Below are 112,411 nucleotides of genomic sequence, written 5' to 3'. Positions count from 1 at the left end.
ACGCCCCGCCAGCCGCACCCCCGCCGCCTCCGCCCCCGGCGCCGCCGGCCGCGGAGGACGCCGAGGAGGAGGGCGGCGTCGCCCGGATCACGCTCCGCATCCCGGAGTCGGTCAAGGCCAAGGCGGAGGAGCTCTCGGCCCGTTCGGGCCACTCCCTCAACACCTGGCTGGTCAATGTCGTCCGGGCCGCCACCCGCAGCGAGGGGGCGATCAACGTCGACATCGACCTCTCGAGCATCCCCTTCGTCAGCGGAAACGACCCGTTCGGCGGCGGCAAGCGCCCCGGCAAGCGCATGTCCGGCTGGGTCTAGCGAGCCACCCCACCCCACCATCCACCCCATCCCGGGACCGGCACGGCCGGCCCCGCGGACGAACACACCCTCGCGCAGGAGACCACGATGACCGAGCACCACTTCGACACACCACACCCCGTCGAGCTGTTCGCCGAGATCGGCAAGGGCCGCGTCGACGTCACCGCGACCGAGACCGAGCAGACGCACGTCGAGATCGCCGGCCGGGACGCCGACCAGGTCGACGTACGCCAGGACGGCCGCCGGATCAGCGTCGTCGCGCCCCGGCAGCGCGGCGGGCTGTTCGGCAGCGACTCCCGGCTCGACGTACGCATCACCGTCCCGACCGGCAGCGACGCGGTCGTCCGCACCGGCAGTGCCGACATCGGCGTCCGCGGCACGATCGACACCGGACAGGTCAAGAGCGGCTCCGGCGACATGCAGGTCGAGGCCGCGACCGGCCCCCTGCTCGCCGAGACCGGCTCCGGCGACATCCGCATCGACACGGCCGGCGACGCGCTGAAGGTCAAGAGCGGCTCCGGCGACGTCGTGATCGGCGCCACCGCCGGGGTCACGTCGATCTCGACCGGGTCCGGCGACGTCCGCGTGGGCGGCGCGCACGGCCAGACGGTCGTCAAGACCGGGTCCGGCGACCTCGAGGTCGTCGAGTCGAGCCACGACGTGTCGCTCACCACCGGCTCCGGCGACCTGGTCGTCTCCCGGGCCCAGCGCGGCCGGGTCAGCGTCAAGGGCGCCTCCGGCGACGTCCGTGTCGGCGTCCCCTCCGGCGTCCCGGTGTGGACCGACATCTCGACGGTCACCGGCGACATCCGCTCGAACCTGACCGGCGCCGGCAAGCCCGAGCAGGGTGCCGACCACGTCGAGGTCCGGGCCCGCACCGTCAGCGGCGACATCGTCCTCGCCGAGGTCTGAGCGCCTCGGCCGCACCCCACCAGCAGCCAGATCAGCAGAGGAGCACCGTCATGGAGTACAGCACCGGCACGCTCGACGCCGAGATCAACCGCCAGCAGCTCGCGGAGCGCATCGCCCGCGCGAGCACCCCCAAGATCCCCGCCACCGCACACCGGCACCTGCTCGCCCAGCGGCTGCGCCGCCTCGCCGACCGGGTCGACAACTGAGGATGGTCCGCGGCGGAGATGGTCCGCGGCGGAGATGGTCCGCGGCGGAGATGGTCGGCGGCGGGGATAGTCCGTCACGTTCTGGTTGTCGATCCCGATCGTCGGCAACCAGAACGTGACGGACTATCCCGGTCCCACAACCGCCGGCCCGCAGCTACGACCGCATCGCGACACCGCGGCGCCAGTAGCCCATGAAGGCCACCTGGCGGCGGTCGACCCCGAGGTCCTTGACCAGCACCCGCCGCAGCGCGGTGACCACGCCGGACTCGCCGGCGATCCAGGCGTAGAGGTCGTCGAGGTCGTGGCCGACCACGGTCGCGGCGGAGTCGACGTCCTCCCCGGAGGAGGAGTACGTCGGGGTCTCCCACAGGTCGGGATCGACCTCGTCGGCCTCCGCGCCCGCCACCGCCGCGGCGCCCACACCGAGGTGGTCCAGCACCGCCGGGTGCAGCAACTCGCCGTGGGCCGCGCCCGCCCGGGGCAGCCAGACCACCCGGACACCCTCCGGGTGCTGCACGGTCTGGGCGTCGGCGGCGGTCGGGATCTCCAGGAACGCCGCACCCACCGCGTCCCACGGCAGCTGGCCGAGGATCGCACACACGGCCGGCACGGCGGTCTCGTCGCCGACGAGCAGCAGGCGGCCCGCCGTACCGGGCTCGAACTCGATGCCGCCGTAGAACTGGCCACGTCGCGGCCCGAGCACCACGACCCGGTCCCCCACCGCGGCGCGCGCGGCCCAGTCGCAGCCCGGGCCGGGGTCGCCATGGTCGTCGGAGTGGACCACGATGTCGACAACCAGTCGGGTGTCGGGGCCGCTGCCCACGAGGTCGCGGACGGTGTAGGTACGCATGTGGCCGCGCTCCGCCTCCGGCCGAGCCAGCCAGGTCTCCCACCAGGAGTCGTCGACGCCCTCGAACGACGGCACCGGGCCGCCCGGGACACCTGGGAAGACCAGCTTGATCCGCTGGTCGTAGAGCGGCTGCCCCTCGACCCCGAAGTGCTCGAGGCAGGGTCCGCCGAACTCCACGCGGACGAACGACGGGGAGAGCCGTTCCACCCGCACCACCTCGACCTCGTCGAGGATCATCGACAGCTGCGGTTGCTCCGTGCCGGACGCCGAGGTCATGGTCATGAAGTTAGGTTAGCCTAACTTCACTTGATGGCTAGATCGGCGTCCGATGGAAGTTCTGGAACGACCGCGACGGCGTCGGGCCGCGCTGGCCCTGGTAGCGCGAGCCGTACTTCTCCGAGCCGTACGGGTGCGCCGAGGGCGAGGAGAGCCGGAAGAAGCAGAACTGGCCGATCTTCATGCCCGGGTAGAGCTTGATCGGGAGGGTCGCGACGTTCGCGAGCTCCAGCGTCACGTGCCCGGAGAAGCCGGGGTCGACGAACCCGGCGGTCGCGTGCGTCAGCAGGCCCAGGCGGCCGAGGGAGGACTTGCCCTCCACCCGCGCCGCGATGTCGTCGGGCAGCGACACCACCTCGTACGTCGAGCCGAGCACGAACTCCCCGGGGTGCAGGATGAACGGCTCGTCGCCCTCCGGCTCCACCATCCGGGTCAGGTCGGACTGATCGGCGGCGGGGTCGATGTGCGGGTACTTGTGGTTCTCGAACACCCGGAAGAACCGGTCCAGCCGGACGTCGATCGACGACGGCTGCAGCATCGCCGGATCGTAGGGATCGAGGGCGATCCGCCCCGCGTCGATCTCGGCGGTGATGTCGCGATCTGACAGCAGCACGCTGGCACCCTACCGGTGGCCGCCCGCGGGCCACCCCGGACAATGAGACGGTGAGCTTCCAGCGGTACGTCGCGATCGGCGACTCCTTCACCGAGGGCGTCGGCGACCCCGACCCCGCGCGTCCCAACGGCGTGCGCGGCTGGGCGGACCGGGTCGCGGAGGTGCTCGGCCACGAGGCCGCGTCGACCGGGCGGTCGTTCGGCTACGCCAACCTGGCGATCCGTGGTCGGAAGCTCCCCGCGATCCTCGACGAGCAGCTCGACCCCGCCGTCGCGCTCGAGCCCGACCTGGTGACGATCTACGCGGGCGCCAACGACATCCTGCGGCCACGCGTCGACCTCGACGGGATCGTCGAGCGGTACGACGCGGCGCTCGGCCGGCTCGCGGCGACCGGTGCCCGGCTGGTCGTGTTCACGGCGTTCGACCCCGGCGGGTCGGCGATCTACCGGCCACTGCGGGGCCGGTTCGCGCTCTACAACGAACTGGTGCGCACCGCCGCCCGCACCCACGGCGCCACCGTCGTCGACTTCTGGACGATGCGGGAGTACCGCGACTGGCGCTACTGGGACCCCGACCGGATGCACCTCGGCCCGGCCGGCCACCAGCGGATGGCGATCGAGGTGCTCGACACCCTCGGCGTACCCCACGAGCTCGAGCCGCTGCCGCTGCCCGACCGCCCGCCGCCGACGAGGGCCGAGCAGCGCCGCGAGAACCTCACCTGGGTGCGCGGGATGGCCATCCCGTGGGTGCACCGCCGCCTCACCGGACGCTCCTCGGGCGACGGGCTGGACCCGAAGCGCGCCACGCTCACGCCGATCGACTAGTATCTCCGCGACCCGGCAGACCCGCGGGTCATGCGGATGTAGCTCAGTTGGTAGAGCGCGACCTTCCCAAGGTCGATGTCGCGAGTTCGAGCCTCGTCATCCGCTCCACATCCCGACGAAGGTCGCGCCCACGAGCCCGACACTCTGCTCAACGTCGATGTCGCGAGTTCGAGCCTCGTCATCCGCTCCACATCCCGACGAACGTCGCGCCCACGAGCGCGACACTCTGCTCAACGTCGATGTCACGAGTTCGACAAAGGTCGATGTCGCGAGTTCGAGCCTCGTCGAGCCTGGCCCTCCGCTCGATGCCTCCCGGGCGCATCCGTTCAATTGCTGGGGCCGTGCACCCCGACCCCATCACTACTCGCCGGCAATCCCAGCGATCGAACGGATAGGGCGCGACCGCCACTCCGCCGCCGCTGTGACCCATGGGGAACTTGACTAGACCAGTGACGCACGGTGACAGTGGGACGGACCGCTTCCCCGTCCGGTCTCGAGGTTCTCGATGTCTCGCCCCCGCTCGGTCGCCGTCGGCATCGGCGCACTGGCCCTGCTGCTCGCCCTCGCCCCGTTCGTGCCCCGCGGCGATGACGGCCCCGGATCGCTGCGGCCGTCCACCGACACCGGGCGTACGCCGGGCGGCTCGCTGCGCACCGCGAACGCCGCCGGCCCTTCCCGGGTCACCGCCGCGATGCGGGCCGAGATCGACCGGGTGGTCGCGGCCGGGCGCACGATCGGCCGGCCCGGCAGCAAGGCCGGCGTCGCCGCGACCGCCGACGCCGTGCGCTGCGCCGACCTCGACGGCCAGCGGTACTGCCTGGGCGTCGGCTGGACCAGCGACACCGAGGCCGACGTACGCGACCGGGTCGCCGCCGCGGCTCGACGGTCGGGCCGCGCCCCGGCGACGACCACCACCGGCGACCTCGACGCGGCCGCCACCCTCGACCGGATGGTCCGGATGAGCCCGGCCGAGCGGGCCGCCGCCGAGCGCGCCGAGCTGACCGCGGCGGCGCGGTCGGTGGCCAAGGTCTGGCTGCTGCGACACGAGATCCAGGGCACGCCGCTCCCGCGCGGCTTCCTGGCCGATCACCCGGAGGCCCGCGCCGCCCGCGACACCACCCGGCTCGCCGCGCAGCGCAAGACCACGGCCGATTACCCCCGCCGGTCCACCGTCATCAAGCCCGGCCGCGCCCGGGAGCAGAACCGCACCTACTGGTGCGGACCCGCCACGATGCAGGCGATCGCATGGGGCTGGGACGGCGAGGTCCGCACCCAGCGCCACTGGGCCCGCCGGCTCGGCACCACCCGCGACGGCACCTCGATCTCCGACATCGTGCGCGTCGTCAACCGCGCCACGGGATACGACCGGCCGGGACGCGCCGGGCCCTACATCACCCTCGATGTCGGCGACTGGTCCTTCAAGCAGTGGAAACTGCTGATGATGCGCCACATCCACGACTACCGGGCGCCCGTCGTGCTGCACCCCGTGCTGCGCCGGGCCTACTACCCCTACCTCGACGACGACGCGTCCGGCCACTTCCAGGTCGGGCGCGGCTACGACAAGTCCGGCAAGCGCCCGCTGCGGCTCGGCTACTTCGAGCCCTGGAACCAGCAGCGCTTCGACCCCTCGGAGCCCTTCATCGCCCGGGTCCAGTGGCGGCAGGCCTACAAGAGCTACCGCGCCAACCAGACCCACCCGATGCACAACGTGGGGGTCTGATGCGACCCCGGCTGCTGGCGTGCGCCGCGATCGTGGCGCTGGCCGCGTCGGCCTGCGGATCGGACGACGAGAGGCCGGAGCCGCCGACCACCGGCAGCACCCCCAGCGAGAGCCCCGGCTCGATCGAGCCGCTGGACTGGCGCCCCGTCGACGGCCCGGTCGACGACCCCGTGACCCGCAACGGCGAGTGGACCCTCACCGTGACCGGCGACGGGTCGAGCTGGGAGCTGACCGGCCCGACCACCGGCAGCGGCGGGGGTACGGCGGGGTGGCGGGTCAGCGACGCCCTGCTCGACGACGACTGGGCGGTCGTGGTGCTCCAGGACCGGGCCGAGCGGCGGGCCGGCCGCGCCACGGTCGTCGACCTCGAGAGCGGCCGGACGTTCTCGGTCGACGGCGACACCGACGTACCCACCACCAGCGGCGGCACCTGGGCCCTCGGCGACGACCGGCTCCTGCACGCGACCGTCGACGACGGGGCCTACTGCCTGGCCGAGGTCGACCTCGAGAGCCGGCGCTCGACGGTGGCGTGGTGCGCACCGGAGCGGCACGGCTTCAGCACCGCCCACGTGTCGGAGGACGGCGACTCCATGATGACCTTCGACGACTCCCGGCCGTCGTGCCGCACGGTCGTCACCGTCGCCGGCGGCACCGCCACCCCCTTCCCCGGCGTCACCGCGTGCAAGGGCTGGGAGGGCGTGCTCACCGACGGCGGCGCCGTCTGGTCGGAGATCCCGCGCGAGCGGCGCATCGAGGAGGCCCACTTCCAGGCGAGCATCGGCGACGAGTACGCCGACCTCGGCCCCGGCCTGGCCGGCAGCCTGGTCGAGTGCCACGGCGCGGCGTACTTCGTGCGCGACCCACAGCGGCAGGGCGAGCCCGCCGCGTTGCTGCGATGGACGCCCGACGACGGCGCGGTCGTGGTCTACGAGTCGCCGAAGGGTCAGGCGTTCCTCGAGCCGCCACGCTGTGGCGGCGACGCGATCACCGTCACCGCCCGCTCCTCCTCCGGCGACGAGCAGGTCACCGCCGACCTCGACTGACCCGCGCTCGCCCCGGCTGTCTACGCTGGCAGGCGTGAGTGACGGCTTCACCGGATTCCCCGTCGCGGGGCTCGACTTCTACGACGACCTCGAGGTCGACAACACCAAGTCGTTCTGGGAGAAGCACAAGGCGGTCTACACCGAGTCCGTCCGCCGGCCGATGGAGGCGCTGTGCGCCGAGCTCACCGGCGAGTTCGCCCCCGACGGGCAGAGCGCGAAGGTGTTCCGGCCCTACCGCGACGTCCGGTTCGCGAAGGACAAGACGCCGTACAAGACCCATCAGGGCGCGTTCGTGCGGGTCGGCGAGGCGACGGGCTGGTACGTCGAACTCTCGCCGCGCGGCGTCCGCACCGGCGGCGGGTTCTACGAGGCGAGCGGCCCCCGGCTGGCGGCGTTCCGTGAGGCCGTGGCGCACGACCGCTTCGGCCCCGAGCTCGAGAAGATCGTCCGCTCGCTGGAGAGGAAGGGCTTCGAGATCGGCGGCGACCGGCTCAAGACCAGCCCCCGCGGGTACGACGCCGAGCACCCGCGCATCGAGCTGCTCCGGCACCGCTCCTTGACCGCGGGCCACTCCCTCGGCTTCGAGCCGGTGATCCACACCCCCGAGGTGCTCGACATCGTCCGCGATGACTGGCGGACGCTGCGCCCGCTCGTCGAGTGGTGCGCCCGGCACGCCTCGGCCTGAGCGCCACCCGGGCGATACCCAGTGACGTTCTGGTTGTTCCGGTCGCCCGGGAACGACCACACCGTCACTGGGTATCGGGCCGGGCGACCCACCAGACGCCGTCGAGCGCGAGCGTGCGCAGCAGCCTCCGGCCTACGGACGCCGCGCCGTCGTCGTATGCGTCGACGACGAAGCCGCCGGGCACGTAGGCACGGACGTGGTCCTGCAGCGGCTGCTCCTCGCCGGTGCGCGCGTCGAACTCCATCCGTCCGTGCTCGAAGAGCCAGACGCCCCCGGGCATCGCCGCGCAGGGCGGGCCACCCGCGAACGCCAGGCACCGCTCCCGGGCGGGCGTCGACACCCCGGCGCTGCGGGTGTCGATCGCCACGGTGACCGTGCCGCCGCGCCAGCGCACCACACCCCGCTGGACCTGGAACTGGTACGGCTGGTCGTCCGCGACGACGCGCGAACCCGGCAGCAGCGTCGCCAGCGCCGCGCTCATGTCACCGGCGGCGACCGCGAGCTCCCGCGGCGACTCGCCCGGCGCCGTGGCGACACCCGCCCCCGTGCCGCCGCCCACGACCAGAAGCGGCGCGGCCGTGGCGGTCGCGACGACGGCGACAGCCGCTCCGGCCGCCCCCGCCAGCCGCCGCCGGCCGCGTCGTACCCGCCCCCGCGCCGCGGCCCCCGCCACCAGCCGTCCCACGTCGGGCTCGAGGGTCTCGCCGACCCGCTCGACCAGGGCCACCATCTGCTGCTCGTTCATCGCGACGCCCTCTCCCGGGCGCGCTCGAGCGCCCGCATGCTCCGGTTCTTGACCGCGCCCGGGCTGAGTCCGAGCAGGTCGGCGACCTCGGCGACGGCGAGGTCCTCGCTGTAGCGGAGCACCAGGACGGCACGGTCCAGCGGCACCAGCCCGTCGAGGACGTCCTGCAGACCCATCCGCAGGTCCGCGGCCTCCGCGGGGTCGACGGTCGCCGACTCCGGCAGGTCGTCGTACGGCACCTCCTGGCTGCTACGCCGCCGCTGCTGGCTGATGTAGGTGCGCACGAGCGTGGTCTGCGCGTACGCCGCCGGGTTGTCGATCCGGCGGCCCCACTTCACGTAGACCTTGGCCAGGGTCTCCTGGACGAGATCCTCGGCGCGGTGCCGGTCGCCGCAGAGCAGGTACGCCGAGCGGTAGAGCTGCGGCGTCCTCGCCACGGCGAACTGCTCGAACTCCCGATCCTTCGACATCCCGCCCTCGCTGCGTGTCCGGTGAATGGTGCTCCATCCACTACGACGCGACCGGGCGGCGCGCGGTCACACCGGATCAGGCGGTCATGAAGCTCGCCATCGTGCGGTCGGGCTCCCAGTAGGCCTTCATCGACGCGACCCGGCCGTCGTCGTGCACGACGTACACCATGATCAGGTCGGTCGTCGTGTGGCTGCCGTCGGGGAAGGACGTCTTGATCCGCCCGATGTTCGCGCAGGTGTTGCCGCCCGGGTTGGCGAAGGAGTCGTTGATCTCGAACTCGAACGTCGCGATCGGCGCGATCGCCTTCTCCCAGAACGCCGAGATGCCCTCGTGGCCACGGTGTCCGGCGCCCTCCGGGTCGAACATCGACGGGCCGACCGGGTCCTCGATCACGGCGTCCTCGGCGTACACCGTGAGCCACTCGGCAAGATCGCCCTTGGCGACGGCCGAGTAGGAGCGCTGGGAGGCCGCGCGCGCCGGGTGGTCGTCGTTCGGCGCGTTCCAGGTGATGGCGTCGGAGGTGATCATGGCGGCATCCTAGGCGCGAACTGGAACATGTTCTAGATATCCGGCCCGGTGCGGTCGGGAGACCTTCACACCCCGTTCACCGGGAGGTTCACCGCCGGGCCGCCTGCGACTGGGACCGTGACGCCATGGCGCGACGTACGGCGTACCTGCACATCGGGCTCCCCGGCAGCGGCGGTGGCTTCGTCGAGACCGCTCTCGTCGAGCACTCCGAGTCGCTCACCGAGATGGGCGTCCAACACCCGACCATCACGGACGACGAGATGTTCCGGGCCGCGGTCGAGATCCGCCGCGACCACCGGGCGTGGGGCTACCGGCGCCGCGAGGTCGAGGGCACCTGGGCCGAGATCTGCCGGCGCACCCGCCGGGGAAGCGGCCCGATCCTGCTCAGCCAGGAGCTGCTCGCCGCCTGCACCGACGACCAGGCCGCACTCCTGCTCGACACCCTCGACGGACACGAGGTGCACGTCGTCGTCACCGCCCGCCGGGCCGACGCCGAGCGGCACGAGCTCGCCGACCTCGCCCGGCGCTGGGCGCGGGCGGTCGGCGGCGCCGAACGGGTGCACGTGCTGGTCGCGCCGACGTACGTCGAGCCTCGGGCCTGGATCTGGTCGGCGCTCGGGGAGCTCGTCGGCTTCGACGCCGCGCGGCTGCCGTTGCCGGCCCCCGGCCTGCCACCCCACCTGATGCGGTCGCTGGCCCAGGCGACCGGCCGCGACCTCGACGGCGACACCCCGACCGAGGGCGAGGACCAGCTGTGGTGGGCCTCGGCGCTGCTCTCGGCGACGCTCGTCGAGGTGGCCCGGCTGCGCGAGCAGGAGCGGGCGCTCGCGGAGCGCAACGCCAAGCTGGAGAGGAAGCGCCGCAGGCCGAGGCGCCGGCTGTCCGACGCCTGACGGAGCGAGGCGGCCGTCAGTGCGGCTGCCAGGCCTCCTCGTGCGCGGTGCGCGCGGTGACCGCGTCGGGCAGCTGCCGGTCGGCGAGCTGCTGGATCGAGACCTGCTCGAAGACGTCGCGCAGGGAGTCACGGGCCGCGATCCAGACGTGCTGGAGCACGTCGGCGGTCTCGTTGTAGGTGACCGCCTCCGGCCGCAGTCCATAGACGGAGACCAGCGGTCCGTCGACCGCCCGGATGACGTCGGCGACGGACACGTCCGCGGCCGGGCGCCCCATCCGCCAGCCACCGGACTGGCCGCGCTGCGACATCACGACGCCGGCGCGACGCAGGTCCGCGAGGATCGCCTGGAGGAAGCCGTGCGGAATCTCCTGGAGCCGCCCGAGCTCCTCAGCGCTCACCGCCCGGCCGTCCACCCGCGACGCCATCTCGATCAGCGCGCGGAGGGCGTAGTCGGACTTGGCGGAAACTCGCATGGGTCAAGTGTGTCAGATGTGTCGACTGGTTCACTCGACCTTGGGGTGCTTCGGCGCCCCGCCGCGACGGGGCCTGTGACGGGAGCCTCAGGCGGCGACCAGCTCGGGCTCGTCGGCGCCGGCTCGGGCCAGGCGCTCCTGCCGCACCGCCCAGACGATCCCGGTCACCCACAGCACGCCGACGACCGCGGTCAGCAGCGCGACCAGGGCACCGGACGCACCCAGCGCCTCGGCGATCGTCTTGCTGTTGGTCAGCACGATCAGGCCTCCCGCGGCGACGCCCAGCACCCGCGCGGCGAGCTTGCGGACCAGCCAGGCGGCGATCGGCGCGGCGACGACACCACCCGCGAGCAGCGCCGCGGCGTACGACCACTCGATGCCCTGCGAGCCGAGCGCGATGATGAAGCCGAGCGAGCCGCCGACAGCGACCACGAACTCCGAGGTGTCGATCGACCCGATCACCTTCCGCGGCTCGAGCCGACCCGACGACAGCAGCGTGGTGGTCCCGACCGGACCCCAGCCACCGCCGCCGATCGCATCGAGGGCGCCGCCGACCACGCCCATCGGAGCGAGGAAGCCGGCCGAGGGCCGGGACTTGAACGTCGGGCGCCGACCGCCCAGGACGAGGAAGCGCCAGATCACATAGCCGCCGAGGCCGAGGAGGATGGCCGCCACCCATGGCTTCGCGACGTCGCCGTCGAGGCTGGCCAGGAAGGTCGCGCCGGCGAAGGCGCCGACGAAGCCGGGGACGGCGAGGATCGAGACGGTCCGCCAGTCGACGTTGCCGAGCTTGTGGTGGGAGAACCCCGAGACCAGCGAGGTGCCGATCTCGGAGAAGTGGACGGCGGCCGACGCCGCGGCCGGCGCGACGCCGGCGGCGAGCAGCAGGGTGGACGACGTGACGCCGTACGCCATGCCGAGCGAGCCGTCGATGAGCTGCGCCAGCAGCCCGACGACCGCCAGGACGATGAGCTTGCGCATGTTCGGTCCGCACCCCTGAATCGGCTTTATTTACTGACTCGATCAACTTTGCCAGATCAATCGTGCTTCATGCCAATCCGCCGCGCCCGGGCGAACCCGCCTTGCGGGGTTACTGACGGGTACGTACCATGGAAGTTACCGACGAGTAGACTCCGGATCTCCCGGACATCCAGGTGAAGGTGGGGGCAGTGAGCCACTACAAGAGCAACATCCGCGACATCGAGTTCAACCTCTTCGAGGTGTTCGGCCGCGACCAGGTGCTGGGCACCGGTCCGTTCGCCGAGGTCGACACGGAGACCGCCCGCGAGATCCTCGCCGAGGTGGACCGGCTGGCCCGCGAGGACCTCGCCGCGTCGTTCGTCGACGCCGACCGCAACCCGCCGGTGTTCGACCCGAAGACCAACACCGCGCCGCTGCCGGAGTCGTTCAAGAAGAGCTACCAGGCGTGGATGGACGCGGAGTACTGGCGGCTCACGACGTTCGCCGAGCTCGGCGGCACCCCCGCGCCGTCCAGCATCTGCTGGGCGATGGGCGAGCTGGTGCTCGGCGCCAACCCCGCCGTCTGGATGTACGGCGCCGGCCCGATGTTCGCGGGCGTCCTGTGGCGCAACGGCAACGAGCGCGACCGCCGGATCGCCCAGCTGGTCGTCGACAAGGGCTGGAACACCACGATGGTGCTGACCGAGCCCGACGCGGGCTCCGACGTCGGCGCCGGCCGCGCCAAGGCCACCCCGAACGACGACGGCACCTGGAACATCGAGGGCGTCAAGCGCTTCATCACCTCCGCCGAGGGCGACCTCAGCGACCAGATCATCCACATGGTGCTGGCCCGGCCGGTCGGCGTCGAGGGCGCGGGCGGCCCGGGCACCAAGGGCCTGAGCCTCTTCATCGTGCCGAAGTACCACTTCGACCTCGAGACCGGCGAGCTCGGCGAGCGCAACGGCGCCTACGTCACCAACGTCGAGCACAAGATGGGCATCAAGGTGTCCAACACCTGCGAGCTCACCTTCGGCGACCCCGGTGTCGGCGGCGGCGAGCCGGCCGTCGGCTACCTGCTCGGCGAGGTCCACAACGGCATCGCGCAGATGTTCCAGGTCATCGAGAACGCCCGGATGATGGTCGGCACCAAGGCCATCGCCACGCTGTCGACCGGCTACCTCAACGCGCTCGAGTTCGCCAAGGAGCGCGTCCAGGGTGCCGACCTCACCCAGTCGGCCGACAAGACCGCGCCGCGCGTGACGATCACGCACCACCCCGACGTGCGCCGCTCGCTGATGACGCAGAAGTCGTACGCCGAGGCGATGCGCGCGCTGGTGCTCTACACCGCCACGTGGCAGGACCAGGTGATGGTCGCCGAGCACGCCGGGGAGCGGGACGAGCTGGCCGAGAAGGTCAACGACCTGCTGCTCCCGATCGTCAAGGGCTACGGCTCGGAGCGCTCGTGGGTACTGCTGGGCACCGAGTCGCTGCAGACCCTCGGCGGCTCCGGCTTCCTGCAGGAGTACCCGATCGAGCAGTACGTCCGCGACGCGAAGATCGACACGCTCTACGAGGGCACGACCGCGATCCAGGGCCAGGACCTCTTCTTCCGCAAGATCGTCAAGGACCAGGGCGCCGCGCTCGGCCACCTCGCCGGCCAGATCAAGCAGTTCATCGACCGCGAGGCCGGCAACGGCCGGCTCAAGAACGAGCGCGCGCTGCTCGCCACGGCCCTCGACGACGCCCAGGCGATCGTCGGCCACCTGATCAACGACCTGATGTCCGCCCAGGACGACGTCCGCAACATCTACAAGGTCGGCCTCAACACCAGCCGCCTGCTGATGGTGCTGGGCGACGTGGTCTGCTCGTGGCTGCTGCTGCGCCAGGCCGAGGTCGCGCTGGAGAAGCTGGGCGGCGACCCGGGTCGCGACCAGGCGTTCTACGAGGGCAAGGTCGCGGCCGCGCAGTTCTTCGCACAGAACGTGCTGCCGAAGATCTCCGCCGAGCGGGTCCTCGCCGAGTCGACCGACCTGTCCCTGATGGACCTCGACGAGTCCGCCTTCTGAGCCGAGCCGGCGCCAGATTTCACCCGAGCCGGCGCCAGATTTCAGCCTGGACTGAAATCTGGCGCCGGGTCGGCGTTCAGGGCGCGGCCGATCACCTGAGTGCCGCGCTCGAAGGAGCCCGGGTCGGGGCCGGAGAAGTTGAGGCGCACGTAGGCGCCGGCGGGCTCGGCGGGGAACCACTCGTCACCGGGCGCGATGGCGACACCCGCGGCCGCGCAGTCGCGCGCGAGGCGGCGTACGTCGGTGCCGTCGGGCAGCCGGAGCCAGAGGTTCAGTCCACCGGCGGGCAGCTCGAAGGTCGCCTGCGGCACGTGCTCGCGCACGGCGGCAGCGAGCAGGTCGCGGCGGGCGGCCAGCTGCTGGCGGAGCCCGCGGACGTGGGTGCGCCACGCGGGCTGGGTGACGACATCGAAGGCGACGGCCTGGAGCAGGCCGCTCACGTACATCGACTCGGCCTGCGCCGCCGCGAGCAGCCGCTCCCGGACCGGGCCGCGGGCCACGACACCGGCGACCCGCACCGCCGGCGAGACGCTCTTCGTCAGCGAGCGCAGGTAGACCACGTGGCCGCTGTCGTCGCGGGCCGCGAGCGGTGCCGGGCCGGCGGTGATGCCGAAGTCGTGGGCCCAGTCGTCCTCGACGAGGAAGGCACCGTGCGCGCGGACCACGTCGAGCACCGCGCCGGCCAGGTCCGGCGACCACAGCGCGCCCGTCGGGTTGGCGAAGCTCGGCTGGGCGTAGAACGCCCGGGCGCCGGTCGTCGCGAACGCCCGGTCGAGCTCGGCAGGGTCGGGGCCGTGGGGACCGCTCGGCACCGGCACCAGCTGCACCCGCGCCTGGGCGGCCGCGCCCATCACGCCCCAGTACGTCGGGGACTCGACCAGCAGCGGCCGACCCGCACCGACCAGCGCGCGGCACGCGATGCTCAGGCCGCTCTGGCTGCCCGGCGTGACGATGACGTCGGACGCGGCCGGCGCCGTCAGGTCGGCCGGTGTGACGGCGCCCAGCTCGGAGGCGAACCAGGCCTGGAGATCGGGCAGGCCCGCGGCCTGCGGGCGGTCCACGACCGCATCGCCCCGCGCCGCCCGCGTGGTGGCGGCCCGGACCAGCCGCTCGGGCAGCAGTGCCCGGTCCGGGTAACCGGAGTGCAGGGCGACCACGTCGTTCGGCATCGTGCGGAGCGCGGTCGAGAGCCGCGGGTCGCGCTCGGGCGATGACCCCAGCGCCGCGGTCTGCCACCCGTGGTCGTGCGCCCGGACCGCACGCACCTGCCGCACGAACGTGCCCACCCCGGGCCGGCTCTCCACGACACCCTGCGTGGCGAGGGTGCGCAGGGCCTTCTGCACGGTGACGGGACTGACGCCGTGCTCGGCGACCAGCGCGCGGGTCGACGGGAGCCGTGCGCCGGGCGGGGCGTCGGCGATCCACGAGCGCAGGGTGGCGACGATCCGCGAACTGCTATCGTCGGTCATGAGTCACCACGATAGCGCTACTCTCCCTCGAGCCGCTGCGCTACATCCGCCCCGGACCGGCGTCCGATGGGGCCTCCTCGGCATCCTGGCGTTCTCGTTCACGGTGCCGTTCACCCGTGTCGCCGTCGACGGCGGGCTGCCCCCGGTCTTCGTCGGGTGCGGCCGGGCCGTGGTCGCCGCGGCGCTCGCCGGAGTCGCGCTCGCGATGACCCGACAACGCCTCCCGCGCGGCCGGCAGTGGACGCGACTGGCGGTGGTCGCCGGCGGCGTGGTGGTCGGCTTCCCGGTGCTGACCTCCTTCGCGCTGACGACGGCCTCCGCGAGCCACGGCGCCGTCGTCATCGCGCTGCTGCCCGCCGCCACCGCCGTGCTGGCGGTGCTGCGCGGACACGAGCGCCCGCCGGCGACGTTCTGGGTGCTGGCCGCCTGCGGCGCCGTCGCCGCCGTCGGGTTCGCGGCGCTGCAGGGCGGTGGCCTCGGCGGCCTGGGCTGGCCGGACCTGCTGCTCTTCGGCGCCGTGCTCGCCGCCGCGATCGGGTACGCCGAGGGCGGGCTGCTCTCCCGCGAACTGGGGGCGTGGCAGACGGTGTCGTGGGCGCTCGTGCTGGCGGCGCCGGTCATGGTGGTCGCGGCGACGGCGGCCGCGGTCCACCAGCCGCCGGACGCCGGCGCGCGGGAGTGGGCGGCGTTCGCCTACCTGGCGGTCGTGAGCATGTACCTCGGGTTCTTCGCCTGGTACCACGGGCTCGCCATCGGCCCGATGACCCGGGTGAGCCAGGTGCAGCTCGTCCAGCCGGTGCTGACGATCGCGTGGGCCGCGCTGCTGCTCGGCGAGCAGCTCACCTGGTCGGTCGTGGCGGGCGGCGCAGCCGTCATCGCAGGTGCCGGCGCGGCGGTGCGGGTTCGCTGGCGGGCGGCCGACCTCTAGCGTCGACCCATGAGCGACGACGCCCCGGCGGACGACCGGCCGTGGAAGAGGCCCGGGGCCGCGGCGTACCGGAAGGCGCGACTGCGCGGCATCCGCAGGCCGCCCGTCACGGTGACCGAGGTGCCGGACGGACTGCTGGTCGTGGACCACGACGTGCCGGTCACCACGCGGGACGGGACGGTGCTCCGGGTCAACGTCCACCGGCCCCCGGACGGCGAGCCGCGGGCGGTGGTGCTCTGCGCCCATCCCTACGGCAAGGACAACCTGCCGACCCGAGGCAGGCGGGGCTGGACGATCCCGCGCCCCTACCGGATGCTGCGCCAGCCGGCGCCGGTCTCGTTCTCGCGCCTGACCGGCTGGGAGGCGCCGGACCCGGTCTGGTGCGTCGAGAACGGCTGGGTCGCCGCCAACGCGGACCTGCGCGGCGCCGGGACCTCGGACGGCACCGGCAGGCTGCTGTCCGACCAGGAGGGCGAGGACGTCGCGGACCTCGTCGAGTGGGCCGCCACCCAGCCGTGGTGCAACGGCCGCGTGGCGACGATGGGCGTCTCCTACCTGGCGATCTCCCAGTGGAAGGCCGCCGCGCTGCGGCCGCGCGGCCTGCGCGCGATCGTGGTGTGGGAGGGCTTCACCGACGCCTACCGCGACCTGCTGCGGCCGGGCGGCGTGCGGGAAAACGGCTTCCTCAAGATCTGGTCCGCGGGCCTGCGGCGCACCCGCCTGGCCTACGACCTCGCGCGCGAGAGCCGGAGCCGCCCCGAGTACGACGAGTTCTGGGCCTCGCTCGTGCCGGCGGTCGAGCGGATCGAGGTCCCCGCGCTGGTCTGCGGCAGCTTCTCCGACAACAACCTGCACTCGCGCGGGTCGATCCGCGGGTTCGAGCGACTGGGCTCCGCGGAGCGCCACCTGTGGACCCATCGAGGCGGGAAGTGGGCGACGTTCTACGGCCAGGAGGCCCGGCGCGACCAGCGCGCCTTCCTGCGGCGCCATCTCGACGACGGCAACGACCCGCCGCTCCCGCGGGTGCGGCTCGAGGTCCACGAGAGCAGGGACGTCAGCAGCGTCCGGGCGGAGACCGCGTGGCCGCCGCCGGACGCCGTACCGACGCGACTGCACCTGACCACGACCGGCCTGTCGCCCGCGCCGGCGACCGCGCCCGGCTCGCACCGGTTCGACACCCGCCGGGGCGGGTTCCGGATCGGCTGGACGGCGCCGGAGGACGTCGAGATCGTCGGCCCGATGCGGCTGCGGCTGCCGGTCGAGGCGAGCACGGAGCTCACTCTCGTCACGGGAGTGGAGCTGTGGCGGGACGGCCGCTACGTGCCGTTCGAGGGCTCCTACGGGTTCGGGCGCGACCGCGTCACGACCGGCTGGCTCCGGGTGCCGCGTCGGGAGGGCGTCCACGAGGTCGACGTCGAGCTCGGGCCGTCGGCGACCCGGCTCCGCGCCGGCGACCAGCTGCGGCTCGTCGTCGCCGGGCGCTGGCTGTGGCCGCGCAACCCGCTGACCGGGCAGTTCCCCGCGTGGTATCCGCCCGGCCCGCGCGGCACCGCGACGCTGCACTGGGGGCCGGGCCGGGAGGCCTACCTCCAGGTGCCGCTCATCCGCGCCTGAGCGTCCGGCCGGCGGCTCGGCGTACGGCCTCGGTGAGGCGGTCGAGCACCGGCGAGTCGAGGCGCCAGCGCTGCCAGTGCAGGGGCACGTCGACGTGCAGGCGGCTGCCCAGCGGGACGAGGCGATCGTCGAGCTGGGGCGCGGGGATCATGCCCCAGCCGAGCCCGAGCCGGACCGCCTCGAGGAAGTCCGCCGAGGTCGGCACCCGATGCACCACCGGCGGCACGCCCGCGCCCCGGGCCGCGAGCAGATCGTGCTGCAGGGTGTCCTTCTCGTTGAAGACGACCATCGGCATCGCCGCCCAGTCCGGGCCGCGGCCACGGCGGAACCGTGCGGCGAGCTCCGGGGTCGCGGCCGGCACGTAGCGCAGGTGGCCCAGGCGCTCGACCGAGCAGCCCTGGACGGCCACGGGCTCGGAGGTGACCGCGGCCAGCACGCCGCCGCTGCGCAGCAGGTCGGCGGAGAACGCCTGGTCCTCCACGTGCAGCCGCAGGCGTACGTCGGACCAGCCCGCCAGCTCGCCCAGGACACCGCGGAACCACGTCGCCAGCGAGTCGGCGTTGACCGCGACCGGCAGGTCCACGATGCCGACGTGGCCGTGCGCGAGGGCATCGCGCACCTCGTCGTGCAGCAGCCGGGTCTGCCGGGCCAGGCGCACGAGCGCCTCGCCCGCAGGCGTCGGCAGGCAGGGCGTGGCGCGCTGCACGACGACCTGGCCGACCTCCGACTCGAGCGCGCGGATCCGCTGGCTCACCGCCGACGCGGTCACGTGCAGGTGGCGCGCGGCCGACTCGAACGTGCCGTGGTCGGCGATCGCCACCAGGGCATCGAGCTGGGCGGGCGCGAGATCCATGAAGCGATGCTAATGGTCTTGTAGAAACATTCGCTGGTCTACATCGCGCGCCAGCCCTAGCGTTGCGGGGTGCTCGACTCGTCGCTGGCCGGTCTACTCACCGGCCTCTCCCTCATCGTGGCCATCGGCGCCCAGAACGCCTACGTGCTGCGACAGGGTCTCGCGCGCGAGCACGTCGGCCTCGTCGTCGCGATCTGCGCGCTCTCCGACGTCGTGCTGATCACCGCGGGCGTCGCCGGCATCGGGCGGATCGTCGAGGGTGCGCCGTGGGTGTTGGAGGTGGTGCGCTGGCTCGGCGTCTCGTTCCTCACCTGGTACGGCGTGGCGTCGCTGCTGCGCGCCCGCCGGGCCGAGACCCTGCACGCCGCCGACCGGGTGACGGTGAGCCGCCGCGGGGTCGCCGTACGCGCCGCCGCGTTGACCTGGCTCAACCCGCACGTCTATCTCGACACCGTGCTGCTGCTCGGCACGATCGCCAACCACGAGGGGCCGACGGGACGCTGGTGGTTCGCGGCCGGGGCCTGCGTGGGGAGCGTGCTGTGGTTCTCGGGGCTCGGGTTCGGCGCCCGCTACGCGAGCCGCTGGCTGGCCCGGCCCCGGGCCTGGCAGGTCCTCGACGTGCTCATCGGCGTGACGATGCTCGCGATCGCGCTCTCCCTCGCCCGAGGGTGAGCGGGCGTCGTACCCGGTCGTTAGGGTGCTAGGCATGGGTGACCGCGAGCTGCTGGCCGGCTACGTCGACGTGTGGTGGCAGGCGATCAACGACTTCACCGACCTGCTCGAGGAGCTCACGGACGAGGACTGGTCGGCGCCGACCGACCTGCCGGGCTGGGACGTCCGGGCCGTCGCGTCGCACGTCGCTCACCTGGAGGGGGTCCTCGCCGGACAGCCCGAGGAGACCGCGGACGTCGGGGAGCCGCCGCACGTGAAGGGCCTGCTGGGCCTCTACACCGAGGTGGGCGTGGTCAACCGCCGCGATGCGAGCCCCGACGCGATCATCAACGAGATCCGGGCGGCGGCGACGGCCCGGCACACCACGCTGCTCGCGGACCCGCCGACCGACGCCGCCGGCAAGCCCGAGCCGATCTTCGGCGGCGTGCCGTGGGACTGGCGCACGCTGCTGCGCAACCGCCCGCTGGACGTCTGGATGCACGAGCAGGACATCCGCCGCGCGGTCGACCGCCCCGGCGGGATGGACTCCCCCGCCGCGCGGCACACCGCGGAGTACCTCGCCGAGAGCCTCGGGTACGTCGTGGCCAAGCGCGTCGGCGCCCCGGCCGGCACCACGGTGGTGCTCGAGCTCGACGGCAGCTCGCCGTTCGCGTTCGGGGTGACCGACGCGGGGCGCGGCGAGCGGCTGCCCGACGCGCTGGCGCAGCCCACGGTGCTGCTGCGGATGGAGCGCGAGGCGCTGATCCGACTCGCCGGTGGCCGCTGCCGGCCCGAGTCCGGCACGGTGGAGGTCGAGGGCGACCAGGAGCTGGGCCGACGCATCCTCGATGCGATGGCGACCACGCCGTGACCCGGGCCGACCGCTGGACGCTGGCCGACCTGCCCGACCAGGGCGGCCGCACGATCATGGTCACCGGCACCACGGTCGGCGGCCTGGGCCACGTCACGGCGCTCGAGCTGGCCCGTCGCGGCGCGCGGGTCGTGCTCACCGGCCGCAACCCCGACAAGCTCGTCGAGGCCCGGCGGGCGATCCTCGAGGAGGTGCCCGGCGCCGAGCTGGAGTCGGTGGAGCTCGACCTCGCCGACCTGTCGTCGGTACGCCGCGCCGCCGCGGCCGTCGCGGGCCTCGGGGCGATCGACGTGCTGGTCAACAACGCGGGCGTGATGGGCACGCCCCACCACCGCACCGCCGACGGCCTCGAGCTGCAGCTGGCGACCAACCACTTCGGGCCGTTCCTGCTCACCGGACTGCTGCTGCCGCAGCTGGTCGCCTCGGAGGGCGGCCGGGTCGTGACGGTCTCCTCGCAGATGCACCGGGTCGCCCGGTCCGCGCCGCTCGACGATCCCCGGGCGCCACGGGGCCGGTACCGGCGCTGGCCGGCCTACGGGCAGACGAAGCTGGCCAACCTGCTGTTCACCTACGAGCTCGACCGCCGGCTGCGCCGCGCCGAGCTGCCGGTCAAGGCGCTCGCCGCGCACCCCGGCTTCGCGTCGACCCACCTGGCCGCCAACGGGCAGTACGGCCGCTCCTCCGGCGGCATCGCCACGATCCTCGACGGCGCGATCAGGCTGGTCTCGCCCAACACCCCCGCCGAGGGCGCGTGGCCGACGCTGATGGCCGCGACGGCCGACCTCCCGGGAGCGACGTACGTCGGGCCCGACGGGCTCCTGGAGTGGGGCGGCCACCCCCGGGTGACGAGGAGCAACCGGCTCTCCTACGACGAGACCGCCCAGCGGCGGCTCTGGCAGCTCAGCGAGCAGACGGTCGGCATCACCTACCCCTGAGCGACCCCGGCCCCGACCAAAGTCGGGGCGCCGTCGACCCGCGGCCGATGTGCCGCCGCGGCGTACCGGCGAGGCTGACGGGGTGGCAACGCAGATCTGGACGTCGACCGTCGACGGCCGCGCCCATCGCGTGGAGGCCGACGACGGCTTCACCCGGCGGGTGCGGTGGTACGTCGACGACGCGCTGGCCGCCGAGAAGAGGTCGATGGACGAGAAGATCCGTCTGGAGGCGCCCGTGGGCCGGCTGACCGTCCGCTTCACCGCGCTCGGCGCTCCGCGACGGGCGACCCTGGTCACCGAGGACGGACTCCTCGAGGACGGCGTCGACCTGGTGCCGGAGCCGGACTCGAAGGCGGCCCGGCACGAGGAGGCGGTGCGCGCCCACCCGGAGCGGTACGCGCTGATCCAGGCGACCGGAGGGGTCGCCAAGGTCGTGGTGCCGATCGTGGTGGCGGCGCTGCTGGCGCGCTTCGCGTTCTCCCTGCCGCTGCCGTCGATCCCGCTCCCGGACCTGCCCTCCCTCCCGATCCCCGACCTGCCCTCGCTGCCGCTGCCGGACCTGCCCGACCTCCCGGACTGGTCGATGCCGGGCTGGGTCGAGCGCGTCCTCGACGTCGCGCGCTACGTCTGGCCGGTGCTGCTGGCCTACCTGCTCGCCCGGGCGGAGATCAAGCGCCGCCGCCGCCAGGACCGGCAGCGCGAGGACGGCGACGGCGGCGGGTCGCGCTGAGCCGTCCCGTGGTGGTCGCCGGCGGCGCCGCTCAGTGCGCGACGACCATCGGCGAACCGGCGACCGGATCCGGCACCACCTCGCAGGCCAGCCCGAAGACCTGCTCGACGAGGTCGGCCGTCACGACCTCGGCGGGGGCTCCCGCCGCCACCACGCGGCCGGCCTGCATCGCCACCAGGTGGTCGGCGAACCGGGCCGCCTGGTTGACGTCGTGCAGCACCACCACGACCGTGCGGCCGGCGTCACGCAGCCTGGCGAGGAGCCGGAGCAGGTCGTACTGGTGGGCGAGGTCGAGGAAGGTCGTGGGTTCGTCGAGGAGCAGCAGCTCGGTCTCCTGGGCGAGCACCATCGCCAACCAGACCCGCTGCGCCTGACCGCCGGAGAGCTCCTCGATCCGCCGCGATGCCAGGTCCTCCACTCCCGTGTCGAGCAGCGCGCGGGTCACCGCTGCCTCGTCGACGTCGGTCCAGGTCAAGCGCCAGTCGCGGTGCGGGTACCGGCCACGGCGGACGAGGTGGGTGACCGAGATGCCCTCCGGTGCGACCATGCGCTGCGGCAGGAAGCCGATGCGCCTGGCGACCTCCCGCGGCCGGAGCCGGCGCAGGTCGACGCCGTCGAGCTCGACCCGCCCGGCCCGCGGCTCCTGGAGGCGGACCAGTGCGCGCAGCAGCGTCGACTTGCCGCAGGCGTTCGGGCCGATGACGGCCGTGAGCCGGCCGGGCGGTACGGCCAGGCTCAGTCCGGTCGAGACCACCCGCTCGCCATAGCCGAGCGTGAGGTCGTGCGCCACCAGGCCGGTCATCGCTTCCTCACTTCCATCACCAGGAGCCAGATCAGGTAGGCGCCACCGACCGCGGTGGTGATCATGCCCACCGGCAGCGGCACTGGACGGGTCAGCGTCTGCGCCAGCAGGTCGGAGGCGGCCAGCAGCAGCGCACCGGTCAGCGCCGCGGGCAGCAGGGGCACCCCCGCGCTGCCGGTGATCCGGCGTCCGATCTGGGGCGCGGCCAGCGCCACGAACGAGATCGGCCCGGCCACCGCGGTGACGGTCGCGGTGCAGCCCACCCCCAGGACGACCAGCGCCAAGCGATGGGGGCCGAGCCGGACGCCGGACGTGGTGGCCAGGTCGTCACCGAGGGCCGCCTGGTGCATGGTGCGCGCGGACAGGGCCAGGCCCACGGCCAACGCAGCGATGAGCGCGAACGGCAGCCGCACGTCGTGCCAGTCGGTGCCGTTCAACGAGCCCGCGCTCCACGCGGTCGTCGCCATCGCCACCTCCAGGTCCGCACGGATCACCAGCCACTGGTTGGTCGCGGTCACCATCGCGTTGACCGCGATGCCGATGACCACCAGCCGCATCCCGCTGAACCCGCCCTTCCGGGCGAGCGCATAGACGACGACGGCAGCGGCCAGGCCGGCAACGACCGACCCGGTCGCCACCTGGGCCGCCGTCCCGCTCAGGCACGCCGTCACCACGAGCGCCCCGGTGAACGCGCTGGCCTCGAGCCCGATGATGTCGGGACTGCCGAGAGGGTTGCGGGTGAGGTTCTGGAACACCGCCCCCGACAGTCCCAGCGCAGCCCCGAAGACGAGGGCTGCCGACACCTGCGGAGCGCGCCACCGGGTGATGACGAACGTCTGCTCGCCATGGCCGAGGAGGCCGGCCAGCGTCTCCCCCGGGGTGCTCCAGGTCGCCCCGTGCATCAGGGTGACGAACGCGACCAGCAGGCCGGTGACGACGATGCCGACGCACCCGACGACCAGCCGGGGGCCGCCGGGTTGGCCCAGGACCGACCTCACGGGTCCACCGCCCCGTAGCGACGGACCACCCAGATCAGCACCGGGCCGCCGACGAAGGCGGTGACCACGGCCACCGGGACCTCTCCCGTCGGCAGCAGCAGCCGAGCCACCACGTCGGAGACCAGGATCAGCACCGGCCCGAGTACGACGCAGTAGGCGAGCAGCCAGCCGACCGAGCCGGCGGTCAGGCGACGGACCAGGTGCGGCACGATCAGGCCGACGAAGAGGATCGGGCCGGCGATGGCGGTCGCCGCCGCCGCCAGCACCGTGAGGACCACCAGCGTGATGGTCCGGGTGCGGGCAACCCGGGTGCCCTGGGTGTGGGCGACCTCGTCGCCGAGCAGCATCGCGTCGAGCGGCGGCACGAGGAGGAGGGCCGCGGCCAGGCCGACCGCGATCACGAGCAGTGGTAGCTCCAGCGGCACCTGGTCGCGGCCGGCCAGCGATCCGACCGACCAGAATCGGTAGTCGTCGAACACGTCGGGCAGCGCCAGCCGGATGCCGAGTCCCAGGCCACCCAGCACCGCGCTGAGGGCGACCCCGGCCAGCACCAGGCGCAGGGGCGAGCTGCCGCCCACGGCGTACACGACCGCCGTCGCGGCCAGGGCGCCGACCGCGGCGGCGACGAGCTGCGCCGCCTGGGCGTCGGCCTGCCACAGCGCGGTGGCCAGCAGGATCGCGAAGGACGCACCCGCGGTGACCCCCAGGATGCCCGGCTCGGCGAGGGGGTTGCGGGTCAGCGTCTGCACCAGGGCGCCCGACACCGCGAGCGCGGCGCCGACCGCGATGCCCAACCACATGCGCGGCAGCCGGAGGTCGCGGACGACGATGTGGTCGTCGGTGGCGGCGTAGTCGGTGAACGCCCGGACCACCTCGTCGAGCGGCACGGTGCGGGTGCCGACGGCGAGGCTGGCGGCGGCCGCGACGAGCGCCGCCGCCAGCGCGAGCAGGAGCCCGGAGAACCTCCGGCCGGGGTCGCTCATTCCTGCAGATCGGCGACGCCGCGCTTCCAGTACCCGGTCACCAGTGAGTCCAGGCCCTGCTCCCGCGCCCACCGGCGCAACGGCTTGATGTCGCCCGCCTCCCCGGCCGCGAAGACGAAGGTGCGCCCGTCGGCCCGGGCCAGCGCCTGCACGTGCTCGGCCAGCCGCGACCCGCCGCTGCGGTCGAGCCAGGTGATCGACACCCCGTCCCGCGACGCCAGCGGGTAGTCCCGCTCGTGGTCGTGATCGTGGTCGATGACGACATCGGCGCTCACGTCGGCCGGCGACTCCGCCAACCAGCGCGCGAGCGCCGGGAGACCCGTGGGGTCCACGGCCAGCACGTAGTGGTCGTAGTTGTGGGCGAACGCCTTGGCTCCCGGCGGGCCGGCGACCACCACCGGATCTCCGACCGCCGCCGTGCGCGCCCACTCCGAGGCGACGCCGCCGGAGTGGACGACCACGTCGAGGTCGACCTCGCAGGCGTCGGGGTCGTAGCGCCGCACGGTGTACTTGCGCGCCGGCGGGTAGGGCCGCGGCCAGTCCAGCTCTGAGCGGTCGTTGACCACCGGGTCGTTGCGGCTGCCGTCGGGGAACGGGAAGACGATCTTGACGTGGTCGTCGGCCTGGTGGCTGTGGAAGCCGGCGAACTCCGGGCCACCGACGGTCAAGCGCAGCATGGAGGGGTTGAGCTCGGTTCGACGTACGACGGTGCCGCGCGTGACCAGGATCGGGTAGCCGATCCGCTTCACCCCGTGTCCGTCGGCGTGGAACGCCGCGACCCGCGGGCCGGGATCGGCCCTGGTGAAGTCGTCCTCGTGCTCATGGTCGTGCTCATGGTCGGCGTCGGTCACTTCAGCTTCTCCAGCTGCGCGTCCAGGGAGTCGAGCGTCATCAGCGCGGAGGTGTAGGTGGCGGCCTCGGTGTACCGGATCGGGAAGACGTTGCCGGCCCTGACCGCGGGCAGGTTCTTCCAGAGCTTGGAGTCCAGGACGTACTGGACGGCCTCGGACACCTCGCCCGAGATGTCGAGGCTGTAGGTGATCGCGTCGGCGTCACCCAGGCTCTCGGGCAGCTCCTCGATCGCGGGGTACTCCGACACGTCCTCCGAGCCACCCCCCTTCTTCGCCACCTCGCCGTAGTAGGTGACCCCGATGTCGGTGGCGACGTTCGTGCCCCACGAGCCGGCGAACTCGCGGTGGAACTGCCCGGCCGCGACGTCGCCGTACGCCCCGACGTGCCCGAACTCGACGCCGGCGAGCGCGTCGGCGTACTTCTCCTCGAGCTCCTGCGCCCTGGCCAGGTAGGCCGCCCGCGCCTGCTCGAAGCCGTCGGTGGCGCCGGCGGCATCGGCCTGCTTCTCGCTGATCGTCTTCCACGAGTCGGGCATGCTCGGGCCGATCACGACGACGGGCGCGATCGACTCCAGCTTCTCCATGTCCAGGTCGACCAGGGCGGGCTGGGGGACGCCGATCACGATCAGGTCCGGGTCGGCCTGGGCCACCGCCTCGTAGTTGGTCTCCGCGGCGACCTCTCCGGCCACCTTCGGCAGCTCCTCGTACGTCGCGCGATCCGCCTCGGTCATCATCGCGACGCCACGCGACCACTCCGAGATGCCGACCAGGTCCGCGTCCGCCTCGATGAGCACCGGTACGGCGTACCCGGTGGCCACGATGCGGTCGGGGTCGGCCGGGATGGTGATGTCGCCGTTGTCGGCGGTGAAGACCCGGGTCGAGGCATCTGACTTCTCGGCGGACTCCGCGTCGGAGCACCCGGCGAGCGAGAGTCCGAAGGCGATGGCGACGAGGGTGGGGATGGCGCGGCGCAGGCCACGGGTGGGAGGACGCATGGACATATAAGTAAGGCTAGGCTTACCTCAATCAGGTGGTGTCGCCGAGAGGACAACCGATGTCGCTCACAGGACAGCTCGGGTCACACGACTCGGACGTGCGGGAGTACGGCTACGCCCTCGGGCCGCCCACCGGCATCCTGGTGCTGCACCACCGGACGGCGGCGCGGATCCACTTCGCCGAGGAGCGTGACGACTACCGCCACCGCCTCTTCTGGTCCGCCGACGGGGTGCTGGCAGCCCGGCGCGGCAGCGGCACCACCCATCTCGGGCCGCACGACGCGTTCTGGGTCCGCCGCGGCACCGCTGTCGAGGTGACGACCTGCGGCAGGCAGTCCGTGCACCTGGTCTGCCTGCGCCAGGCGCCGCCCCTGCTGGCCGAGGTGCCCGCCGCGGCGGTCCCGATCAACCGCGAGCTCGCCGACACGGTCCGCGGCCTGTGCCGCAGCGGCGTCAGCGACGACGACGCGATGGCCGCCAAGGAACGACTGCTCGCCGGTCTTGGCCGAGCGGTCCCGCTCCTGCCCGGCGGCGGCGGTCGCGGGCTCGCCCGTCAGGTCGCCGCCGGCCTGCTGGCCGACCCGGGCGCGCCCTCCGATCTCGTGGGGTGGGCGCGCCGACTCCACACCACCACCAAGACCCTGCAGCGCGACTTCCTGCGCGAGTACGGCGTTCCGTGGTCGGTGTGGCGCACCCGGACCCGGCTCCAGGCCTCGACGGCGCTGCTCGGACGAGCCTCGGTCACCCAGGTCGCGCACCGCGTCGGCTACGCGAGCGCGTCCGCGTACGTCGACGCGTTCCGCCGGGAGTACGGCATCACCCCGGGGCAGTGGGCGCGCGGCCAGACCGTGAGCCTGGAGTCATCGGGCTGACTTCGGCCACCATGGGGCCATGGCCCACCCCCGCGCCGGCACGCCCGCGCTCCCCGAGGACCTCGTCGACGTCGCACACCTGGTCACGGCGTACTACACCGGCGTCCCCGACCCCGACGACCCCGAGCAGCAGGTCGCGTTCGGCACGAGCGGACACCGGGGCTCCTCGCTGCGCACGGCGTTCAACGAGACGCACATCCTCGCGACGACCCAGGCGATCGTCGACTACCGGCGGTCACAGGGGTACGACGGGCCGCTGTTCCTCGGCCGCGACACCCACGGGCTCTCGGAGCCGGCGTGGGCCTCGGCGCTGGAGGTGCTGGCCGGCAACGACGTGACGGTGCTGGTCGACGACCGCGACGGCTACACGCCGACGCCGGCGGTGTCGCACGCGATCCTCCGAGCGAACCGGGGCGGCGGGACCGCCGACGGCATCGTCGTCACCCCGTCGCACAACCCGCCGAGCGACGGCGGCTTCAAGTACAACCCGCCGCACGGCGGGCCGGCCGACTCCGACGCGACGTCGGCGATCGCCGAGCGCGCCAACGAGCTGATCCGCGGTGGCCTGGCCGAGGTGCGACGGGTGCCGTTCGCGCGCGCCCGGGCCGCCGCCTCGGCGTACGACTTCCTGGGCACCTACGTCGACGACCTGCCCCACGTCGTCGACCTCGACGCGATCCGGGCGGCCGGGGTGCGGATCGGCGCCGATCCGCTGGGCGGCGCGTCGGTCGCGTACTGGGGCGAGATCGCCGACCGGCACGGGCTCGACCTGACCGTGGTGAACCCGCTGGTCGACGCGACCTGGCGGTTCATGACCCTCGACTGGGACGGCCGGATCCGGATGGACTGCTCGTCGCCGTCGGCGATGGCCTCGCTGATCGCCCAGCGCGACAGGTACGACGTCGCGACCGGCAACGACGCCGACTCCGACCGGCACGGCATCGTCACGCCGGACGCCGGGCTGATGAACCCCAACCACTTCCTGGCCGTCGCGATCGGCCACCTCTTCGGCGGCGCCCGACCGGGCTGGCCTGCGTCTGCTCGGGTCGGGAAGACGCTGGTCTCCTCGTCGATGATCGACCGGGTCGCGGCCTCGCTGGGTCGCGAGCTGGTGGAGGTGCCGGTCGGCTTCAAGTGGTTCGTGCCGGGACTGATCGAGGGGTCGTTCGGCTTCGGCGGCGAGGAGTCCGCGGGCGCGTCGTTCCTGCGCCGGGACGGCTCGGTCTGGACCACCGACAAGGACGGCATCATCCTCGCGCTGCTCGCCTCGGAGATCCTGGCCACCACCGGCCGGTCGCCCTCGGCCCACTACGCCGACCTGGTCGAGCGGCACGGCGAGCCGGCGTACGCCCGCATCGACGCACCCGCCACCCGCGAACAGAAGGCGGCGCTCGCCGCACTGTCGCCCGACGACGTCACCGCGACGACGCTGGCCGGGGAGGAGATCACCGCGAAGCTCACCGAGGCGCCCGGCAACGGCGCGAAGCTCGGCGGCCTGAAGGTGACCACCGGGTCGGCGTGGTTCGCCGCCCGCCCGTCCGGCACCGAGGACGTCTACAAGATCTACGCCGAGTCCTTCCGCGGCCCCGAGCACCTCGCCGCGGTGCAGGAGGAGGCCAGGTCTGTGGTGAGCACGGCGCTGGGGTAAGTCGTTGGCACTCGCGCTCACGGGGCGTCCCACCGCCGAAAGTAGCAACGCTCCCGGCCGGCGCCAGGCTTCGTCGTACCTGACCTGAGTGTCGCGGAGCCGCCGGATGGGGAGCAGCCTTGTCGGGTGCGTGAGTCGCCTTCCGTCAGGAGACGACGGCATGTCAGGCAGGGTCGTGTGTCTGACGACGGCCCATGGCATGGTCCGAGGCAGACGACTCGAACGCTTTCCCCGACGCGCTCATCTGCCGCACTCGAAGTGGCCCGTGCGTCTATCCGCCGCCTGCCGGGCGCACCCATCAGCCGATGAGCGTGCCCTCGATCGGGCCGAAGCCGGCGAGCCCGATCTACGAGGCGTGACGCCGACTGCCATCAGGGGGTCTCTGTCCACGAATCGCCACTGTCGAGAAGCGGTCAGGATTCGAGAAGTCTCCGCTGACGAGACGGTTCTACAGTCGGGCCATGGCTACCAAGAGCACGAGCAACACATCCGATTCCGGCTTCTCCGCGGACGAGATGGCCGCCATGAAGCAGCGCGCCGCCGAGCTGCGCGCAGAGAAGAAGCGCGGCGCGAAGAAGGCCGATGAGGCCGAGGCCTGCGTCGAGGCGATCATGGCGCTGCCACAGCCCGACCGCGGTCTCGCCGAGGCGATCCACCGGATCGTGCTCGACGTCGCGCCAGAGCTGGACCCGAAGACGTGGTACGGCTTCCCGTCCTACGCCCGCAACGGCAAGGTGGTCGTCTTCTTCAAGCCTGCGTCGAAGTTCAAGTCCCGCTACGCCACCCTCGGGTTCGAAGAGGCTGCCCAGCTCGACGACGGCGCGATGTGGGTGACGTCATTCGCGGTGCTCGAGGTCGGCCCAGCCGAGGAGAAGGTGATCCGCACGCTCGTCAAGAAGGCACGGGGCTAGGACGCAGCGCCGCCCGCGCTCCTGGCCTCCATGCGCGCGGATCTGCCGCGGTCAGCGCGGCCGAGGGGTGCGTCGTACCGCCGAGACGGTGATCTCAGGTGCGTCTATGGAACTGGACCTTCCCGGTCGGTAGGTAGGTCGTCTGGTAGGTGGGGTCGTGGATGAGCGTGTGGTGCCAGGCGCACAGGGGGACGCCATCGTGGAGGTTGGTGTGGCCTCCATCGACCCAGTGCTGTTGGTGGTGGGCGTGGAGTCCGGTGGTGCGGTCGCAGCCTTCGGCGCGGCAGCCTCGGTCGCGCAGGAACATGGCGATCCGCTGATGCTCGGTGTGGTAGCGGCTTCGCCGGCCGAGGTCCAGGGGAACGCTGTTGCTGCCGAGGACGGCGGGGATGATCCCCGCCTCGCACGCCAACCGCCGCGCCATCGCGGGGCTGATCTGGTCGCCGGTGTCCAGGACGCCGGCCTTCTCCAGCCGCCCGGTGAGGGTGTCTTCGTCGATGACCACCAGCAGCGTGGCGTTGACCCCGCCGGCCTGGGGCAGTCGGTCGGTGGGGTAGCGCTCGATCAGCTCGCACAGCGCCCGGCCGAGTGCCTCCGGGCCGGGCCTGCGCTCGACGCCGGGGCCTTGGGTGGCGGCCACGTGCTTGGGTGCGGCGAGCGCCATGAGCATCTTCTTGAGGGCGGCGGCGTGGTAGGTCGGCAGCGTGAACCGGCCGCAGGTCTTCCCGTCCCCGTCGTCGACCATCGTCAGCGAACACGCCCGCAGCGCGGCCGCCTCCTGGCGTTGCAGGATCTCGGCTTCGTGGGCGTCGGCCTCCTCAGGCGCGATGACCTCCCACAGCCGACGCCCCAGCCGGCCCAGTGCCTTCGCGTCGTGGTGACGCGCCTCCTCGAGCAGGTGCGCTTCCGCCTTGGCGAGGGTCGCGGGGCCGAGGTCGGTGGGGAGTCGGTCGACCCACCGGACCACGACCCGCGCCCGCTCGACGTCGATCTCCCCGGCCGCCAGCGCATCCCGCGTCGACGCGTGGGCCTCGAGGTCGTGGCCGAGCCGCACCGCGCCGTACGCCGCCGCCCGGGTGGTCTTCGTCTGGTGGGCCAGCCAGTTCGCCGACGACGACGCACCCACGTCCTGACCCACATGAATCGTGTCGGCGTGCGCGGCGACCCGGGCCTGCAGCTCGCTGACCTGCGCGGCCAGCCGGGTCAGCTCGACCAGCGTCGCGCCGGCCTCGGTGGGGTCCATGGACCACACCGACGCATCGGCCACGGCGTCGGCGAGGTCGCGCATCCGCGCGGTCGTCGTCGACACCCGGTGTCGCGGCGTGGCCTGTGCTGTCATGCCCACTACTCAAGCACCCGCCACCGACACTCGAAGGCCCTGAATCCCCTTATTTCACAGGTTTCTGGGTCACGAACAGGTCACGATCCGGGGCACTTTTCCACACCCGGATCGGATGTCTGTGGAGGGGTGGTTTCGAGACAGGCGCTAGCGCGCCTTCCTCAACCACCGTGACCCCCGACGACGGTGGTTGAGGTGCGACGAGCGCCAGCGAGGAGCCTCGAAACCACCACCACGACCCGAGCTAGCTCCGACCACAGGTCGGCGTCCCCCCGATAGGCGCCCAGATCGTCCGGAGACAGTGGGGTCAAGGGCGGCGAAGCCGCCGAAGGGAACCCTTGACCCCACTGGCGGAGGACGAATACTGGCGCCGCCGGGAGGACGCCGACAGTCACGTGCCACGCGCGGGGCAGGTGGTTTCGAGACAGGCGCTAGCGCGCCTTCCTCAACCACCGCGACCCCGACGAGGACGGTGGTTGAGGAGGTTGCGCCAGCAACCGTCTCGAAACCCACCCAGCCAACGCGCGTCCCACCGCAGGTCGGCGTCCTCCCGATAGGCGCCAACGGGGTGCGCGGGAGGAGCCGTCAAGGACGGCGAAGCCGCCGCAGGGAATCCTTGACGGCGGAGGACGCGCGCCCATACTGGCGCCGCCGGGAGGACGACGACACTCCCCGACGCGGGACAGGTGGTTTCGAGACAGGCGCTAGCGCGCCTTCCTCAACCACCGTGGGCGCGCCTTCCTCAACCACCGTGGGCGCGCCTTCCTCAACCACCGTGAGCGCACGTTCACACCTCAACCACCGGGGCCGGGCTAGGTTGGGGCGTGTGGGCGTGATCGAGACCGCGGGTCTGACCAAGGAGTACCCGGGGGTCACCGCGCTCGACCGTCTCGACGTCACCGTCGGCGAGGGCGTCACCGGACTGGTGGGCGCGAACGGCGCGGGCAAGTCGACGCTGATCAAGATCCTGCTCGGGCTGGTGCCGGCGACCGGCGGGACGGCACGGGTGCTGGGCCACGACGTCGCCACCGACGGCGGCCGGATCCGGAGCCTGGTCGGCTACATGCCCGAGCACGACTGCCTGCCGGCCGACGTGTCCGCGAGCGACCTGGTCGTGCACCTGGGCCAGATGTCCGGCCTGCCGTACGCCGCGGCGCGGGAGCGCGCCTCCGACGTGCTGCGCCACGTCGGGCTCGCGGAGGAGCGCTACCGGCCGATCGGCGGCTACTCGACCGGCATGAAGCAGCGCGCAAAGCTCGCCCAGGCGCTCGTGCACGACCCACGGCTGGTGCTGCTCGACGAGCCGACCAACGGTCTTGACCCGTCCTCGCGCGACGACATGCTCTCGCTGGTGCGCCGGATCGGGACCGAGTTCGGGATCGCCGTGCTGGTCACCTCCCACCTGCTCGGTGAACTGGAGCGGATCAGCGACCACGTCGTCGTCCTCGACGGGGGCCGCCTGCTCCAGTCGTCGGCGACCACCGACTTCCTGCACGCCACCGGGAGCCTGCTCGTGGAGGTGCAGGGGCGCCACGACGCCGACCAGGTGCTGGGCCAGGCACTCGTCGACGCCGGCCTGGCCGCGCGACCCGCGGGCGACGCGCTGATCGAGGTCGACATCCGCGACGAGCGGACGGCCGACGTCGTCCGTGACCTGGCCGTCGACCTCGGCCTGGGGCTGGTGCGCCTGCAGGAGCGCCACCACCGGATCGAGGACGTCTTCCGCGAGGGAGGTGCCGGCAGTGTCCAGCCCACCTGAACCGCAGGCCGCGCCCACCGGGGTCATCCACGACCTCGGCTACCGGCCGTACGCCGGCCCGCGCCTCGGCGAGCGCAAGGTCGCCGAGGCGTTCTTCCTGACCGGGCTGCGCAACACCTACGGACTCGGCCGGTCGGCACGCTCGAAGGTGCTGCCGATGGGCCTGCTCGGCCTGATGCTGCTGCCCGCGCTGATCCTCGTCGGCGTGCTGGTGCAGGCCCGGAACCTCCTCGGGCTGGACGAGCAGATCGTCGCGTACTCGACGTACCCGCTCACCACCCAGGTGCTGATCTCGGTCTTCGTGGCCGCCCAGGCGCCGGCGCTGATCTCGCGGGACCTGCGGTTCAGCACGATCACGCTCTACCTCGCCCGGCCGATGCGGCGGTCGGTCTACGTGCTGGTCCGGGTCGCGTCGCTGACCGTCGCGACGTTCGTGCTGATCGCCGCTCCGCTGCTGCTGATGTACGTCGGCGGGCTGCTCGCCGACCTGCCGTTCGGCCGCGAGACCGGGCGCTTCCTCGCGGCCATCGTGGGCGCCGTGCTGCTGTCGGCCTGCCTCGCCGGGCCGGCGGCCGTGGTCGCGGCGCTGACGATTCGGCGCGGGCTGGCGGTGGCCGCGGTGATCGTCGTGCTGGTCGTCAGCTACACGGTCGTCGCGACGATCCAGGGCATCTCCTACGACTCCGGCCACGAGTCCGTCGGCGAGGTCGCCGGGCTGTTCTCGCCGTACACCCTCGTCAACGGCGTGCAGGTCTTCCTCTTCGACTCCCCCGCGGCAACCAGGACGCCACCGGACGGCACCGCGATGGGCGTCCTGTACTGCGTCGCGACCGTGCTCCTCGTCGCGGGATCGATCGGCATCCTGATGCTCCGCTACCGGAGGATCAGGACATGACGGAGATCCGTATCGACCACGTCTCCCGCTGGTTCCGCAACGTCGTCGCCGTCAACGACGTCACGATGACGATCGGCCCCGGCGTCACCGGCCTGCTCGGCCCCAACGGCGCCGGCAAGTCCACACTGATCGCGCTGATGTCGGGCTTCCTCGCGCCGTCCGCAGGCAGCGTCACACTCGACGACGAGCCGCTGTGGCGCAACGAGCGCGTCTACCGCCGGATCGGCCTGGTACCCGAGCGCGAGGCGCTCTTCGACTACCTGACCGGGCGGCAGTTCGTGGTCGCGAACGCCGAGCTGCACGGCCTCGCCGACGCCGGCGCCGCCGCCCAGCGGGCGATCGCCCTGATCGAGATGACCGACGCACAGGACCGCCGGATCTCCACCTACTCCAAGGGGATGCGGCAGCGGATCAAGATGGCCTCCGCGCTCGTGCACGACCCCGCCGTGCTGCTGCTCGACGAGCCGTTCAACGGGATGGACCCGCGGCAGCGGATCCACCTGATGGAACTGCTGCGCACCATGGGCGCCGAGGGCCGCACCGTGCTCTTCAGCTCGCACATCCTCGAGGAGGTCGAGCAGGTGGCCCGCCAGATCGAGGTCGTCGTCGCGGGGCGGCACGCCGCGTCCGGGGACTTCGGGGCGATCCGGCGGCTGATGACCGATCGGCCCAACCGGTTCGTGCTCCGCACCGGCGACGACCGGCTGCTGGCCTCGGTACTGCTGGCCGACCCGTCGGTCCGTGGCGCGCGGCTGCGCTCCGAGGGCGGGATCGAGCTCGAGGCGTCCGACTTCGGTCGGTTCAGCGAGGTGCTGCCACGGCTCGCCCGCGAGCACGGCGTACGCCTGCACGAGGTGACCCCGACCGACGAGTCGCTCGAGAGCGTCTTCTCCTACCTGGTGGCCCCGTGACGTCCCGGGTGATCTCGCGAACGATCGTCCGGCTGGGCGTGCGCAGCATCTTCGGTCAGTGGCGGGGCGTGCTGCTGTTCGTGCTGCCGCTGGTGCTGATCGCCCTGGCCGTCCTGGTGCGCGCGCTCGTCGGCCAGGACGAGACGGCCAGCGAGCACACCCTCGACCGGCTCGGGCTGGCCGTGATCGTGCCGCTGGTCGCACTGCTGGCCACCTCCGGCCTGCTCGCCCCCGAGATCGACGACGGGTCGATCTCCTACCTGCTGGCCAAGCCCATCTCGCGCTACACGATCATCGGCAGCAAGCTCGTCGTGGCGATCGGATGCAGCCTGGCCTTCGGCGCCGTGCCGATGCTCGTCGCCGGCCTGGTCGTGCGGACGGGCGATCCGTCGCTGGCCCTCGGATTCGCCGTCGGGGCGGCGGTGGGCGGCGCGGCGTACTGCGCGCTCTTCGCGCTGCTCTCGGTGCTCACCCGGCATGCCGTCGTGATCGGCCTGGTCTACCTGCTGATCTGGGAGGGGCTGCTGGGTGGGCTGCTCGACGGGGTGCGCTGGCTGAGCATCACCCGCTGGTCCGGCGAGATCGTCGACGAGCTGGCCGGGCTGTCCCTGGTGGGGGGCCTCTCGGTCGTGTACGCCGTGGTCGCGGCGGTCGTGGTCGTGGTCGGCGGCACCTGGCTGAGCGGGCGGCGGCTCCGGGCCTTCAACCTCACCGGCGACGAGTAGACCGCCGCCCACGCGCAGACGACCAGCGCCGCCACGACGTACGCGTTGCCGACGACGTGCTCGATCGGGCTCCACGCGTACTCACGACCGTCGCCCCACGGCGGCCACAGCATCGGCCGCGCCACGAACACGGCGACCCAGGCCGCGGCCGCCCAGCGGCTGCGCTCCCAGAGCGCCAGCGCGACCGGCACCGCCCACACCCAGTGGTGCGACCACGACATCGGCGAGGCCAGGAGCATGGCGAGGGCCGCCAGGCCGGTGCCGAGCACGCGGTCGCGGCGCCACCACCGCGCGGCCGTCCAGAGCACGCCGAGGGCGAGCGGGCCGGCGACCGCCAGCCACACAGCGGTCGGCGGCGGGCCGCCCAGGAGGCGGGTGAGCGCCCCGTCGATCGACTGGTTGTGGGCCAGGGCCGGCGGGCCGATCCGCGTCGGGTCGAGCAGGCCGTGCGTCCAGTACGACGCCGCCGGGCCGGGCATCGCCGCGAACCCGACCGCGACGGTGGCGGCGAACGCCAGCGCCGCCCGCGCCGCCGACGCCCGGCGCCCGATCAGCACCAGCAGGACGACGAAGACCAGGGGCGTCAGCTTCACCCCCGCGGCGATGCCGACCAGCACGCCGGAGAGCCGGCGCTCGGGACGCAGCACGTCCACGAGCACCGCCAGCATCAGCAGCAGGTTGAGCTGCCCGAAGACGACGTTCTGCCAGACCGGCTCCAGCGCCAGTGCGGCGGCGCACAGCGCAACGACGAGCCACCCGTCGGTCGGCCGACCCTGCGCGCGGCGTACGACGTGCACGGCGGCCGCGAGCGCGGCGGCCGACGCGCCCGTCAGGAGCGCGGCCGCCGCCCACGTCGGCAGCACGGCCAGCGGCACCATCAGCACCGCCGCGAACGGCGGATAGGTGAACGGCAGCCCCATCACCGGGTCGCGGGAGCCGTAGACCGAGAGCCCGTCGAGCACGTGCTGGCCGGCGTACCGGTAGACGAACAGGTCGGTGAACCCGCCCCGGCTCGCGCCCCAGACCGCCGCCACCCCGACCAGGACCGCCATCGCGGCCGGAGCGGACCGCGCCAGAGCGAGCAGGCGTCCCACCTCTCGCAGGCTAGGCGGCTGCCGGGTCCGGATCGAGGGGTGCGAGATGAGAATCCGTCGTACCGCAGATCGGGGACCCGCCCACCGCTCGCGGCCGGACCCACTCCCGCGTCGACCATGCTCGACGGGCGCGGAGGGAGGATGCCGTGGCACGACTGCTGCGCCGGCTCGGCCACTTCTGCGCGCGACACGGGCTGGTGGTCATCGCGGTCTGGGTGCTGATCGTGCTCGGCGTGGGCGGGGTCGTCGCGGGCATCGGGGCGCAGACCAACAACGACCTGTCGCTCCCGGGCACCGACAGCCAGGCGGCGAAGGACCTGCTCCAGGATCGCTTCCCGCCGCAGCAGAACGGCGTCAACCCGATCGTCTTCGACGTCTCGAAGGGCAAGCTGACCGACGACGCCTACAAGCAGGCCGTCAACGAGTCGGTGCAGGCGATCCGCCAGGAGCCGCACGTCTACAGCGCGACCAGCCCGCTCAGCAGCGCCGGCCACAACGCCGGACTGGTCGCGAAGGACGGGCAGACGGCGTTCGCGCCGGTGCTGCTCGACATCGGCTCGGGCGACCTGACGCCGGAGATCGCCCAGGGCATCGTGGACGCCACGAAGCCCGCGCAGGACGCCGGGGTGACGATCGCGGCCGCCGGGTCGATCGGCTCGACGCTCTCGACCGACGACTCCGAGACCAGCGAGATCGTCGGCATCGTCGCGGCGATGATCATCCTGAGCTTCGTGCTCGGCAGCCTGGTCGCGATGGGACTGCCGATCATCACCGCCGTGGTCGGCCTGGTCGTGGCGCTGTCGGTGGTCGGGCTGCTCGGCCACGTCTTCGCGATCCCGTCGAGCGGGCCGACGCTCGCCACCATGATCGGCCTCGGCGTCGGCATCGACTACGCGCTCTTCCTGATCACCCGACACCAGGACCACCTGCGGGACGGCCGGTCGGTCGTCGACTCGGTGGCCGAGTCGGTGGCGACCTCCGGCAGCGCGATCGTCTTCGCCGGATGCACGGTGGTGATCGCGCTCCTGGCGCTCGGCGTCGCCGGCATCCCGCTGGTGAGCACGCTCGGCCTGGCGTCCGCGATCGCGGTGGTCGCCGCGGTGCTGGTCGCGATCACCCTGCTCCCGGCGTTCCTCGGCCTGCTCGGGCACCGGATCAGGTGGCTGTCGCTGCCGGCCTTCCTGCGCCCGAAGCGCAAGCACGGCACCGGCCTGTGGGCACGCTGGGCCGGCGTCGTACGCCGCCACCCGGTCATCGTGACGGTGGTGTCGCTGGCGGCGCTGGTGCCGCTGATCATTCCGGTGTTCTCGCTCGAGCTCGGCCAGGAGGACGTCGGCGCGACCTCGCCCGACACGACCGAGCGGCAGGCCTACGACCTGATCACCGACGGGTTCGGCGTCGGCTACAACGGCCCGCTCCAGGTCGCCTCGGCGTTCGATCCCGTGGCGGCGCCGAGCGAGGAGTACACGAAGAAGTACGACGAGGCGCAGTCGCTCCAGCAGGACCTGGAGAAGAAGCAGAAGCAGCTCCCGAAGCAGCAGCAACAGCTCGAGGCCCAGCAGCGACAGCTCGAGCAGCAGCAGGCGAGCCTGCAGGACCAGCAGGCGGCGCTGGAGCGACAGGCCGGTCAGCTCCAGCGCGAACAGGCCGACCTCGAGAGCCAGGCGACCGCGCTCCAGGCGCAGCAGCAGCGACTCGAGACGCAGCAGGCGCGGCTGCAGGCGCAGCGCTCGGCCCTGGAGCGACAGGCCCGCGAGCTGGCCGACCGGATCCGGCCGCTCGCGCGCGAGCTGGTGCGGCTCGGGGCGCGCGAGCGCCTGCTCGAGCGGCGGATCGACCGTGCCCAGGGCCATCCGGCCCGGGTCGACCGGTTGCGCGAGCGTCTCGCTGACGTACGCAAGCGCCAGACCGTGGTCCACGACCGGCTGGCTCCGCTGACGGCACGGGCCCGGGTGCTCGGCGAGCGTGCTCGGCGCCTGGCCGGTCAGGCCGCCGCGCTGACCCGGCAGGCCGACCAGCTGCGGCAGCAGGCCGACGCGCTCCAGCGCCAGAAGGCGTCGCTGGAGCAGCAGGCCGCCGCACTCCAGCGTCAGGGCGACCGGCTGCAGCAGCAGGGGGCCGCGCTCCAGCGCCAGGGCGACGAGCTGCAGCAGCAGGCGAACGAGCTCAAGGCCGAGCAACAGCAGGCCGAGCAGGAGCAGCAGCAGGCCGAGCAGCTCAAGAAGGAGCTGACCGACATGATAACGCAGGCCGGGGGCGACGACCGCGGCACGGACCCCCGCGTCGTTGCGCTGCAGAAGAGCCTGACCGCCACCTCGGGTGTGGTCGCACTGACGCCTCCGCAGATCAACAAGAAGGGCGACGTGGTGCTGCTCTCGGCCGTGCCGTCGACCTCACCCGCCTCCGACGACACCGCGGACCTGGTCGGCGCGGTCCGCGACAGCGTGCTGCCCGAGACCAACAAGGGGGCGGGTGTCATCTCCCACGTGGGCGGCTACACGGCGTCGTACGTCGACCTCGCGTCGCTGATCTCGGCCCGGCTGCTGCTCGTGATCGGGACGGTCATCCTGCTCGGCTTCCTGCTGCTGATGGTCGCCTTCCGGTCGCTGCTGATCCCGCTCCAGGCGGCGGTCACCAACCTGCTCTCGGCGGCGGCCGCGTTCGGGGTGCTGACCGCGGCGTTCCAGTGGGGCTGGGGGATCTCGCTGCTCGGCATCGACACGGCGGACAGCAGCGTGCCGATCGCCAGCTACGTCCCGCTGATGATGTTCGCCGGCCTCTTCGGGCTGTCGATGGACTACGAGGTCTTCCTGGTCAGCCACGTCCAGCAGCACCACCACGCCGGGGAGGAGGCCCGTGCCGCCGTACGGTCGGCGCTCGCGTCGAGCGCGCGCATCACGACGGCCGCGGCGCTGATCATGGCGTCGGTGTTCGCCAGCTTCATCCTCAACGACGACCCGACGATCAAGCAGTTCGGCGTGGGGCTGTCGGTGGCCGTGCTGCTCGCCGGGATCCTCGTGGTCACCCTGGCGCCCGCCGCGCTGGTGCTCTTCGGCCGCGCCGCGTGGTGGCTGCCACGCTGGCTCGACCGGCTGCTGCCGCACGTCTCGATCGAGGGCGAGTCCGCGGCCGAGCCGGAGCCCGGCCCCGCCGCACCGCCCGCTCAGTCCGGGAGCGGCACCCGCAGGAAGGTCGGCCGATAGAGCGTCGGGTCCGCGCGGATCTTGTCGAAGTCGGTGTTGTTGCGGCTGTACGACGCCACCATGGTGCCCCGCTCCGGAAGGATCCGCGGGTGGGCCAGCGGCATGTAGGTCACGGCGCCCGCGGCCGAGTCGGAGGCGATCGTCGCGACCGGGTCGGTCGGCGCGAACGGCCCGGTCGGCGCCGGCGCGGTCCAGAACACGAGCTGGTCGCCGAGGTCGCCGTCCCGCTTGCTCAGGGCGTACCACCGGCCACCCTGGTGGAAGACGCTCAGGGTCTGCGAGACGCCGCCCTCGGCGGGCACGAGCGCGGCCGCCCGGTCGGGACTGCGCTGCCAGCCGGACCCGTCCCAGAACCGCCACTTCGCCGCGTCGAGCACGTCGTCGGGGCGCACGCGGGCGACGTGGAGGGAGAAGCCGAAGACGCCGTCCTGCCCGGGACGCGCGGTGCCGTAGGCGTAGACCCAGCCGTCGTCGACGGCGAGCGCCGCGCCCCACGCCGGCCGCGCCGGGTCGGCGTCGTCGGCGCCGAGATCCTTCGTCGCGATCAGCTGGGGCGCGCCGCCCGCCCGCACGACGAAGACCGCGAGCGCGGGCCCCAGGTTGGCGAAGTCGAAGGAGCCCCCACCGGTGGATCGCACCCGCTGGGTCGAGACGAGGACGAGGTCGTACCCCGGTCGATGAGCCACCGCGCTCGACATCGGCCAGTACCCGACGCCGTCCAGCCGGTCGGGGATCAGCGCGCCCTTCGACGGCGGCAGCACCACCGACACGCAGTCGGTGTCCCACAGCAGCATCGAGTTGCGGGCCAGCGAGGGGCCGTCGAACGACGGGCCGCGCAGTGTGTCGCCGAAGACGAGCAGGAAGCGGCCGTCCTGGAGCCGGACGTCAGCCCCGACGTCGGCGCCCTGGAAGGCCGGCGAGCCCTGGAGCGTCGAGATCTGGTGGTTGAGGTCGCGGACGCTGCGCGGCCGGCCGGCCCGGTCGACGCACGTCGTCTCCGAGGCGACGCTCGGCAGCCGCTTCGCGGTCGTGACGTCGGCCGGCAGGGAGGCGACCGCGACCGCCATCAACACGGCGAGCGGCAGCACCGAGCCGATCACCCAGAGCCGCCAGTGCCGGGTCGGCATCGACGTGGCCGACGTGGCCCGGGGCGGCTTCCGGAACTGCGCGCTGAACACCAGCACCAGCACGGCGACGACGCCGGCGGCACCCACCACCAGGGCCGGCTGGGTCGCGTGGCCCGGGTCGAGGTACGCGACCGTGGCGAGCGCCCGCTGGGCGGACCCGGTCGGCGTCCAGGGAGACACCTCGGGCCACGGCGCCGGGAGCAGGTAGTGGCTGGTCCCGGCGAGCAGCGGGGTCGCCAGCACGAAGTAGAGGGCCGCCACGGCGGCGATGCCGACGAGGTCCGCCAGCGCCTCGACGGCCAGGGTGACGGCACCGGTCATGAACACGTACGCCGCGCCGATGCCCACGATCCGGAGGTCGTCCCCGGGTAGGCGGGTCGCGGGCAGCAGCTGGAGCAGCCCGGCCCCGGCGAGGGACACCGCCGCGAGCCCCAGCAGCCGGAGCACCCCACGGCCGGCCGTCGCGGCGACCGGTCCGCGCACCAGCGACACGACCACGGCGTACCCGAACCCGAGCAGCCCGCACAGCACGACGTACCGCCGGATGCGCTCGGCGGCGTCCGCGCCCGACGTCACGACGGGTCGCACCTCGAGCGTCCGGCCGCGGGCCTTCTCGACCGCGACCAGGCGGTCGGTGACCGCGTCGGTCAGGTCGGGATCGTGGCGCGGGTTGACCAGCAGCACGTCGCGGGTCTCGCGCAGGTCGACGAGGACGGCTGCCACGGAGGTGCCGTGGCGGACCGCCGCCCGGGCCTCGTCGGGGTCGTCGGTCCAGTCCGCCGCGAACGGCGCGCCGGGCAGCGCATCGGCCTCGACCGCGAGCTCGTGCGCCACGACGGCCGGTGCGGTGACCAGCACCGGGACCCGGTGCGGCTCGCGGGCGCCCTGCAGCAGCGTGGCGAGGAGGACCGCCTGGACGCCGATGACGACCAGGCACGCGACCAGGGTCCACCGGCGGGCGCGAAGGTGCCCGGCCACGTCACCTCCCTGCTCGTCCGACGCCCGTCATTGTGGCGTGGCGGAGTGGGGCGGTGAATCACCGAATCGGCTGTAACGCCGGGTTACCCGCTCTTCCCACCATGCTGCAACACCGTGGGAGCAGCGGACGACCCGGCGTCACAAGCGAGGTCGCTCACAGGTGGTCGGGCACGATCAGCGCGTCCGGGTCCTGCCGCGGCGGCACGTGGGCCAGCGCCACCTGCACGAGCGCGACCCGGGCCTTGAGCAGCACCGCCCGGCGGATCTTGCCGCCCTCCTCGCCGAGCCGCTCCTCCACCGCCGCGGTGATCTGGGCGTCGGTGAACGCCGGGCGAGTGCCGGGCTCGACGTCGACGTCCGGGAGTGCGACCAGCACCGGCAGCAGCTGGTCGCCGAGCCCGTCGAGGATCTGGAACCGCTGGAACCTCCCGAGCGCCTCCCAGGCCTCGTCGGCGGTGCGGCGTCCCTTGCGGACGTCCTTGTCCTGGGCGGCCAGCACGCTCTTGGCCGCTCCCGTGAGCGCCGCGGTCAGCTCGTGCTCGGTGAATCGCATGGGGCCATGATCCAGTACGGACTCGCAGCGTCGGGATAGTCCGTCACGTTCTGGTTGCCGTCACCGGCTGTCGACGACCAGAACGTGACGGACTATCCCGAACAGTGCGGCGTCAGGCCGCCGCGGCGGCCGCCTGGCGACGGGCCTGCTGCTCCAGCCGGGCCTGGGCGGCGCGGCGCACCTTGGGGCCCTTGGTCGACATCGCCCACAGCAGCTTCGCCTGCTCGGGCAGGTTCTTGACGGTGGTCGTCGCGAGCCAGCCGTTGGGCAGCGACAGTCGGACCACCCGGTGCCAGGCCGAGTAGACCTGCTGCGGCAGCGGCGCGGTGTGGTAGTTGAGGTCGTACTTCTCGAAGAGCGCCTGCACCCGGGGGGCGATCTCGGCGTACCGGTTGCTCGGCAGGTCGGGGAAGAGGTGGTGCTCGATCTGGTGCGAGAGGTTGCCGGTCATGATGTGCATGGCTTTGGAGCCGGAGATGTTGGCCGAGCCGAGCATCTGGCGCAGGTACCACTCGCCGCGGGTCTCGTTGGCCGGGATCGCCTTCTTCTCGAAGGTCTCGACGCCCTCGGGGAAGTGGCCGCACATGATCACCGAGTGCGACCAGATGTTGCGCACCAGGTTGGCGGTGAAGTTCGCCGCGAGCGTCGGCAGGAACGACCCGGTCGGGATCGACAGCGCCGGGTGCACGACGTAGTCCTTGGTGGCCTGCTTGCGGATCTTCTTCAGCGTGTTCTTGAGGTTGCGCTTGAACTCGTCGCTGCGCCTCTCCTTCGGCAGCCGCAGGTTGCGGCCCAGCTCGAGGTCGTACGCCGCGATGCCGTACTCGAAGAAGCACGCGTTGATGAAGTTCCACAGCGGCTGGGCGAGGTACGCCGGGTGCCAGCGCTGGTCCTCGTCGACGCGCATGATGCCGTAGCCGAGGTCGTTGTCCTTGCCGACGATGTTGGTGAAGTTGTGGTGGATCTCGTTGTGCGAGTGCTTCCAGCCGTCCGCGGTCGAGGCGTTGTCCCACTCCCACGTCGTCGAGTGGATCTTCGGGTCACGCATCCAGTCCCACTGACCGTGCATGACGTTGTGGCCGATCTCCATGTTCTCGAGGATCTTGGCGACCGACAGGCCGATCGTGCCGACGATCCAGGCCGGCGGCAGCGACGAGAACAGCAGCACCGCGCGACTCGCCAGCTCGAGCCGGCGCTGCACGTCGACGACCCGGTGGATGTACGCCGCGTCGCTCGCACCGCGTTCGTCGAGGATGTCCTGACGGATCGCGTCGAGCTCGATGCCGATCTGCTCGATGTCCTCGGGGGTGAGGTGGGCCGTCGGGTTCACGGGCTTCTTCGTGATGGCGGTCATGCGACTCCTCGAATCGGGCCGGGGTCAGTGGTCGATCACACACGGCCCGGCGGCCGCGCTGATGCAGGTCTGGATCGGTACGCCGCCGGGCCCGGTCTCGCCGGGTACGGCGGTGGTGAGCGCGCCGTTGCGCAGGTCGCGGACGGCGCCCTCCTTCAGCGGCAGGACGCAGCCCATGCAGATGCCCATCCGGCAGCCGCTGGGCATCAGTACGCCGGCGTTCTCCGCGACGTCGAGGATCGGGGTGGCGCCGTCGGCCTCCAGCGGGGTGCCGCCGGCGAAGGTGACGGTGCCGCCGTCGCCTGCCTCGACCAGCTGCGCGCGGAAGCGCTCGGTGGCAAGGGTCAGCCCGCGCGCGTCGAAGTGCTCCTGGAGCGCGTCGAGCAGGCCGGCCGGACCGCAGGCGTACGCCGTGCGCTCGGCCAGGTCGGGCACCAGCCGGTCGAGGTCGGCCACGTCGAGCAGCCCGTGGGTGTCGGTGTGCAGCTCGACGAGGCGCAGCCACCCGGCCGCGTCGTACTGCCGCAGCTCGCTGCCGAAGATCACCTCGGCCCGCGAGAGCGCGGAGTGCAGCAGCACGATGTCGGTCTGGGGCCGCTCGGCGCGCGAGAAGAGGTTGCGGAGCATGCCGATCACCGGCGTGATGCCCGAGCCGCCGGTGACGAGCAGCAGCTTGGCGGGGATCGGCTGCGGCAGCACGAACTCGCCCTCGGACTGGTGCAGCTGGATCATCTGGCCGGGCCGGGCGCGGCGGACCAGGTAGTTGGAGACCACGCCGCCGGGGATCGCCTTGACGGTGATGCTGATCCGGCGGTCGGCGCGCGGGCCGTGGGTGAGCGAGTAGGTGCGCCACAGGCGGACGCCGTCGACGTCGACGCCCACGCGGACGTACTGTCCCGGCACGTGGCCGGCCCAGTCCCGCCCCGGCTGGAGCAGCACGGTCGCGGACTGGTGGGTCTCGGGGCGGACCTCGACGATGCGGGCCCGCAGGTCGGCGCCGCGGCGCAGCGGGTGGAAGACGTCGAGCACGTCGCCCAGCTCGAGCGGCGTGACCGCGGCCTCGGCGACCCGGCGCAGCCCCTCGCGCAGGGATCGACCACGACGGGACCGGGTCGTTCCGGACGGGAGGGCGATGCTCATGACCACAGTCTGCTGCGCGCGACGCGCAAGATCATGACCGTAGGACGTGAAGATCGGGGTCGGCATTGTTCGCTGGTGATAAAACTGGACCATGGCCACTCCCCGGCGCACGGCCGATCACGGGCTCCGGCTCCCACCCCGGGCCGTCGAGCGGATGCGCGCCGAGCTGGCCGACGTCGCCGAGCACGTCGTCGCCGCGATCATCGACGAGGTGCCCAGCTACACCGACGCGTTCAGCGGGCCGATGGGCGAGACGATCCGCAACGCGGTGCAGCTCGCGCTGGGCGGGTTCCTCTCCCTCGCCAGCGGCCGGCGCGGTGCCGACCTGACCACACCCACCGCGCCCGCGGTCGACGGCGCCTACCAGCTCGGCCGCGGCGAGGCCCGCAGCGGCCGCTCGACCGAGGCGATCCTCGCGGCGTACCGGATCGGCGCCCGCGTCTCCTGGCGCGAGATGTCGACGACCGCGGTGCGCAACGGCCTCGACGGCGAGACGCTGGTCGCCTTCGCGGAGCTGGTCTTCGCCTACATCGACGAGCTCTCCGCCGCGAGCGTCGCCGGCCACAACGACGAGCTCGCCACCACCGGCCGGGTCCGGCAGCGCCGCCTGGAGCGGATCGCCCACCACCTGCTCACCGGCTCCCCGGCCGACACCGTGCTCGCGACGGCCGAGCGCGCGGGTTGGGAGCCGCCGAAGACGCTGACCGCGGTGATCGTGCCCGAGGCCCAGGTGCGCCCGGTGCTCGCCGCCGTCTCCCCGGGCACGATCGCGGCCACCGAGCCGCCCGAGCTCGACGAGGCGGTGCTGCTGCTGGTGCCCGACGCGCACGGGCACCGGCGTGCGGCGCTGCTGCGGACGCTCGGCACCCGCGGCTGCACGGCGGGGCCGCCGAGACCGTGGCTCGAGGTGCGCGCGTCGTACGACCGGGCCCTGCGTGCCCGGGCGGCCGGGCTCGAGCTCGACACCGAGGCACACCTGGTGCCCCTGGTGCTCGACGCCGACCCCTCCGCTCGGGCGGACCTGCGCGCCCAGGTGCTCGCCCCGCTCGCCGCCCTGCGGCCCGGCACGGCCGAGAAGCTCGCCGACACGCTGCGCTCGTGGCTGCTCCACCACGGCCGCCGCGACGAGGTCGCGGCCGACCTGTTCGTGCACCCGCAGACCGTGCGCTACCGGATGGGCCAGCTGCGCGAGCTGTACGGCGACCGGCTCGACGACCCCGCGACCGTCCTGGCGCTCACCGTCGCGCTCGCGTGAGAGCGCAACCCTGACCCGAGGGCGTCGCTAGGCCGACCACTCCGGCCCGGGGTCCTCGCCCACGAGGCCGTCGACGGACTCGCGGATCAGATCGGCGTGGCCGACGTGCCGGCCGTACTCCTCGATCATGTCGTAGACGAGCCGGCGCACGTTGGCGTGCCGGCCCTCGTCGTCCGCGATGTCGGCGTCCCCGCCGAGCCCGACCGCCGCGATCGCCTCGTCGACGAGCGCCTGCCCCTTCGCGACCGACGCGCGGTAGAGCGCCTCGAGCGAGGCGGGGGTGTCGTCGTCCTCGACGCGGAAGTGCCAGTCGGGGTCGTCCCAGTCGGCGTCCTCGAACGGTGCGAACGGGCGCCGGCCGTGCAGCTTCCAGGAGAACGTGATGGCCTCGACGACCGACAGGTGCTTGAGCAGGCCGCCCAGCGTCAGGGTCGAAGTGCCGAGCGTGGCGCGAATGCCGGCGTCGTCGACGCCGCCGCACTTCCACAGCAGGTAGGTGCGCATCCGGTTGAGCGACCCGACGAGGGCCTCGATCTCGGTGCCGGCCAGCGGGGTCTCGGTCCGGAAGACGTTCGGGGAGGTCGTCATGTCCGGCACACTAGGGGCATTCCCGGACGATCTACTTCCCCGACTGCCCGCGCGCTGCGCACGCTCGAGCTGATCCAGGCGCGCCCGGGCATCACGGCCGACCAGCTCGGCGCCGGGCTCGGCGTCACCGGCCGGGCGGCCCGGCGCTACGTCGCGATCCTGCGCGAGGCCGACCTCCCGATCGAGTCGGCGAGCGGGCCGTACGGCGGCTACCGGGTCGGCCGCGGCCTGCGGCTGCCGCCGCTGATGTTCACCGCGGCGGAGGCGACGGGTCTCGTGATGGCCACGCTGGAGGGCCACCCCCGCGCGGCCGACCCGGCCGACGTCGTCGGCGGCGCGCTCGCCAAGATCCTGCGCGTGCTGCCGGAGCGGCCCGCCGTACCGCACCCGCAGTCGGCCGGCGACATCGCACCCCACGAGCACCTCGAGCGCCTGGTCGCGGCGTGCGCGGCGTCGCGCACGCTGATGCTCGACTACCGGATCGGCGAGCGGATCTCGGAGATGGTGGTCGAGCCGTGGGCGGTCGTGCTGCGGCACAGCCACTGGTACCTGCTCTGCTGGTCGCGCAGCCGCGACGCCCAGCGGGTGCTGCGCGTCGACCGGGTCGCCGACGTGTCGGCGCTGCCCGAGACCTTCACTCCTCCCGCGGGCATCGACGCGCTGCGGGTCGTCGAGGAGCACTTCTCGCAGGGCTGGCGGTACGCCGCGGAGGTGCTGGTCGACGCGCCGGTCGAGCAGGTCCGGCGCTGGGTGCCGCGCAGCTTCGCGCTGCTGTCGGCCGAGGGCGACCGCACCCGGATGGTCGCCACCACCGACGACCCGGACTGGTACGCCGCTCGCCTCGCGATGCTCCCGGTGCCGTTCGAGGTGGTGGGCTCGCCGGAGCTGCGCTCGGCGTTGCGGTCGCTCGCCGCCCGGCTGGCGTCAGCCGCCTCGGACTAGTGGTCGTCGCTGGAAGTTCCTCGGGGGTGGCCCGTGCTCGGGGTGCGTGCATCGCAAGGCGCCGGAGCGCGGCTCTACTTGCTCGTCCAGCAAGCGACGGCAACGCCGCGAGGTGCGTGCCCGGGGTGCGGGCCACCCGAAGAACTTCCGGTGACGGCCACTAGGAGCTCGGCGACCAGCTCCGCGCGCAGCTCGTCGTGCTGCGGGCCGACCGCGTGCTCGGGTCCGACCCGCTCCGTCCAGTGGTGCAGCGCGGCCGGCCAGCCGACGATGTCGTCCGGCTCCCAGTGGTAGCGCGGCGTGACGTGGGCGTGCAGGAACGCGTCGGTGTTGCCCTGGATCTCGAGGTTGATCCGCTTGAACTGCGGGTCGCGCCGCGCGCACACCGCCGCCACCGCGCGGCCCAGCACGGCCATGTCGTCGAGGAAGACCAGCTGCCGCTCGGGCGTCAGGTCGGTGAGCTGGTCGACGCCCGGGGTGTCGGTGATCAGCACGCAGTAGCCCGGCAGGTGCTGCACGTCCCCGATCACGGCGAACCCGGCCCGCATCCGTCGGAGCACCATCGGGTTCGTGCCGGCCAGCGCCGTACCCACGCGGTCGCGGCGGAAGTCGTCAGGCACGCCGTCACCCTAGCTTCGCTAGGCCGCGGGGAGCCTCTCGGGCAGAACCGGCACTTCTCGGGTGTTGCATCGGCCGAGAAGTGCCGGGATACCCGGTGCACCGGGTATCCCGACGCCGCCTCAGAGCCCCTGCCAGGCCGGCTTGCCGGCGTACACCTCGCGGTAGTAGTCGAGCCGGGTCAGGCGGGCTGCGGCGGCGGGGTCGAGCAGCACGGTGGCGTGCGGGTGCAGCTGGAGAACCGAGGCGGGGCAGGAGGCGGAGACCGGGCCCTCGACGGCGGCGGCGACCGCGTCGGCCTTGGCCGCGCCGGTGGCGACGAAGAGCAGGTGCCGGGCGCGCAGGATGGTGCCGAGGCCCTGGGTGAGCACGTGCTGGGGGACCTGGTCGACCGACCCGAAGAAGCGGGCGTTGTCCTGCCGGGTCCGCGCGGTGAGGGTCTTCAGGCGGGTGGCGGAGGCGAGGGAGGAGCCGGGCTCGTTGAAGGCGAGGTGACCGTCGCCGCCGATGCCGAGCACCTGCAGGTCGACCCCGCCCGCGGCCTCGATCGCGGCCTCGTAGCGAGGGCCGGCGTCGGAGAGACCGTCGGGCGACGGGTCCGGGCTGCGCACCCGGTCGCGGGCGATGCCGAGGCCGTCGGTGCACTCGCGGAAGATCGTCTCCCGGTAGGTCTCCGGGTGGCCGGCGGGGAGCCCGACGTACTCGTCGAGGGTGAAGCAGCGCACCGCGTCGTACGCCGGGCCGGCGCCGGTCCGGTGGCGGCGGATCAGCTCCTGGTATGTCGGGAGCGGGCTCGACCCGGTCGCCAGGCCGAGCACGGCGTCGGGCCGGCGGCGCACCAGCGCCTCGATCGCGTCGGCGGCGACCGCACCGGCCTCGGCGGCGGAGGAGAGCGGCACGACCTCCATCAGTCGACCTCCAGGCGCAGATCGTCGGTGAGCCGGATCCGCTCCTCGCGCGGCGGCAGCCCGAGCAGGGTGAGCGGGGTCGTGGTGGCGGTGGCGACCGCCTCGTCGAGGGTGCAGCCGGTCTGGGCGACCAGCAGGCGCAGGCAGTCGAGCAGCGACGCGGCGGAGCCGGCGAGCGTGCCGTCGGCGAGCCGTACCGTGCCGCCGGAGACGATCACGTCCTGGTCGCCGAGGCGGGCCGGGCCGTCGGGCAGTCCGAGGGCGGCGGTGGTGTCGGAGACCGACACGAAACGCTCGGAGCCGAGGGCACGCCAGGCGGCGCGCACGAAGTGCGGGTCGAGGTGGTGACCATCGACGATCACCCCGGCGACCAGTCCGTCAGCCCCCAGCGCGACGCCGACCGGGCCGGGCTCGCGGGCCAGCAGCGGTGCCATCGCGTTGCCGAGGTGGGTCACGCACCGGGCGCCGGCCTCCACCGCGGCGACCACGTCGGCGGTCGCGGCCGCGGTGTGGCCGACCGACACGACGACGCCGCGGGCCACCAGCCGCTCGACGACGTCGATCGCCCCCGGCAGCTCGGGGGCGATGGTGACCATCACGACGCCGGCCTCGCGCGACCAGCCGTCGACCAACTCGAGCGAGGGCGCCCGCAGCCAGTGCTCGGGGTGCGCGCCCTTGCGGGCGGGCGCGATCATCGGGCCCTCGAAGTGCAGTCCGAGCGGCTCCGCACCGACCCAGCCCGCGGGCGGCCCGGCGGCGTACGTCGCGAGGGCCTGCTCACGGGCCGCCGGGTCGCTGGTGATGACGGTCGGCACGAACGCGACGACGCCGTACGCCGGCAGCGCCGCCGCCACCTCCCAGAGCCGGTGCGGCTCGGCGGTGAGGTCGATACCGGCGGCGCCGTTGACCTGGATGTCGACGAGACCGGAGACGGTGTTCATCGGCCCTCCTCGTTCCGGGCGGCGGTGAGCAGGCAACCGATCGGACGGCGGAATCGGTTGCTCACGCACCGCTGGCCCGGGCGGCGGCCGGGCGGCGGTGAGCAGGCAACCGATCGGACGGCGGAATCGGTTGCTGACGCACCCCTGCCCAGGGCCGGCCAGCCCGTGACTGAGCTCATCGGCCCTCCTCGTGCCGGGCGGCGGTGAGCAGGCAACCGATCGGACGGCGGAATCGGTTGCTGACGCACCGCTGGCCCGGGCGGCGGCCGGGCGGCGGTGAGCAGGCAACCGATCGGACGGCGGAATCGGTTGCTGACGCACCGCTGCCCGGGGCCGGCCAGCCCGTGACGGAGCTCATCGGCCCAGCAGCGCGGCGCCGACGGCGGCCACGGGATAGTCGGCGGGCACCACCCGGATCCGGCCCGCGAGGTCGAGCGAGGCGAGGAACGGCGAGCTGGCCGCCTGGTCGAGCAGCGCCTGCGCGACCGCCACGCGCAGCGGGTCGCCGAGCTGGGCGACCCCGCCGCCGAGGACGATCGTGGCCGGGTCGACGGCCAGGCTCAGGACCCGCACCGCGCTGGCGACCCCGGCGGCGAACTCGTCGCGCACCTGGATCGCCTTCTCCTCACCGGCCTGCGCGGCCGCGAACAGCGCCTGGGCGGGCGGTACGTCGCCGGAGGGCCAGGCCGCGGCCAGGGCCGATCCGGAGGCGATCGTCTCGAGGCAGCCGCGCTGACCGCAGGAGCACAGCGCGCCGTGCGGATCGACCGGGACGTGCCCGATCTCGCCGGCGGCGCCGTGCACGCCACGGCGGAGCCGGCCGTCGAGGACCAGGCCCGCCGCGAGACCGGTGCCGATGCTCAGGTAGATCAGGTCCTGGTCGCCGCTGAGCGCGGTGGCGCCGAGGCTGGCGGCGTTCACGTCGTTCTCGATCACGGCACGGACGCCGAGGCGCTCGCCGAGCAGGTCGCCGAGCGGCACGAAGTCGCCGTCGAGGCCGAGGTTGACCGCGTGCTTGACCGCACCGTGCTCGACGTCGACGAGGCCGGGGACGCCCACCCCCACCGGCCCGGTGAGCGGGTCGCCGGTGGCCGCCCGCAGCGCGTCGACGACGCGACCGGCCGACTCGACGACGCCGCCCGCGCCGCGCTCGGTGCGCTCACGGACCTCGGCCCGGATCTTCCCGTCGTCGTCGAGCACCACACCGAGGGTCTTGGTCGCCCCGATGTCCAGACCGAGCTTCACCGGTCCCACCCTGCCTCTCGCAACAGCTCGGTCACCGCGGCGGCTCCCGGTCGGGAGTAGCCGCGGGTCAGGATCCTGGGCACCGGGCCGTCGTACGGACCCGGCCACCCCCACTCGATGATGGTCGCAGCGCCCTCGGTCACGATCTCCGGCCGGCGGTGCGCGTCGCGCACCTGGAGGATCACCGGCCGGTCGGTGTCCAGCCGCTCACCCGGCGCGACGGTGGCGTCGGGCGCCAGGCCCCACGGCACCTCGCCGACGGCGATGTTGGCCGGCGTCGCGACGCTGACCACGACCGCGCCGCGCAGGTCGGGCAGCTCGCCCTCGACGGTCAGCGAGCGGCGGGCACCGGCCAGCTGGCGGTCGCCGCAACTGCGCAACTGCGCGGAAACGGCGAGCGCGGGCACGCCAGGCGTGCCATAGCCCCGCAACTGCGCCACCCTGGCGGCCGCGGACCGCAGCCGCTGCTCCGACAGCCGCCCGTCGCGCACGGCCGCCACGATGGCCGCCTGCGTCGCGCGCACCAGGGACGCCGGCTTCTCGGGGCCGATGCAGAGCAGGTCGGCCCCGGCGGCCAGCGACAGCACGGCCGCCTCCGGGATGCCGCGGCCGGCCGACGCGCCGGCCATGTCGAGGGCGTCGCTGACGATGACGCCGTCGTACCCGAGCTCGTCGCGCAGCAGGCCGAGCACCGGGGCGCTGAGGGTGCCGGGCAGGTCCGGGTCGAGGGCGGGGACCACGATGTGGGAGGTCATCACCGACGCGATGCCGGCTTCGATCGAGGCCGCGAACGGCACCAGCTCGCGGGTGCGGAGGGTGTCGAGGCCGACCTCGATGGTGGGCAGCTCGAGGTGGCTGTCCTGGGCGGTGTCTCCGTGGCCCGGGAAGTGCTTGGCGCACGCCGCGACCCCGGCCTCCTGCAGGCCGGCCACCCAGGCCGCGACGTGGGCCGCGACGGCCCGCGGGTCGGTGCCGAAGCTGCGGGTGCCGATCACCGGGTTGTCCGGGTCGGTGTTGACGTCGGCGACCGGACCGAGGTCGAGGTTGATCCCGACCGCGGTCAGCGACGCACCGACCGCGCGGCCGGTGTCGCGGGTCAGGTCGAGGTCGTCGACCGCCCCGAGCGCGGCGGCACCGAGCACCGGGCTGCCGACGAGGGCGTGCAGGCGGGTCACGTCGCCGCCCTCCTCGTCGACGGCGATCACCGCGTGCGGGTTGGCCGCCCGGATCGCGGCACTCAGCGCCGCGACGGCGTCCGGGCCGTCGGCGGTGTTGCTGCCGAAGTAGCAGATCCCACCCAGGCCGGCGGCCAGCAGGTCGGCGTACTCCCCCGGCAGCGTGGTGCCGGCGAAGGCCGGCAGCTGCACGGCCAGCGCCTGGGTCTCGAGCGAGGAGCTCATCCCTTGACCGCGCCGGAGGTGAGGCCGGCGACCATCCGGCCCTGGACGACGAGGAAGAACACGATCACGGGCACCGCGATCAGCGTGGAGCCGGCCATGATGCCGCCCCAGTCGGTGCCGCGATTGACGTCGGTGAACGTCGAGAGCCACAGCGGCAGCGTGCGCTGGTCCTCGCGGGTCATCACCACGAGGGCGAGGGTGAACTCGTTCCAGGCCTGGATGAAGCCGAAGACGCCGGTCGCCACCAGGCCGGGCGCGAGCAGCGGGAAGGTGATCCGGAAGAACGCCTGGGTGCGGGAGCAGCCGTCCATCATCGCGGCCTCCTCCAGCTCGTACGGCACGCCGGTCACGAAGCCGCGCAGGGTCCAGATGGTGAAGGGCAGCACCAGCGACACATAGACCAGCGACAGGCCGATGACCGTGTTGAGCAGGTCCATGGCCTCCAGCATCTTGTACTGGGAGATGAACAGGCCCTCGACCGGGATCATCTGGATCACCAGCAGGGTGACGATGAACGACATCCGGCCCCGGAACCGGAACCGGGAGACCGCCACGGCCGCGACGAACGCGAACGCGAGCGCCACCACGATCGTCAGCACCGTCACCATCAGGCTGATCTTCAGCGCGTTGAGGAACTGGTCGGTCTCGAAGACCGTGCGGTAGTTGTCGAGGTTGCCGCCGAAGGGCACCCAGGTCGGGACCGGGTTGCGGATCTCGTTGCGGTTCAGGAAGGAGCTGTTCACCATCCAGTAGACCGGGAAGATCGCGACCAGGAAGGCGACGACGCCGACGACGTTGGCGCCGATCCGCAGCGAACGGCGAGGGGTGCGCGACATCAGTCTTCACTCTCCTGCTTGAGCATGGCGCGGACGTACGGCGCGGTCAGGATCACGGTGAGCAGCAGCATGAAGATGGCGACCGCCGCCGCCATGCCGAACTTCCCGCCGCCGATCCCGAGCCGGTAGATGTAGGTGCCCAGCAGGTTGGTGTCGCGGGTCGAGCCGCCGGCCTGCTGGAGGATGAAGATCTGGGTGAAGACGCGCAGGTCCCAGATGACCTGGAGCAGCCCGACGACCAGCAGCACCGGGCGGATCGCGGGGAGTACGACGTGCCGCAGCCGCTGCAGCGGGCTGGCGCCGTCGATCTCCGCGGCCTCGACCAGGTCCTCCGAGACCTGGGTCAGCGCGGCGTACACGGTGAAGGCGACGAACGGCACGCTCATCCACACCACGATCACGGTGGCGACGAAGAAGAAGGAGAGCGGCTCGAGCAGCCACGGGTGGCCCTGGAAGTCGAGGCCGAGCTTGGTGAGCAGGTAGTTGACGATGCCGTACTGGGTGTCGAAGAGCCACTGCCAGACGGTCAGGGAGGCCACGACCGGCATCGCCCACGCGAGCAGCAGCCCGGTCTGCAGCAGCACCCGCACCCACGAGGTCATGTGCCGCATCAGCAGGGCGAGGCCGACGCCGATCGCCATGGTGACCGCCGCGTTGACGAGGCAGAAGACCAGCGAGCGCAGGGTGACCCGCCACAGGTAGGGGTCGGTGACCAGCTCGCGGTAGTTCCCGAGCCCGACCCACTCGGGCGGCCGGCCGAACTGCTGGGCCAGGCCGAAGTCCTGGAACGACAGCACCACCTGGCGCACCAGCGGGTAGCCGAGCGCCACGGCGAGCGCCACCGTCGCCGGGATCAGCAGCGCGTACGGCAACGGCGTACGACGTGCGCGCGGTGCGCTCCCGTTCATCCGGCCTCCTCCTCTCATCATCGCGGGCCCGACGGGTCGGGTCCGGGCATGGCGCGGCCGGGGCGGCGGATCCACCGCCCCGGCCGTCCGTTGGGTCTGGCTCGCTGCCGGCCCGGTCCGCCGGACCGGCAGCGGTGCGTCAGCCGTTGATCTGCGAGTTCATCTGCTCGTCGGCCTTCTGGGCCAGCTCGGTCACGTCGCCGCCCTGGGCGATCGCGCTGAACAGGTCCTCCAGGACCCGCGAGCCCTCGACGTTCGCCCAGCCGGGGGCGGCCGGGGTCAGCTTGGCGTTGGACGCCGCGGCGATGGTGGCCTGCGCGAACTCGTCGTCACCGAGCAGCGGCGCCAGCGAGGTCTTGGCCGGCGTCAGCCCGGCCTTGGCCATGATCGTCTGGTAGTCGTCGCTGAGCATCAGCGCGACGGCCTTCTGGGCCAGCTCCTGGTTGGCCGACTTGGCCGAGATCGCGATGTCGGACCCGCCGAGCAGCACCGGAGCGGGCTCGCCGTCGCTGCCGGGCATGGCGAAGACGCCGATCTGCTTGCCGAGGGTGTCGGGGCAGCCGGACTTCGGGTCGTTGATCAGGCCGGTCACCCAGCCCGGGGTCGACATCATGCCGACCTCACCGGCGCACCACGGCGTCCACGGGTCGGCCTCGTTGCCGTCCTTGGGGGCGCCGGACGCCTCGGTGAAGAGCTTCTGGGCGGTCTCGAGACCGGCGATCGACTCGGGGGACTCCAGGGAGCCGCTCCACTCGCCGCCGTCGTCGGTGGCCAGGTCACCGCCGGCGTCCCAGATGAACGTCGCGCCGTTGCGCCAGTCCTGGCCGGGGAACCAGAAGCCGGAGAAGTTGGCCGGCTTGGGGTTCGCCTTCTTCAGGGCGATCGCCGCGTCGACGAACTCGTCCATGGTGGTCGGCACGTCGATGCCGGCCTTCTGGAGGAGGTCCTTGCGGTAGAAGATGTACTTCGAGCCGGCGTAGTACGGCACGGCGTACGTCTTGCCGTCGACCGTGGCGCCGTCGACGAAGCCCTGGAGCAGGTCGTCGCCGCCGAGGTCGTCGAGCTGGTCGGTGAGGTCGGAGAACGCACCGGCGGAGGTGAACGTCGGGGCCTGGGTGTTGCCGATCTCGACGACGTCCGGGGTCTCCGAGGCGCTGGAGAGCGAGGTCGTGAGCTTCTCGACGAGGCCGTCCCACTCCTGCTGCTCGATGGTCAGCGTGGAGCCGGGGTTCTGGTTCTCGAAGGTCTTCTTCAGCCAGTCGCGCGCGTCCTGCGGCGTGTCGGTGCCGTTGAGCCAGACGCGGATGTCCGCCGTCGTGGGCCCACCGTCGCTGGACGAGCCGCCGTCCGAGTCGTCGCTGCCACAGGCAGCCAGGGTCGCCGTGGCCAGCGTGGCCATCGCTGCGACCGCGAGGGTCTTCTTGATCCGCACCGCAGTGTTCCTCTCTTGCGTTACCCGAAGTGATGAATCAGTGGTGATCCAGTGGTGGGTGATCCAGTGGTGGTGGTCCAGGGACGGCGCCGAGCCGGGTCCTGGGGTGCCGGTCCGCCGGGATGACGGCCGTGTCTGTGGGGGCGCTCATGAGACGCCCAGCTGTCCGGCGAGCACGAGGACGGCGGCGCCCACGAGCACCACGTCCTCGCCCAGCTCGGAGGTGCGCACGACGAGGCCCGCGGAGCTGACCGGCATGGTCCGCTCGCGGATGCTGCGGTCGGCGGCCTCGCGCAGCGGCCCGTCGAGGAGCTCCTGCGGGCCGCTCAGCACGAGCTCGTGGAGGTTGAGGGTGCCGACCACCGGCGCGAGGGCCGCGCCGAGCTGCTCGCCCACCCGGGTCAGCACCTCGACGGGGTCGTGACCGGCGAGGCGCCTGCGCAGGTGGGGCACGGCGAGGATGGTCTCCAGGCAGCCGCTGCGGCCGCAGGCGCAGCGATCGCCGGAGGGGTCGACGACGACGTGCCCGATCTCGCCCGCGGCGCCGAGGTGGCCGTGGAGCAGGGAGCCCTCGAGGATCAGCCCGGCACCCACACCGGTGCCGACCCGGAGCACCATCAGCCCGCCGTCGCCCGAGGCGCCGAAGGTGTGCTCGCCGAGCACGGCGGTGTTGGCGTCGTTCGCGACGAAGACCGGCAGGCCGAGGGCATCGGCGAGGCTGGCCGCGAGCGGGGTGTCGGTCCAGGCCAGGTTGGGCGCGTCGATCACGGTGCCGGCGGCGTCGACGACGCCGGGGCTGCCGACGCCGACGCCGAGCACAGGCCGGTCGGTCATCGCGATCAGCTCGGTGGCGAGGCGGTGCACCAGCGCCACGGCGGCAGCGCCCACGGCGCCGTCGAGCGGAAGCTCGTGGCGGGCCCGGACCGTGCCCGCGAGGTTGACGACCGCGCCCGTCATCCGGTCGGTGGCCGAGAGGTCGATGCCGACGACGTGGGTGGAGTCGGCGTTCAGCCCGACCAGCGTCGGCGGCTTGCCGACCCGGCTCTGGGCCGGCGCCCCGAGCTCCTCGACCAGCCCGCCGGAGACCAGCTCGCCGACCAGGTCGGAGACCGTGACCCGGGTCAGCCCGGTGGTCCGGGCCAGGTCGGCGCGGCTCGCCGGCCCCTCGCGGAACAGCTGCTGGAGCAGCAGCGAGCGGTGGTGCCGGCGAGTGTCCTCCTGGAGGAGCTTGCCGCGGGGCCGGAGGGGTCGGCCGACCGGTGAGGTCTGGGTCACGTTTGTTAGTTCAGCGCACTTACATATTCGTCGTCAAGGGTTTGCCCCGAATTTCGTCGGCGGCCTTGGTGCAGGGATACCCGGTCCACCGGGTATCCCTGCACTTCTGGGGCGTTGCAGCGGCCGAGACCCGCAGGGATGCCCCGAACCGTCAGGCCGAGGCCCGGACGGCGGCCCGGGCTCCGGCCAGGGCGGCGACCACCGCGAGCCCCAGGCAGGTGGCGACGATCGCGACGAGGGGCAGCCACGGCACGGTCATCGGCACGTCCGGTACGTCGCGGGTCGTCGCGTAGCGGATCAGCCAGGCCACGAAGCCGGTCACCAATGCCCCGAGCAGCAGGGCGGCCGCGCCGACGAGCCCGGCCTCCCAGATCACCATCCGGCGCAGCTGGTCGCCGGTCGCGCCGAGCAGGCCGACCGTGCGCAGCTGGCGGCGGCGCTGGGAGACGCCCACCAGCACGGCGTTGACGATCGCGATGGCGGCGTAGAGGCCGGCCGGCCCGAGCAGCACCCACAGCCCGACCTGGTTGCCGGCCCGGGTCTGCGCGTCGACCTGGTCGATCCACGCGTCGGCGCCGAGCACGATCGCGCCGGTGCCGGCGAGCACGGCGTCGAGGTCGGCGCTACCGGGGTCGACGAAGACCACGTCGGGCACCACCCGGCCGGCCTTCGCGCCACCGAGCGCGGGCGGCACGAGCACCTCGGCGTACAGGTCCGGGGCGTCCCCGACCACGGCGGCCACCCGCGGCCGGACCGGCTCGCCGTCGACCCGGATCCGGATCGGGTCGCCGATGCCGACGCCGGCGTCCATCGCGTAGGTCTCGGTCACCGCGACCCGGTCGTCGCCGAGGTCGTCGAGGCTGCCGCGGACGGCGGCGAGGCCGCGCGACCTCTCGGCGAGGCGGACGTCGATCACCTCGTGCTCGCCCACCACGATCCGCGGGTCGGCCAGCACCACGTCGGGATCGGCCACCAGCCGACTCACGACCGCGCGGTCGCCGCCGGTCTCGACCACGACCGGCACGTGCAGCTGGACACGGTCCAGCGCGGTGGTCCAGTCGGCGGTGAAGCTCAGCGTCACGATCATCGAGCCCGCGATCGCCGAGATCGCCAGGATCGGCGCGGCCAGCGCCGCCGGCGTCCGGGCACCGGTGCGGACGTGGTCGCCCGCCAGCCGCGCGGCGATGTCGCGGCGTGCGAACGGCCGGGCCAGCAGCCCGGACAGCCAGGGGAACAGCAGCCGGCCGAAGCAGACCAGGCCGATCACCACCACCTCGGGCAGCAGGATCCCGGTGACCAGGGCGAAGAGCGGGCTGATCTCGTCGGCCACGAAGAAGACCGCGACCGGTCCGACCAGGCAGACCGTGCCGACGACGATCTGCACCACGCTGGGCCGACGACGCTCGAGCCCCGCCTCGCGGAACGCCGCCACGGGCGCGACCCGCGCGGCCCGCTTCGAGGCCCGCCACGAGCCGAGCAGCGCGACGCCCGCACCGCAGCCGGCCGCCACCGACCAGGCGATCCACGGCGCCGGCATGGTCAGGTCGACCGCGAGCAGCCCCTGCGCCTCGAGCAGGGCGACGAACACCGGCGTCACGACGGTCGCCAGCAGCGACCCGGCGACGGTGGCCAGCACGGCGACCACCGCCGACTCCCCCAGCACCATCGTGCGGACCTGGCGCGGCGTCGCGCCGACCAGCCGGAGCAGGCCGAGCTCGCGCTGGCGCGCGGCGACCACGAACCCGAAGGTGCTCGCGACGACGAACATCGCCATGAAGAGCGCGACCCCCGACATCACCCCGATCATCGACGCGAGGTCGTCGAGCTGGGCGCGCTCCGCCGCGGTCACGCCGGGCCGGCGCGAGCTGACGTCGACGGCGCCGGCGAGGCTCACGGCCATCGCGATCAGCACGACACCGCAGGTCAGGGCGACGAACGCGCCGACGTACGGCGGCCACGACTGCCGGACCGTCTGCCGGCTCAGCCCGAGCATCACGGGCCGGGCGGTCATCGCTCGAGCTCGCTCATCGCGGCGGCGATCTGGTTGGCGTCGGCCCGGTCCAGGCGGCCGACGACCTGCCCGTCGGCGAGGAACAGCGTGCCGTGCGCGTACGACGCGGCCAGCGGGTCGTGGGTCACCATCACCACGGTCTGGCCCTGCTCGTCGGAGAGCGAGCGCAGCAGCTGGAGCACCTGGCGGCCGGAGGCGCGGTCCAGCGCACCGGTCGGCTCGTCGGCGAAGAGCACCTCGGGCTGCAGGTGCAGCGCCCGCGCGATCGCGACGCGCTGCTGCTGTCCCCCGGACAGCTCCGCGGGCCGCCGGCGCGCCTGCTCGGCGAGCCCGACCTGGCCGAGCGCGTGGCGCACCGCGTCGCGGTCGACCCGGCGCCCGGCGAGCCGGGCGGGGAGGGCGACGTTGTCGGCGGCGCTGAGCGCGTCGAGCAGGTTGTAGGACTGGAAGACGAACGCCATCGACGTACGTCGCATCCGGGTCAGCGCGGTCTGGCTCATCGGGCCGAGCGGCTTGCCGCCGATGCGGACGTCGCCGCGGGTGGGCCGGTCCAGCCCGGCCGCCACCTGCAGCAGCGTCGACTTGCCGGAGCCCGACGGCCCCATCACCGCGGTGAACGTGCCGCGCTCGAAGGCGTGGGTGACCCCACGGAGCGCGTGCACCTCCCCCGCTCGCGATCGGTAGGTGCGGGTGACGCCGTCGAGCAGGACGGCCGGGAACGTGGTCATGGCCCCATCCCAGCCGCGTTCGCCGTCCGGATCCCTGGCCTGCGCGCGACACCCGGGGTAGCGCGTGCGCTACCCCCACGCGAGGCGTCGAGCCCTAGGGTCGGGGCATGACCCGGACGCCGGACGCGTGGACCGCCCTGCGCGCGGATCCGTGGCGCTACCTGGGATCACGCTGGCCGTGGGGTGCGCTGGCGTACGTCGTCAGCACGATCCCGATCGGCATCGCGGTGCTCGTCGTCCTGGCGACCACCCTGGTCGTCGGTGCGGTCACGGCCGTCCTGGTCGTCGGACTGGTCGTGCTGGCCGGAATCCCCGTGCTGGCGGGGCTCCTGGGCGTCGTCGAGCGTGCCCGGCTGCGGCTCGTGCAGGCCGCGCCGCCGTCCGGCATGTCGTGGAGCGAGCGGCTCCGGGCCGGTCGCGGGCTCGCGGTGTCGTGGCCCGAGGTGGGCTACGCGTTCCTGGTCTCGGTCGTGCTCTGGCCGATCGACTTCGTGGTGGCGCTGGTCGCGATCACGGTCCCGGTCGTGCTGCTGCTGGCGCCGTGGCTCTCGCGCGTCGACCGGATGGAGGTGCTCGGCTGGTCGGTCGACAGCACCGCCGAGTCGTGGCTCGCGGTCGCCGTCGGGCTCGTGGCGCTCGCGGTCTCGGCGTACGTCGTGGGCCTGCTCGCGGTCGCCCAGGCCGCCCTGGCCCGGCTGCTGCTCGAGCCGCGGGACGCCGAGCTGGTCCGCGCGGTGGCCGAGCTGCGCCGGTCGCGGGTCGACCTGGTCGACGCGTTCGAGACCGAGCGGCGGCGCATCGAGCGCGACCTGCACGACGGCGTGCAGCAGCGGCTCGTGGCGCTGACGATGACGCTGGGCAGCGCTGAGCTCGACGTGCCCGACGGTCCCGGACTCACGCTGGTCCGGCAGGCGCACCGGCAGGCCGAGGAGGCGCTCGAGGAGCTGCGGGCGACGGTGCGCGGCATCCACCCGCGGGTGCTCGCCGACCACGGGCTCGCCGCCGCCGTGCACGAGATCGCCGACCGATCGCCGGTGCCGGTGTCGGTCGAGATCCGGCTCGACGAGCGACTGCCCGAGCCGGTCGAGACCGCGGCGTACTTCGTCGTCAGCGAGGCCCTCACCAACGTGGTCCGCCACTCCGGCGCGCGGCGCGCGCAGGTGCACGGCTGGCGCCAGGCCGAGACGTTCGTGCTGACGGTGGTCGACGACGGACGCGGTGGCGCGGTCCTCGACCGCGGCACCGGGAGCGGGCTGGCCGGGCTCGCCGTGCGCCTCGACGCGCTCGGCGGCGAGCTGCGCGTGACCAGCCCGGCCGGTGGCCCGACCGAGGTGCGGATGGCGGCACCGTGCGCCGCCTGAGGATCGTGCTCGCCGAGGACTCGGCGCTGCTGCGCGAGGGCCTGGTCGGGATCCTCGAGCGCGCCGGGCACGAGGTGGTCGCGGCGGTGGCGGACGCCGACGCCCTGCTGGTGTACGTCGCGCGGGAGCTGCCCGACGTCGTCGTCACCGACATCCGGATGCCGCCCACCCACACCGACGAGGGCCTGCGCGCGGCCGCGCGGATCCGTGCGGAGCACCCCGAGATCGCGGTCATGGTGCTCTCGGCGTACGTCGCGGAGGCCTACGTGCCCGAGCTCCTCGAGGCCGCGCCCGACACGGCCACCAGCGGTGTCGGCTACCTGCTCAAGGACCGGGTCGGCCACGTCCGGGAGTTCCTGGACAGCCTCGACCGGGTCGCCGGCGGCGAGACCGTCGTCGACCCGCAGGTGGTGCGCCAGCTGCTCGGCCGGCGCCGCGACGACGGGCCGCTGGCCACCCTGACGGCGCGCGAGCGCGAGGTGCTGGCGCTGATGGCCGAGGGCCGCACCAACGGCTCGATCGCCGAGGAGCTGGTTGTCAGCGAGGCCGCGGTGCGCAAGCACGTGGGCGGCATCTTCGCCAAACTGCGCCTCGACCCGGCCTCCGACCGCCGGGTCTCGGCGGTGCTGGCCTACCTGCGCGGCGCCTGAAGGCGCCTGACGGCGCTCAGGGTGCCAGCGACGCCTCGTCGGGCGGGGCGACCGTGAGCACCGCGTCCTCGATGAGCGGGTTGCGCTCGATGTCGGCCTCCACCGCGCGCAGCCGGATCGCGAGGTGGTCCTCGGTGTCGTCGCCGACCAGGTCGACCGCGGCGACCACGAAGAGCCGCTGCGGTCCGACGTACTCCAGGTGCAGGTAGGTGAGGCGTTCGATCTGGGGATGCTCCAGCAGCCGGGCGATCACGCGCGACCGGGTGTCAGCGGTCGGAGCCTCGCCGAGCAGGTAGTCCATGTTGCGCCGGATCAGGAAGACCGCGACGAAGCCGAGCAGCACGCCGATCGCGATCGACCCGAGCGCGTCGTACGCCGGGTTGCCGGTCACCTGGTGCAGGCCGATGCCGACCGCGGCCACGAGGATGCCGATCAGCGCGGAGAAGTCCTCGAAGAAGACCGCGCGCAGCGTCGGGTTCGACGTGCGCGCGACGTACCGGAGCGGGTGGGTGCCGAAGCGCCGGGACGCCCCGTGCACCTGGCGGCTGGCCTGGACGAACGACGTGCCCTCGAGCAGGAACGCAATGCCGATCACCACGTAGTTGACCGTGAAGCTCGCCTCGCCGTCGGACCCGGACCGCAGGGCGGTGAGGCCGTGCCAGACCGACACCACCGCCCCGGCGGTGAAGAGACCGAAGGCCGCGATCATCGACCAGGCGTACGTCGCGCGGCCGTACCCGCGCGGATGCTCCTCGTCGCGGGGCCGGCTGCCGCTGCGCTCGGCGATCAGCAGGAAGATCTCGTTGCCGGTGTCGGCCCACGAGTGCGCGGCCTCCGCGACCATCGCCGCCGACCCCGTGAGCGCGGCCGCGGCCGACTTGGCCACCGCGAGCAGCCCGTTGGCGGCCAGCGCCACCAGCACGGTGAGGAGGGACTCGCTGCCGGTCGGCTCCTCGGGTACGTCGGTGGCCGCCATGCTCCCTTCGTACCCGACCTCGTGCCCGTCGACCAGTGGCTCGCACCCGCCCGGCTACGGTCGAAGCCATGCGTTCCCCCGCCGCCGCGCTGCTGCTCGCGCTGGCGGTGCTCGCGGGCTGCAGCAACGCCGGGGACGGCCCGGCGCCGCTCCCGGCCCGGGCCACCGGCGACCCGACGGCCTCGCCGGCGAGGTACGACCGGTACGTCGCGCTCGGCGACTCCTACACGGCGGCGCCGCTCGTGGCGCCGACCGACACCGGCACGATCTGCCTGCGCTCGGGAGTCAACTACCCGGCGCTGGTCGCCGAGGCGCTGCCGGGCACGGCGCTGACCGATGTCAGCTGCAGCGGCGCGTCGACCGCGAACGTCCGGGCCGCCCAGCGCGGCATGACCGGGTCGGTGCCGCCGCAGCTGGACGCGGTGCGGCCGCGCACGGACCTGGTCACGATCGGCCTCGGCGGCAACGACGGGAGCCTCTTCGCCACCCTGTTGGGCGGCTGCACCCGGCTCGCGGCCGACGACCCGGCCGGCGGACCGTGCGCCGCTCGCTTCGCCGGCGAGCTCGAGCCGACGCTGACCACGATCCGCGACCGCCTGGTCGGGGTCGTCGACGACGTCCGGGAGCGCGCCCCCGAGGCCCGGGTGCTCCTGGTCGGCTACCCGCAGATCGTGCCGGCCTCCGGCACCTGTCCCGACCTGCCGCTGGCCGCGGGCGACTACGCGTTCGCCCGCGACGTCAACCATCGACTGACCGAGGCGGTCCGCGCCGCCGCCGAGACGGCCGACGCGGAGTACGTCGACGTCTGGGCGGCCACCGAGGGCCATGACATCTGCGCCGCCGAACCGTGGATCAACGGGCGGGTCACCTCAGCCGACCGGGCCCTCGCCTACCACCCGCTCGCGGCCGAGCAGCTGGCCGTTGCCGACCTGGTGCTGGAGGCGATCCGCTAGCGGTCGTCGTGGACGACGTGCCCGGCGACGACCGTGGTCGCGACCGGCATCGCCCGCAGCGCCGCCCCGAGCTCGGCGGTGTCGGCGGGGTCGAGGTCGCGCAGGAGGGGGTCGCGGTCGAGCAGCACCAGGTCGCCCCGCGACCCGACGCCGACGGTCGGCCGGCCGTCGACCGACGCGGCGAGCGCCTCGCGCACGGTCAGCGCCTGCTCGCCGTGCCACGGCCCGCGCTCGTCGGCGCTGCGGTGTACCGCGGACGCCATCGCGAGCCACGGATCCAGCGGCGAGACCGGCGCGTCCGAGCCGAGCGCGAGCTCCACGCCGTCGTCGACCATCCACCGGAACGCGAAGCAGCGCTCCGACCGCGCGCCCCAGATCCGGTCGGTCACGTCGCGGTCGTCGAGGAGGTGGGCCGGCTGCACGCTGGCCCGGACGCCGAGCTCGGCCATCCGGCGTACGTCGTCGCGTCGGCACAGCTGCGCGTGCTCGATCGCGCCACGGGCACCGGTCTCGGCGTACGCCGCCAGCGCCTCGCGAACCGCCGCGTCGCCGATCGCGTGGGTGGCGATCTCGAGGCCGCCGGCGTGCGCGCGGGCCAGCTGCTCGCGGAGCTCGGCGCCCGAGAGGTTGGGCTGGCCGGAGGGGTACTCGAGCCGGTGCGCGTCGCCGTACGGCTCGCAGCACCACGCGGTGCGGGTGTTGAGCGAGCCGTCGCTGATGATCTTGAGCGGGCCCATCGTCAGGCGCGGGTCGGCGGAGAGCGGGTCGCCGGTGCGCAGGCCGGCGGCGATCACGTCGTCGAGGGTGTCGGCGTACGTCGCCCAGCGGATCCGCAGCCGGTCGCAGCCCTGTCCCCAGCGCTCGGCCCACTCCTCGCGGCTCGCCCCGAACTCGAAGTCGACCAGGCCCGCGACGCCCCGCGCCGCCGCGGCGTCGAGCGTGCGTCGGTAGGCCTCGGGCGAGGTGCCGTCGCTGCCGACGAGCGTGGCGAGGCGGGGGTAGACCGCGAACCACTCGGTCTCGCGCACCACCGAGTCGCGCACCGGCATCGCGAGGTGCATCAGCGCCGTGGTGTTCAGCCACGCGTGGTGGCCGTCGCCGCTGATCAGCACGACCGGCGTGTCGCCGGACACCGCGTCGAGCTCGGAGACCGTGACCTCACGGTCCCAGCCGGCGGAGCGGTGGCCCCAGCCGACGACGGGCAGGCCGGGGTGCTGGGCGATCCAGTCCGCGACCGCGAGGGTGGCGTCCTCCGGCGAGCGCGCCCCGGCGAGGTCGAGCCGCTGCGACGCGAGCGTCCACTGCGCGAGGTGGGTGTGCTGGTCCCACAGGCCCGGGATGATCCACCGCCCCGCGGCGTCGATCTCGTCGACGTCCCGCGGACGATCCAGGTCCGGGCCGACCCCGGCCACGGTGCCGCGCTCGATCAGGACGTCGACGGGCGCATCGGCGGCGTGCTCCCCGGATCCGATCGGGACCAGGCGGGCGTTGCGGATGAGGATGCTCGACACGGTCCGACGCTAACGGGCCCGGGCCAGTCGCCGACGGGCGAGGTTCTCGTGGGCCATCCGGCGAAGCGAGATGAGGATCGGCTCGTTGACCAGGGTGCCGATCACGGCGTACGTCGTGGCGTCCTCGGCGTCGCGGCGGGGGGTGGTCGCCAGGTCGCGGCGCGCGACGTCGGCGGCCGCCGCGGCGTAGACGTCGAGCGTCTCGTCGGACATCGGCTGACCGGCCGCGGCCGCGGTGTCGAGGGCCGCGGCCAGGGCCGTCGCGTGGCTGGCACCCGGGTCCGTGTGCCAGCGCCGGCGGCGCACGAGCCGGGAGACCCGCTCGCGGGCCGCGTCGCTCGGCTCCGTCGCGGGGGGCGACGAGAGCTCCATGTGGGCGACGCCGATCCGCGCCATCAGGTCGCTCCGGTCGTCGTCCACCGCCCCGAGCACCTCCCGCACCCGGTCGAGCCCCAGCCCCGCGATGTCGATCAAGGCGCGGATCAGCCGCAGCCGTCGCACGTGCGACTCGTCGTACACCGCACGGGTCGCGCCCTGCGCCTCGCCGTGAGGGAGCAGCCCTTCCCGCAGGTAGTACTTGACGGTCGCGACCGGCACACCGCTGCGCTGCGACAGCTCGGAGATCCACACGGGACGATCTTGACATTGGATAGCGTTCTATCCAACACTTTTGGAGAGTTGACTATCTAAGGAGTTCGAGATGATGCTCTCCGACGAGAGCCGGATCCTTGCCGGGATCCTGCTGCTGAGCCTGGTCACCGTCGAGTCCGGCGGGGTCTACCTGCTGCAGATCGTGCGCGGGAAGGCCGGGGTCACGCCGTTCCAGGAGAAGTTCGCCCGCGCCGGCCACGCCCACGCCGGCGTGCTGCTGATCGTGGCGCTGCTGTGCCAGCTGTACGCCGACGCCGCGGACCTCAGCGGCCTCCTCGACTGGCTCGCGCGCACCGGCGCCGCCATCGCCGCCCTGCTGATGCCGGGCGGGTTCTTCCTCTCCTCGATGGGCGCCGGCCGGCACCATCCGAACCGCCTGGTCGTGATGATCCCGGCCGGAGCCGTGGTGCTGGCCGCCGGGCTCGTGAGCCTCGGAGTCGGCCTGCTGGTCGGTTGACCGTCAGGCCGCGTTCAGCTCCTCGGCGACCTCCGCCTCGCCCGGCGCCGCCATCGGCTTCGGCCGCAGGAAGGCACCGCCGACGAACGCGGCCAGCGCGGCAGCCACGGCACCGGCGGCGAACGCGATCTGGAAGCCGCCGTTGAGGGCCTCCAGCGGCGCGGCGCCGCTCGCGGTCAGGGACTCGGTGCGGGCGGTCGACAGGCTGACCAGGACCGCGAGGCCCAGCGCGCCGCCCATCATGAACGACGTGTTCACGACGCCGGAGGCGAGCCCGGACTCGTGCGGCTCGACGTCGCCCATGGCGGCCAGCAGCACCGGATTGAAGGCGATGCCGGCACCGGCGCCCAGCAGCAGCATCGAGGGCAGCACGTCGACCACGAAGCTGCCACCGACGGGGGCCCGGGAGAACAACGCCAGGCTGACCGCGGCCAGGCCGAGGCCGACCACCAGCGGCGGGCGGATGCCGAACCGCATCACGAGCCGGTCGGAGACCCGCAGTGAGCAGAAGGCCATCACCGCACTGGTGGGCAGGAAGGCGAGGCCGACCTCGAGCGCGCCGTACCCCAGCACCTGCTGGAGGTAGAGCGCGGCCAGGAAGAACCAGGCGAACATGGCCGCGGCCCACAGCACGCCCACCACCTGCGAGACGGCCACGTTGCGCAGCCGGAAGAGGCGCAGCGGCACCAGCGGCTCGGCGGTCCGCGACTCCCACGCGACGAACGCGGCGAGCAGCGCGGCGCTCGCGACCAGCAGGCCCCACCGGCTGTCGACGATGGCGTAGACCGACGTCATCAGCGCCCCGGTCACGAGCACGGCACCGAGCAGGTCGATGCGGCCGCGCCGCGCCACGGCCTCGTCGGCCGGCAGCACCCGTCGGGCGGCGACCCAGACGGCGACGCCGATCGGCACGTTCACCAGGAAGATCCAGTGCCACGAGAAGAGCCCGGTGAGCACGCCACCGAGCAGGACGCCGACGGCGCCGCCGCCCGACATCACGAACCCGAAGACGCCCATCGCCCGCGCCCGCTCCGCCGGGTCGGCGAAGAGGCCGACGATCAGCGAGAGCGCGACCGCCGAGACCGCCGCGCCGCCGAGCCCCTGGACCGCCCGGCCGACGACGAGCAGGCCGGCCGACGGGGCGAGCCCGCAGGCGACGGACGCGACCGTGAACGACACGACCCCGCCCAGGAACACCCGCCGGTTGCCGAGCAGGTCGCCGAGGCGACCCGACAGCAGCAGGAAGCCGCCGAAGGTGAGCAGGTAGGCGTTCACCACCCACGCCAGCGCGGACTGCGAGAACCCGAGGTCCTCCTGGATCGAGGGCAGGGCGACGTTCACGATGCTGGAGTCGAGCACGATCATGAGGTCACCGAGGCACAGCACGTACAGCGCCAGCCAGCGGCTCCGGGTGGTCAGGTCGGTCATCGTCGTCTCCTCGGTGGAACGGGCTCTCACCCTCACCACGAACCAGGCATCACGAAATCGACAGACCCCGCGAGATTTCCTTCCTCATCGGTGGTCGAGGCGCGAAGATGCGCCGAATCGGCCACGACGAGGTGGTTTCGAGACGGTTGCTAGCGCAACCTCCTCAACCACCGTGGTCCGGCGCACGGTGGTTGAGGAAGGCGCGCTGGCGCCTGTCTCGAAACCCACCAACGCGGGCGAGCGACTTCGAGACGGCTGCTAGCGCACCCTCCTCAACCACCGAAGCCGGGGGTTGAGGAAGGCGCGCTGGCGCCTGTCTCGAAACCACCGACCGTCGGAACGGCCCGTCGAGTCACACGTGCCGGCGCGACTGCACGACCCGGAACCGGGAGGCGACGTAGGCGCCGTCGGTGTAGCTGGCGTTGGCGGCGGGGTTGGCTCCGGTGCCGTGGAAGTCGGAGAAGGCGGCGGACTGGTTGACGAAGACGCCGCCGGTGAGGTTCTCCGACAGCGCCACGCCGACCTCGAGCGCGGCCTCGCGCATGTCGTCGACGACCTCCTCGGAGGTGGAGTAGACCGAGGCGGTCATCGCGCCGTGCCGGGCGACGGTGTGGTCGAAGAGCGCGAGCGACTCGATGGTGTCCGCGGTCTCGATCAGGTAGGCGACCGGACCGAAGCACTCGCTGGTGTAGGTGTCGGCGTCGTCGGCGGTGAGCCCGACCAGCAAAGGGGTGCGGACCGTCGCGTCTGCGTACGCCGGGTGCCGGACCTCGCGGCTCGGCACCAGCACCCGCCCGCGGCCGGCGGCTCGCTCGACGCGCGCGGGGATGTCCGTGTTGACGATGCCGCCGAGCAGCTCGACCGCGCGGGCGTCGTCGCCGAGCAGCCGGTCGAGCGCGGCGCCGATGCCGGCGGCGATCTCGTCGACGCTCTTGTGGCCGGCGTCGGTCTCGATGCCGCCGGCGGGGACGAAGACGTTCTGCGGGGCCGTGCACATCTGGCCGGAGTAGAGGGAGAAGGAGAACGCGAGGTTCTGGCACATCCCGGCGAAGTCGGAGGTCGAGTCGATGACCACGGTGTTGACGCCGGCCTTCTCGGTGAACACCACCGCCTGGTGCGCCTGGTCCTCGAGCCACTCGCCGAAGGCGTTGCCGCCGGTGTAGTCGATGATCCGGACCTCCGCCCGTCGCGCCAGCGTCGCGGCGAGCTTCTGGCCGCGCTCCTCGGCCGCGAGCACGACGAGGCGCGGGTCGAAGCCGGCCTCGGCCAGCACCTCCTGGCACACCTGCACGGTGATCGCGAGCGGCAGCACCGCCGACGGGTGCGGCTTGACCACGACGGCGTTGCCGGTGACGAGGGAGGCGAACAGACCGGGCCAGGAGTTCCAGGTCGGGAACGTGTTGCACCCGATCACCAGCGCGACACCGCGCGGCACGATCGTGAACGTCTTCTCCATGCGCAGCGGCTCGCCGCGGCCCGGCTTCTCCCACAGCGCGGTGCGCGGCGTGCGGGTCATCTCCACCCAGGCGTAGGCGATCGCCTCGAGCGCCCGGTCGAGCGCGTGCGCGCCGCCGGCCTGGAAGGCCATCACGAACGCCTGCCCGCTCGTGTGCTGCACCGCGTTGGCGAGCTCGAAGATCCGCGCGTGCAGCCGGTCCAGGATCTCCAGGCAGACGGCGGTGCGACCGTCGGGGCCGGCATCGCGCCACGGCCGCATCCCGGCGGCCGCGGCCGCGAGCAGCGCGTCGGGGTCCGTCACGTGGGGGTACCGGACCCCCAGCTCGAAGCCGTACGGCGAGCGCTCGGTCGCGACCGTGCCCTCCGCACCCGCCGCCGTCAGCGGGAAGTCGCCGTCCAGCCAGGCGTCGAACGCCGCGCGCCCCGCCGGCGCCGCCTCCTCGCCGTAGACCCGCGGCGAGGGCGACTCGTCGAAGGCCGAGTAGAACTCGCGGCTCGCGATCGCCGCGACGGCAGAGTCGAGTCGCTCCCGATGACGGTCGAACCAGCTGTCGCTCACGGTGCCCTCCGGTTGCCTGGACCCAGTCACACTCTGGCATATCGAGGCGTCCGGCGGGACCCGTTGACGCGCCGATACGGTGGCCCGCATGAGGGTGCGCTGGATCGGGCTGGCGCTCGTGCTCGTGCTCGTCGGCGGGGCCACCGGGTACGCCGTGGGTCGTGCCCTGCTCGACGAGCCCGCCACGTCGTCCGGCGCGCGGCCGCTGCCGGCGGTCTCGCCGTCGTACCCCGTCAACGAGTACCACCTCGTGCCCGACCCGGGCGTCGCGCCGCTGCCGACCGACCTGCCGCTGCGGCCCCGACGGTTCGCCGCCGCCGGGGAGCGGATGACCGCCGACGTGCCGCGCGGCTGGCTGCGGGTGGCGCTCCAGGGACCGGACTGGAACTTCACCAAGCGCGGCAACCCCGGCTTCACCTACAAGCTGCGGATCGGCATCGACGCCGGCGACCGGGTCTCGGTCGCGGTGGCCCGCGAGAGCCGGATCAGCGCGCTCGAGGACGCGGAGGCCAACGGCAACATCGAGCACGTCGTGATCGAGCAGCGCACCGACGACGGCTTCACCGCGACCTACATCGAGGACGGCCACCTGCGGGTGGCGATCGAGCGCTGGCTGCCCCAACGCGGCTCGACCGAGGCGTTCGCGACGGTCGCGGTCACCGGGCGCGAGGTCGACCGCCCGGGACTCGCCGACCTGGTCGAGCGGGTCGCGGCGTCGGCCCGCTACTGACGCCGGGCCATCGAGGCGGAGCGGGACTCACATGCCGTGCGCGTCGACGTCGTCGAGCACCCGGTTGACGGCGCCGCGATCGGCGCTGCGCACCTGCACCCAGAGCAGCTGGTCGTCGGTGACCTGCACCACCCGCTCGACGACGTACCCGCCCGGGCAGTCGCGGTGGACGACGGTCGCCGAGGGGCCCAGCCCGCCCGAGTCGGTGACCCGCTCCCCGGCCTCCGCGCACTCGGGGTGCTGGGGCAGCTGCACGGGCAGCTCGTCACCGGGCAGCACGCCGAGGAACACGCCCTCGACGCTCGATCCGGGATCGGCCCAGTCCGGGCCGGTGGCGACCGACAGCGCCGGGAAGCGGGCGTCCACGCCCGGCGGCCGCCAGCCGTCGGTGGCGACCGTGCGCTCCCACGCGGCCGGCACCGTCACGCTGAGCGCCGCCTCGTCGTCGGTCACCGTGACCTCGGGGTCGGCGCGCTGGGCGACCAGGTAGCCCGCGGCGCCCGACCCGGCCAGCACCGCCGCCGCGGCCACCCCGCCGAGCAGCCACCGGCGCAGCCGATGGGAGGGCGCGGGCGGCCCGAGAAGCGGCTCGGGGCCTGCGAGCAGCGACGGGGCTCCGGCGGCCTGGGTCAGCTGGGGGTCGAGCGGCAGCCACGCGGCCGCGTCCGCACCCTCGACGTCCGGACCCAGCGCGTCCGCGAGCGCCCCGACGTACGACGCGACGTCGGGCCACCGCGCCTCCCGGTCGACCGCGAGCGCCCGGGCGACGACGGCGGACACCGCCTCGGAGACCGGGCGCTCCGACGTCGAGAGCGGCGGCGGCGGACCCGGCGCCGCGGCGGCCGCGAGCGACGCGTGGGAGAACGCCGCGCGCCCGCTCAGCAGCAGGTAGCTGAGCGCCCCGAGCGAGTAGAGGTCCGAGCGCGGGTCGAGCGGCTCGCCCTGGGCCTGCTCCGGCGACACGAAGGACGGCGTCCCGGCGATCACCGTCAGCCGCGACGAGACCTCCATCGACTTGCCCAGTCCGAGGTCGGCGACCATCGCGTGCAGCCGCCCGTCGACGGCGCGGAAGAGCACGTTCGCCGGCTTCAGGTCGCGGTGCAGCACGCCCCGCTCGTGCAGCGTCTGCAGGCCGGCGCCGACCTGGCGGACGACGTCCAGCGCCTGCGCGGGTGCGAGCCCGTCGATCCCGAGCCGGTCGGCGAGCGTGCCCTGGTCGGCGTACGACATCACGAGGTAGGGCCGCCCGTCGTCGAGCTCGCCCGCGTCGTAGACGGCGACGACGTACGGCGACTCCACCTTCCGCAGGAAGCGCCCCTCCTCGAGGAAGCGCTGGCGCACGGCCTGGTCCTCGGTCCAGTTGTCCGCGAGCACCTTGACCGCCACCGGCGAGTCGAGCTGCTCGTCGTAGGCGAGCCAGACGGTCGCGAAGGCCCCGGCGCCGATGCGGCGGCGCACGGCGTAGCGACCGAGTCGGGCGGGCATGGGCACGGCCGCATCATCCCAAACGCCATCCCGAACGCCGGCTCCTGCCTTCGGGGGTCGCCCCTGAGACGACTCGGGGTCGCCTCAGGGGTCGGTGCCGCGATCTCCCCGATGCGGCGCACCCGCCGCAGCCGCGAGGCTCGAGCCCATGATCACGGTCGACTCCCTCACCAAGCGCTACGGCGGCTTCACCGCCGTCGACGACGTCTCCTTCACCGCGCGGCCCGGCCGCGTCACCGGCTTCCTCGGCCCGAACGGCGCGGGGAAGTCCACCACGATGCGGATCATGGTCGGCCTGACGCCGGCCACGTCCGGCACCGCCGAGGTCAGCGGGCGCCGGTTCGCCGACCTCCCGAACCCCGGCCTCGAGGTCGGCGTCCTGCTGGACGCGTCCGCCCAGCACGCCGGCCGCACCGGCCGGGAGATCCTCACCATCGCCCAGCGCACCATGGGCCTGCCCCGCCACCGGGTCGACGAGATGCTCGATCGGGTCAGCCTCACCCCCACCGAGGCCGGCCGCCGGGTCCGCAACTACTCGCTGGGCATGCGGCAGCGGCTCGGCATCGCGACCGCGCTGCTCGGCGAGCCCGAGGTGCTGATCCTCGACGAGCCGGCCAACGGGCTGGACCCCGCCGGCATCCGCTGGATGCGCGACCTGCTGCGCGGGTACGCCGACCAGGGTGGCACCGTGCTGCTCTCGTCACACCTGCTGCACGAGATCGAGGTGATCGCCGACGACCTCGTGGTGATCGGCCAGGGCCGGATCGTCGCGCAGGGCACGAAGGCCGAGCTGCTCGCGTCCGCAGGCACGCTGGTCCGCACCCGCGACGTACCGGCCCTCGCCGACGCCCTCGCCGCGGCCGGCCTGACGTTCTCCCATCTGACCGACGCGCTCCGCGTCGAGGCCGACCCCGACGTGGTCGGCCAGGTCGCCCTGGGGGCGGGCGTCGCCCTCACCGAGCTCCGCGCCGCCGACGGCGCCGGACTGGAGGAGATGTTCCTCGAGCTCACCGCAGAGACCCAGCGAGAAGGAGTTGCAGCATGACCGCGAGCACTGTCGAGGAAGCCGTCGAGACGACGGTCGCCACCAGGGCGCGGCCCGCTCCCGCCCGCATCCCCATGTCCCGGATCGTCGCCGTCGAGCTGCGCAAGTCGTTCGACACCCGCTCCGGCTTCTGGCTGATGGCCGGGATCGCGATCCTCGCGGTGGTCGCCACCACCGCCACGATCCTGTTCGCACCCGACGACCAGCTCGACTACGAGGCGTTCGCGACCGCGGTCGGCTTCCCGATGGCCGTGATCCTCCCGATGGTGGCGATCCTCTCGGTGACCAGCGAGTGGAGCCAGCGCACCGGGCTCACGTCGTTCACGCTCGTGCCGCACCGCGGCCGGGTGATCCGGGCGAAGGCGCTCGTCGCGCTCGTCGTCGGTGTCACCTCGATGCTGCTCGCCGCCGCGATCGGCGCCCTCGGCAACGTGGTCGGCAGCGCGATCGCCGGCGTCGACACGGTGTGGAACGTCTCCGCGCAGGAGCTCGGCTACATCATCCTGGCCAACATCCTCGGCATGGCGGTCGGCTTCATGCTCGGCGTGCTGATCCGGAACTCGCCCGGCGCGATCGTCGGCTACTTCGTCTACAGCCTGGTGCTGCCGACCGTGACCACCGTGCTGGCCGAGACCCAGGAGTGGTTCGCCGACAAGCAGCCGTGGCTCGACTTCAACTACGCCCAGGGCTCGCTCTTCGAGGGCAGCGTGAGCGGCGAGCAGTGGGCCCAGCTCGGCGTGACCGGCCTCGTCTGGCTGGTCATCCCGCTGACCGTCGGCGTCTGGATGGTGCTGCGCTCCGAGGTGAAGTAACGAGTCGGTCACCCTTCCCCGTCGTCCAGCACAATGGTGCGGACGACGGGGAAGGGTTTGCCGCATGACCGACCAGGGACTGGGTCCCGACCAGATCGACGAGCTCGCGCGCCGCGCCCAGGCGGGCGACCGCGACGCGCTGGAGACCCTGCTCGCCGCGGTCCGGCCGCGCGCGCTCAACGTCTGCCGCGGGGTGCTGCCCCACCTGCCGGACGCCGAGGACGCCTGCCAGGACGCGCTGATCAACGTGGCCGCCAAGATCGGGTCGTGGAACGGGCGGGGCCGGTTCACGACCTGGCTGCACGTCGTCGCCATGAACAGCGCCCGCTCGACGTACCGCCGGATGAAGAGGCAGGCCACGCCCCACGACCCGACGGAGCACGCCGCGATCGAGCGCCCGGACCCGCGCACCACCAGCGTCATCGCCGGCACCCGCCTCGACCTGCTCGAGGCGATGGAGACCATCGAGCGGGACCACCCGCAGTTCGTCGAGCCGCTGCTGCTGCGGGACGTCTACGGCCTCTCCTACGAGGAGATCGCCCGCCAGGTCGGCGCGCCGCTCGGCACCGTGAAGGCCCAGATCCACCACGGCCGCAAGCTCGCCCGGCCGCTGCTGCGGGGCGGCGAGTGAGGCCTCGGTCCGCGCTCGCGGCCGCCCTCGCCGCGGCCCTGCTCCTCGGCGCCTGCACGTCCGACCAGGACCGGCCCGGGGCCGGCGTGTCGGCGGCACCCTCGCCGGAGCCCTCCGCCCCGTCGTCCCCGACGGCCAGCCCGCTCGGGTCGAGCGACCCCGTGGAGGACCGGGTCTACCCGGAGGTCGGCGACCCCGGCGTCGACGCGCTCCACTACCGGCTCGACCTCACCTGGGACCCCGACACCAGCACCCTGCAGGGCCGCGAACGGCTGCGGCTGCGCTCGACCGAGGACGCCGACCGGCTCCAGCTGGACCTCTCCGGCGACCTCACCGTGGCTCGCGTGACCGTCGACGGCGAGGCGGCCGAGTTCGCCCACACCGGCAAGGACCTCGTGGTCTCCCACCCCGTGCGCGAGGATCGTCGCTACACGCTGGTCGTCGACTACTCCGGCGTCCCGCGCCCGGTGCCGGCACCGACCAAGCGCAGCGACTTCGACACCGTCGGCTGGACCACGACCGCCGACGGCGAGGTCTGGACGATGCAGGAGCCGTACGGCGCCTACTCGTGGTACCCCGTCAACGACCAGCCCTCCGACAAGGCGCTCTACGACTTCCGGATCACCGTGCCGACTCCGTGGGTCGGCGTCGCCAACGGCCGGCTCCGCTCGCGGGCGGAGCGGGACGGGCGGACGGTGACCCGCTGGACGCTGGACGAGCCGGCCGCGTCGTACCTCGTCACCATCGCGATCGGCGATCTGGTGGAGACCAAGGACCGCTCGGCGTCGGGCGTGCCGATGACGTACTGGACCCCGCCCGGCCGCGACGACCTCCTCGACCGGCTGCGCCTCGCCCCGTCGGCCCTCGCCTGGCTGGAGGCGCGGCTCGGGGAGTTCCCCTTCGACTCGCTCGGGTTCGTGGTCGTCGACTCCCGGAGCGGGATGGAGACGCAGACGATGATCACCCTCGGCGACACGGCGTACGCCACCTCGCCGGAGGTGCTCGTGCACGAGATCGCCCATCACTGGTACGGCGACCAGGTCACCCCGGTCGACTGGCGCGACGTGTGGATGAGCGAGGGCATGGCGATGTTCCTCCAGGCCACCTGGCAGGACCAGGCGCAGGACCAGCCGCTCGAGCAGACCATGGACTACTGGGCGGAGCAGGACGGCGAGCTGCGCCGGAGCTTCGGGCCGCCGGCCGACTACGACCCCGCCGCCTTCGGGGCGTCCAACATCTACACGACCCCGGGCCTGATGTGGGACGAGCTGCGCAAGCGGATCGGCGACGACCTCTTCTGGCGGCTGGTCCGGGAGTGGCCGGCCACCCACGACAACGGCAACGCCGACTACGACGACATCACGACGTGGTGGTCGGAGCGGTCGGGCGAGGACCTGTCGGGCTTCTTCGACGACTGGCTGCTCGGGTCGACCACGCCGGAGCGCGTCTCCTGACGGTCCGCGACCCGTCTGCCCTGGGCGGAATCGCTTGCCCCGCGAGCGGATCCTCGACAGCGTGGCGGCCGTGAAGATCCTGGTGCTCGGCGGTTCGGTGTTCCTGTCCAAGGCGGTCGCGGCGGAGGCGGTGGCCCGCGGCCACGACGTCACGTGCGCCAACCGCGGGTCGTCGGGACCGGTTCCCGACGGCGCGGCGTTCGTCCGCTGGGACCGCGGCGAGGCCGTGCCCGCCGAGCTCGCGGACACGGCGTACGACGCGGTCGTCGACGTCGGCCGGATGCCGTCGTGGGTGCGCAGCGCCGTCGCGGCCTGGCCGGCCGCGCACTGGGTCTTCGTCTCGACCGTCAACGTGTACGCCGACGACTCGACGCCCGGCGGTCGACCGGGCTCGCTGCCGCTGCGCGACCCGCAGCCGGACGACGTCGACCTGGCGCAGGACCCGGACGCCTACGGGCCGATGAAGGTCGCGTGCGAGGAGATCGTCCGCGACGGCGCCGCGTCGTGGACCGTGATCCGGCCCGGGCTGATCGTCGGCCCGGGCGACCCCACCGGCCGGTTCAGCTACTGGCCGGCACGGCTCGCCGACGGCGGGGAGGCGCTCGCCGGCGGCCGGCCGGAGGACCGGATGCAGGTGATCGACGCGCGCGACCTGGCGGCGTGGATCGTCACCTGCGCCGAGCAGCGCACCGCTGGCGACTACGACGGCGTCGGCGAGGTGCTGCCGCTCGGGACGCTCCTCGCCCGCGTCGCCGACGGCGTCGATGGCGACGCCGACCTGACCTGGGTGCCCCAGGAGTTCCTCGCCGACCAGGGCGTGCAGCCGTGGATGGGTCCCGAGGCGCTGCCGCTGTGGCTCCCCCGGCCCGAGTACGACGGCCTGGGCAGCCACGACCCGGCGCCGTCGTACGCCGCCGGCCTGGTGCTGCGCCCGGTCGCGGACACCGCCCGCGACACCCTTGCGTGGCAGCGGGCCACGCCGGACGCGGCCGTCACGGGGCTGACGCGCGAGCGGGAGGCCGCGGTCCTCGATGCCTGGCGGGCGCGGGACTGACCCCGGGCAGGCACATCTCCTGCCAATCCCGGGCGCCAGGAACGGCAAGAGATGACGTCAGCACGCACGCGATCGAGCACTAGCCTCGGGGAATGACGACCGCGCCGCGCCCCGCTCGCCTCTCCGCCAACGAGCTGATCGACCTGGTCCTCGACGAGGGCTCCTGGACCTCGTGGGACACCGCGCCGACGTACGGCGACATCTCCGACGAGTACGCCGCGGAGCTCGCGGCCGCTCGGGAGAAGAGCGGCGTCGACGAGTCGGTGCTCTCCGGCGAGGGCCTGATGCACGGTCGGCGGGTGGCGGTCGTGATGGGCGAGTTCCGCTTCCTCGCCGGGTCGATCGGTCGCGCCGCCGCGGACCGACTGGTCACCGCGATCGAGCGGGCCACCCGTGAGGGACTCCCGCTGCTCGCGGGCCCGGTCAGCGGCGGCACGCGGATGCAGGAGGGCACGCCGGCGTTCGTGCAGATGGTGCGCATCACCGAGGCGGTCGCGGCGCACAAGGCGGCCGGGCTGCCCTACCTCGTCTACCTGCGCCACCCCACGACCGGCGGGGTGATGGCGTCGTGGGGCTCGCTGGGTCACGTGACGGTGGCCGAGCCGGGCGCGCTGATCGGCTTCCTGGGGCCCCGGGTCTACGAGGCGCTCTACGACAAGCCGTTCCCCGAGGGCGTGCAGACGTCGGAGAACCTCTACGCGCGCGGCATCATCGACGCCGTCCTGCCCCCCGAGGAGATCGCCGGCATCCTCGACCGCGCGCTCGCGATCCTGCTGGCGCCCCGGCACGGCATCAAGCCGGTGCCGGCGCCGGTGCCGCTCACGCCGCTGCCCGAGGTGGAGACCTGGGACGCCGTGGTGCGCTCGCGGCGGCCCGACCGGCCCGGCGTACGACGGCTGCTGCGGTACGCCGCCAGCGACGTGATCCCCCTCAACGGCACCGGTCAGGGCGAGCGCGACCCCGGCCTGCTGATCGCGCTGGCGAGGTTCGGCCAGGCGCCGTGCGTCTTCCTCGGCCAGGACCGGCGCGGCCAGACCGAGGAGCACCCGATGGGCCCGGAGGCGCTGCGCGAGGCCCAGCGCGGCATGCGCCTGGCCGCCGACCTCGGCCTGCCGCTCGTGACCGTGATCGACACCCGCGGCGCGGCGCTGTCGGCCGAGGCCGAGAACGGCGGCATGGCCGGTGAGATCGCCCGCTGCCTCAACGAGCTGGTCACCGTGCAGGCCCCCACGCTCTGCCTGATGCTCGGCGAGGGCAACGGCGGCGGCGCGCTGGCGTTCCTGCCCGCCGACCGGGTGATCGCCGCCCAGCACGCGTGGCTCTCCCCGCTCCCGCCCGAGGGCGCCAGCGCGATCGTGCACCGCGATCTCGACCACGCTCCCGAGATGGCGCGGGCCCAGAAGGTGCGCGCCCTCGACCTGCGCGACCGCGGCATCGTCGACCGGATCGTCGCCGAGCTTCCCGACGCGGCCGACGAGCCCGAGGCGTTCTGCCAGCGGGTCGGCGCCGTGCTCGAGCACGAGCTGGCCGCGCTGCTCGACGCGGGGCCGGGGTCGCCGGCGGACCGGGCGCGGCGTTACCTGTAACGCCGGGTTACCGACTGTTCCCACGGTGCTGCAACCTGGTGGAGACAGCTGCTAACCCGGCGTTACAGCCGCCACCGCCTACCTAGAACGCGTTACAGTCACCGCTCATGAGGACGTACGCCGTGAGCGGGGCGGCGTCGGGCATCGGGGCGGCGACCGCCCGGCAGCTGCGCGACCAGGGGCACCGGGTGATCGGCATCGACCGTACGGCGACCGACGGGGTCGACGTGGTGGCCGACCTGTCGACGCCCGACGGCCGTGTGCGGGCGGTCGACGGCGTACGCGCGCTCACCGACACGCTCCACGGGCTGGTGCCGGCGGCCGGCATCGCCGGGCGCACCGGCGTCGACTCCGCGCTGCTGGTGTCGATCAACTTCTTCGGGGCGATCGCGCTGGTCACCGGCCTGCACGAGGAGCTGACCCGCGGCGCGGCGGACGGCGGCGCGGGCGTCGTGCTGCTGGCGTCGAACTCCATCACCGGCATGCCCGGCTGGAACGCCCCGGTCGCCCAGGCCTGCCTGCGCGGCGACGAGCCGACGGCCCGCGCGGAGGCAGCGCGGGTCGACTCGGTGATGGTCTACCCCTCCAGCAAGGCGGCCCTGGCGTGGTGGGCGCGCCGCGAGGGCGTGAAGCCGGAGTGGGCGGGCGCGGGGATCCGGCTCAACTCGGTGGCGCCCGGCGCGACCGAGACGCCGATGGTCGAGCAGATGCGCGCCGACCCGCTCCTCGGCCCGGCGATCGACGCGTACCCGAACGCCATCGGCCGCACCGGGCGGCCGGAGGAGGTGGCCGCCACGATCTGCTTCCTGCTCTCCGACGCCGCGGCGGCGATCGTCGGAGCGGTGCTCTTCGTCGACGGCGGCACCGACGCGATGCTGCACCCGATCGCCCCGCCGGGCTGGGAGGTCACGGGCATCGAGCCGTAGCCCGCCGTACGCTCGGGGCATGCGCGTCGCCCTCGTGCTCGGCTCCGGCGGCGCTCGCGGCTACGCGCACATCGGCGCGATCGCCGAGCTCGAGGAGCGGGGCCACGAGGTGATCGCGGTCGCCGGCTCGTCGATGGGCGCACTGGTGGGCGGCCTGTACGCCGCGGGCGTGCTCGACGAGTACACGACCTGGGCCCGCGGACTGACCCAGGGGGCGGTCGTGCGGCTGCTCGACCCGAAGTGGTCGGCGGGCGGCGCGATCGCCGCCGAGCGGGTCTTCGCCGAGGTCGAGCGGATCGTCGACGACCGGCTGATCGAGGACCTGCCGATCCCCTTCACCGCGGTCGCGACCGACCTCCGCGCCCGGCGCGAGGTGTGGTTCCAGCGCGGTCCGCTGGTCTCCGCGCTCCGGGCCTCGATCGCGATCCCCGGCGTGATCACACCGGTGGTCGTCAACGGCCGCCTCCTCGTCGACGGCGGCCTGATGAACCCGGTCCCCATCGAGCCGACCGCCGCCGCCGCGGCCGACCTCACCGTCGCGATCTCGCTGTCGGGCGACCGCAGCGCGCGCGAGCCCAACACCCCCGCCCGCGAGGCGGCGCCCTCGACCTGGCGCGGCGAGCTGGTGGAACGGGTACGTCGTACCGTCGGGCGCGAGCGGGATGCCGAGCCGCACGACCCGTTCGAGGACCTGCGCATCTCCGACGTGGTGGGGCTGTCGATGGACGCGATGCAGGGCATCGTCACGCGCTACCGGATGGCCGGCCTGCCGCCGGACGTGCTGGTGACGGTCCCAGTGTCGGCCGCGAGGTCGCTCGACTTCCACCGCGCGGCGGAGATGATCGACCTGGGCCGCAACCTCACGGCCGAGGCCCTCGACCGGGCCGGCCACTGACCTCACCAGCGGTTGCGCGCCTCCTCTGCCCAGCCGACCAGGCCGTCGAGCTCGACGCGCTCGCCGTCGGCGCTCGCCCAGCCCGACCAGTGCCCGAAGCGCTGGTGGGTCTCGTTGGCCACCACGCCGAGGTTGGTGCGCGACACCTTCTCGTGGAAGGGCGTGAACGTCGCGTCGACCCCGTCACCGCGGATCCGCCACGGGCGCAGCCAGTCGCCGCGGTCGTACTCCCACACCAGGTCGGCGCCGATCTTGTGCAGCCGGCCGTCGACGAAGAGGCCGTTCTCGGTGATCCCGGTGCCGTCGGTCCACTTCCCGCCCAGGGTGAGTCCGCGACCGTCCCCGGAGCCCGCAGCCCAGTTCCAGGTCACGGCGTACGGCCACTTGCCCCGGCCGTGGTCCAGCACCGCCCAGCCGCTCACGTCGTACGCCGTGCCGTCGAGCCGCAGGCTGCCGCCGACCGGGCGGGAGACGTCCTTGACGGTGTACTGGAAGCGCCGGCTGCTCCACGGCACCACGACGCCGAGCACCTCGGCGCCCTGAGCGACGGTGAGGTCGACGTCCACCCCGGGCGCGGTCGCCCGCAGCGCGCTGTCGGAGACCTCGAGGCGCAGCGCCCTGGACGTCACCGACGCGACCCCGCCGTACCCCCGCGGGATCGCGACGCCGCGGCCGAGCGGCGGCACCGCCTCGCGCTCCCAGGTGCGGCCGGTCTCCCGGTCGAGCACCCACAGTGAGCAGACGCCGGCGTAGTCGAGCGACGAGACGACGAGCCCGAGGCAGAAGCGGTCGGTGACGACGCCCCAGTACTCCCAGCGCTTCGCCCGGCCCCAGCCCCGGAGGTTGGGACGCACCAGCGGTCGCCGCGCCCAGCCGACGGCCGCCGGGTTGAGCCGGCCGTTCGGCAGGCAGAGCTCGACGGGCTCGGTGATCTCGCGTTCGGTCACGACAGTCGTCTACGGGGCTTGTCAGCCGAAGCGAGCGCGACACGCCGGTGCGGCCCGGCGTGTCTCCGCCGTTTCCCCGGGCAGCCGGGGAAACGGCGGCGACTCAGAACAGCAGCGCCGTCCCCGGATCCTCCAGCAGACCCGCCACGTCGGCCAGGAACCGCGATCCCAGCTCGCCGTCGATGTGCCGATGGTCGAAGGAGAGCGCCAGGGTGGTCACGTCGCGGGCGACGATCTCCCCGGTGGCCTCGTCGACCCAGGGCCGCTTGTTGATCGCGCCGAAGGCGAGGATCGCCGACTCGCCCGGATTGATGATCGGCGTCCCGGCGTCGATGCCGAAGACACCCACGTTGGTGATCGTGAACGTGCCGCCGCTCATCTCCGCGGGCTGCGTCCTGCCGGACCGGGCCGTCTCCACGAGCTGCCCGAGAGCCGAGGCGAGCTCGACGAGCGACATCGACCCGGCGTCCTTGACGTTCGGCACGACCAGCCCGCGCGGGGTGGCCGCGGCGATGCCGAGGTTGACGTAGCGCTTGTAGACGACCTCCTGCGCGGCCTCGTCCCACCAGGAGTTGATCTCCGGCGTCCGCCGCATCGCCAGGATGCACGCCCGCGCGAGCACCAGGAGCGGGCTGACCCGCAGCTCGCGGAACTCGCGGCGGGACTTGAGCCGCTCGACCAGCTGCATCGTGCGGCTGACGTCGACGGTGACCCACTCGGTGACGTGCGGGCTGGTGAACGCCGACTGGCTCATCGCCTGGGCCATCATCTTGCGCACGCCCTTGACCGGCTCGCGCCACTCCCGCTCGCCCTGCGGGACGTCATACGGACGGTGTGTCCCCTGGCTCTCACCGTATGACGTCCCGGCCGCCGCAGCCGCCTCGACGTCCTCGCGAGAGACCGTGCCGTTCGGGCCGGACGGGGCCAGCGTGGCCAGGTCGACGCCGAGGTCCTTGGCGAGCTTGCGCACGGGCGGCTTGGCCAGCACCCGTACGTCGGCCGAGGACGCCCGCGCCACGGACTGCGCCGGCACCGGCTCGGGCGCCGGCTCGGCCTCGACCATCGGCGCGGCACCGGGGCCGAAGGCCGCCTGCGCCTGCAGCTGCGCGGCCGCCGCGCCCGACGACACCTTGCGTGCGCGCCGGACCGGACCGCGGTCGGCCTTGTTGCGGCCCACGAGCGACTCGCCCTCGCCGCCGCCGGAGGCGGCCGGGTTGGACAGGTCGATCTCCGCCGGCGGCTCGGGGACAGCGGCGGGCTCGGCCGCCGACGCCTCGGCGCCGATCGCGATGATCGGGGTGCCCACGGGCACGGTCTCGCCCTCGGGCACGAGCAGCGCGGTCACGGTGCCGGCGTACGGCGACGGCAGCTCGACGATCGACTTCGCGGTCTCGATCTCGACGACGACGTCGTTGACGGCGACCTCGTCGCCGACCTTGACCTTCCAGCTGACGATCTCGGCCTCGGTGAGGCCCTCACCCACGTCGGGGAGCAGGTACTCGGCCACGGATCAGAACCCCATCGATCGGTCGACGGCGTCGAGCACCCGGTCGAGGTCGGGGAGGTAGTCCTCCTCGATCCGCGAGGGCGGGTACGGCGTGTCGAACGCGCCCACCCGCAGCACCGGCGCCTCCAGCGAGTAGAAGCACTCCTCGGCGATCCGGGCCGCGAGCTCGGCACCCATGCCGAGGTTGACGTGCGCCTCGTGGGTCACGACCACCCGGCCGGTCCGGCGTACCGACTCGTAGACGGGCGCCATGTCGAGCGGCGACAGCGTGCGCAGGTCGATCACCTCGAGCGAGCGTCCTTCGCCGGCGGCCGCCTCGGCGGCCTTGAGCGCGGTCTTCACCGTGGGGCCGTAGGCGAGCACGGTGACGTCGCTGCCCGCCCGCACCACCCGCGAGGTGAAGAGCGGCTCCGGGGTGGCGGTGTCGTCGAGATCGGCCTTGTCGGCGTGGTACTGCCGCTTCGGCTCCAGGAAGATCACCGGGTCGTCGGAGGCGATGGCCTGCTGGATCATCCAGTAGCCGTCGACCGGGTTGGAGCAGGCCACCACCTTGAGCCCGGGCGTGTGCGCGAACTGCGCCTCCGGCGACTCGCTGTGGTGCTCGACCGCGCCGATGCCGCCGCCGAAGGGGATCCGGATGACCATCGGCATCTTGAGCTTGCCCTGCGAGCGGAACTGGATCTTCGCGACCTGGCAGACGATCTGGTCGTACGCCGGGTAGACGAACCCGTCGAACTGGATCTCCACGACCGGGCGGTAGCCGCGCATCGCGAGGCCGACGGCGGTGCCGACGATGCCGGACTCCGCGAGCGGCGAGTCGATGACCCGGTCCTCGCCGAAGTCCTTCTGCAGCCCGTCGGTGATCCGGAAGACGCCGCCGAGCTTGCCGATGTCCTCGCCCATGAGCACGACCTTGGGGTCGTCCTCCATCGCCTTGCGCAGGCCCATGTTGAGCGCCTTCGCGAGGGTCACCTTCTGAGTCTGAGCCATCTCAGCGCACCCCCTCGAAGCTCTCGAGGTACGCCGCGAAGCCGTCGCGCTGCACCTCGAGCTCCTCGGTCAGCTCGGCGTACACGTGGTCGAAGATCGACAGCGGCGACGGATCGGGCAGGGCCCGGCAGCCCTCCCGCAGGCGGACACCGAGGTCGTCGGCCTCCGCCTGCACGGCGCCGAAGAAGTCGTCGTCGGCGAGCCCGTTGCGGCGCAGGTAGGCCTCGACCCGGGCGATCGGGTCCTTGAGCTTCCAGCGCTCCAGGTCGTCGGAGAGCCGGTAGCGGGTCGGGTCGTCGGTCGTGGTGTGCGCGCCCATCCGGTAGGTGTAGGCCTCCACGAACGTCGGGCCCTGACCCTCGCGGGCGCGCTGCAGGGCCGCCTGCGTCACGGCGTACGTCGCGAGCACGTCGTTGCCGTCGACGCGGACACCCGGGAAGCCGAAGCCCAGGGCCCGCTGGTAGAGCGGGATCCGACTCTGGCGCTCGAACGGCTCGGAGATCGCCCACTGGTTGTTCTGGCAGAAGAACACGACCGGGGCGTTGTAGGACGCGGCGAACACGAAGGCCTCGTTGACGTCGCCCTGCGAGGAGGCGCCGTCGCCGAAGTGCGCGATCACCGCGGCGTCCCGGTCGGGGTCGCCGGTGCCGACCACGCCGTCGCGCTGCATGCCCATCGCGTAGCCGGTGGCGTGCAGGGTCTGCGCGCCGATCACGATCGTGTAGAGCCCGAAGTTCTTGTCGTCGGGGTCCCAGCCACCCTGGTCGACCCCGCGGAAGAGGCCGAGCAGGTCGAGCGGGTCGACGCCGCGGCACCAGGCGACGCCGTGCTCGCGGTAGGTCGGGAACACGAAGTCCTGGGGGCGCAGCGCGCGCCCGGCGCCCACCTGGGCGGCCTCCTGGCCCAGCAGCTGGGCCCAGATGCCGAGCTCGCCGTGGCGCTGGAGCGCGGTGGCCTCGACGTCGATGCGCCGGGTCAGCACCATGTCGCGGTAGAACCCGCGGATGACCTCGTCCTCGGCCCGCTCTTCGGTGTCGAAACGGAACCCGGGGTGGTCGACGCGCTCACCCTCGGGGGTCAGGAGCTGCACCAGTTCCGGGCCGCCGTCCTGCTGGGACGGACCGAAGACCTCGGCGAGGTCCGGGCCGAAGCCGTCCCCGGCCCCTACTTCGCTGCTGCGTTGGGTCACGTGCACTCCTTCGAGGTCGTCGGCATGGACGGGATCTCCGTGCGCCGAGGTCAGGCGCTCCGGGCGCGGACGCGGGGGTGGTGCGCCTGTGACCCGGGGCACATCGTGCACAGCAAAACTACCCGCGCCTCCGACGAGCCCGCCAATCCACTCGGACGCCCTAGGACTCTGACCCCAGGCCGTGTTGATCAACTCCGCGCCGCTCGCGACGGCGCCCGCTTGACCAACCCGACCCTAGGCCAGCCGGTCCGGCCTAGGGTCAGGGGCATGACCGCCTCCAACGTCACGCGCTCGATCACCGTCGCCGCACCGGCGGCGACCGTGTTCGACATCCTCGCCGACCCGCGCCAGCACGCCCGGATCGATGGGTCCGGCACCGTGCGAGGGTCGCTCGCGGGGCCCGAGCGGCTGGCGCTGGGCTCGACGTTCGGCATGAGCATGCGGATCGGCGCGCCGTACCGGATCCGCAACCGGGTCGTCGAGTTCGAGGCCGACCGGCTGATCGCCTGGCGGCACCTCGGCACGCACCGCTGGCGCTACGAGCTCGAGCCGCTGCCCGAGAGCGACGGCGGCGGCACGCGGGTCACCGAGACCTGGGACGTCAGTCACTGCAACGCCCCGACCCGCTGGGCCCTCGGCGCCCTCGGCTACCCGAAGGTGCACGCCCGCTCCATCGAGCGGACCCTCGACAACCTGCGCGCCGCGGCGGAGTCGGACGTGGCCGACCGCGCCTGACCGGCGCCTCCGCAGGCCCCTCGTTTCCCCGGTCGCCCGGGGAAACGAGCGCGACACGCCGACGCACACCGGCGCGTCGCGCTCGCTTCGCCTGACAACGTCCGCGACGGCCGGCGCCCCGAGGCGGACTCAGCCGCGCCCGTGGGGCTCCAGCCAGACGGCGGGGTCGGGCCCCTTCGGCACGACCTGGGTGGGGTTGATGTCGCTGTGCACGACGTAGTAGTGCCGCTTGATCTGCTCGAAGTCGGTGTTGCCGCCGAAGGCCGGGATCGCGTAGAGCTCGCGGGCGTAGCCCCAGAGGTGGGGCAGCTCGGTGAGCTTCTGGCGGTTGCACTTGAAGTGGCCGTGGTAGACCGCGTCGAAGCGGGCCAGCGTGGTCCACAGCCGCACGTCGGCCTCGGTCAGCGCGTCGCCCATCAGGTAGCGACGGGAGGCGAGCCGCTCCTCGAGCCAGTCCAGGGCGGTCCAGAGCCGGTCGTACGCCGCGTCGTAGGCCTCCTGCGAGCCGGCGAAGCCGCAGCGGTAGACCCCGTTGTTCACCTCGGTGTAGATGCGCCGCATGACCTGCTCCATCTCCTCGCGGAGCTCGGCCGGCCACAGGTTCGGCGCGTCGGCCCGGTGGAACTCCCGCCATTCGAAGAAGAAGTCGTGGGTGATCCAGGGGAAGTCGTTGGTGACGACCTGGCCGGTCGGGACGTCCACGATCGCCGGCACGGTGATGCCGCGCGGGTAGTCCGGGAAGCGCTCGAGGTAGGCCTCCTGGATCCGCTCGATGCCGAGCACCGGGTCGACCCCGCCGGGGTCGAGGTCGAAGGTCCAGCTGCGCTCGTCGTGGGTCGGCCCGGGGGTGCCGAGCGAGATCACGTCCTCGAGCCCGAGCAGCTCCCGCACGATGATCGTGCGGGTCGCCCACGGGCAGGCCTTCGCCGCGACCAGCCGGTAGCGGCCCGCCTCGACCGGCCACAGCTCACCGTCGACCGGGCCGTGCTCGGGCCGGCGCGCGTCCTTCGTGATCCGGTCCGGGATGTACGTCGCGTCGCGCTTGAACTCACCCTCGCTCGCATAGGCCATGCGACCCATGGTAGATGAACTCTCAACCACTCCGCGTGCGTCCACCCGGACGTAGCGTCATGCCATGACCCAGCACGTGCTGCGCGCGTCCGGCATCCTCGTCCGCGGTCGGCCCCGGCCGCTGCTCCCCGCCACCGACGTGGAGCTCCGCTCCGGCGAGGTGCGGGCCCTGGTCGGCGAGCCGGGCCACGCCCACACCGCCCTCGCCCTCGTGCTCGCCGGGCGGTTCCGGCCCGACGCGGGAACGGCCACGCTCGACTCCTCCGTCCTGGACCGCACCCGCCAGACCGGGGTGGCGCTCGTGGACGTCCCCCGGGTGAGCGAACCCGACGAGCACGTGCCCTTCGGCACCATCCTCGGCGAGGAGCTCGCGATGGCCGGGCAGCCGGCCAGGCGCCGGGCGGTGCGGGCCTGGGCGCCCGACGTCGAGCTGGGCCGCCGGACCGAGGACGTGCCGGCGGATCGCCGGACCGCGCTGCTGCTGCGCTCGGCCGCGCTGCGCACCGGCGTCCGGTTCCTGGTGCTGACCCTGCCGGACCGCTGGGGGGTCACACCTGCCCAGTGGGAGCCGGTGACGGCGGAGCTGGCCCGGCGCGGGTACGGCGTGCTCGTCACGGTCGGCGAGACCTCGCGGCACCTGCTCTCGGTGCCGGCCGGGACGATCGGAGGCGCGGAGTGACCTCCTTCCGGATCGCCTTCACCGAGCTGCGCCGGATCACCTCGGGCCGGCTGCCGCGCCTGGCCGTGCTCGCGATGATCCTGATCCCGACGCTCTACGCCGGGCTCTACCTCTACGCCAACCACGATCCGTACGGCGGGCTGACCCGCGTCCCGGCCGCGCTGGTGGTCGCCGACACCGGCGCCCGGCTCGAGGGCGAGGAGGTGCGCTTCGGCCGCGACATCGCCGACCAGTTGGTCGACTCCGGCGACTTCGAGTGGCACGAGGTGTCGGCCGACGAGGCGGCCTCCGGCGTCGAGGACGGCAGCTACGACTTCGCGCTGACGATCCCGGCGGGATTCTCGGCCGCGCTGACCAGCCCGGCCCGGTTCGATCCGGAGCAGGCGCGGCTGGTGATGACGACCAACGACGCCAACTCCTACCTCGCCGGCACCATCGCCGACACGGTCACCACCAAGGTGCGCGCGGCGATCTCGAGCCAGGTCACCGAGCGCGCCGCGACGACGTTCCTGCGGAGTCTCGGCGACATCCGCGCCCGGCTGGTCGACGCGGCCGACGGCGCCCAACGGCTCGCCGACGGACTGGACACGGCGCGCTCCGGAGCCCGGCAGCTGGCCCGCGGCTCCGACCGGCTCGACCAGGGTCTCGGCACGCTGGAGCGGCGTACCTCCGCGCTGCCCTCGCAGACCCGCCGGCTCGCCGACGGCGCGGCCCGGGTGGCCGCGGGGAACGACGAGATCGCGCAGCTCGGCCGGGAGGCCGCGACCGTCGCCGGCGACGTGTCGGCGCTCTACCGCAACGGCCGACGCGACCTGGTGCAGCGGATGCGCGAGCAGGGGCTCGACGCCCAGCAGCGCCAGGCGATCCTCGCCGTCTACGACGACCTGAACGCGCCGCTGGCCACTGTGACCGGGAAGGTCCGCACGGCGTCCGCGCGGCTCGACCAGCTCGCGTCCGGCGCCGGTCAGGTGGCCGACGGCGCGGACCGGCTGGCCGACGCGACGCCGGCGCTCACGTCGGGGATCGCCCAGGCCCACACGGGCTCCGGCCGGCTCGCGTCGGGCTCGGAGTCGCTGCGCCGCGGCCTCGTGCGGCTCGACCAGGGTGCCGACCGGCTGGCGTCCGGTCTCACCGACGGCGTCGACCAGATCCCCGACCTGTCCGACACGACGGTCGCCTCCACGGCCGGCACCCTGGCCGACCCGGTGGGCATCGTGGACCGGGCCCGCGCCGAGGCCGGCTCGTACGGCGCCGGCCTCGCGCCGTTCTTCCTCGCCCTCGCCGCGTGGATCGGCGGCTACGTGCTGTTCCTGCTGGTCCGCCCGCTCTCCGACCGCGCGATCGCCGCGAACCAGGCGCCGCTCCGGGTCGCCCTCGGCGGCTGGTACCCGCCCGCCCTGCTCGGCCTCGCGCAGATGGCCGTCGTCCTCACCGTGGTGACCCTGGGCGTCGGCATCGAGCCGGCCCACGTGGTGCCGACCCTGCTGTTCATGATGCTGGTCTCGATCACGTTCATCGCGATCGTGCACGCGCTCAACGCCTGGCTCGGCCCCGCCGGCCAGTTCCTCGGCCTCGCGCTGATGGTGCTGCAGCTGGTCACCGCCGGCGGCACGTTCCCATGGCAGACGATCCCGACCCCGTTGCACGGCGTCCACCACGTGCTGCCGATGTCGTACGCCGTCGACGGGCTCCGCCAGCTCATGTACGGCGGCCTCTCCGGGCTCGCCTGGTACGACGTCCTGGTGCTCGTCGGCTGGCTGGCGCTCGCCCTCGCGCTGACGTCGGTGGCCGCCCGGCGTCGGCGTCGCTGGTCGATCGCCCGGATCAAGCCGGAGCTGTCGCTGTAGCGCCCGGCCCACGGGGTTTCGAGACGGTTGCTAGCGCAACCTCCTCAACCACCGACGGTGGTTGAGGCGCGAGGACCGCCAGGCCCCGCCCACGGTGGTTGAGGCGCGAGGACCGCCAGGCCCCGCCCTCGGTGGTTGAGGTGCGAGGGCCGCCAGGCCCGAGCCTCGAAACCACCCCCGCAGCCGCCGGACCACCTCAGCGCCGGCGGCCCCGCCGCTCGCGGAGCCGCTCGGCGGCGGCGCGGATGCGGGCTTGGTTCTCGGGCTTGCGCGACTCGTCGTACAGCTTCTTGGCGATGCCGGCCAAGGCCACGGTCCTCATCAGCTTCATGAGCGACCGGTACCCCGGGCGCGCGGCAGCAGGCCCTCCCGCTCCTTGGCGGTGAGCACGCGGAGCGCGGCGGCCCGGACCAGCGCACGGAAGCCGGAGTGCGTGCGGGCCCGGGCGAGGACAGCCCCGTACATCGCCGGCAGCGGCGCCGGGTCGACGGTGAGCACCATGTCGCCGCCGGCCGCGACGAAGCGCAGCGCGCGCCGGCCGGGCGGGACCCGCGCCACCTGACGGGCGTGGGCGAGGTCGTCGGAGATCACCACGCCCTCGAAGCCGAGGTCGCCGCGCAGCATCGTGGTGACGACGTACGGCGAGAACGCCGCCGGCTGGGTCGGGTCGAGCCGGGCGTAGCGCGCGGTGGACATCATCACGAACGGCGCACCGGCGTCGACGGCGTCCTGGAACGGCGCGAGGTACGGGTCGTGGCGACGGGTGACCCGGTCGACGACGTCGGCGCTCGTGTCGGTGTTCGCGCGCACCCGGCCGAGACCCGGGAAGTGCTTGACCGCGGTCGCCACCCGCCCGCGGTCCATGCCGCGCACGAAGGCGACGCCGTGCCGCGAGACGACCCGCGGGGTGTAGCCGAACTGCCGGTCGTAGACCCCGATCGGCGGGTTGTGCCGCGCGGCCCGGGGGCTCGGGACGGTGTCGAGGACCGGCGCGAGGTCGAGGTTCACCCCGGCCCGGCCCAGCTCGCGCGCCCAGCGGTACGCCGCGGATCGCAGTCGTGCGGGCGCCCAGCCGCCCTGCACCAGCGCGGTCGGCATCGGGGCGAACCCGGGCCCCTGGAGCACCCGGACCAGGCCACCCTCCTGGTCGGTGCCGACGAAGAGGCCCACCCCGGCCGTGCTCCGCTCGGAGACCTGGGCGCGCATCGCGCGGGAGACCCGGGCCGGGGGACGGACGCCGTGGTAGCTGCGCCCGGTCAGCATCACGTTGCCGACGTGGAAGCGGCGGACCTGGGCACGGGTGCGCGGGTCGGCTCGGTCCGCGGCCGTGCCGACCATGAAGAGCTGGCCGACCTGCTGCCGGAGCGTCATCCGGTCGAGCACCCGCTCGGCCGCCGTCGGCTCCGGCGCCACGGCCCCGGGCGCGAGCGTGCCGCCCGGCAGCACGGTCTCGGCGCTCGCGCTCCCCGCGGCGGCGAGACCGACTCCGAGCACCAGCGTCAGCAGGAGGACGATCGCGTGCTCTCGGAGGTGCATCTCGGACGACGGTACCGGGCAGGCCACGTGGGAGCGGGACCGCCTTAATTGCAGAGATATCTTTGCAAAGAGACCTCTGCAGTCGTACCGTGATCGCATGGACGTCAGCTCGGTCACCCCGTCCCCCCAGGCGCTCAAGGCGCTGGCCCACCCCGTCCGCCTGCGGATGCTCGGCCTGCTGCGCCTCGACGGACCGGCGACGGCGACGACCCTGGCGGGACGGCTCGGGCTGAACACCGGGACGACGTCGTACCACCTGCGGCAGCTCGCCGAGCACGGCTTCGTGGTCGACGACCCCGAGCGCGGCAACGGACGTGAGCGGTGGTGGCGCGCGCGGCACCAGCTGACGGAGGTCGACACCGCATCGGCGACCACCCCTGAGGAGCACGAGACGTACGACGCCTACCTCCAGGCGGTCGCGATCAACTACGCGGGCAATCTCCAGGCCTCCGTCGAGCAGTTGTCGCTGTTGCCCGCGCCGTGGCGCGAGGCCGGCACGATGAGCGACCGGGTGTTCCGGCTGACCCCGGCCCGGGCGAGCGCACTGACGGACCGCCTGCTCGCGATCCTGGACGAGGTCGAGGACGACGACGACCCGGACGCGGCGCCGTTCCTGGTCAACGTGAACACCTACCGCCACCCACGGAGCCTGGCACCGTGAGGCGCCCGCTCTACGGCTGGCTGGTCTCCGAGGCGGTCTCGCTCACCGGCACCCGGATCTCGATGGTCGCGCTGCCGTGGCTCGTGCTGACGACGACCGGGAGCGCGACGCGGACCGGCCTGGTGGCGCTCGCGGAGATGCTCCCCCTGGTCGTGCTCAAGGTGCTCGGCGGACCCGTCATCGACCGGCTCGGCGCCCGCCGGGTCGCGATCACCTGCGACCTGCTCTCCGTGGTGGCGGTCGGCGCGATCCCGCTGCTCCACGAGTCGGGGTGGCTGCCGTTCCCCCTGTTCCTGCTGCTGGTCGCCGTCGCGGGCGGCCTCCGCGGCCCGGGCGACGCCGCCAAGGCCGCGCTCACCCCCGCGCTGGTCACCGAGGCGGGCGTGCCCCTGGAGCGGGCGACCGGCCTGCACTCCACGGTCGAGCGGACCGCCAGCCTGCTGGGGGCCGCGGCGGCCGGCGGGCTGGTCGCTCTCGTCGGCGCGGCCGACGCGCTGGTCGTCGACGCGCTCAGCTTCGGCGTCTCGGCCGCGGTGCTCGCCTGGTCGACGTCCACACTCGCCCGACCGGCCGCCGCGGTGGTCGACCAGCCTCCGGCGGCGTACGCCACCAGGCTCCGCGAGGGATGGAGCCACCTGCGCGGCGACCGGATCCTGCTCGGCATCGCCATCATGGTCTCGCTGACGAACCTGCTCGACCTGGCGAACGCCGCGGTCCTGGTACCGGTCTGGGCGAAGGCGACCACCGGCAGCGCGGCGACGGTGGGGCTGCTGTTCGCCACGTTCGGGGGCGCGGCGGCCATCGGCGCGGTCTGCGCGTCCGCCTGGGCCGACCGACTGCCCCGCTACCGCACCTACCTGCTCGCGTTCCTGATCTGCGGTGCGCCGCGCTACGTGGTGCTGGCGCTCGACGTGCCGCTGTGGACGGTGCTCGCCGTGTGCGCGGCGAGCGGGTTCGCCTCGGGCTTCATCAACCCGATCCTGGGCGCGGTGATGTACGAGCGGATCCCCGACGCCCTCGTGGGCCGGGTCACCTCCCTGAGCACCGCGATGGGTTTTGCGCTGATGCCGTTCGGCGGGCTCCTGGGCGGCCTGCTGGTCGCCGGGCTCGGACTGTCGCCGGCGCTGCTGATCACCGGCGCGGCGTACTTCGCCGTGACGATGCTGCCGGCCGTCGACCGCCGCTGGCGCGAGATCGACCGCCGGCCGGCACGGGAGCCGGCGGCCGTCAGCGCCTGAACGCCGCGGCGACCGCGACCAGTCGGTCGTTGGCCTCGGTCTCACCGATCGACACCCGGCAGCCGTCCCCGACGAAGGGGCGGACGACGATGCCGGCCGCGTCCGCCGCGGCCGCGAAGTCGAGGGTGCGCTCGCCGAGGTCGAACCACACGAAGTTGCCCTGCGCCTCCGGCACGTCCCAACCCGCGGCCCGCAGCGCCGCGACCACCCGGGTGCGCTCGACGACGAGCGCGTCGACGCGCTCGAGGAGCTCGTCGCGGCGCTCGAGCGAGGCGATCGCCGCGGCCTGGGCGACGGTCGAGACGCCGAAGGGCAGCGACACCGCCCGCAGCGCGGCCGCGATCGGGGCCGGCGCCACGGCGTACCCGACCCGGAAGCCCGCGAGCCCGTAGGCCTTGGAGAAGGTGCGGGTCAGCACGACGTTCTGGTGGCGGCGGTACGTCGCGACTCCGTCGACGGGGTCGGCCATCCGCACGAACTCGACGTACGCCTCGTCGACCACCACCAGCACGTGCGACGGCACCTGCGCCAGGAACGCGTCGAGCTCGGCCTGAGTGACGGCGGGCCCGGTCGGGTTGTTGGGCGTGCAGACGAGGACGACCTTGGTGCGCTCGGTGACCGCGGCGGCCATCGCGTCGAGGTCGTGGCGGCCGTCGGCGAGCACCGGCACCGTGACCGCCGTCGCGGCCGCGGCGGTGACCGCGATCGGGTAGGCCTCGAAGGACCGCCAGGCGAAGACGACCTCGTCGCCGGGATCGCAGAACGCCTGCACCAGCTGGTAGATCAGCCCCACCGACCCGGTCGCCACCGAGAGGTGCTCGACCGGCACGTCGAAGGTCTCGGCGAGCGCGGCGTAGAGCGCGGCGCTGCCCATGTCGGGGTAGCGGTTCATCGCGCCGACGCCGGCCTGGACGGCCTCGATCACGCCGGGCAGCGGCGGGTAGGGGTTCTCGTTGGAGGACAGCTTGTACGACGTCATCCCGGGTCGGACCGTCGGCGGCTTGCCCGCGACGTACGGCGGGATCTCCGCCACGTTCGCTCGGGGCTGGGGGGCGCTCATGGCCGTCAGGCTATGCCCGGGCTAGGCCCGGCGGCGGTACCTCCAGGGCCGGAGCACCAGCGCCAGCACGATCCCGATGCCGACGCCGAGGGCCGCCCCGGTGACGTTGTCGACGACGTCGGTGACGTCGCAGGCCCGGTCGATCCGGGCCAGCGCGAGCTGGGTCCCCTCGATCGCGACGGAGTACGCCGCGAGCCCGGCGAGCCCGAGCGGCACCAGCACCCACGCCGCCCGCCAGCGCGCGACGGCCAGCACCAGCAGGGCGCCGGCCGGGACGAAGATCAGCGTGTTGAGCATCCGCTGCCCGCCGGCGAAGATCCAGAAGCCGTCCGGCGCCGGGCCGCCGAGGTCCCACGAGCAGGTCTCGAGCCGCCCCTCGGCCGCGACGATGCCGGGCGCCCCGTGGGCCGGGATCAGCGTCACCGAGGCGATGATCGCCAGCGACCACAGGAAGCCCGCGATCGACCACGCGGTCAGCCAGCCCAGCCGCCGCTGCAGGGCCAGCGCCAGCAGCGCGCAGAGCGCACCGGCCACCGCGATCAGGGCCAGCATCACCCCCACCCCACCCACCGGAAACACGCCTCGACCGTAGCGGGCGGTCCCGCGCGGGGTGGTCAGGGGAAGCGGTGGCGACACGCCGTACGCCACCGGCGTGTCGCCGCCGTTTCCCCGGCCGACCGGGGAAACGGCGGCCCCTACGCCAGCACCACCTCACCACCCGGCACGGCCGGCAGGTCGCGGCCGATCCGGACGTCGACCGGGTTGGTCAGGCAGCGGATCGAGCCACCGCCCTTGTGGAACTCCGACACGTCGACGAGCACGATCTCGAAGCCCCACTCCTCCAGCTGTGCGCGGACCCGGTCGGGGCAGGCGGGCATCACGACCGTCGAGCCGATCACGATCGAGTTGGCGCAGAAGGTCGTCAGCGCCTCCTCCTCGGTCAGCACCAGCGGCTCGGGCACCAGGTCGAGCAGGGCCGCCGCCGACGCCTCGTCGAGGGCGGCCGGGCAGACCAGGGCGCGGTGCTCGTCGAGCGGGCAGAAGGCCAGGTCGAGGTGGTACATGCCGGGGTGGGTGATCCGCACGCCGCGGACCCGCACGCCGAGCTCGGTGGCGAGGTGCTTGAGCGCGAGCTCCTCGGTGCGCGGTCCGTAGCCGACGATCAGCGCATCGCCGAACGCGAACGCGTCGCCCGCCTCGAGGTGCGGGCCGACCCCGTCGCTCCCGACGTACGACGTGGCGAAGCCGTGCGCCGCGAACCACGGCTGCGCCGAGCGGGTCTCCATCCGGCGCTCGGCGTACCGCATGTGCGACAGCACCACGTGTGGGGCGCCGCCGGCCCGCTCCAGGCCGAGGCCGAGGTTCATCGCGTAGACCATGTCGGGGGCGTCGGCGCGCTGCGGCAGCGCCTCGACGACGCCACCGTGCCGCTCGATCGCGGCGACCAGGCCGCGCCACTGCGCCATCGCCCGCGCCGGGTCGGGCTGGTCGGCGGGATCCATGAACGGATTGATGACGTACTCGACCCGGAAGTGGGTCGGCTCGACCATGACGTACCTGCGGCCCCAGGCCAGTCCCTCCACCGAGATCCCCTCCGATCCTCATATTGCCTGATTGTCGGACAATATGACAAGCGGAGTGTAGAGCAGAATGGGCGCCATGTCCGCACCCGGGCCGTTCAGCACCCTCCACGTCGAGCTCGCCTCGACCGTCGACCGCGTGGCCGACGAGCTGCGGCGGGCGGTGTTCGACGGCGAGCTCGAGTCGGGCACCCCGCTGCGCGAGGTCGCGCTCGCCGAGTCGCTCGGCGTCTCCCGACCGACCGTGCGCGAGGCGCTCGGCGTGCTGGTCGCCGAGGGGCTGGCCGTCCGGGAGCCCAACCGGGGCGTCTCGGTCGCCGCCACCGACCCCGACTCGGTGCGCGACATCTGCCGGACCCGGCAGGTGCTCGAGGGCGCCGGAGTACGCCGCTGGCCGGACGCCGACGAGGCGCTGCGCGACGGCGTCCGCACCTCGCTGGTCAGCTACACCGGCGCGGTCCGCGCCGGTGCGTCATACCAGGAGCTCAACGAGCGGCACCTCGCCTTCCACGTCTCGCTGGTCGGCCTCACCGACTCGCCGCGGCTGGTCGCGATGGCCGAGGGCCTGATGGTCGAGCTCCGCCTCGCGCTGGCCCAGGTCGACCGGATCCGCCGCAACGCCCACGACCAGGCCGACAGCCACACCCAGCTGGTGATGCTGCTCGAGCGCGGCGACGTCGAGGCCGCGTCGGCCTTCCTGGTGCGCCACCTCGAGGACGCCGAGACCTCGATCCTCCAGGCCCTCGGACTCGCACCCATCTAGGGTGGGCCCCGTGGGACTCCTCAAGTTCATCGGCTGGCTCGCCACCAACCTGGTCGCGCTCGGCGCCGCGTGCCTGATCTTCGACGGCATCGGCTTCACCGGCTCGTCGGGCTGGGACGAGATCAGCGACAACTTCTGGCCACTCGTGTTCGTCGCGCTGATCCTGGGCATCGTCAACTCGTTCGTGAGCCCGGTGATCAAGATCCTGTCGATCCCGTTCATCATCATCACGCTCGGGCTGTTCCTGCTGCTGATCAACGCGCTGATGCTGCTCTTCACCGAGTGGCTGGTCGGGCTCTTCGACATCGACTTCTACGTCGACGGGTTCTGGAACGCCGTCGGCGGCGCGATCGTGATCACCATCGTCACCTGGATCGTCGGGCTCATCTTCGGCGACGCGGCGGAGGCCTGAGCGGGAAGCATGAGCAGTCTGCCCGCGAGCCGCGAGCCCGGCCGCTACCGCGTCGAGCTGGTCTGCCTCGGCAACATCTGCCGCTCCCCGATGGCCCACGTCGTGCTCGAGCAGCGACTGGCCGACGCCGGGCTCGCAGACCTGGTGGAGGTGACCAGCTCGGGCACCGGTGACTGGCACGTCGGCAACCCGATGGACCGGCGCGCGGCCGCCACCCTGACCGCGGCGGGGTACGACGCGACCCGGCACCGGGCGCGGCAGTGGGCCGGCCCCGACGACGCCGACCTCTATCTCGCGATGGACGCCGACAACCTCGCGAACATCGGCGGACCGGGGGGCCGGATCCGGATGTTCCGCGACCTCGATCCGCTGCACCCCGGCGACGACGTACCAGACCCGTACTACGGTGGGGACGACGGCTTCGAGGAGGTGCTGGCGATGGTGGAGCTCACGGCGACCGCGCTGGTCGAGGCCCTGCGACGCGAGCGGCCCTGGGACACCACCGAGCCGTGACCCGGCAACCGCTGATCGCCCGGCGTGCCGAGGAGCTCCTCGGCACGTCGGTCATCGCGACCGCCCCGGTCGCCGGCGGCGACATCGCGACCGCGACCCGCCTGCGCCTCAGCGACGGCAGCTCCGCGCTGATGAAGACGCTGCCGCACGCGCCGGAGGACTTCTTCACCGACGAGGCGGAGGGCCTGCGTTGGCTCGCCGCCGCGGGCGGGGCCGCGGTGCCCGAGGTGCTGGGCGCCGACCACGAGTGCCTGATCGTCCAGTGGATCGAGCCGGGCAAGAACTCCGTCGACGCCGCCCTCGCCTTCGGCCGCGAGCTGGCCGCCACCCACGCCGCCGGGGCGGAGCGCTTCGGCGCGGACCATGACGGCTACATCGGCAGGCTGCCGCTGCCCAACCGGACCGCCGACACCTGGGCCGAGTTCTACGCCGTGCGCCGCGTGCTCCCCTACCTCAAGCTCGCCCGCGACCGCGGCCACGCCGACGGGGAGCAGGCCGCCACGATCGAGGCGGTCGTCGCGCGGCTGCCCGGCCTGGTCCCCGACGAGCCGCCCGCCCGGCTGCACGGCGACCTGTGGAACGGCAACGTGCTCTGGGGCGTCGACGGCCGGGCCTGGCTGATCGACCCGGCGGCGTACGGCGGCCACCGCGAGGTCGACCTGGCGATGCTGTCGCTCTTCGGGCTCCCCCACCTGCCTCGGGTGCTCGACGCCTACCAGGAGACGACCCCGCTGGCCGACGGCTGGCAGGAGCGCGCCGAGCTGCACCAGATCTTCCCGCTGCTCGTGCACGCCTGCCACTTCGGCGGCGGGTACGCCGCCCGGGCGGCCCGCGCCGCCGCGGCGTACCTCTGACCCGGCGGTTCTCAGTACCGGCTCAGGCTCGACTGGCAGAGTAGCGTCGTGAGCACCCCACCAAGTTGCACGCTCCGCTCGCTGCGCTCGCTCCACGCACAACTTGTCGGGGACCCCGCATGAGCAGCAAGTCCGTGCCCAAGCCGCGCGTCCTCGTCGTCGACGACGACAAGGCGGTCCGCGAGTCGCTGCGCCGGTCGCTGGAGTTCAACGGGTACGACGTCGCCCTCGCCTCCGACGGCGCCGAGGCGCTGGCCGCGATCGCGGCCACCGACCCCGACGTCGTCGTCATGGACGTGATGATGCCGCGCCTCGACGGGCTCGAGGCGACCAAGGCGCTGCGCCAGGCGGGCAACGACCTGCCGATCCTCGTGCTCACCGCCCGCGACGCCGTCGGCGACCGGGTCGAGGGGCTCGACGCCGGCGCCGACGACTACCTCACCAAGCCCTTCGCCCTGCAGGAGCTGCTGGCCCGGCTGCGGGCGCTGCTGCGCCGGGTCGTCCCCCGCGACGAGCACGATGACGAGGTGCTCGCGTTCTCCGACCTCTCCATGGACATCGCCACCCGCGAGGTGACCCGCGGCGGTCGCCGGATCGAGCTGACCCGCACCGAGTTCACGCTGCTCGAGATGTTCCTGCGACGGCCGCGCCGGGTGCTGGAGCGGTCGTTCATCCTCGAGGAGGTGTGGGGCTACGACTTCCCGACGACCGCCAACTCGCTGGAGGTCTACGTCGGCTACCTGCGCCGCAAGACCGAGGCCGAGGGCGAGCCCCGGCTGATCCACACCGTGCGCGGTGTCGGCTACGTGCTGAAGGAATCGTGACCGTTCTTCCCCCGGCCGGCACCGACGGCCGCTGGCACTACCGCAGGTCGCTCGCCTCTCGGGTGACGATCCTGACCACGCTCGCCGCCGGCGCCACCGTGGCCCTGGTGGCGTTCGGCGCCTACGTCACCGTGCGGATGCAGCTCCAGGCCACCCTCGACGACTCGTTGCTGCACCGGGCCGAGAGCACCCCGACCCAGACCCTCTGCGACCGCAACTTCACGTTCCCGGCCGACTACTTCGGCGCCACCAACGTCTGGGTCGCCTGCCTCGACGGCAGCGGCAGCGGCCTGATCCGCGGCAAGGAGGCCGACCAGCCGCAGCAGCTGATCGGCGGGCCCGAGATCGCGGTCTCCCGGGGCGAGAAGAGCACGTCGGTCCGCACCGTCAGCGGCGAGGGCACCCGCTGGCGGATCGCCGCGGTGCATCGCGACGACGGCAGCACGATGGTGATCGGGCAGTCGCTGGACTCCCAGGAGACGCTGCTCGCCAAGCTTGGCACCGTGATGTTCCTCTTCGGCGGCGCCGGCGTCATCGGCGCGGGCCTGGCGGGCTGGGCCGTCGCCCGCAACGGCCTGCGCCCGGTGCGGCGGCTCACCGCGTCCGTCGAGGAGATCGCGCGCACCGAGGACCTGCGCCCACTCCCGGTCGAAGGGGACGACGAGATCGCCCGGCTGGCCTCGGCGTTCAACCAGATGCTCGCGGCGTTGGCCGCCTCCCGCGACCGGCAGCGCCAGCTGGTCGCCGACGCCGGCCACGAGCTGCGCACGCCACTGACGTCGCTGCGCACCAACATCGACCTGCTCACCCAGGCCGACGGCGCGAGCGGCATGGAGCTGCCCCCCGACGCCAAGGCCGAGCTGCTCGACGACGTCCGCGCCCAGATCGAGGAGCTCACCACGTTGATCGGCGACCTGGTCGAGCTGGCCCGCGACGAGCCCCTCACCCACGTCGTGGAGCCCGTCGACCTGCCCGAGGTGGTCGAGCGCGCGATCGCGCGGGTGCGGCGCCGGGCCTCGGGGCTGACCTTCGAGGTCGACCTCGCGCCGTGGTACGTCGTCGGCGAGGGCCCCGGCATCGAGCGGGCGGTGACCAACCTGCTCGACAACGCCGCCAAGTGGAGCCCCGAGGGCGGCACGGTCACGGTCACGCTCGTGGACGGCACGCTCACGGTCGCCGATCAGGGGCCCGGCATCGCGGAGGCCGACCGACCCCACGTCTTCGACCGGTTCTACCGGTCCCCGGAGTCGCGCGGCATGTCGGGCTCCGGCCTGGGCCTGTCGATCGTGCGGCAGGTCGCGGAGCGGCACGCCGGCACCGCCGAGGTCGGCGTGGCCCCCGGTGGTGGCGCCCAGTTGACGATGTGGCTGCCCGGCTCGGCGAGCCCGGTCCCGGACTGGACCCCGGCCTGATGCGCGCGCTTCCGCTCGCCGCGATGACCGCGGCCACCCTCACACTGGCCCTGTCCGGCTGCTCCGGCGGGTCCTCCGGTACGCCGTCCGCGGCCGAGTCCGCGGCGGCGAACGTCGCCTGGAGCCCGTGCGACGGGCTCACCGCCGAGACGGTCGGCCGGCTGGTCGGCGCACCCGTGACCGAGCGCACCGGGAGCATCACCGCGCCGCAGTGCACGTTCACCCCCGAGCGCAAGGGCGGCGCGGCGTACGACATCAGCTATCTGTGGTTCGCCGGCGGGCTCGACGACGCCCTCGACACGATGGGCGCCGCGGGCGCCCAGCTCGAGCCGGTCGACATCGACGGCGCGGAGTCGGCGCGGATGGTCGTGCGGACCCAGAAGTCCGGCGTCCTGGTCACCGGCTTCGTGCAGACCGCCGGCCTCGTGCAGAACGTCAACGCGGTCCAGGTCACGCCGTACGACGAGGACGCGGTCGTCGCGGGCACGCAGGCGCTGATGGCGGAGCTGGTGCGACAGGCGCCGACCTCGCGGCCGCGATAGTCCGTCACGGAATGGTCGAACCTCACACCGAACGACAGCCATTTCGTGACGGACTACCCCGACAATGAGCCGGTGACCGACACGATCTCGTTCTTCACGCGGGCCGGTGCGGCCCTGGTCCCCGAGCCGCTCGCCTGCAGCATGTGGAGCGACGACCAGATGCACGGCGTGGCCCTCAGCGGCGCGCTGGCCTGGGCGGCCGAGGGCGCGCTGGCCGAGGCGGGACGCTCCGACCTGCGGCCCGCGCGGTGGGCGGTCGACCTCTTCAAGCCGGCCCGGATGGTGCCGTGCACCCTGACGACCGAGATCGAGCGCGAGGGCCGGCGGATCTGCCTGGTCGACGTGATCCTCTCGCAGGGCGGGGAGCGGGTGGCGCGGGGCACCGCGACGTTCCTCAAGCCGTCCGAGTCCACGGACGGCGAGATCTGGGCGCCGACCGAGCGCCCGTCGCCGCCGCCGGTCGACGTGGTGCCGCCGGCGACCGAGCCGCGGGCGCCGTTCGTGCGCTCGTCGGTCGGCTGGTCGCAGAACTTCCTCGAGCACCAGAACGCCGACCGCAAGGCGACCTGGAGCACCGCGGTGCCGATCCTCCCCGACGAGCCGCTGACCGGCTTCCAGGCTGCGGCCGCCAGCGCCGACGGCACCAGCATGGTCATCAACTGGGGCACCCGCGGCGTCGAGTACATCAACACCGACATCACGATGACGCTCGCCCGCGAGCCCGAGGGCGTTGAGATCGGCCTGCTCGCGACGGACCGGGTCGAGCACGACGGCATCGCCGTCGGCAGCGCCGCCATCTTCGACCGGCGCGGACCGCTCGGCACCGTGATGGTGGCCGCCCTCGCCAACGCCCGCCGGACCGTCGACCTCGGGTCGGTCACCTACACCGACCAGGGCCACCGGACCCGCTCCGCCGGCTGACGCCCGGGCGGCCGCTGCCGGTCGCCCGGCGCTTCATCAAGGGATGGGGGCGGATCCGCGCTCCCCACGACGTGCGCACCCAGGGAAGTGCCGCCTCGTCTGCATCCCTCGATGAAGCCGCAGCTACGGGCGGGCGGCCTGCTGCTCGCGCCAGGAGCGCTCGAAGGGGAGCCGCCAGGCGTGCGGCGCGACCAGCTGATGGATCGCGTTCGGGCCCCACGAGCCGGGCGTGTAGGTGCGCACGGGCGGCGGGTTCTGCAGCAGCGGCGTCGACCGCTCCCAGAGCGTCTCGATGCCGGCCGCGGTGGTGAAGAGCGTGTGGTCGCCGCGCAGCGCGTCGTAGATGAGCCGCTCGTAGGCCTCGAGCACGGCGTACGCCGAGGAGGTCTCGTGGGTCGCGAACTGCATCGACAGCTTCTCCAGCTTCATCCCCGGCCCGGGGCGCTTGCCGTAGAACGAGAGCGACATCCGCGACTGGTCGGCGAGGTCGAAGGTGAGGTGGTCGGGCCCCTGGGTGCCGGCGTTGGAGCCGGCCGGGAACATCGCGAGCGGCGGCTCCTTGAACGCGATCGAGATGATCCGGGCGCCCTCGGCGAGCTTCTTGCCGGTGCGCAGGTAGAACGGCACCCCCGCCCAGCGCCAGTTGTCGATCTCGACCTTGAGCGCCACGAACGTCTCGGTGTCGGAGTCGTCGGCGGTGTCCGGATGCTCGCGGTACCCGGCGTACTGGCCCCGGACGACGTGGTGCGGCTCGATCGGGCGCATCGAGCGGAACACCTTGAGCTTCTCGTCGCTGATCGGGTCGGGCGCGAGCGAGGTCGGCGGCTCCATCGCCATGAACGCCAGCACCTGCATCAGGTGGGTGACGACCATGTCGCGGTAGGCGCCGGTGGTCTCGTAGAACTTGGTGCGGCCCTCGAGCCCGAGGGTCTCCGGCACGTCGATCTGCACGTGGTCGATGAAGTTGCGGTTCCAGATCGGCTCGAAGAGGCCGTTGGCGAAGCGGAACGCCAGGATGTTCTGGGCCGCCTCCTTGCCGAGGAAGTGGTCGATGCGGAAGATCTGGCTCTCGTCGAAGACCTGGTGCAGCCGGTCGTTGAGCCGGCGCGCGCTCTCGAGGTCGGTGCCGAAGGGCTTCTCCATCACGATCCGCGACTGCTTGACCAGCCCGGCCTCGTCGAGCTGGCGCACGACGTCGAGCGCCGCCTTGGGCGGGACGCTCAGGTAGTGCAGGAAGTCGACCGGCCGGCCGCCCCGGGCCAGGTCGGCCTCGGCGGCACGGACCGCCTCGGCGAGCGCGGGCGGGCCGGCGGACTGCGGCACGTAGCTGAGCAGCCCCGCGAACTCGTCCCACTCCTGGGCGGTCAGGCCGCGGTGGCTGAACTCGTCGCAGGCACCGCGCGCGATCCGGACGAACTCGGCCGTGTCGATGTCCTCGAGCGAGGTGCCGACGATCCGCGAGTCGTCGATGAGGCCGGCCTGCCAGAGGTGCATGAGGCCCGGCAGCAGCTTGCGCCGGGACAGGTCGCCGGTGGCCCCGAACAGCACGATGACGTGTCCGTTCTCCATGCCGCCACGGTAGCCGTCCGCGGCGGATCGATGCCTACGGGCGATCGAAGACCCGGAGCAGCCGCTCGGCCTTCCAGCGCGACTCCGCCCACTCCTCGTCGACGTCGGAGCGGACCGTGATCCCGCCGCCGGTCCCGAGCAGGTAGCGCCCGTCGCCGGCGGTCGCCAGGCTGCGGATCACCACCCCGAGGTCGGCCCGGCCGTCGGCGCCGATCCAGCCGAACGCCCCTGCGTACGGACCTCGCGGCGTCTGCTCCACCTGCTCGATCACCTGCATCGTGCGCAGCTTCGGGGCGCCCGTCATCGACCCCGCGGGGAAGAGCGCCCGCAGTGCGTCGATCGTCGAGACCTCGTCGCGCAACCGCCCGCGGACCGTGCTGACCAGCTGGTGCACGGACTCGTAGGACTCGACGTCCATCAGCGTCGGCACGGTGACCGTGCCCGGCTCGCAGACCAGCGACAGGTCGTTGCGCAGCAGGTCGACGATCATCAGGTTCTCGGCGCGGAACCTCGGGTCGGTGCGCAGCCGCTCCCGCGCCTCCTCGTCCTGCGCCGCGGTCGCTCCCCGGGGCGTGGTGCCCTTGATCGGCTTGGTCTCCAGCGTCCGGTCGGCCGACACCAGCGCGTACCGCTCCGGGCTGGAGCTGAGCAGCCACGCCCGTGCCCCCGGCACGTCGTGCTGCAGGAAGCCGGCGTACGGCGCGGGGTTGAGCCCGCGCAGCCGCAGGTACGCCGACACCGGGTCGAGGTCGCTCTCGGTCGCCATCCGGTAGGTCAGGTTGACCTCGTAGGTGTTGCCGGCGTGGAGCTGCTCCTGGACCCGGGCGAAGCCGGTGCGGTAGGTGGCGGGAGTGGTGGTTTCGAGGCTCGTCGCTGGCGCTCCTCGCACCTCAACCACCTTCATCGGTGGTTGAGGTGCGAAGGCGCCCCGCGCCTGAGCCTCGAAACCACCATCCCCGTCGACCTCATGCTCGAACATCCGCACGTGGCTCGGCCGCATCCAGACGGCGTCGGGCAGCTCGCCGCCGGTCGCGGCGGGGAGGTCGGGGCGGCAGGCGTAGCCGAGGTAGCCGAACCAGGAGGCGTCGGCCGGCCCGGCGGCGAGCTCCGCAGCGAGGACGTCGAACACGTCGTCGCCCACGACCTCCGAGCGGCCACCTACGTGCCGGCGGACGACCCGCGCGCCCGCGTCGTAGGTGAGGGAGACGTCGTCGTCGTCGAGCCACCCGAGGATCGAGCGGCGGCCCGACCACTCCCGGGCCCCGCCGCCGTCGAGCCAGAAGCACCGGGCGTGCGCGGCGGCGACCGCGCGGAAGTCGGGGACCGGGTCGGTCATGCGGCACCCAGGAAGTTCGCGACCAGCCGCGCGCCGTGCTCGGAGAGCACCGACTCGGGGTGGAACTGCACGCCCTCCAGGGGCAGGGTCCGGTGCCGCACCCCCATCACGACGCCGTCCTCCGACCGCGCGGTGACCTCGAGGCACGCGGGGACCTCCAGCACCGCGAGCGAGTGGTAGCGCACCGCCGCCAGCGGCGACGGCAGGCCGGCGAAGACACCCCGGCCGTCATGGGTCACCGACGCCACGTCGCCGTGCGCGGGGCGGACCCGGTCGACGGTGCCGCCGTACGTCGTGACCAGCCCCTGCATCCCCAGGCAGACGCCGAGCACGGGCCGGGTCGCGCGGCGCAGCACCTCGCGGCCGACGGAGAAGTCCGCGGGCGCGGCCGGGTGCCCCGGGCCCGGCGACAGCACGACGTGGGAGAACGCGAGCACCTCGGCGGCCGACACCTCGTCGTGCTGCACGACGGCCGGCAGCGACCCGGTGACGGCGGCGACGAGGTGGACCAGGTTCCACGTGTAGGAGTCGTGGTGGTCGACCACGACTACGTCGAGAAGGCGATTCATCAAGGACATCCGACTGGGTTTCGAGACGCGTCGCGGTCCCGCGCAAGCGCGGCCCCGCCGACGCTCCTCAACCTCCCTCCGGCAACGCGGGCCGCTCGCAAGCGAGCGCCCCGCGGCCGGAGTGACGGAGGGCCCGATGAAGCTGGGGGGCAGTCTTCACCGGGCCCACGAACGGCTCCGCCGTGGTTGCACAGCCTAGCCTCGGGCCGACGCGTTGTGGTCGGGATCCACGAGAAGGCCCGCCACCAGTTCGTGGAGCACCTCGAAACCGTGCTCGGTGAGGATGGACTCCGCGTGGAACTGGATGCCGCGGTAGTGCGGGCCCCGGACCAGGTGAATGTCACCGGTCTGGACGTCCGCCTCGACCTCGACCCCGTCGGGCGCCCCGGAAGCGCCGAGCCGGCCGACGAAGGTGTTGTAGAAGCCGACCCGCTCCGTCCGCCCGCCGATCGACACCGGCGACTGGGTGCCCTGGAAGACGATGTCCTTGTAGGCCAGCGGGATCCCGAGGTGGTGGCACAGCGCCTGGTGCCCCAGGCACACCGCGAGGAACGGCCGCTCGGCGGCCATCAGCTCGGCGACGGCCGCGCGCAGGTTCGCCATCTTCGGGTCGTCGCCGTCGCGCGGGTCGCCCGGGCCGGGTCCGATGATCGCGAGGTCGAAGCCGTCGAGGCACCCGGGCGTGTAGTCCTCGTGCCGCACGACCTCGCTGGTCATACCGACGACGCCGAGCACGTGGCGCAGCATGTTCACGAAGTCGTCCTCGCCGTCGAGGATCACCACCGACCTGCCCGCGAGCCGCGGGTCCGGCGCCGCGCCGCCCTGGTCGGTGAGCCAGAACGTCGAGAGCCGCCGGTTGCGCGCGTTCAGCGCGAGCAGCACGTCCTCGTCGTTGACGAGCTCCGCGACGTTCACGCTCGGCGTCGGTGCGGGCGGCACCAGCCCGAAGGCGCTGAGGATGCCGCCGGCCTTGGCGTGCGTCTCCGCGACCTCGTACGCCGGGTCGGAGTCGCGCACCAGCGTCGCCCCGGCGGTGACCGTCAGCCGGCCGTCGAGCCCGACGTCGGCGGTGCGGATCACGATCGGGCTGTCGACAACCGGGCCACCCTCGTCGTCGCGGCCGAGGATCGCGAGCGCCGCGCCGTAGTAGCCGCGGCCCTCCGACTCGTACTGCTTGATCAGGCGACAGGCGTTCTCGACCGGCGAGCCCGTGACGGTGGCGGCGTACATCGTGTCGCGCAGCACCTCGCGCGGGTCGCGGCTGGTGCGGCCGGCGAGGAGGTACTCGGTGTGGATCAGGCGGCTCATCGGCTTGAGGAACGGGCCGAGCACCTGGCCGCCCTCGTTGCAGATGTCGCACATCATCTTGAGCTCTTCGTCGACGACCATGAAGAGCTCGAAGATCTCCTTCTCGTCGTGGAGGAAGTCGAGGAGCGGACGGCGGACGTCGCCCTCGCGCGGGATCCGGAACGTGCCGCTGATCGGGTTCATCCGCACGTCGCCGCCGTGGATGGAGACGTGCCGCTCCGGGCTCGCGCCGATCAGGTAGCGGTCGCCGGTGAAGAAGACGTAGGTCCAGTACGACCCGCGCTCGCGCTCGAGCAGCCGGCGGAACACCGTGAGCGCCCGGTCGGCGCCCCAGTCGGCGACGGTCGCGCGGTAGTGGCGCCCGATGACGAGGTTGGCGCCCTCGCCCTGGCCGATCTCGTCGGTGATGATCGACGAGACCAGCTTGGCGTAGTCGTCGTCGTCGGTCTCGAAGCCGCCCCGGTCGGCGAACTCCACCCCCGTGTCGTCGATCGCGTCGATCACCTCGGCGACGCTGAACTCCAGCTCGGACTCGACGTCGACGACCACGAGCGGCGTGCCGTCGTCGTGGGCCTCGAAGCCGCGCTCGGCGACCTGCCGGAAGGGGATCGCGACCAGGCGGTCGGCGATGTGTCCGTCGTCCGGCACCCCCTCGGCCAGGGGTACGTCGAGGATCGACTCGACCACGCTGCGGCGGCCGCCGACCACACCGACGGTGTCGCGGTCACCGGCCCGCGTGGAGCGCCGGATGATCGCCCAGGCCTCGTGCTCCTGGACGGCCGCGATGGCTTCCCGGGCAGAGGTCGTGGCGTTCATGCCGGAACTCTACGGCGGCGCGGAGACACGGCCGACCGAGGCCCGAGCCTCGGAACCGCCCTCGCTCACCCCAGGGTGGTCAGCAGCTGGGTCGCCCGGGTGAGCACGACGTACAGCGTCGCCCGCCCGGTGGCGGACTCGTCCTCGATCTCCTGGGGGCGGACCACGACGATGCCGTCGAACTCCAGGCCCTTCGTGTCCAGGCCGGTGAGCACGACGATCCGGTCGTCGCCCGAGGGCGTGACCGTGGAGTCGATCGCGGCGCGGGCGCCGGACGCGTCGGCGGCGACCTCCGGCCACGACGCCAGCCAGGCGTTGACCTCGGAGCGGCGGGCGACGGGGACGACGATGCCGACGGTGCCCTCGACGCGGGCGGCGATGTCGGTGACGGCCGCGCGGGCGGCCGCCTCGAGGTCGCCCTCGGGGACGCCGGTGCGCACCTCGGGCTCGACGCCGGTGGAGCGGACGGCGGTGGGGAGGTCGGCGTCGAGGCCGACCCGCTCGGCGTACGCCGCGGCGTGGGCGTAGATCTCGGCGGAGTTGCGGTAGTTGGTGGAGAGGTGGAACTCGTGGCGCTCCTTGCCCTCGAGGGCGGCGGCCCGCGCGGCCTCGGCCTCGGCGGGCACCGGCCACGAGGACTGGGCCGGGTCGCCGACGACCGTCCACGACGCCGTGCGCCCGCGCCGGCCGACCATCCGCCACTGCATCGGGGTGAGGTCCTGGGCCTCGTCGACGAGCACGTGCGCGTAGGGGTCGTCCTCGATCTTGTGCGTCGGCGGCGCCCAGGCCCGGCCCGACGGCGCGAACTCGCGGTCGGCCGCGGTGAAGAGCTCCTGGACGTCGATGCCGCCCTCGAGCAGGCCGGTGTCGTCGAGGGTGCCCTCGTCGTCGGTGCGGGCGGGGACGTCGCCGATGGCGTAGCGGAGCTCGTCGAGCAGCGGGATGTCCTCGACGGAGAAGTCGGTGGCGTCGGCCCACGACTTCGAGAGCAGCCGCTGCTCCTCCGGACCGACGACGCCGTCGCCCACCCGGGCCAGGAACTCCGGCTCGCGCAGCCACCCGAAGACCTGGCTCGCGTCGAGCGGCGGCCACCAGGCCGCCACGAAGTCGACGAACGAGTGGTCGGAGAGCAGGTCGTCGTCGAAGGCCTCGCGGCCGCGCTCCCGGCCGCGCTCGCCGCGCACCTGGCGCCACATCGCGTCGAGCAGCGCACCGGCCACCCGCGGCAGCTGGCGGTTGCGGCGGCCCTGGGACATCAGGTTGCGCCGGATCGCGCCGAGCTGGCCGCGGTCGAGCACGATCGTGTCGTCACGCCAGAAGATCCGGAACTCCCGCGGGCTGCCGGGCGCCTGCTGCCGGGCCGTGCGCCGCATCAGCTCGGCCATCACGGCCGCGCCCTTGACGTCGGCGACCGCCGGCTCGTCGTGCCGGGTCGCCCGGACGCCGTCGACGACCTCGCCCAGCGAGCGCAGCGCGACCGCCGTCTCGCCGAGGCTGGGCAGCACCCGCTCGATGTAGCGCATGAACACGCCGCTCGGCCCGACGACCAGCACGCCGCCGGTCTCGTAGCGGCGCCGGTCGCTGTAGAGGAGGTACGCCGCGCGGTGCAGCGCGACCACGGTCTTGCCGGTGCCGGGGCCCCCGGAGATCGAGACGACGCCGCGGCCGGGCGCCCGGATCGCCCGGTCCTGCTCGGCCTGGATGGTCGCGACGATCGAGTGCATGGAGCGGTCGCGGGCCCGCGAGAGCTGGGCCATCAGCGCGCCCTCGCCGACGATCGGGAGGTCGGTCTCGACCTCGGCGTCGAGCAGCTCGTCCTCGACGCCCACGACCGTGCGGCCGGCGGCGCGCAGCACGCGGCGGCGTACGACGCGCTGCGGCTCGGCCGCGGTGGCCTGGTAGAACACCGCCGCGGCCGGGGCGCGCCAGTCGATCAGCAGCGAGTCGCGGTTGTCGTCGCGCAGGCCGATGCGGCCGATGTAGCGCGGCTCCGGGTCGAGGTCGGGCAGCATGTCGAGGCGGCCGAAGACCAGGCCCTCGTGGGCGGCGTCGAGCTGGGCGATCCGGCGCGCGGCCTGGAACACCATCGCGTCGCGCTCGACGAGCCCGCCCTCGTGACCGAGCCGGCCCCGGCTGTGGCCCTCGCGGGCGAGCTCCTGCGCGGCCCGGGCCGACACCTCCAGCTGTCGATAGACCCGGTCCACGAACCCCTGCTCGGTCGCGATCTCCCTCTCGACCAGCTCTTCCGACACGCCTGTCCCCTCTTGCAGCGAGTCGACTAGCCTACCCGGCCGGCTACCGCTTGCGGGACAGGAACGCCGTCATCGCGGCACGCGCCTCGTCGGAGGCGAACAGACGGGCGGACAGCTCGGCCATCTCCTCGCCGTGTGCGTCGATCCGGGCGAGCAGGTCGCGGTTGAGGATGCGCTTGGACTCGCGCAGGCCCTGGGCCGCCCCGGTCGCGAGCGACGCGCAGACCCTCCCCACCTCCTCGTCGAGCCGGTCGGCGGGCACGGCCGTCGTGACCAGGCCGTACGCCGCGGCCTCGGCGCCGGTGAAGACCTCACCGCCCAGCGTCGTCAGGGACGCCGCTCGGGGGCTCATCCGGGCGTGCACGGTGAGCGAGATGATCGCCGCGGCCAGGCCGAGCTTGACCTCGGTCAGCGCGAACGTCGCGTCGTCGCTCGCGACCACGATGTCGGAGGCGGCCACGATGCCGATCCCACCGGCGCGCACGGGTCCGGCCAGCCGGGTCACGACCGGCTTGTCCATGCTCACGATCAGCCGCTGCAGCGCGACGATCCTGCGGGCGCCCTCGTCCATGCCGCCGTCGGCGGCCTCGGAGAGGTCGGCACCGGAGCAGAACACCCGGCCGGCCGAGGTGATCAGCACGACCGTCGCCTCGGCGTCCGACTCGGCCCGCTCCAGGCACTCGAACAGCTCGGAGACCAGCCGGCGGGAGAGCGCGTTGCGGTTGTGCTCGGAGTCGAGGGTGATGGTGGCGACCGCGTCGGCCACCCGGTAGTGCACGAGCTCGGGCATGCGGCTCATCCTGCCGCATGCCCGAGCTCGGGGCCGGGCTCAGCGGTGGAGCCGCACCGTGAAGCTCTCGCCGCCGACGCGCAGGGCGGCGCGGCGTACCTTCGCACCCTTCAGCGCGACCTTCCCGAGGCGGGTCTTGGCCAGCCGCAGCTTGGTCTGCGAGCCCGCCTCGACGGAGTACGACGCCTTGGCCAGCACCGCACCCTTCCGCACGACGGTGCCGCGGACCTTCACCCGCTTCGCGGCCACCAGCGTGGCCCGGCCGGTGCAGGCGGTGGTGCCCGCGCAGCCGACGGTCGCGGTCACGGCGGCGCGCGCCACCAGTGCCCTCGGCACCACCGGGGTCAGGCCGGGGATCACCGTGGGCGGCACCGACGGGCCGCTCGGCCCGGCCGGCGTCGACGGCGCCGACGGCGCCGACGGGGTGCTCGCCGGCGAGGTGTCCACCTGGAAGGTCACGCTCGAGGCGTTGTCCGTCGTGGAGGTCTCCGTCGTGCTCGTCGACACCGTCGCGGTGTTGACCACCGTGCCGTCCGCGTCGGCGCCACGCTCGGTGCGGTTGGCCAGGCAGAGCAGGTAGAGACGGGCGTCGAGCGGCTCGGCGGTCGGGTTGTAGAGCTTGAACACCCGGACGATCGGCCGCGGGTCGTTGCCGAGGACGACCAGGCCCGGGTCCACGTCGTACCCCGCCACGATGCCCTTGGCGTCGGCCGCGCAGCTCAGCGTGACCTCGGCGACCTCGCCCGGCTGGACCGTGGCGGTCTGCCGGACCTCGTCGAGCGCGAGCCGGTGCTGGTGCCCGTGGGCGGAGCCGACCAGGACGTCGAGACAGCGGAGCGTGAACGTGCCCGCCGAGGCCCCGCCCGGGTTGTCGACGGCGAAGGTCCAGCCGTGCTCGCCGTCGGGGTACGTCGTCACGACGGGCGCCGCGTCGTCGAGCGCGTAGCCCGGCTGGATCGGCACCTGGCCAGAGACGCAGCCCATCGCGATGGTGGTGCGGCCGGTCGGCAGGCTCCGGGTCTCGGACTGCTGGCCGTCGATCACCAGCGAGTGCCGGTGTCCGGAGACGACCTCGCTGTCACGCGCGACGCAGACCGCGAAGACCTTCGCCTGCGCGCGACCGGTCGCCTCGTTGAGGAACCGGGCGGTCCAGCCGTCGTCGCCGACCGCGTGGTTCTCGGTCATCGCGACGTCGGCGAGCGTGCCGGTGCCCTGGTCGACGTGGTCGACGCGGCCCGAGCCGTCGGTCACGACGTACCCGCTCGGGCAGGTGACCGTGCCGGTCGCCTGGGCGCCGGGCTCGACGTCCACCTGCACCTCGGTCTTCTGCACGTCGAAGAGGTGCTGGTGGTCGGCCCCCGAGGTCGGCAGCGGCGCGACCTTCACCCGGACGTCGACCGACCGGGTCTGGCCGGCGGGCACGGTGCCCAGCTCACAGCGGACCGTCACCCCCGAGGTCGTGCACGGCGCGTCGGCGGAGACCAGCGTGACGCCGGCCGGCAGCACGTCCACGACGACCACGTCGCGAGCCGCGGCGGCACCGGTGTTGGTGACGGCGAGCGTGTAGGTCACGACGTCGCCCTCGCGCGGCGCGGCTTGGTCGACGGTCTTGGTGACCTTCACGTTGGTGACCGTCGGCTGCACCGGCGTCGTGGTGGAGTCGGTGTCCTGCACGGTGCCGCCGCTGGGCGCCGTCCCGGTCGCGGTGGCGGTGTTGTCCACGCGGCCGAGGCCCTGGTCGGCCGCGGTGATGGTGTAGGTCACCGGGGTGCAGTCGAACGACTCGCCCGGGTCGAGGGCACCGCTCGGGCAGGTGACCGGGCCGACCTTCGGGTCGGAGACCGTCACCGGGTCGAGTCGCACGTTGCCGGTGTTGGTGACGCGGAACGAGTACTCGATCGTGTCGCCCTCGTCGGGCCCGTTGCCGTCGAGGTCGTGGACGGCGCTCGCCGTCTTCACCAGCTGGATGGCGCCGGTGGCCGGCAGCGGCACGGTGCGCGAGTCGTCGTCCTCG

At 73.3% G+C, this 112,411-nt stretch carries 105 protein-coding genes, 1 tRNA gene and 2 pseudogenes (1 of these 108 cut by a window edge); 53 read left to right on the top strand and 55 right to left on the bottom strand.

All coding sequences use genetic code 11. From position 1 onward, the window contains the following. The 3 genes from FHU40_RS24770 to FHU40_RS24760 form a co-directional block, all read left to right on the top strand. Positions 1-311 carry the 3' portion of a pilus assembly protein HicB gene (locus FHU40_RS24770; protein ID WP_183595187.1) on the top strand. It extends 232 nt beyond the left edge of the window, so the window shows 311 of its 543 coding nt (coding positions 233-543); its start codon lies beyond the left edge, outside the window; it ends in the stop codon at positions 309-311. A gap of 87 nt (positions 312-398) precedes the next feature. Continuing rightward, the gene (locus FHU40_RS24765; protein ID WP_183595186.1) at positions 399-1,223 is read left to right on the top strand and encodes a DUF4097 family beta strand repeat-containing protein; all 825 of its coding nucleotides are present in this window, start codon (positions 399-401) and stop codon (positions 1,221-1,223) included. A gap of 50 nt (positions 1,224-1,273) precedes the next feature. Next, positions 1,274-1,429, top strand: a complete 156-nt coding sequence (locus FHU40_RS24760) for a hypothetical protein (protein ID WP_183595185.1) — start codon at positions 1,274-1,276, stop codon at positions 1,427-1,429. Positions 1,430-1,583: 154 nt separating this feature from the next. On the opposite strand, the gene FHU40_RS24755 is transcribed toward FHU40_RS24760, so the two are convergent. Next, complete coding sequence (locus FHU40_RS24755; protein WP_246391525.1) at positions 1,584-2,561, bottom strand: siderophore-interacting protein; 978 nt, start codon at positions 2,559-2,561, stop codon at positions 1,584-1,586. Positions 2,562-2,592: 31 nt separating this feature from the next. Next, positions 2,593-3,168, bottom strand: a complete 576-nt coding sequence (gene dcd, locus FHU40_RS24750) for a dCTP deaminase (protein WP_183595184.1) — start codon at positions 3,166-3,168, stop codon at positions 2,593-2,595. Between the two features lie 50 nt (positions 3,169-3,218). Between dcd and FHU40_RS24745 the strand changes: the two genes are divergently transcribed. The 5 genes from FHU40_RS24745 to FHU40_RS24725 all read left to right on the top strand — a co-directional run bounded on the left by FHU40_RS24745 (position 3,219) and on the right by FHU40_RS24725 (position 7,440). Then, positions 3,219-3,992 (top strand): GDSL-type esterase/lipase family protein, encoded by a 774-nt coding sequence (locus FHU40_RS24745; protein ID WP_183595183.1) that lies wholly within the window; start codon positions 3,219-3,221, stop codon positions 3,990-3,992. A 32-nt stretch (positions 3,993-4,024) separates the two neighbouring features. Further along, positions 4,025-4,100 (top strand) — tRNA-Gly (locus FHU40_RS24740). Between the two features lie 397 nt (positions 4,101-4,497). After that, entirely contained in the window at positions 4,498-5,712 is a 1,215-nt protein-coding gene (locus FHU40_RS24735) for a C39 family peptidase (RefSeq protein WP_183595182.1), read from the top strand. Continuing rightward, complete coding sequence (locus FHU40_RS24730; protein WP_183595181.1) at positions 5,712-6,755, top strand: hypothetical protein; 1,044 nt, start codon at positions 5,712-5,714, stop codon at positions 6,753-6,755. Before FHU40_RS24735 ends, FHU40_RS24730 begins: the two co-directional genes overlap by 1 nt. Before the next feature lie 34 nt (positions 6,756-6,789). After that, the gene (locus tag FHU40_RS24725) at positions 6,790-7,440 is read left to right on the top strand and encodes a TIGR02453 family protein (RefSeq protein WP_183595180.1); all 651 of its coding nucleotides are present in this window, start codon (positions 6,790-6,792) and stop codon (positions 7,438-7,440) included. Between the two features lie 64 nt (positions 7,441-7,504). Here the strand turns inward: FHU40_RS24725 and FHU40_RS24720 are convergent, their stop codons facing one another. From FHU40_RS24720 to FHU40_RS24710, 3 genes are all read right to left on the bottom strand, one after another. Continuing rightward, entirely contained in the window at positions 7,505-8,185 is a 681-nt protein-coding gene (locus FHU40_RS24720; RefSeq protein WP_183595179.1) for a hypothetical protein, read from the bottom strand. After that, a complete protein-coding gene (locus tag FHU40_RS24715; protein WP_183595178.1) occupies positions 8,182-8,655 on the bottom strand; it encodes a SigE family RNA polymerase sigma factor in 474 nt (157 codons plus the stop codon). Before FHU40_RS24715 ends, FHU40_RS24720 begins: the two co-directional genes overlap by 4 nt. Positions 8,656-8,731: 76 nt before the next feature. Further along, positions 8,732-9,184, bottom strand: coding sequence for a nuclear transport factor 2 family protein (locus tag FHU40_RS24710; RefSeq protein WP_183595177.1), 453 nt, complete (start codon positions 9,182-9,184; stop codon positions 8,732-8,734). Positions 9,185-9,309: 125 nt separating this feature from the next. Between FHU40_RS24710 and FHU40_RS24705 the strand changes: the two genes are divergently transcribed. Continuing rightward, positions 9,310-10,077 carry a hypothetical protein gene (locus FHU40_RS24705; protein WP_183595176.1) on the top strand — a complete coding sequence of 256 codons (768 nt, stop codon included), beginning with the start codon at positions 9,310-9,312 and terminating at the stop codon, positions 10,075-10,077. Between the two features lie 16 nt (positions 10,078-10,093). Here FHU40_RS24705 and FHU40_RS24700 read toward each other — a convergent pair whose 3' ends face one another. After that, positions 10,094-10,552, bottom strand: a complete 459-nt coding sequence (locus FHU40_RS24700; RefSeq protein WP_183595175.1) for an RrF2 family transcriptional regulator — start codon at positions 10,550-10,552, stop codon at positions 10,094-10,096. An 87-nt stretch (positions 10,553-10,639) separates the two neighbouring features. Continuing rightward, positions 10,640-11,533, bottom strand: coding sequence for a sulfite exporter TauE/SafE family protein (locus FHU40_RS24695; protein ID WP_183595174.1), 894 nt, complete (start codon positions 11,531-11,533; stop codon positions 10,640-10,642). Positions 11,534-11,721: 188 nt separating this feature from the next. Here FHU40_RS24695 and FHU40_RS24690 point away from each other — a divergent pair, with 188 nt between their 5' ends. Beyond that, the gene (locus FHU40_RS24690) at positions 11,722-13,578 is read left to right on the top strand and encodes an acyl-CoA dehydrogenase C-terminal domain-containing protein (protein ID WP_183595173.1); all 1,857 of its coding nucleotides are present in this window, start codon (positions 11,722-11,724) and stop codon (positions 13,576-13,578) included. Positions 13,579-13,619: 41 nt separating this feature from the next. Here the strand turns inward: FHU40_RS24690 and FHU40_RS24685 are convergent, their stop codons facing one another. Then, positions 13,620-15,047 (bottom strand): aminotransferase-like domain-containing protein, encoded by a 1,428-nt coding sequence (locus FHU40_RS24685; RefSeq protein ID WP_183595172.1) that lies wholly within the window; start codon positions 15,045-15,047, stop codon positions 13,620-13,622. On the opposite strand from FHU40_RS24685, the gene FHU40_RS24680 reads away from it, so the two are divergent. Then, positions 15,046-15,975: a DMT family transporter gene (locus FHU40_RS24680; protein WP_183595171.1), complete on the top strand. Its 930-nt coding sequence runs from the start codon at positions 15,046-15,048 to the stop codon at positions 15,973-15,975. The genes FHU40_RS24685 and FHU40_RS24680 overlap by 2 nt on opposite strands. A gap of 9 nt (positions 15,976-15,984) precedes the next feature. Next, positions 15,985-17,589 carry a CocE/NonD family hydrolase gene (locus FHU40_RS24675; protein ID WP_183595170.1) on the top strand — a complete coding sequence of 535 codons (1,605 nt, stop codon included), beginning with the start codon at positions 15,985-15,987 and terminating at the stop codon, positions 17,587-17,589. On the opposite strand, the gene FHU40_RS24670 is transcribed toward FHU40_RS24675, so the two are convergent. Beyond that, on the bottom strand, positions 17,576-18,442 hold the full coding sequence (locus tag FHU40_RS24670; RefSeq protein ID WP_183595169.1) for a LysR family transcriptional regulator ArgP: 867 nt from the start codon (positions 18,440-18,442) through the stop codon (positions 17,576-17,578). The two genes, FHU40_RS24675 and FHU40_RS24670, sit on opposite strands and share 14 nt — an antisense overlap. A 69-nt stretch (positions 18,443-18,511) precedes the next feature. Between FHU40_RS24670 and FHU40_RS24665 the strand changes: the two genes are divergently transcribed. The 4 genes from FHU40_RS24665 to FHU40_RS24650 all read left to right on the top strand — a co-directional run bounded on the left by FHU40_RS24665 (position 18,512) and on the right by FHU40_RS24650 (position 21,629). Next, a complete protein-coding gene (locus tag FHU40_RS24665; protein ID WP_183595168.1) occupies positions 18,512-19,114 on the top strand; it encodes a LysE family transporter in 603 nt (200 codons plus the stop codon). A 34-nt stretch (positions 19,115-19,148) separates the two neighbouring features. Continuing rightward, positions 19,149-19,964 carry a maleylpyruvate isomerase family mycothiol-dependent enzyme gene (locus FHU40_RS24660; RefSeq protein ID WP_183595167.1) on the top strand — a complete coding sequence of 272 codons (816 nt, stop codon included), beginning with the start codon at positions 19,149-19,151 and terminating at the stop codon, positions 19,962-19,964. Further along, complete coding sequence (locus tag FHU40_RS24655; protein ID WP_183595166.1) at positions 19,961-20,899, top strand: oxidoreductase; 939 nt, start codon at positions 19,961-19,963, stop codon at positions 20,897-20,899. The genes FHU40_RS24660 and FHU40_RS24655 overlap by 4 nt, the downstream gene beginning before the upstream one ends. An 82-nt stretch (positions 20,900-20,981) precedes the next feature. Beyond that, positions 20,982-21,629, top strand: coding sequence for a hypothetical protein (locus FHU40_RS24650; RefSeq protein ID WP_183595165.1), 648 nt, complete (start codon positions 20,982-20,984; stop codon positions 21,627-21,629). A gap of 31 nt (positions 21,630-21,660) precedes the next feature. On the opposite strand, the gene FHU40_RS24645 is transcribed toward FHU40_RS24650, so the two are convergent. From FHU40_RS24645 to FHU40_RS24625, 5 genes are read right to left on the bottom strand one after another with little or no spacing between them, the layout of a single operon-like run. Beyond that, positions 21,661-22,431 carry an ABC transporter ATP-binding protein gene (locus FHU40_RS24645; RefSeq protein ID WP_183595164.1) on the bottom strand — a complete coding sequence of 257 codons (771 nt, stop codon included), beginning with the start codon at positions 22,429-22,431 and terminating at the stop codon, positions 21,661-21,663. Beyond that, positions 22,428-23,429, bottom strand: a complete 1,002-nt coding sequence (locus tag FHU40_RS24640; protein ID WP_221200271.1) for an iron chelate uptake ABC transporter family permease subunit — start codon at positions 23,427-23,429, stop codon at positions 22,428-22,430. The genes FHU40_RS24645 and FHU40_RS24640 overlap by 4 nt, the downstream gene beginning before the upstream one ends. Next, positions 23,426-24,412: a FecCD family ABC transporter permease gene (locus FHU40_RS24635; RefSeq protein ID WP_183595163.1), complete on the bottom strand. Its 987-nt coding sequence runs from the start codon at positions 24,410-24,412 to the stop codon at positions 23,426-23,428. The genes FHU40_RS24640 and FHU40_RS24635 overlap by 4 nt, the downstream gene beginning before the upstream one ends. Beyond that, positions 24,409-25,263 carry a siderophore-interacting protein gene (locus FHU40_RS24630; RefSeq protein ID WP_183595162.1) on the bottom strand — a complete coding sequence of 285 codons (855 nt, stop codon included), beginning with the start codon at positions 25,261-25,263 and terminating at the stop codon, positions 24,409-24,411. Before FHU40_RS24630 ends, FHU40_RS24635 begins: the two co-directional genes overlap by 4 nt. Continuing rightward, positions 25,260-26,264: an ABC transporter substrate-binding protein gene (locus tag FHU40_RS24625; protein ID WP_183595161.1), complete on the bottom strand. Its 1,005-nt coding sequence runs from the start codon at positions 26,262-26,264 to the stop codon at positions 25,260-25,262. The genes FHU40_RS24630 and FHU40_RS24625 overlap by 4 nt, the downstream gene beginning before the upstream one ends. A 53-nt stretch (positions 26,265-26,317) precedes the next feature. On the opposite strand from FHU40_RS24625, the gene FHU40_RS24620 reads away from it, so the two are divergent. From FHU40_RS24620 to FHU40_RS24610, 3 genes are all read left to right on the top strand, one after another. Further along, positions 26,318-27,130: an AraC family transcriptional regulator gene (locus FHU40_RS24620; protein WP_183595160.1), complete on the top strand. Its 813-nt coding sequence runs from the start codon at positions 26,318-26,320 to the stop codon at positions 27,128-27,130. 19 nt (positions 27,131-27,149) lie between these two features. Further along, the gene (pgm, locus tag FHU40_RS24615; protein WP_183595159.1) at positions 27,150-28,778 is read left to right on the top strand and encodes a phosphoglucomutase (alpha-D-glucose-1,6-bisphosphate-dependent); all 1,629 of its coding nucleotides are present in this window, start codon (positions 27,150-27,152) and stop codon (positions 28,776-28,778) included. A 461-nt stretch (positions 28,779-29,239) separates the two neighbouring features. Then, entirely contained in the window at positions 29,240-29,689 is a 450-nt protein-coding gene (locus tag FHU40_RS24610; protein ID WP_183595158.1) for an iron chaperone, read from the top strand. Between the two features lie 94 nt (positions 29,690-29,783). Here the strand turns inward: FHU40_RS24610 and FHU40_RS24605 are convergent, their stop codons facing one another. Further along, positions 29,784-31,028 carry an HNH endonuclease signature motif containing protein gene (locus tag FHU40_RS24605; protein WP_183595157.1) on the bottom strand — a complete coding sequence of 415 codons (1,245 nt, stop codon included), beginning with the start codon at positions 31,026-31,028 and terminating at the stop codon, positions 29,784-29,786. 832 nt (positions 31,029-31,860) lie between these two features. On the opposite strand from FHU40_RS24605, the gene FHU40_RS24600 reads away from it, so the two are divergent. From FHU40_RS24600 to FHU40_RS28650, 4 genes are read left to right on the top strand one after another with little or no spacing between them, the layout of a single operon-like run. Continuing rightward, a complete protein-coding gene (locus FHU40_RS24600) occupies positions 31,861-32,787 on the top strand; it encodes an ATP-binding cassette domain-containing protein (RefSeq protein ID WP_183595156.1) in 927 nt (308 codons plus the stop codon). Beyond that, positions 32,771-33,682, top strand: coding sequence for an ABC transporter permease (locus tag FHU40_RS24595; protein WP_183595155.1), 912 nt, complete (start codon positions 32,771-32,773; stop codon positions 33,680-33,682). The genes FHU40_RS24600 and FHU40_RS24595 overlap by 17 nt, the downstream gene beginning before the upstream one ends. Further along, positions 33,679-34,593, top strand: coding sequence for an ABC transporter ATP-binding protein (locus FHU40_RS24590; RefSeq protein WP_183595154.1), 915 nt, complete (start codon positions 33,679-33,681; stop codon positions 34,591-34,593). The genes FHU40_RS24595 and FHU40_RS24590 overlap by 4 nt, the downstream gene beginning before the upstream one ends. After that, a complete protein-coding gene (locus FHU40_RS28650; protein WP_343058038.1) occupies positions 34,590-35,318 on the top strand; it encodes an ABC transporter permease subunit in 729 nt (242 codons plus the stop codon). The genes FHU40_RS24590 and FHU40_RS28650 overlap by 4 nt, the downstream gene beginning before the upstream one ends. 233 nt (positions 35,319-35,551) lie before the next feature. Here the strand turns inward: FHU40_RS28650 and FHU40_RS28645 are convergent. Further along, a pseudogene (locus FHU40_RS28645) lies at positions 35,552-36,238 on the bottom strand (glycosyltransferase 87 family protein); the annotation flags it as partial. A 320-nt stretch (positions 36,239-36,558) separates the two neighbouring features. Between FHU40_RS28645 and FHU40_RS24580 the strand changes: the two are divergent. Continuing rightward, positions 36,559-39,615: an MMPL family transporter gene (locus FHU40_RS24580; protein ID WP_183595152.1), complete on the top strand. Its 3,057-nt coding sequence runs from the start codon at positions 36,559-36,561 to the stop codon at positions 39,613-39,615. Here FHU40_RS24580 and FHU40_RS29775 read toward each other — a convergent pair. The 4 genes from FHU40_RS29775 to FHU40_RS24560 form a co-directional block, all read right to left on the bottom strand. After that, entirely contained in the window at positions 39,576-41,720 is a 2,145-nt protein-coding gene (locus FHU40_RS29775) for a DUF4185 domain-containing protein (protein ID WP_183595151.1), read from the bottom strand. The two genes, FHU40_RS24580 and FHU40_RS29775, sit on opposite strands and share 40 nt — an antisense overlap. 154 nt (positions 41,721-41,874) lie before the next feature. Next, entirely contained in the window at positions 41,875-42,273 is a 399-nt protein-coding gene (locus tag FHU40_RS24570; RefSeq protein ID WP_183595150.1) for a hypothetical protein, read from the bottom strand. Between the two features lie 112 nt (positions 42,274-42,385). After that, complete coding sequence (locus FHU40_RS24565; protein ID WP_183595149.1) at positions 42,386-43,627, bottom strand: fatty acid desaturase family protein; 1,242 nt, start codon at positions 43,625-43,627, stop codon at positions 42,386-42,388. Between the two features lie 24 nt (positions 43,628-43,651). Further along, positions 43,652-44,767, bottom strand: a complete 1,116-nt coding sequence (locus tag FHU40_RS24560) for a ferredoxin reductase (RefSeq protein ID WP_183595148.1) — start codon at positions 44,765-44,767, stop codon at positions 43,652-43,654. A gap of 91 nt (positions 44,768-44,858) precedes the next feature. Between FHU40_RS24560 and FHU40_RS24555 the strand changes: the two genes are divergently transcribed. Next, positions 44,859-46,022, top strand: a complete 1,164-nt coding sequence (locus tag FHU40_RS24555; RefSeq protein ID WP_183595147.1) for a PucR family transcriptional regulator — start codon at positions 44,859-44,861, stop codon at positions 46,020-46,022. A gap of 27 nt (positions 46,023-46,049) precedes the next feature. Here FHU40_RS24555 and FHU40_RS24550 read toward each other — a convergent pair whose 3' ends face one another. Beyond that, on the bottom strand, positions 46,050-46,610 hold the full coding sequence (locus tag FHU40_RS24550; RefSeq protein ID WP_183595146.1) for a mycothiol transferase: 561 nt from the start codon (positions 46,608-46,610) through the stop codon (positions 46,050-46,052). 18 nt (positions 46,611-46,628) lie between these two features. On the opposite strand from FHU40_RS24550, the pseudogene FHU40_RS29190 reads away from it, so the two are divergent. Continuing rightward, positions 46,629-46,814: pseudogene (locus tag FHU40_RS29190) on the top strand (HTH domain-containing protein); the annotation flags it as partial. 75 nt (positions 46,815-46,889) lie between these two features. Beyond that, complete coding sequence (locus FHU40_RS24545; protein WP_246391542.1) at positions 46,890-47,552, top strand: helix-turn-helix transcriptional regulator; 663 nt, start codon at positions 46,890-46,892, stop codon at positions 47,550-47,552. A 74-nt stretch (positions 47,553-47,626) separates the two neighbouring features. On the opposite strand, the gene FHU40_RS24540 is transcribed toward FHU40_RS24545, so the two are convergent. The 11 genes from FHU40_RS24540 to FHU40_RS24490 form a co-directional block, all read right to left on the bottom strand. Next, on the bottom strand, positions 47,627-48,172 hold the full coding sequence (locus FHU40_RS24540) for an HIT family protein (RefSeq protein WP_215525597.1): 546 nt from the start codon (positions 48,170-48,172) through the stop codon (positions 47,627-47,629). A 120-nt stretch (positions 48,173-48,292) separates the two neighbouring features. Beyond that, entirely contained in the window at positions 48,293-49,078 is a 786-nt protein-coding gene (locus FHU40_RS24535; protein WP_183595145.1) for a glucosamine-6-phosphate deaminase, read from the bottom strand. Beyond that, on the bottom strand, positions 49,078-50,019 hold the full coding sequence (locus tag FHU40_RS24530; protein ID WP_183595144.1) for an N-acetylglucosamine-6-phosphate deacetylase: 942 nt from the start codon (positions 50,017-50,019) through the stop codon (positions 49,078-49,080). The genes FHU40_RS24535 and FHU40_RS24530 overlap by 1 nt, the downstream gene beginning before the upstream one ends. Positions 50,020-50,373: 354 nt before the next feature. Continuing rightward, positions 50,374-51,264 (bottom strand): ROK family protein, encoded by an 891-nt coding sequence (locus FHU40_RS24525; protein WP_343058037.1) that lies wholly within the window; start codon positions 51,262-51,264, stop codon positions 50,374-50,376. Continuing rightward, positions 51,261-52,664, bottom strand: coding sequence for a glycoside hydrolase family 3 protein (locus FHU40_RS24520; RefSeq protein ID WP_183595142.1), 1,404 nt, complete (start codon positions 52,662-52,664; stop codon positions 51,261-51,263). The genes FHU40_RS24525 and FHU40_RS24520 overlap by 4 nt, the downstream gene beginning before the upstream one ends. Further along, on the bottom strand, positions 52,661-53,500 hold the full coding sequence (locus tag FHU40_RS24515) for a carbohydrate ABC transporter permease (protein WP_183595141.1): 840 nt from the start codon (positions 53,498-53,500) through the stop codon (positions 52,661-52,663). Before FHU40_RS24515 ends, FHU40_RS24520 begins: the two co-directional genes overlap by 4 nt. Beyond that, entirely contained in the window at positions 53,500-54,408 is a 909-nt protein-coding gene (locus FHU40_RS24510; protein WP_215525602.1) for a carbohydrate ABC transporter permease, read from the bottom strand. The genes FHU40_RS24515 and FHU40_RS24510 overlap by 1 nt, the downstream gene beginning before the upstream one ends. A 139-nt stretch (positions 54,409-54,547) precedes the next feature. After that, positions 54,548-55,840: an extracellular solute-binding protein gene (locus tag FHU40_RS24505; protein ID WP_221200270.1), complete on the bottom strand. Its 1,293-nt coding sequence runs from the start codon at positions 55,838-55,840 to the stop codon at positions 54,548-54,550. A 147-nt stretch (positions 55,841-55,987) separates the two neighbouring features. Continuing rightward, positions 55,988-57,115 carry an ROK family protein gene (locus tag FHU40_RS24500; RefSeq protein ID WP_183595139.1) on the bottom strand — a complete coding sequence of 376 codons (1,128 nt, stop codon included), beginning with the start codon at positions 57,113-57,115 and terminating at the stop codon, positions 55,988-55,990. Positions 57,116-57,266: 151 nt separating this feature from the next. Continuing rightward, complete coding sequence (locus FHU40_RS24495; RefSeq protein ID WP_183595138.1) at positions 57,267-59,126, bottom strand: FtsX-like permease family protein; 1,860 nt, start codon at positions 59,124-59,126, stop codon at positions 57,267-57,269. Continuing rightward, positions 59,123-59,854 (bottom strand): ABC transporter ATP-binding protein, encoded by a 732-nt coding sequence (locus tag FHU40_RS24490; RefSeq protein ID WP_183595137.1) that lies wholly within the window; start codon positions 59,852-59,854, stop codon positions 59,123-59,125. The genes FHU40_RS24495 and FHU40_RS24490 overlap by 4 nt, the downstream gene beginning before the upstream one ends. A gap of 107 nt (positions 59,855-59,961) precedes the next feature. On the opposite strand from FHU40_RS24490, the gene FHU40_RS24485 reads away from it, so the two are divergent. Next, positions 59,962-61,215 (top strand): sensor histidine kinase, encoded by a 1,254-nt coding sequence (locus FHU40_RS24485; protein ID WP_183595136.1) that lies wholly within the window; start codon positions 59,962-59,964, stop codon positions 61,213-61,215. After that, positions 61,212-61,865, top strand: coding sequence for a response regulator transcription factor (locus FHU40_RS24480; RefSeq protein WP_183595299.1), 654 nt, complete (start codon positions 61,212-61,214; stop codon positions 61,863-61,865). The genes FHU40_RS24485 and FHU40_RS24480 overlap by 4 nt, the downstream gene beginning before the upstream one ends. A 16-nt stretch (positions 61,866-61,881) precedes the next feature. Here the strand turns inward: FHU40_RS24480 and FHU40_RS24475 are convergent, their stop codons facing one another. Continuing rightward, positions 61,882-62,841, bottom strand: a complete 960-nt coding sequence (locus tag FHU40_RS24475; RefSeq protein ID WP_183595135.1) for a cation diffusion facilitator family transporter — start codon at positions 62,839-62,841, stop codon at positions 61,882-61,884. Positions 62,842-62,909: 68 nt separating this feature from the next. Between FHU40_RS24475 and FHU40_RS24470 the strand changes: the two genes are divergently transcribed. Continuing rightward, positions 62,910-63,794 (top strand): SGNH/GDSL hydrolase family protein, encoded by an 885-nt coding sequence (locus tag FHU40_RS24470; protein WP_183595134.1) that lies wholly within the window; start codon positions 62,910-62,912, stop codon positions 63,792-63,794. Here the strand turns inward: FHU40_RS24470 and FHU40_RS24465 are convergent. Then, positions 63,791-65,305: an amidohydrolase family protein gene (locus FHU40_RS24465; RefSeq protein ID WP_183595133.1), complete on the bottom strand. Its 1,515-nt coding sequence runs from the start codon at positions 65,303-65,305 to the stop codon at positions 63,791-63,793. The two genes, FHU40_RS24470 and FHU40_RS24465, sit on opposite strands and share 4 nt — an antisense overlap. Before the next feature lie 9 nt (positions 65,306-65,314). Further along, a complete protein-coding gene (locus tag FHU40_RS24460) occupies positions 65,315-65,935 on the bottom strand; it encodes a MerR family transcriptional regulator (protein ID WP_183595132.1) in 621 nt (206 codons plus the stop codon). 70 nt (positions 65,936-66,005) lie between these two features. Here FHU40_RS24460 and FHU40_RS24455 point away from each other — a divergent pair, with 70 nt between their 5' ends. Continuing rightward, the gene (locus tag FHU40_RS24455) at positions 66,006-66,413 is read left to right on the top strand and encodes a hypothetical protein (protein WP_183595131.1); all 408 of its coding nucleotides are present in this window, start codon (positions 66,006-66,008) and stop codon (positions 66,411-66,413) included. A gap of 3 nt (positions 66,414-66,416) precedes the next feature. Here FHU40_RS24455 and FHU40_RS24450 read toward each other — a convergent pair whose 3' ends face one another. After that, positions 66,417-67,841, bottom strand: coding sequence for a DHA2 family efflux MFS transporter permease subunit (locus tag FHU40_RS24450; RefSeq protein WP_183595130.1), 1,425 nt, complete (start codon positions 67,839-67,841; stop codon positions 66,417-66,419). Positions 67,842-68,193: 352 nt separating this feature from the next. Beyond that, positions 68,194-69,858: a phenylacetic acid degradation protein PaaN gene (gene paaN / locus FHU40_RS24445; protein WP_343058036.1), complete on the bottom strand. Its 1,665-nt coding sequence runs from the start codon at positions 69,856-69,858 to the stop codon at positions 68,194-68,196. 88 nt (positions 69,859-69,946) lie between these two features. Between paaN and FHU40_RS24440 the strand changes: the two genes are divergently transcribed. Further along, complete coding sequence (locus FHU40_RS24440; protein ID WP_183595128.1) at positions 69,947-70,588, top strand: hypothetical protein; 642 nt, start codon at positions 69,947-69,949, stop codon at positions 70,586-70,588. Between the two features lie 27 nt (positions 70,589-70,615). Here FHU40_RS24440 and FHU40_RS24435 read toward each other — a convergent pair whose 3' ends face one another. Beyond that, positions 70,616-72,073, bottom strand: a complete 1,458-nt coding sequence (locus FHU40_RS24435) for a serine/threonine-protein kinase (RefSeq protein WP_246391538.1) — start codon at positions 72,071-72,073, stop codon at positions 70,616-70,618. A gap of 148 nt (positions 72,074-72,221) precedes the next feature. Between FHU40_RS24435 and FHU40_RS24430 the strand changes: the two genes are divergently transcribed. From FHU40_RS24430 to FHU40_RS24395, 8 genes are all read left to right on the top strand, one after another. Then, a complete protein-coding gene (locus FHU40_RS24430; RefSeq protein WP_183595126.1) occupies positions 72,222-73,118 on the top strand; it encodes an ABC transporter ATP-binding protein in 897 nt (298 codons plus the stop codon). Continuing rightward, the gene (locus FHU40_RS24425) at positions 73,115-73,930 is read left to right on the top strand and encodes an ABC transporter permease (protein WP_183595125.1); all 816 of its coding nucleotides are present in this window, start codon (positions 73,115-73,117) and stop codon (positions 73,928-73,930) included. Before FHU40_RS24430 ends, FHU40_RS24425 begins: the two co-directional genes overlap by 4 nt. Before the next feature lie 64 nt (positions 73,931-73,994). Then, positions 73,995-74,561, top strand: a complete 567-nt coding sequence (locus tag FHU40_RS24420; protein WP_183595124.1) for an RNA polymerase sigma factor — start codon at positions 73,995-73,997, stop codon at positions 74,559-74,561. After that, the gene (locus tag FHU40_RS24415) at positions 74,558-76,015 is read left to right on the top strand and encodes a M1 family aminopeptidase (protein ID WP_183595123.1); all 1,458 of its coding nucleotides are present in this window, start codon (positions 74,558-74,560) and stop codon (positions 76,013-76,015) included. The genes FHU40_RS24420 and FHU40_RS24415 overlap by 4 nt, the downstream gene beginning before the upstream one ends. Before the next feature lie 34 nt (positions 76,016-76,049). Continuing rightward, positions 76,050-77,069, top strand: coding sequence for an NAD-dependent epimerase/dehydratase family protein (locus tag FHU40_RS24410; protein WP_221200269.1), 1,020 nt, complete (start codon positions 76,050-76,052; stop codon positions 77,067-77,069). 92 nt (positions 77,070-77,161) lie between these two features. Beyond that, positions 77,162-78,655, top strand: coding sequence for a carboxyl transferase domain-containing protein (locus tag FHU40_RS24405; protein WP_183595122.1), 1,494 nt, complete (start codon positions 77,162-77,164; stop codon positions 78,653-78,655). A gap of 107 nt (positions 78,656-78,762) precedes the next feature. Beyond that, positions 78,763-79,581: an SDR family oxidoreductase gene (locus FHU40_RS24400; RefSeq protein ID WP_183595121.1), complete on the top strand. Its 819-nt coding sequence runs from the start codon at positions 78,763-78,765 to the stop codon at positions 79,579-79,581. 19 nt (positions 79,582-79,600) lie between these two features. Beyond that, positions 79,601-80,476, top strand: a complete 876-nt coding sequence (locus tag FHU40_RS24395) for a patatin-like phospholipase family protein (protein WP_183595120.1) — start codon at positions 79,601-79,603, stop codon at positions 80,474-80,476. Positions 80,477-80,478: 2 nt separating this feature from the next. On the opposite strand, the gene FHU40_RS24390 is transcribed toward FHU40_RS24395, so the two are convergent. From FHU40_RS24390 to pdhA, 4 genes are all read right to left on the bottom strand, one after another. Continuing rightward, positions 80,479-81,423, bottom strand: a complete 945-nt coding sequence (locus FHU40_RS24390; protein WP_183595119.1) for a DUF2804 family protein — start codon at positions 81,421-81,423, stop codon at positions 80,479-80,481. Between the two features lie 103 nt (positions 81,424-81,526). Beyond that, positions 81,527-82,930, bottom strand: coding sequence for a 2-oxo acid dehydrogenase subunit E2 (locus tag FHU40_RS24385; protein ID WP_183595118.1), 1,404 nt, complete (start codon positions 82,928-82,930; stop codon positions 81,527-81,529). A gap of 3 nt (positions 82,931-82,933) precedes the next feature. Next, the gene (locus FHU40_RS24380; RefSeq protein WP_183595117.1) at positions 82,934-83,920 is read right to left on the bottom strand and encodes an alpha-ketoacid dehydrogenase subunit beta; all 987 of its coding nucleotides are present in this window, start codon (positions 83,918-83,920) and stop codon (positions 82,934-82,936) included. A 1-nt stretch (position 83,921) separates the two neighbouring features. Continuing rightward, the gene (gene pdhA, locus FHU40_RS24375) at positions 83,922-85,013 is read right to left on the bottom strand and encodes a pyruvate dehydrogenase (acetyl-transferring) E1 component subunit alpha (RefSeq protein ID WP_183595297.1); all 1,092 of its coding nucleotides are present in this window, start codon (positions 85,011-85,013) and stop codon (positions 83,922-83,924) included. Between the two features lie 363 nt (positions 85,014-85,376). Between pdhA and FHU40_RS24370 the strand changes: the two genes are divergently transcribed. After that, complete coding sequence (locus FHU40_RS24370; RefSeq protein ID WP_183595116.1) at positions 85,377-85,844, top strand: SRPBCC family protein; 468 nt, start codon at positions 85,377-85,379, stop codon at positions 85,842-85,844. 129 nt (positions 85,845-85,973) lie between these two features. On the opposite strand, the gene FHU40_RS24365 is transcribed toward FHU40_RS24370, so the two are convergent. Further along, positions 85,974-86,915 (bottom strand): glutathione S-transferase family protein, encoded by a 942-nt coding sequence (locus FHU40_RS24365; protein WP_246391524.1) that lies wholly within the window; start codon positions 86,913-86,915, stop codon positions 85,974-85,976. A 64-nt stretch (positions 86,916-86,979) separates the two neighbouring features. Here FHU40_RS24365 and FHU40_RS24360 point away from each other — a divergent pair, with 64 nt between their 5' ends. Then, positions 86,980-87,594, top strand: a complete 615-nt coding sequence (locus FHU40_RS24360; protein WP_183595114.1) for a hypothetical protein — start codon at positions 86,980-86,982, stop codon at positions 87,592-87,594. Then, entirely contained in the window at positions 87,591-89,441 is a 1,851-nt protein-coding gene (locus FHU40_RS24355; protein WP_183595113.1) for a YhgE/Pip family protein, read from the top strand. Before FHU40_RS24360 ends, FHU40_RS24355 begins: the two co-directional genes overlap by 4 nt. Positions 89,442-89,637: 196 nt before the next feature. Here the strand turns inward: FHU40_RS24355 and FHU40_RS29185 are convergent, their stop codons facing one another. Together FHU40_RS29185 and FHU40_RS24350 are read right to left on the bottom strand one after the other, a co-directional pair. Next, entirely contained in the window at positions 89,638-89,772 is a 135-nt protein-coding gene (locus FHU40_RS29185) for a hypothetical protein (protein ID WP_281374860.1), read from the bottom strand. Further along, positions 89,769-90,977 (bottom strand): glycoside hydrolase family 3 N-terminal domain-containing protein, encoded by a 1,209-nt coding sequence (locus FHU40_RS24350; protein ID WP_221200268.1) that lies wholly within the window; start codon positions 90,975-90,977, stop codon positions 89,769-89,771. The genes FHU40_RS29185 and FHU40_RS24350 overlap by 4 nt, the downstream gene beginning before the upstream one ends. Positions 90,978-91,074: 97 nt before the next feature. Between FHU40_RS24350 and FHU40_RS24345 the strand changes: the two genes are divergently transcribed. Further along, positions 91,075-91,638, top strand: coding sequence for a winged helix-turn-helix domain-containing protein (locus FHU40_RS24345; RefSeq protein ID WP_183595112.1), 564 nt, complete (start codon positions 91,075-91,077; stop codon positions 91,636-91,638). Further along, complete coding sequence (locus FHU40_RS24340) at positions 91,635-92,876, top strand: MFS transporter (RefSeq protein WP_221200267.1); 1,242 nt, start codon at positions 91,635-91,637, stop codon at positions 92,874-92,876. Before FHU40_RS24345 ends, FHU40_RS24340 begins: the two co-directional genes overlap by 4 nt. Here the strand turns inward: FHU40_RS24340 and hisC are convergent. The 3 genes from hisC to FHU40_RS24325 form a co-directional block, all read right to left on the bottom strand. Then, positions 92,866-93,936: a histidinol-phosphate transaminase gene (gene hisC / locus FHU40_RS24335; RefSeq protein WP_183595111.1), complete on the bottom strand. Its 1,071-nt coding sequence runs from the start codon at positions 93,934-93,936 to the stop codon at positions 92,866-92,868. The genes FHU40_RS24340 and hisC overlap by 11 nt on opposite strands. A gap of 21 nt (positions 93,937-93,957) precedes the next feature. Continuing rightward, complete coding sequence (locus FHU40_RS29770; RefSeq protein ID WP_183595110.1) at positions 93,958-94,515, bottom strand: VanZ family protein; 558 nt, start codon at positions 94,513-94,515, stop codon at positions 93,958-93,960. A 116-nt stretch (positions 94,516-94,631) separates the two neighbouring features. Further along, positions 94,632-95,519, bottom strand: coding sequence for a dimethylarginine dimethylaminohydrolase family protein (locus tag FHU40_RS24325; RefSeq protein ID WP_343058035.1), 888 nt, complete (start codon positions 95,517-95,519; stop codon positions 94,632-94,634). A 76-nt stretch (positions 95,520-95,595) separates the two neighbouring features. Here FHU40_RS24325 and FHU40_RS24320 point away from each other — a divergent pair, with 76 nt between their 5' ends. From FHU40_RS24320 to FHU40_RS24285, 8 genes are all read left to right on the top strand, one after another. Then, on the top strand, positions 95,596-96,279 hold the full coding sequence (locus FHU40_RS24320; protein ID WP_183595109.1) for a GntR family transcriptional regulator: 684 nt from the start codon (positions 95,596-95,598) through the stop codon (positions 96,277-96,279). Between the two features lie 10 nt (positions 96,280-96,289). Beyond that, positions 96,290-96,691: a phage holin family protein gene (locus FHU40_RS24315; RefSeq protein WP_183595108.1), complete on the top strand. Its 402-nt coding sequence runs from the start codon at positions 96,290-96,292 to the stop codon at positions 96,689-96,691. 9 nt (positions 96,692-96,700) lie between these two features. Next, positions 96,701-97,204 (top strand): low molecular weight protein-tyrosine-phosphatase, encoded by a 504-nt coding sequence (locus tag FHU40_RS24310; protein WP_183595107.1) that lies wholly within the window; start codon positions 96,701-96,703, stop codon positions 97,202-97,204. After that, entirely contained in the window at positions 97,201-98,058 is an 858-nt protein-coding gene (locus tag FHU40_RS24305) for a fructosamine kinase family protein (protein ID WP_183595106.1), read from the top strand. The genes FHU40_RS24310 and FHU40_RS24305 overlap by 4 nt, the downstream gene beginning before the upstream one ends. Before the next feature lie 119 nt (positions 98,059-98,177). Beyond that, complete coding sequence (locus tag FHU40_RS24300; protein WP_183595105.1) at positions 98,178-98,882, top strand: response regulator transcription factor; 705 nt, start codon at positions 98,178-98,180, stop codon at positions 98,880-98,882. Then, the gene (locus FHU40_RS24295) at positions 98,879-100,294 is read left to right on the top strand and encodes an ATP-binding protein (RefSeq protein WP_183595104.1); all 1,416 of its coding nucleotides are present in this window, start codon (positions 98,879-98,881) and stop codon (positions 100,292-100,294) included. Before FHU40_RS24300 ends, FHU40_RS24295 begins: the two co-directional genes overlap by 4 nt. Next, entirely contained in the window at positions 100,294-100,836 is a 543-nt protein-coding gene (locus FHU40_RS24290) for a DUF3558 family protein (protein ID WP_183595103.1), read from the top strand. The genes FHU40_RS24295 and FHU40_RS24290 overlap by 1 nt, the downstream gene beginning before the upstream one ends. Positions 100,837-100,908: 72 nt before the next feature. Beyond that, entirely contained in the window at positions 100,909-101,757 is an 849-nt protein-coding gene (locus FHU40_RS24285; protein WP_343058033.1) for an acyl-CoA thioesterase domain-containing protein, read from the top strand. A 123-nt stretch (positions 101,758-101,880) separates the two neighbouring features. Here the strand turns inward: FHU40_RS24285 and zwf are convergent, their stop codons facing one another. From zwf to FHU40_RS24250, 7 genes are all read right to left on the bottom strand, one after another. Further along, positions 101,881-103,326, bottom strand: a complete 1,446-nt coding sequence (zwf, locus tag FHU40_RS24280) for a glucose-6-phosphate dehydrogenase (RefSeq protein WP_183595101.1) — start codon at positions 103,324-103,326, stop codon at positions 101,881-101,883. Positions 103,327-103,360: 34 nt separating this feature from the next. Next, positions 103,361-104,662, bottom strand: coding sequence for an anthranilate synthase component I family protein (locus FHU40_RS24275; protein ID WP_183595100.1), 1,302 nt, complete (start codon positions 104,660-104,662; stop codon positions 103,361-103,363). Continuing rightward, positions 104,659-105,231 carry an anthranilate synthase component II gene (locus tag FHU40_RS24270; protein ID WP_183595099.1) on the bottom strand — a complete coding sequence of 191 codons (573 nt, stop codon included), beginning with the start codon at positions 105,229-105,231 and terminating at the stop codon, positions 104,659-104,661. Before FHU40_RS24270 ends, FHU40_RS24275 begins: the two co-directional genes overlap by 4 nt. A gap of 195 nt (positions 105,232-105,426) precedes the next feature. Further along, complete coding sequence (locus FHU40_RS24265; protein WP_183595098.1) at positions 105,427-107,355, bottom strand: anthranilate synthase family protein; 1,929 nt, start codon at positions 107,353-107,355, stop codon at positions 105,427-105,429. Positions 107,356-107,420: 65 nt separating this feature from the next. Next, positions 107,421-109,607, bottom strand: coding sequence for a UvrD-helicase domain-containing protein (locus FHU40_RS24260; RefSeq protein ID WP_183595097.1), 2,187 nt, complete (start codon positions 109,605-109,607; stop codon positions 107,421-107,423). A 43-nt stretch (positions 109,608-109,650) separates the two neighbouring features. Next, positions 109,651-110,397 carry an enoyl-CoA hydratase-related protein gene (locus tag FHU40_RS24255; protein WP_343058032.1) on the bottom strand — a complete coding sequence of 249 codons (747 nt, stop codon included), beginning with the start codon at positions 110,395-110,397 and terminating at the stop codon, positions 109,651-109,653. A gap of 39 nt (positions 110,398-110,436) precedes the next feature. Further along, positions 110,437-112,411: DUF7507 domain-containing protein (locus FHU40_RS24250; protein WP_183595095.1), on the bottom strand; the 1,975-nt coding region annotated here is incomplete at its 5' end.

Origin of the sequence: Nocardioides soli (assembly GCF_014191495.1) — a bacterium.
Taxonomy (GTDB): domain Bacteria; phylum Actinomycetota; class Actinomycetes; order Propionibacteriales; family Nocardioidaceae; genus Nocardioides; species Nocardioides soli.
Note: the sequence above shows the minus strand (reverse complement) of the source record. Positions and strands in the feature narration are given on the sequence as shown.

Excerpts from the sequence above, each read along its gene's own strand:
- FHU40_RS24765 (WP_183595186.1), top strand. The coding sequence starts at position 399 with ATGACCGAGCACCACTTCGACACACCACACCCCGTCGAGCTGTTCGCC.
- FHU40_RS24760 (WP_183595185.1), top strand. The coding sequence starts at position 1,274 with ATGGAGTACAGCACCGGCACGCTCGACGCCGAGATCAACCGCCAGCAG.
- FHU40_RS24755 (WP_246391525.1), bottom strand. The coding sequence starts at position 2,561 with ATGACCATGACCTCGGCGTCCGGCACGGAGCAACCGCAGCTGTCGATG.
- FHU40_RS24735 (WP_183595182.1), top strand. The coding sequence starts at position 4,498 with ATGTCTCGCCCCCGCTCGGTCGCCGTCGGCATCGGCGCACTGGCCCTG.
- FHU40_RS24730 (WP_183595181.1), top strand. The coding sequence starts at position 5,712 with ATGCGACCCCGGCTGCTGGCGTGCGCCGCGATCGTGGCGCTGGCCGCG.
- FHU40_RS24720 (WP_183595179.1), bottom strand. The coding sequence starts at position 8,185 with ATGAACGAGCAGCAGATGGTGGCCCTGGTCGAGCGGGTCGGCGAGACC.
- FHU40_RS24715 (WP_183595178.1), bottom strand. The coding sequence starts at position 8,655 with ATGTCGAAGGATCGGGAGTTCGAGCAGTTCGCCGTGGCGAGGACGCCG.
- FHU40_RS24710 (WP_183595177.1), bottom strand. The coding sequence starts at position 9,184 with ATGATCACCTCCGACGCCATCACCTGGAACGCGCCGAACGACGACCAC.
- FHU40_RS24705 (WP_183595176.1), top strand. The coding sequence starts at position 9,310 with ATGGCGCGACGTACGGCGTACCTGCACATCGGGCTCCCCGGCAGCGGC.
- FHU40_RS24700 (WP_183595175.1), bottom strand. The coding sequence starts at position 10,552 with ATGCGAGTTTCCGCCAAGTCCGACTACGCCCTCCGCGCGCTGATCGAG.
- FHU40_RS24695 (WP_183595174.1), bottom strand. The coding sequence starts at position 11,533 with ATGCGCAAGCTCATCGTCCTGGCGGTCGTCGGGCTGCTGGCGCAGCTC.
- FHU40_RS24680 (WP_183595171.1), top strand. The coding sequence starts at position 15,046 with ATGAGTCACCACGATAGCGCTACTCTCCCTCGAGCCGCTGCGCTACAT.
- FHU40_RS24685 (WP_183595172.1), bottom strand. The coding sequence starts at position 15,047 with ATGACCGACGATAGCAGTTCGCGGATCGTCGCCACCCTGCGCTCGTGG.
- FHU40_RS24675 (WP_183595170.1), top strand. The coding sequence starts at position 15,985 with ATGAGCGACGACGCCCCGGCGGACGACCGGCCGTGGAAGAGGCCCGGG.
- FHU40_RS24670 (WP_183595169.1), bottom strand. The coding sequence starts at position 18,442 with ATGGATCTCGCGCCCGCCCAGCTCGATGCCCTGGTGGCGATCGCCGAC.
- FHU40_RS24660 (WP_183595167.1), top strand. The coding sequence starts at position 19,149 with ATGGGTGACCGCGAGCTGCTGGCCGGCTACGTCGACGTGTGGTGGCAG.
- FHU40_RS24645 (WP_183595164.1), bottom strand. The coding sequence starts at position 22,431 with ATGACCGGCCTGGTGGCGCACGACCTCACGCTCGGCTATGGCGAGCGG.
- FHU40_RS24635 (WP_183595163.1), bottom strand. The coding sequence starts at position 24,412 with ATGAGCGACCCCGGCCGGAGGTTCTCCGGGCTCCTGCTCGCGCTGGCG.
- FHU40_RS24625 (WP_183595161.1), bottom strand. The coding sequence starts at position 26,264 with ATGTCCATGCGTCCTCCCACCCGTGGCCTGCGCCGCGCCATCCCCACC.
- FHU40_RS24620 (WP_183595160.1), top strand. The coding sequence starts at position 26,318 with ATGTCGCTCACAGGACAGCTCGGGTCACACGACTCGGACGTGCGGGAG.
- pgm (WP_183595159.1), top strand. The coding sequence starts at position 27,150 with ATGGCCCACCCCCGCGCCGGCACGCCCGCGCTCCCCGAGGACCTCGTC.
- FHU40_RS24610 (WP_183595158.1), top strand. The coding sequence starts at position 29,240 with ATGGCTACCAAGAGCACGAGCAACACATCCGATTCCGGCTTCTCCGCG.
- FHU40_RS24605 (WP_183595157.1), bottom strand. The coding sequence starts at position 31,028 with ATGACAGCACAGGCCACGCCGCGACACCGGGTGTCGACGACGACCGCG.
- FHU40_RS24590 (WP_183595154.1), top strand. The coding sequence starts at position 33,679 with ATGACGGAGATCCGTATCGACCACGTCTCCCGCTGGTTCCGCAACGTC.
- FHU40_RS24570 (WP_183595150.1), bottom strand. The coding sequence starts at position 42,273 with ATGCGATTCACCGAGCACGAGCTGACCGCGGCGCTCACGGGAGCGGCC.
- FHU40_RS24565 (WP_183595149.1), bottom strand. The coding sequence starts at position 43,627 with ATGACCGCCATCACGAAGAAGCCCGTGAACCCGACGGCCCACCTCACC.
- FHU40_RS24560 (WP_183595148.1), bottom strand. The coding sequence starts at position 44,767 with ATGAGCATCGCCCTCCCGTCCGGAACGACCCGGTCCCGTCGTGGTCGA.
- FHU40_RS24555 (WP_183595147.1), top strand. The coding sequence starts at position 44,859 with ATGGCCACTCCCCGGCGCACGGCCGATCACGGGCTCCGGCTCCCACCC.
- FHU40_RS24550 (WP_183595146.1), bottom strand. The coding sequence starts at position 46,610 with ATGACGACCTCCCCGAACGTCTTCCGGACCGAGACCCCGCTGGCCGGC.
- FHU40_RS24545 (WP_246391542.1), top strand. The coding sequence starts at position 46,890 with ATGGCCACGCTGGAGGGCCACCCCCGCGCGGCCGACCCGGCCGACGTC.
- FHU40_RS24535 (WP_183595145.1), bottom strand. The coding sequence starts at position 49,078 with ATGGAGGTCGTGCCGCTCTCCTCCGCCGCCGAGGCCGGTGCGGTCGCC.
- FHU40_RS24530 (WP_183595144.1), bottom strand. The coding sequence starts at position 50,019 with ATGAACACCGTCTCCGGTCTCGTCGACATCCAGGTCAACGGCGCCGCC.
- FHU40_RS24520 (WP_183595142.1), bottom strand. The coding sequence starts at position 52,664 with ATGAGCTCCTCGCTCGAGACCCAGGCGCTGGCCGTGCAGCTGCCGGCC.
- FHU40_RS24515 (WP_183595141.1), bottom strand. The coding sequence starts at position 53,500 with ATGTCGCGCACCCCTCGCCGTTCGCTGCGGATCGGCGCCAACGTCGTC.
- FHU40_RS24510 (WP_215525602.1), bottom strand. The coding sequence starts at position 54,408 with ATGAACGGGAGCGCACCGCGCGCACGTCGTACGCCGTTGCCGTACGCG.
- FHU40_RS24495 (WP_183595138.1), bottom strand. The coding sequence starts at position 59,126 with ATGACCGCCCGGCCCGTGATGCTCGGGCTGAGCCGGCAGACGGTCCGG.
- FHU40_RS24490 (WP_183595137.1), bottom strand. The coding sequence starts at position 59,854 with ATGACCACGTTCCCGGCCGTCCTGCTCGACGGCGTCACCCGCACCTAC.
- FHU40_RS24485 (WP_183595136.1), top strand. The coding sequence starts at position 59,962 with ATGACCCGGACGCCGGACGCGTGGACCGCCCTGCGCGCGGATCCGTGG.
- FHU40_RS24475 (WP_183595135.1), bottom strand. The coding sequence starts at position 62,841 with ATGGCGGCCACCGACGTACCCGAGGAGCCGACCGGCAGCGAGTCCCTC.
- FHU40_RS24470 (WP_183595134.1), top strand. The coding sequence starts at position 62,910 with ATGCGTTCCCCCGCCGCCGCGCTGCTGCTCGCGCTGGCGGTGCTCGCG.
- FHU40_RS24455 (WP_183595131.1), top strand. The coding sequence starts at position 66,006 with ATGATGCTCTCCGACGAGAGCCGGATCCTTGCCGGGATCCTGCTGCTG.
- FHU40_RS24450 (WP_183595130.1), bottom strand. The coding sequence starts at position 67,841 with ATGACCGACCTGACCACCCGGAGCCGCTGGCTGGCGCTGTACGTGCTG.
- FHU40_RS24440 (WP_183595128.1), top strand. The coding sequence starts at position 69,947 with ATGAGGGTGCGCTGGATCGGGCTGGCGCTCGTGCTCGTGCTCGTCGGC.
- FHU40_RS24435 (WP_246391538.1), bottom strand. The coding sequence starts at position 72,073 with ATGCCCGCCCGACTCGGTCGCTACGCCGTGCGCCGCCGCATCGGCGCC.
- FHU40_RS24430 (WP_183595126.1), top strand. The coding sequence starts at position 72,222 with ATGATCACGGTCGACTCCCTCACCAAGCGCTACGGCGGCTTCACCGCC.
- FHU40_RS24425 (WP_183595125.1), top strand. The coding sequence starts at position 73,115 with ATGACCGCGAGCACTGTCGAGGAAGCCGTCGAGACGACGGTCGCCACC.
- FHU40_RS24420 (WP_183595124.1), top strand. The coding sequence starts at position 73,995 with ATGACCGACCAGGGACTGGGTCCCGACCAGATCGACGAGCTCGCGCGC.
- FHU40_RS24405 (WP_183595122.1), top strand. The coding sequence starts at position 77,162 with ATGACGACCGCGCCGCGCCCCGCTCGCCTCTCCGCCAACGAGCTGATC.
- FHU40_RS24400 (WP_183595121.1), top strand. The coding sequence starts at position 78,763 with ATGAGGACGTACGCCGTGAGCGGGGCGGCGTCGGGCATCGGGGCGGCG.
- FHU40_RS24395 (WP_183595120.1), top strand. The coding sequence starts at position 79,601 with ATGCGCGTCGCCCTCGTGCTCGGCTCCGGCGGCGCTCGCGGCTACGCG.
- FHU40_RS24380 (WP_183595117.1), bottom strand. The coding sequence starts at position 83,920 with ATGGCTCAGACTCAGAAGGTGACCCTCGCGAAGGCGCTCAACATGGGC.
- FHU40_RS24370 (WP_183595116.1), top strand. The coding sequence starts at position 85,377 with ATGACCGCCTCCAACGTCACGCGCTCGATCACCGTCGCCGCACCGGCG.
- FHU40_RS24365 (WP_246391524.1), bottom strand. The coding sequence starts at position 86,915 with ATGGCCTATGCGAGCGAGGGTGAGTTCAAGCGCGACGCGACGTACATC.
- FHU40_RS24360 (WP_183595114.1), top strand. The coding sequence starts at position 86,980 with ATGACCCAGCACGTGCTGCGCGCGTCCGGCATCCTCGTCCGCGGTCGG.
- FHU40_RS29185 (WP_281374860.1), bottom strand. The coding sequence starts at position 89,772 with ATGAAGCTGATGAGGACCGTGGCCTTGGCCGGCATCGCCAAGAAGCTG.
- FHU40_RS24350 (WP_221200268.1), bottom strand. The coding sequence starts at position 90,977 with ATGCACCTCCGAGAGCACGCGATCGTCCTCCTGCTGACGCTGGTGCTC.
- FHU40_RS24345 (WP_183595112.1), top strand. The coding sequence starts at position 91,075 with ATGGACGTCAGCTCGGTCACCCCGTCCCCCCAGGCGCTCAAGGCGCTG.
- hisC (WP_183595111.1), bottom strand. The coding sequence starts at position 93,936 with ATGAGCGCCCCCCAGCCCCGAGCGAACGTGGCGGAGATCCCGCCGTAC.
- FHU40_RS24320 (WP_183595109.1), top strand. The coding sequence starts at position 95,596 with ATGTCCGCACCCGGGCCGTTCAGCACCCTCCACGTCGAGCTCGCCTCG.
- FHU40_RS24310 (WP_183595107.1), top strand. The coding sequence starts at position 96,701 with ATGAGCAGTCTGCCCGCGAGCCGCGAGCCCGGCCGCTACCGCGTCGAG.
- FHU40_RS24300 (WP_183595105.1), top strand. The coding sequence starts at position 98,178 with ATGAGCAGCAAGTCCGTGCCCAAGCCGCGCGTCCTCGTCGTCGACGAC.
- FHU40_RS24290 (WP_183595103.1), top strand. The coding sequence starts at position 100,294 with ATGCGCGCGCTTCCGCTCGCCGCGATGACCGCGGCCACCCTCACACTG.
- zwf (WP_183595101.1), bottom strand. The coding sequence starts at position 103,326 with ATGGAGAACGGACACGTCATCGTGCTGTTCGGGGCCACCGGCGACCTG.
- FHU40_RS24275 (WP_183595100.1), bottom strand. The coding sequence starts at position 104,662 with ATGACCGACCCGGTCCCCGACTTCCGCGCGGTCGCCGCCGCGCACGCC.
- FHU40_RS24270 (WP_183595099.1), bottom strand. The coding sequence starts at position 105,231 with ATGAATCGCCTTCTCGACGTAGTCGTGGTCGACCACCACGACTCCTAC.
- FHU40_RS24265 (WP_183595098.1), bottom strand. The coding sequence starts at position 107,355 with ATGAACGCCACGACCTCTGCCCGGGAAGCCATCGCGGCCGTCCAGGAG.
- FHU40_RS24255 (WP_343058032.1), bottom strand. The coding sequence starts at position 110,397 with ATGCCCGAGCTCGTGCACTACCGGGTGGCCGACGCGGTCGCCACCATC.